The organism is Paenibacillus agri (genome assembly GCF_013359945.1).
GTDB classification, from domain to species: Bacteria; Bacillota; Bacilli; order Paenibacillales; family Paenibacillaceae; genus Paenibacillus_AQ; species Paenibacillus_AQ agri.
The window spans coordinates 1-115,343 of sequence record NZ_JABWCS010000219.1 but is presented as its reverse complement, the minus strand read 5'-3'; the positions used below and the strand labels follow the sequence as shown (position 1 = coordinate 115,343).

General features: G+C 50.4%; 90 protein-coding genes and 2 riboswitches (1 of these 92 running past the window's edge). Of the genes, 24 read left to right on the top strand and 66 right to left on the bottom strand.

All coding sequences use genetic code 11. The features are described from left to right. From HPT30_RS24325 to HPT30_RS24230, 20 genes are all read right to left on the bottom strand, one after another. Positions 1-1,059: the 5' portion of a glycosyl hydrolase gene (locus HPT30_RS24325; RefSeq protein ID WP_175373896.1), read on the bottom strand. 450 nt of this gene lie to the left of the window's left edge; the window shows 1,059 of its 1,509 coding nt (coding positions 1-1,059); the start codon lies at positions 1,057-1,059; its stop codon lies off the left edge, out of view. 177 nt (positions 1,060-1,236) lie between these two features. Continuing rightward, the gene (locus HPT30_RS24320; RefSeq protein WP_246317405.1) at positions 1,237-2,868 is read right to left on the bottom strand and encodes a glycosyl hydrolase; all 1,632 of its coding nucleotides are present in this window, start codon (positions 2,866-2,868) and stop codon (positions 1,237-1,239) included. 10 nt (positions 2,869-2,878) lie between these two features. Further along, positions 2,879-2,959, bottom strand: a riboswitch (cyclic di-GMP riboswitch). Positions 2,960-3,126: 167 nt separating this feature from the next. After that, a complete protein-coding gene (locus HPT30_RS24315) occupies positions 3,127-4,500 on the bottom strand; it encodes a sugar phosphate nucleotidyltransferase (protein WP_175373894.1) in 1,374 nt (457 codons plus the stop codon). A gap of 1,376 nt (positions 4,501-5,876) precedes the next feature. Beyond that, on the bottom strand, positions 5,877-7,217 hold the full coding sequence (locus HPT30_RS24310; RefSeq protein WP_175373893.1) for a UDP-glucose dehydrogenase family protein: 1,341 nt from the start codon (positions 7,215-7,217) through the stop codon (positions 5,877-5,879). Between the two features lie 4 nt (positions 7,218-7,221). Then, on the bottom strand, positions 7,222-8,322 hold the full coding sequence (locus HPT30_RS24305) for a glycosyltransferase (RefSeq protein WP_175373892.1): 1,101 nt from the start codon (positions 8,320-8,322) through the stop codon (positions 7,222-7,224). A 112-nt stretch (positions 8,323-8,434) separates the two neighbouring features. Beyond that, a complete protein-coding gene (locus tag HPT30_RS24300) occupies positions 8,435-9,580 on the bottom strand; it encodes a glycosyltransferase family 4 protein (protein WP_175373891.1) in 1,146 nt (381 codons plus the stop codon). Further along, on the bottom strand, positions 9,574-10,767 hold the full coding sequence (locus HPT30_RS24295; RefSeq protein ID WP_175373890.1) for a glycosyltransferase family 4 protein: 1,194 nt from the start codon (positions 10,765-10,767) through the stop codon (positions 9,574-9,576). The genes HPT30_RS24300 and HPT30_RS24295 overlap by 7 nt, the downstream gene beginning before the upstream one ends. Further along, positions 10,754-11,656: a glycosyltransferase family 2 protein gene (locus HPT30_RS24290; protein ID WP_175373889.1), complete on the bottom strand. Its 903-nt coding sequence runs from the start codon at positions 11,654-11,656 to the stop codon at positions 10,754-10,756. The genes HPT30_RS24295 and HPT30_RS24290 overlap by 14 nt, the downstream gene beginning before the upstream one ends. Before the next feature lie 38 nt (positions 11,657-11,694). After that, on the bottom strand, positions 11,695-13,080 hold the full coding sequence (locus HPT30_RS24285) for a lipopolysaccharide biosynthesis protein (protein ID WP_175373888.1): 1,386 nt from the start codon (positions 13,078-13,080) through the stop codon (positions 11,695-11,697). Continuing rightward, positions 13,046-14,539 carry an O-antigen ligase family protein gene (locus HPT30_RS24280; RefSeq protein WP_246317404.1) on the bottom strand — a complete coding sequence of 498 codons (1,494 nt, stop codon included), beginning with the start codon at positions 14,537-14,539 and terminating at the stop codon, positions 13,046-13,048. Before HPT30_RS24280 ends, HPT30_RS24285 begins: the two co-directional genes overlap by 35 nt. After that, complete coding sequence (locus HPT30_RS24275; RefSeq protein ID WP_175373887.1) at positions 14,536-15,315, bottom strand: WecB/TagA/CpsF family glycosyltransferase; 780 nt, start codon at positions 15,313-15,315, stop codon at positions 14,536-14,538. The genes HPT30_RS24280 and HPT30_RS24275 overlap by 4 nt, the downstream gene beginning before the upstream one ends. Positions 15,316-15,343: 28 nt before the next feature. Further along, on the bottom strand, positions 15,344-16,657 hold the full coding sequence (locus HPT30_RS24270) for an O-antigen ligase family protein (RefSeq protein ID WP_175373886.1): 1,314 nt from the start codon (positions 16,655-16,657) through the stop codon (positions 15,344-15,346). A gap of 10 nt (positions 16,658-16,667) precedes the next feature. Beyond that, complete coding sequence (locus HPT30_RS24265; protein ID WP_175373885.1) at positions 16,668-17,603, bottom strand: glycosyltransferase; 936 nt, start codon at positions 17,601-17,603, stop codon at positions 16,668-16,670. Positions 17,604-17,628: 25 nt separating this feature from the next. Then, entirely contained in the window at positions 17,629-18,321 is a 693-nt protein-coding gene (locus HPT30_RS24260; RefSeq protein WP_175373884.1) for a sugar transferase, read from the bottom strand. 57 nt (positions 18,322-18,378) lie between these two features. Beyond that, positions 18,379-19,269 (bottom strand): UTP--glucose-1-phosphate uridylyltransferase GalU, encoded by an 891-nt coding sequence (galU, locus tag HPT30_RS24255; RefSeq protein WP_066377222.1) that lies wholly within the window; start codon positions 19,267-19,269, stop codon positions 18,379-18,381. Between the two features lie 42 nt (positions 19,270-19,311). Further along, positions 19,312-19,953, bottom strand: coding sequence for a CpsD/CapB family tyrosine-protein kinase (locus tag HPT30_RS24250; protein ID WP_175373883.1), 642 nt, complete (start codon positions 19,951-19,953; stop codon positions 19,312-19,314). Next, positions 19,937-20,677, bottom strand: coding sequence for a YveK family protein (locus HPT30_RS24245; RefSeq protein WP_175373882.1), 741 nt, complete (start codon positions 20,675-20,677; stop codon positions 19,937-19,939). The genes HPT30_RS24250 and HPT30_RS24245 overlap by 17 nt, the downstream gene beginning before the upstream one ends. Positions 20,678-20,977: 300 nt before the next feature. Continuing rightward, complete coding sequence (locus HPT30_RS24240) at positions 20,978-21,613, bottom strand: response regulator (RefSeq protein WP_066377216.1); 636 nt, start codon at positions 21,611-21,613, stop codon at positions 20,978-20,980. A 23-nt stretch (positions 21,614-21,636) separates the two neighbouring features. After that, the gene (locus HPT30_RS24235) at positions 21,637-23,283 is read right to left on the bottom strand and encodes a sensor histidine kinase (RefSeq protein WP_175373881.1); all 1,647 of its coding nucleotides are present in this window, start codon (positions 23,281-23,283) and stop codon (positions 21,637-21,639) included. Between the two features lie 633 nt (positions 23,284-23,916). Further along, positions 23,917-24,771, bottom strand: a complete 855-nt coding sequence (locus HPT30_RS24230; RefSeq protein ID WP_175373880.1) for an AraC family transcriptional regulator — start codon at positions 24,769-24,771, stop codon at positions 23,917-23,919. Positions 24,772-24,855: 84 nt separating this feature from the next. Here HPT30_RS24230 and HPT30_RS24225 point away from each other — a divergent pair, with 84 nt between their 5' ends. Continuing rightward, complete coding sequence (locus HPT30_RS24225) at positions 24,856-26,784, top strand: beta-N-acetylhexosaminidase (protein ID WP_175373879.1); 1,929 nt, start codon at positions 24,856-24,858, stop codon at positions 26,782-26,784. A gap of 21 nt (positions 26,785-26,805) precedes the next feature. Further along, positions 26,806-27,270: a hypothetical protein gene (locus HPT30_RS24220; RefSeq protein WP_175373878.1), complete on the top strand. Its 465-nt coding sequence runs from the start codon at positions 26,806-26,808 to the stop codon at positions 27,268-27,270. A gap of 7 nt (positions 27,271-27,277) precedes the next feature. Here the strand turns inward: HPT30_RS24220 and HPT30_RS24215 are convergent, their stop codons facing one another. Together HPT30_RS24215 and HPT30_RS24210 are read right to left on the bottom strand one after the other, a co-directional pair. Continuing rightward, positions 27,278-28,354, bottom strand: coding sequence for a Gfo/Idh/MocA family protein (locus HPT30_RS24215; RefSeq protein ID WP_175373877.1), 1,077 nt, complete (start codon positions 28,352-28,354; stop codon positions 27,278-27,280). After that, a complete protein-coding gene (locus HPT30_RS24210) occupies positions 28,347-28,685 on the bottom strand; it encodes a hypothetical protein (RefSeq protein WP_175373876.1) in 339 nt (112 codons plus the stop codon). The genes HPT30_RS24215 and HPT30_RS24210 overlap by 8 nt, the downstream gene beginning before the upstream one ends. Before the next feature lie 112 nt (positions 28,686-28,797). On the opposite strand from HPT30_RS24210, the gene HPT30_RS24205 reads away from it, so the two are divergent. Both HPT30_RS24205 and HPT30_RS24200 read left to right on the top strand, forming a co-directional pair. Then, a complete protein-coding gene (locus HPT30_RS24205; RefSeq protein WP_175373875.1) occupies positions 28,798-29,742 on the top strand; it encodes a hypothetical protein in 945 nt (314 codons plus the stop codon). Between the two features lie 67 nt (positions 29,743-29,809). Further along, complete coding sequence (locus HPT30_RS24200) at positions 29,810-30,052, top strand: NHLP leader peptide family RiPP precursor (protein ID WP_175374044.1); 243 nt, start codon at positions 29,810-29,812, stop codon at positions 30,050-30,052. 16 nt (positions 30,053-30,068) lie between these two features. On the opposite strand, the gene HPT30_RS24195 is transcribed toward HPT30_RS24200, so the two are convergent. Together HPT30_RS24195 and HPT30_RS24190 are read right to left on the bottom strand one after the other, a co-directional pair. Further along, positions 30,069-31,997 (bottom strand): sensor histidine kinase, encoded by a 1,929-nt coding sequence (locus HPT30_RS24195; RefSeq protein ID WP_175373874.1) that lies wholly within the window; start codon positions 31,995-31,997, stop codon positions 30,069-30,071. 96 nt (positions 31,998-32,093) lie between these two features. After that, complete coding sequence (locus HPT30_RS24190; protein WP_175373873.1) at positions 32,094-33,989, bottom strand: sensor histidine kinase; 1,896 nt, start codon at positions 33,987-33,989, stop codon at positions 32,094-32,096. A gap of 260 nt (positions 33,990-34,249) precedes the next feature. Between HPT30_RS24190 and HPT30_RS24185 the strand changes: the two genes are divergently transcribed. Continuing rightward, positions 34,250-34,864 carry a hypothetical protein gene (locus HPT30_RS24185; RefSeq protein WP_175373872.1) on the top strand — a complete coding sequence of 205 codons (615 nt, stop codon included), beginning with the start codon at positions 34,250-34,252 and terminating at the stop codon, positions 34,862-34,864. Positions 34,865-34,957: 93 nt separating this feature from the next. Here the strand turns inward: HPT30_RS24185 and HPT30_RS24180 are convergent, their stop codons facing one another. After that, complete coding sequence (locus HPT30_RS24180) at positions 34,958-36,181, bottom strand: MFS transporter (protein ID WP_175373871.1); 1,224 nt, start codon at positions 36,179-36,181, stop codon at positions 34,958-34,960. Between the two features lie 209 nt (positions 36,182-36,390). Here HPT30_RS24180 and HPT30_RS24175 point away from each other — a divergent pair, with 209 nt between their 5' ends. Then, positions 36,391-37,098 (top strand): peptidylprolyl isomerase, encoded by a 708-nt coding sequence (locus HPT30_RS24175; RefSeq protein WP_246317426.1) that lies wholly within the window; start codon positions 36,391-36,393, stop codon positions 37,096-37,098. Positions 37,099-37,266: 168 nt separating this feature from the next. Further along, positions 37,267-38,874: an S-layer homology domain-containing protein gene (locus HPT30_RS24170; RefSeq protein WP_175373869.1), complete on the top strand. Its 1,608-nt coding sequence runs from the start codon at positions 37,267-37,269 to the stop codon at positions 38,872-38,874. Between the two features lie 731 nt (positions 38,875-39,605). Here HPT30_RS24170 and HPT30_RS24165 read toward each other — a convergent pair. The 6 genes from HPT30_RS24165 to HPT30_RS24140 form a co-directional block, all read right to left on the bottom strand. Further along, positions 39,606-40,715 (bottom strand): Glu/Leu/Phe/Val family dehydrogenase, encoded by a 1,110-nt coding sequence (locus tag HPT30_RS24165; RefSeq protein WP_175373868.1) that lies wholly within the window; start codon positions 40,713-40,715, stop codon positions 39,606-39,608. Between the two features lie 264 nt (positions 40,716-40,979). After that, on the bottom strand, positions 40,980-41,633 hold the full coding sequence (locus HPT30_RS24160; protein WP_175374043.1) for a nitroreductase family protein: 654 nt from the start codon (positions 41,631-41,633) through the stop codon (positions 40,980-40,982). A 158-nt stretch (positions 41,634-41,791) separates the two neighbouring features. After that, the gene (locus HPT30_RS24155) at positions 41,792-42,229 is read right to left on the bottom strand and encodes an RrF2 family transcriptional regulator (RefSeq protein ID WP_175373867.1); all 438 of its coding nucleotides are present in this window, start codon (positions 42,227-42,229) and stop codon (positions 41,792-41,794) included. A gap of 149 nt (positions 42,230-42,378) precedes the next feature. After that, positions 42,379-43,311 carry a manganese-dependent inorganic pyrophosphatase gene (locus HPT30_RS24150; RefSeq protein ID WP_175373866.1) on the bottom strand — a complete coding sequence of 311 codons (933 nt, stop codon included), beginning with the start codon at positions 43,309-43,311 and terminating at the stop codon, positions 42,379-42,381. Positions 43,312-43,421: 110 nt separating this feature from the next. After that, a complete protein-coding gene (locus HPT30_RS24145) occupies positions 43,422-44,237 on the bottom strand; it encodes an AAC(3) family N-acetyltransferase (protein WP_175373865.1) in 816 nt (271 codons plus the stop codon). A 52-nt stretch (positions 44,238-44,289) separates the two neighbouring features. Beyond that, positions 44,290-44,997 carry a YjjG family noncanonical pyrimidine nucleotidase gene (locus tag HPT30_RS24140; RefSeq protein WP_175373864.1) on the bottom strand — a complete coding sequence of 236 codons (708 nt, stop codon included), beginning with the start codon at positions 44,995-44,997 and terminating at the stop codon, positions 44,290-44,292. Positions 44,998-45,178: 181 nt separating this feature from the next. Here HPT30_RS24140 and HPT30_RS24135 point away from each other — a divergent pair, with 181 nt between their 5' ends. Further along, positions 45,179-46,147, top strand: coding sequence for an MraY family glycosyltransferase (locus tag HPT30_RS24135; RefSeq protein WP_376767059.1), 969 nt, complete (start codon positions 45,179-45,181; stop codon positions 46,145-46,147). A gap of 96 nt (positions 46,148-46,243) precedes the next feature. Here HPT30_RS24135 and HPT30_RS24130 read toward each other — a convergent pair whose 3' ends face one another. The 7 genes from HPT30_RS24130 to HPT30_RS24100 form a co-directional block, all read right to left on the bottom strand. Then, positions 46,244-46,765 carry a mismatch-specific DNA-glycosylase gene (locus HPT30_RS24130; RefSeq protein WP_175373863.1) on the bottom strand — a complete coding sequence of 174 codons (522 nt, stop codon included), beginning with the start codon at positions 46,763-46,765 and terminating at the stop codon, positions 46,244-46,246. Between the two features lie 33 nt (positions 46,766-46,798). Continuing rightward, entirely contained in the window at positions 46,799-48,829 is a 2,031-nt protein-coding gene (locus tag HPT30_RS24125) for a DUF6449 domain-containing protein (RefSeq protein ID WP_175373862.1), read from the bottom strand. Continuing rightward, positions 48,804-49,706 carry an ABC transporter ATP-binding protein gene (locus tag HPT30_RS24120; RefSeq protein WP_175374041.1) on the bottom strand — a complete coding sequence of 301 codons (903 nt, stop codon included), beginning with the start codon at positions 49,704-49,706 and terminating at the stop codon, positions 48,804-48,806. The genes HPT30_RS24125 and HPT30_RS24120 overlap by 26 nt, the downstream gene beginning before the upstream one ends. A 261-nt stretch (positions 49,707-49,967) precedes the next feature. Continuing rightward, entirely contained in the window at positions 49,968-50,708 is a 741-nt protein-coding gene (locus HPT30_RS24115; protein WP_281364532.1) for an amino acid ABC transporter ATP-binding protein, read from the bottom strand. 15 nt (positions 50,709-50,723) lie between these two features. Continuing rightward, positions 50,724-51,383, bottom strand: coding sequence for an amino acid ABC transporter permease (locus HPT30_RS24110; protein WP_175373861.1), 660 nt, complete (start codon positions 51,381-51,383; stop codon positions 50,724-50,726). A gap of 16 nt (positions 51,384-51,399) precedes the next feature. After that, positions 51,400-52,176: an amino acid ABC transporter substrate-binding protein gene (locus HPT30_RS24105; RefSeq protein ID WP_175373860.1), complete on the bottom strand. Its 777-nt coding sequence runs from the start codon at positions 52,174-52,176 to the stop codon at positions 51,400-51,402. A 255-nt stretch (positions 52,177-52,431) separates the two neighbouring features. Then, positions 52,432-54,126, bottom strand: coding sequence for an MFS transporter (locus tag HPT30_RS24100; RefSeq protein WP_246317400.1), 1,695 nt, complete (start codon positions 54,124-54,126; stop codon positions 52,432-52,434). Between the two features lie 154 nt (positions 54,127-54,280). Here HPT30_RS24100 and HPT30_RS24095 point away from each other — a divergent pair, with 154 nt between their 5' ends. Continuing rightward, positions 54,281-54,901: a TetR/AcrR family transcriptional regulator gene (locus tag HPT30_RS24095; RefSeq protein WP_175373859.1), complete on the top strand. Its 621-nt coding sequence runs from the start codon at positions 54,281-54,283 to the stop codon at positions 54,899-54,901. Between the two features lie 82 nt (positions 54,902-54,983). On the opposite strand, the gene HPT30_RS24090 is transcribed toward HPT30_RS24095, so the two are convergent. Then, positions 54,984-56,138 carry a polysaccharide deacetylase family protein gene (locus tag HPT30_RS24090; RefSeq protein WP_175373858.1) on the bottom strand — a complete coding sequence of 385 codons (1,155 nt, stop codon included), beginning with the start codon at positions 56,136-56,138 and terminating at the stop codon, positions 54,984-54,986. A gap of 489 nt (positions 56,139-56,627) precedes the next feature. Between HPT30_RS24090 and qoxA the strand changes: the two genes are divergently transcribed. Genes qoxA through qoxD form a run of 4 tightly spaced genes read left to right on the top strand, consistent with a single transcriptional unit; the run spans position 56,628 to position 60,502 of the window. Next, positions 56,628-57,629 (top strand): cytochrome aa3 quinol oxidase subunit II, encoded by a 1,002-nt coding sequence (gene qoxA / locus HPT30_RS24085; RefSeq protein WP_175373857.1) that lies wholly within the window; start codon positions 56,628-56,630, stop codon positions 57,627-57,629. A gap of 41 nt (positions 57,630-57,670) precedes the next feature. Further along, positions 57,671-59,614, top strand: a complete 1,944-nt coding sequence (gene qoxB / locus HPT30_RS24080) for a cytochrome aa3 quinol oxidase subunit I (protein ID WP_175373856.1) — start codon at positions 57,671-57,673, stop codon at positions 59,612-59,614. After that, on the top strand, positions 59,611-60,207 hold the full coding sequence (qoxC, locus tag HPT30_RS24075; RefSeq protein WP_175373855.1) for a cytochrome aa3 quinol oxidase subunit III: 597 nt from the start codon (positions 59,611-59,613) through the stop codon (positions 60,205-60,207). The genes qoxB and qoxC overlap by 4 nt, the downstream gene beginning before the upstream one ends. A 1-nt stretch (position 60,208) precedes the next feature. Further along, entirely contained in the window at positions 60,209-60,502 is a 294-nt protein-coding gene (gene qoxD / locus HPT30_RS24070) for a cytochrome aa3 quinol oxidase subunit IV (RefSeq protein ID WP_175373854.1), read from the top strand. 203 nt (positions 60,503-60,705) lie between these two features. Here the strand turns inward: qoxD and HPT30_RS24065 are convergent, their stop codons facing one another. The 13 genes from HPT30_RS24065 to HPT30_RS24005 form a co-directional block, all read right to left on the bottom strand. Next, positions 60,706-62,415 carry a methyl-accepting chemotaxis protein gene (locus tag HPT30_RS24065; RefSeq protein WP_175373853.1) on the bottom strand — a complete coding sequence of 570 codons (1,710 nt, stop codon included), beginning with the start codon at positions 62,413-62,415 and terminating at the stop codon, positions 60,706-60,708. Between the two features lie 394 nt (positions 62,416-62,809). Continuing rightward, positions 62,810-63,499 carry an ECF transporter S component gene (locus tag HPT30_RS24060; protein WP_175373852.1) on the bottom strand — a complete coding sequence of 230 codons (690 nt, stop codon included), beginning with the start codon at positions 63,497-63,499 and terminating at the stop codon, positions 62,810-62,812. Beyond that, a complete protein-coding gene (locus HPT30_RS24055; RefSeq protein ID WP_175373851.1) occupies positions 63,472-65,208 on the bottom strand; it encodes an ABC transporter ATP-binding protein in 1,737 nt (578 codons plus the stop codon). The genes HPT30_RS24060 and HPT30_RS24055 overlap by 28 nt, the downstream gene beginning before the upstream one ends. After that, on the bottom strand, positions 65,124-66,068 hold the full coding sequence (locus HPT30_RS24050; RefSeq protein WP_175373850.1) for an energy-coupling factor transporter transmembrane component T: 945 nt from the start codon (positions 66,066-66,068) through the stop codon (positions 65,124-65,126). The genes HPT30_RS24055 and HPT30_RS24050 overlap by 85 nt, the downstream gene beginning before the upstream one ends. After that, on the bottom strand, positions 66,065-67,117 hold the full coding sequence (locus tag HPT30_RS24045) for a DUF4430 domain-containing protein (RefSeq protein WP_175373849.1): 1,053 nt from the start codon (positions 67,115-67,117) through the stop codon (positions 66,065-66,067). Before HPT30_RS24045 ends, HPT30_RS24050 begins: the two co-directional genes overlap by 4 nt. Before the next feature lie 184 nt (positions 67,118-67,301). Continuing rightward, positions 67,302-71,924 carry a DUF4430 domain-containing protein gene (locus HPT30_RS24040; RefSeq protein WP_175373848.1) on the bottom strand — a complete coding sequence of 1,541 codons (4,623 nt, stop codon included), beginning with the start codon at positions 71,922-71,924 and terminating at the stop codon, positions 67,302-67,304. Positions 71,925-72,096: 172 nt separating this feature from the next. Beyond that, positions 72,097-72,296, bottom strand: a riboswitch (cobalamin riboswitch). A gap of 165 nt (positions 72,297-72,461) precedes the next feature. Then, positions 72,462-75,512, bottom strand: a complete 3,051-nt coding sequence (locus tag HPT30_RS24035) for a GAP1-N2 domain-containing protein (protein ID WP_175373847.1) — start codon at positions 75,510-75,512, stop codon at positions 72,462-72,464. After that, complete coding sequence (locus HPT30_RS24030) at positions 75,509-76,771, bottom strand: hypothetical protein (RefSeq protein ID WP_175373846.1); 1,263 nt, start codon at positions 76,769-76,771, stop codon at positions 75,509-75,511. The genes HPT30_RS24035 and HPT30_RS24030 overlap by 4 nt, the downstream gene beginning before the upstream one ends. A 107-nt stretch (positions 76,772-76,878) precedes the next feature. Further along, positions 76,879-77,514, bottom strand: coding sequence for a beta-mannanase (locus HPT30_RS24025; protein ID WP_175373845.1), 636 nt, complete (start codon positions 77,512-77,514; stop codon positions 76,879-76,881). 24 nt (positions 77,515-77,538) lie between these two features. Then, the gene (locus HPT30_RS24020; RefSeq protein WP_175373844.1) at positions 77,539-78,813 is read right to left on the bottom strand and encodes a vWA domain-containing protein; all 1,275 of its coding nucleotides are present in this window, start codon (positions 78,811-78,813) and stop codon (positions 77,539-77,541) included. An 82-nt stretch (positions 78,814-78,895) separates the two neighbouring features. Then, complete coding sequence (locus HPT30_RS24015; RefSeq protein WP_175373843.1) at positions 78,896-81,280, bottom strand: transcription initiation factor TFIID; 2,385 nt, start codon at positions 81,278-81,280, stop codon at positions 78,896-78,898. A gap of 4 nt (positions 81,281-81,284) precedes the next feature. Then, entirely contained in the window at positions 81,285-84,674 is a 3,390-nt protein-coding gene (locus HPT30_RS24010) for a tubulin-like doman-containing protein (RefSeq protein WP_175373842.1), read from the bottom strand. Positions 84,675-84,708: 34 nt separating this feature from the next. Next, a complete protein-coding gene (locus HPT30_RS24005) occupies positions 84,709-86,529 on the bottom strand; it encodes a vWA domain-containing protein (protein WP_175373841.1) in 1,821 nt (606 codons plus the stop codon). Positions 86,530-86,722: 193 nt separating this feature from the next. On the opposite strand from HPT30_RS24005, the gene HPT30_RS24000 reads away from it, so the two are divergent. The 6 genes from HPT30_RS24000 to nrdF all read left to right on the top strand — a co-directional run bounded on the left by HPT30_RS24000 (position 86,723) and on the right by nrdF (position 93,463). After that, positions 86,723-86,875: a hypothetical protein gene (locus tag HPT30_RS24000; protein WP_175373840.1), complete on the top strand. Its 153-nt coding sequence runs from the start codon at positions 86,723-86,725 to the stop codon at positions 86,873-86,875. Beyond that, complete coding sequence (locus tag HPT30_RS23995; protein ID WP_175373839.1) at positions 86,868-87,794, top strand: hypothetical protein; 927 nt, start codon at positions 86,868-86,870, stop codon at positions 87,792-87,794. The genes HPT30_RS24000 and HPT30_RS23995 overlap by 8 nt, the downstream gene beginning before the upstream one ends. Positions 87,795-87,826: 32 nt before the next feature. Beyond that, complete coding sequence (locus HPT30_RS23990) at positions 87,827-89,608, top strand: hypothetical protein (protein ID WP_175373838.1); 1,782 nt, start codon at positions 87,827-87,829, stop codon at positions 89,606-89,608. Between the two features lie 425 nt (positions 89,609-90,033). Further along, positions 90,034-90,393 carry a class Ib ribonucleoside-diphosphate reductase assembly flavoprotein NrdI gene (gene nrdI / locus HPT30_RS23985; RefSeq protein WP_175373837.1) on the top strand — a complete coding sequence of 120 codons (360 nt, stop codon included), beginning with the start codon at positions 90,034-90,036 and terminating at the stop codon, positions 90,391-90,393. Continuing rightward, positions 90,380-92,464, top strand: a complete 2,085-nt coding sequence (gene nrdE, locus HPT30_RS23980; RefSeq protein ID WP_175373836.1) for a class 1b ribonucleoside-diphosphate reductase subunit alpha — start codon at positions 90,380-90,382, stop codon at positions 92,462-92,464. Before nrdI ends, nrdE begins: the two co-directional genes overlap by 14 nt. A gap of 39 nt (positions 92,465-92,503) precedes the next feature. Further along, positions 92,504-93,463 (top strand): class 1b ribonucleoside-diphosphate reductase subunit beta, encoded by a 960-nt coding sequence (nrdF, locus tag HPT30_RS23975; RefSeq protein ID WP_175373835.1) that lies wholly within the window; start codon positions 92,504-92,506, stop codon positions 93,461-93,463. Between the two features lie 147 nt (positions 93,464-93,610). On the opposite strand, the gene HPT30_RS23970 is transcribed toward nrdF, so the two are convergent. The 4 genes from HPT30_RS23970 to HPT30_RS23955 all read right to left on the bottom strand — a co-directional run bounded on the left by HPT30_RS23970 (position 93,611) and on the right by HPT30_RS23955 (position 96,978). Continuing rightward, entirely contained in the window at positions 93,611-94,537 is a 927-nt protein-coding gene (locus HPT30_RS23970; protein ID WP_175373834.1) for an ADP-ribosylglycohydrolase family protein, read from the bottom strand. A 124-nt stretch (positions 94,538-94,661) separates the two neighbouring features. After that, positions 94,662-95,660, bottom strand: coding sequence for a Gfo/Idh/MocA family protein (locus tag HPT30_RS23965; protein ID WP_175373833.1), 999 nt, complete (start codon positions 95,658-95,660; stop codon positions 94,662-94,664). Positions 95,661-95,740: 80 nt separating this feature from the next. Beyond that, positions 95,741-96,127, bottom strand: a complete 387-nt coding sequence (gene mutT / locus HPT30_RS23960) for an 8-oxo-dGTP diphosphatase MutT (protein ID WP_175373832.1) — start codon at positions 96,125-96,127, stop codon at positions 95,741-95,743. 128 nt (positions 96,128-96,255) lie between these two features. Then, positions 96,256-96,978 carry a YceI family protein gene (locus tag HPT30_RS23955; RefSeq protein ID WP_175373831.1) on the bottom strand — a complete coding sequence of 241 codons (723 nt, stop codon included), beginning with the start codon at positions 96,976-96,978 and terminating at the stop codon, positions 96,256-96,258. Positions 96,979-97,118: 140 nt separating this feature from the next. Here HPT30_RS23955 and HPT30_RS23950 point away from each other — a divergent pair, with 140 nt between their 5' ends. The 4 genes from HPT30_RS23950 to HPT30_RS23935 all read left to right on the top strand — a co-directional run bounded on the left by HPT30_RS23950 (position 97,119) and on the right by HPT30_RS23935 (position 100,670). Continuing rightward, positions 97,119-97,799: a response regulator transcription factor gene (locus tag HPT30_RS23950; protein WP_175373830.1), complete on the top strand. Its 681-nt coding sequence runs from the start codon at positions 97,119-97,121 to the stop codon at positions 97,797-97,799. Continuing rightward, the gene (locus HPT30_RS23945) at positions 97,787-99,184 is read left to right on the top strand and encodes a sensor histidine kinase (RefSeq protein ID WP_175373829.1); all 1,398 of its coding nucleotides are present in this window, start codon (positions 97,787-97,789) and stop codon (positions 99,182-99,184) included. Before HPT30_RS23950 ends, HPT30_RS23945 begins: the two co-directional genes overlap by 13 nt. Before the next feature lie 63 nt (positions 99,185-99,247). Further along, entirely contained in the window at positions 99,248-99,742 is a 495-nt protein-coding gene (locus HPT30_RS23940) for a hypothetical protein (RefSeq protein WP_175373828.1), read from the top strand. Positions 99,743-99,929: 187 nt separating this feature from the next. Further along, positions 99,930-100,670: a hypothetical protein gene (locus HPT30_RS23935; protein ID WP_175373827.1), complete on the top strand. Its 741-nt coding sequence runs from the start codon at positions 99,930-99,932 to the stop codon at positions 100,668-100,670. Between the two features lie 86 nt (positions 100,671-100,756). Here the strand turns inward: HPT30_RS23935 and HPT30_RS23930 are convergent, their stop codons facing one another. From HPT30_RS23930 to HPT30_RS23895, 8 genes are all read right to left on the bottom strand, one after another. Then, complete coding sequence (locus HPT30_RS23930; protein WP_175373826.1) at positions 100,757-101,650, bottom strand: DUF6612 family protein; 894 nt, start codon at positions 101,648-101,650, stop codon at positions 100,757-100,759. A gap of 189 nt (positions 101,651-101,839) precedes the next feature. Continuing rightward, positions 101,840-102,397 carry an SLOG family protein gene (locus HPT30_RS23925; protein ID WP_175373825.1) on the bottom strand — a complete coding sequence of 186 codons (558 nt, stop codon included), beginning with the start codon at positions 102,395-102,397 and terminating at the stop codon, positions 101,840-101,842. Positions 102,398-102,519: 122 nt separating this feature from the next. After that, positions 102,520-103,179 carry a response regulator transcription factor gene (locus HPT30_RS23920; RefSeq protein ID WP_175373824.1) on the bottom strand — a complete coding sequence of 220 codons (660 nt, stop codon included), beginning with the start codon at positions 103,177-103,179 and terminating at the stop codon, positions 102,520-102,522. Beyond that, positions 103,157-105,538 (bottom strand): ATP-binding protein, encoded by a 2,382-nt coding sequence (locus tag HPT30_RS23915; RefSeq protein ID WP_175373823.1) that lies wholly within the window; start codon positions 105,536-105,538, stop codon positions 103,157-103,159. Before HPT30_RS23915 ends, HPT30_RS23920 begins: the two co-directional genes overlap by 23 nt. Before the next feature lie 34 nt (positions 105,539-105,572). Further along, complete coding sequence (gene comX / locus HPT30_RS23910) at positions 105,573-105,746, bottom strand: competence pheromone ComX (protein ID WP_175373822.1); 174 nt, start codon at positions 105,744-105,746, stop codon at positions 105,573-105,575. 126 nt (positions 105,747-105,872) lie between these two features. After that, positions 105,873-106,793, bottom strand: a complete 921-nt coding sequence (locus HPT30_RS23905) for a polyprenyl synthetase family protein (RefSeq protein ID WP_175373821.1) — start codon at positions 106,791-106,793, stop codon at positions 105,873-105,875. Between the two features lie 112 nt (positions 106,794-106,905). Next, positions 106,906-108,027: a hypothetical protein gene (locus tag HPT30_RS23900; RefSeq protein ID WP_175373820.1), complete on the bottom strand. Its 1,122-nt coding sequence runs from the start codon at positions 108,025-108,027 to the stop codon at positions 106,906-106,908. A 347-nt stretch (positions 108,028-108,374) separates the two neighbouring features. Beyond that, positions 108,375-110,405 (bottom strand): beta-galactosidase, encoded by a 2,031-nt coding sequence (locus HPT30_RS23895; RefSeq protein ID WP_175373819.1) that lies wholly within the window; start codon positions 110,403-110,405, stop codon positions 108,375-108,377. A gap of 109 nt (positions 110,406-110,514) precedes the next feature. Here HPT30_RS23895 and HPT30_RS23890 point away from each other — a divergent pair, with 109 nt between their 5' ends. Further along, complete coding sequence (locus tag HPT30_RS23890) at positions 110,515-111,357, top strand: AraC family transcriptional regulator (RefSeq protein WP_376767058.1); 843 nt, start codon at positions 110,515-110,517, stop codon at positions 111,355-111,357. Between the two features lie 132 nt (positions 111,358-111,489). Here the strand turns inward: HPT30_RS23890 and HPT30_RS23885 are convergent, their stop codons facing one another. Further along, positions 111,490-112,560 carry a DUF1835 domain-containing protein gene (locus tag HPT30_RS23885; protein ID WP_175373818.1) on the bottom strand — a complete coding sequence of 357 codons (1,071 nt, stop codon included), beginning with the start codon at positions 112,558-112,560 and terminating at the stop codon, positions 111,490-111,492. Positions 112,561-112,610: 50 nt separating this feature from the next. After that, on the bottom strand, positions 112,611-114,845 hold the full coding sequence (locus tag HPT30_RS23880) for a class I SAM-dependent methyltransferase (protein ID WP_175373817.1): 2,235 nt from the start codon (positions 114,843-114,845) through the stop codon (positions 112,611-112,613). Between the last annotated feature and the right edge of the window lie 498 nt (positions 114,846-115,343).

The window sequence follows — 115,343 nt, the reverse complement described above, 5'->3', positions numbered from 1 at the left end:
GGCTATGCCTACTGTACGTATATAATCATCTCTTGATATCGTATACGGACTACCCATAAAGCTTTGAATCTGCCCGGCACTGTTGTTCCCGGTCAGCATCTTACCCCAAGTCATCATATATACCCAGCGGCTTTGGGTCTTGGACAGAAGCTTCGGGTCCGGCAGCTCGCCGCTTTCGCCGATACCGATCGGCTTGCTTCCAGCCAGCTTCAGCAGGTCGTCATAGTAGGCTTGCTGATAATCATTATTATAGATATCGGCCGCCAGCACATCCACAGTCCCCGGGCCTGGATAATAATCACGGTAAGGGCCCGCGGTTGGTCCCGGCGCGTTCGGATTCCACACCCATAATAGATTATTAAGCTTGTGGATATGGGTAAAGCGGTCATAAACCAGATTCCAGAGAGCAGCAAAATTGTTTTTGTTCCCCCACCAGAACCAGTCTCCATTCATCTCGTGATAAGGCCGCCAAAGGACCGGTACCCCTGCGTCCCTCAATTCACCCAGATACCCGGCGATATCGTCTAGTTCTGCAATCAGACTAGTGTATTGTGGGGTACCAGGAGTAACGTAGGCATTGAATTGCTCCTGGCTCAGCTTCATGGAAACATTGGACCATACTGGGGAAGTGCCCGGCAAGTTCTGATGAAAGGTCATAGCGACAATTCCGCCCCCTTCATACCACTTGATGGCGCTGTTTACCACAGCCTGGCGCTGTATAGCAATTGTCTTTGCGGACTGATGGTTCAATGCCCCTAGTTCATAGCCATGCAGCAGAGCATATTTCCCGCTGGCTGACTTCAATTTATTGTTGAATTCATCAGGACTTTCCAGATAATCATGTTGCCCGGAGATAATTCCCTGACCGCTAAGATCCGTCAAATATTGTAGCAATCGGCGTGCCTCCGGCGAAGCCGAAGGATTGACCGGGACTATCGCCGCTTTGTCCTCGGGAGAGGCACCCGAATCGGGAACATCACCCCAGGAGGGCAGGAGAGACAGAAGCAGAAGAACTGGAAACAAGGTCGTAAGCAGCCGAAAATTACGGGATGGCTTCATGTGTCATCTTCCTTTCGGTAGCCGGGATATCCGTCCGGTCGTAACTAAGCTGACCTTCATCTAGGTCAACCGCTCTCTTCTCCCGGAGGCTTATAGTTCAGTAGCCCTGCCAAAGAGCAGGGCTACCGATCGGCTAAAAAGAATCCTCATTGCTGTTACCCTTTAGACGCGTACTGACTAGATAACGGAATTCTCAGTTCCTAACGCACTCTTAAACAATGCGCTTTCCGGAACCGTTTCTTTCACCTGACTAGGACTCCCCCACATCAGGCGCACCCGGGCATCACCCAGATTCTCGTAATACTCCACTTTAATATCGTACAGCTGCCCGGCGTTCAGAGCGATGTTCCCCTGGTGCTCTGCTCCGCTCTGATTATTCCAGCTGTCAATGACCGCCAGCCCGTTGATCCATACCCGAATGCCATCATCGGATTCGGTGTAGATCTGGTAATCTTCGCTATACAGCGGTTTGATCTTCCCTGTCCAACGGATAGAGAAATTATCAACGCCGAGCAGGGCTGTATCTGGTGAACCCTGCCGCCAATTATTATCAATTACTGCATCATCCCGGGTAAGAACTGGTGCACCAGAAAGCTGCATATTATTGAAGTATTCCCCCGTTAACCCGTTAGCCGTCTTATGCGTCCCCCCCGTTCCAGCATTCCCTGTAGGGTTAGCTGGAGCAGGAGGTTTCGGTGTGTTCGATGGCGTAACAGTTGGTGTTGGAGGTGCCGGTGGTGGCGTAGGCGTAGGTGCTGGCAACGCTCCAGCCGCAAACTTGTCTCTGGTTATCGTGTAGCTGTTGTTCATAAAACCTTTAATATTATCAGTGTGGTTATTATCGTACAGCATTTTTCCCCAGGTCATCATAAAGGTCCATTTGCTCTGGGTCTCTCTCAGCTTGGCTACGTCTGGCATTTCCCCGTTCTCTCCGATACCGATCGGCTTCCCGGCTGCCAGCGCCAGCAGACTGTCATAATGGCTTTGTTTATAATCGTTCTCATATATATCCGCGGCGAGAATGTCTACTTTATCCGCCCCCGGATAGGTCAGGGCATACGGATCAGCCCAAGCATTCGGGGCATTCGGACTCCATACCCACAGCAGATTATTTAATTTATGAACGTTAACAAAACGGTCATACATAATATTCCAAAGTGCGGCGAAATTATTTTTCTTTCCCCACCAGAACCAGTCTCCGTTCATTTCGTGATACGGCCGCCATAATACGGGCACCCCTGCATCACGCAGGCTTTTCAAAGGTACAGCCACCTTATCCAGTTCGGCAATCAGGTTGTTGTACTGTACTGTCCCTGGAGTAACGTACTTGTTAAACTCCTCTTGGCTGAGACTTCTGTGGACATTGGACCAATCATAGCTAGTCCCAGGCAGGTTGGCATGGAAGGTCATGGCGACTATTCCACCGCTCTTGCTCCAGTTGATGGCGCTGTTCACTACATTCTGGCGATACCAGGCAACCTGGCTCTCATTCTGGCCGCTGATGGCCCCCATTTCGTAACCGTGCAGTGCGGCATATTTGCCGCTGGTGTCTTGCAGCTTGAGATTGAACTCATCGGGACTCTCCAGGTAGTCATGCTGCCCTGCGATAATTCCTTTTCCGGATAAAGAGTACATGTAATTAAGCAACTTTACAGCTTCAGGCGAGGCAGCGGGATTAACCGGAGTACCGGAGCTTGCAGCTCCTGCCGCAGACGGGACGATTCCCATTCCAAGGGGAAGGGCTGTCAGAAACAGAACAAGGGACAGGAGGGCTCGCAACAAACGATACTTACGGTAAGCTTTCAACATACATCTCCCTTTCGGTGGCCAGGCTGCCATTCTTGCGAAAGGCCCTATGGCTTTGCGTCCCTACCTTTCGATAGGTTTGCCTTTTGTCGAATTAGAGGGTTTATTCCTCTTACCGTAAATATCGACGCTATTTAATTATTTTTTAGTGCATTTATGAAAAAAATATCATTTTTGAGTCTTTATACCTGTTTTATAAACTTCGCATTTGGTTAAATAGATAGTTTGTTCTATTAAAATCCCTAACACCGGAATCCGGTCCTAGGAGATAAACTGATGCAGCCCAATATCTTCCCAATTCAGGGTGATACGGATATTATCTTCCTCCACCAGCTCAGAGCCTGTCTGTACTTCAATAAACTCCACATCCGTCAGAGCCAGGATGGCATGCTTGGTGCCCTCCGGAATACGGACCACATCGCCCGCCTTCACGTTGTGCATTTTCTCATTCAAAACAATACTGGCTTCCCCACTGATAATGGTCCAGATCTCACTGCGTTTGCGATGCAACTGGTAGCTGATATTCTTACCTTGCGAGATGCAAATCCGTTTGGTCAGCACCTCATTGCCTTCCTCATATTTCACATAATCAATGACACGATAATGGCCCCAACGGCGTTCCTCGTACATCGGGCGCTGATCAAACGACTTCAGCACCTCTTTGATCCGTGGGCTTTCCGCCTTATGGGTTACGAGAATACCGTCAGGACTGGCAGCGATAATTAGATCTTTCGCCCCAATGACTGTTATAGGAATATCCAGTTCATTCACAAGGCAGGTGCCTTCGGAATCAGCTGTGACAACGCCTTTGCCGACATGATTACTGCTCATCTCTTCCGTCAATGTATTCCACGTGCCGAGGTCCTTCCAGAAGCCGTCATACGGCTGCACAACAATTCGCTCTTCCTTTTCCACCACTTCGTAGTCAAAGCTAATAGAAGACAGTAGCTTATACTGCTTCTGCAGTTCCTCATAGTTGAGAGGCAGCCCCTTGCGTTGCAGAATATCCAGCAGATACCCGAGACGGAAAGCAAACACACCACAGTTCCACAGCGCATTGCGACTGATCAGCTTCTCCGCCTGCACGCGATCCGGCTTCTCCTGAAAATGGCTTACCTGCATAAAGCCGCTCGCCGCAGGCTCATCGGAGGTCGGGATGATATATCCGTATTTCTCCGAAGCATGCTCAGGCACCACACCCATCAGCGCTAGATTGGCGCCGCTCTCCTCCATCGTATGTTCAAGCTGGGCTACCGTTTCAAAGAAAGCAGCCTCAACATAAGGGTCCACTGGCAAAATAGCCACCGTCTCGGCAGGCGACACGCCAGCCACGGTATATAAATAGGCTGCTGTCAGCGCAATAGCCGGGAAGGTATCGCGGCGCTCCGGCTCAACGATAATCGGCACATGACCTCCCAATTGGCTCTGAATCATTTCTACCTGTCCACGGCCTGTAGCCAGATAAGACGAATCTGCGAGTCCAGTCTCTTCGAGCTGCCTCCACACCCGCTGCACCATCGATTCCGGCTCACCTTGCGGGCTTTCCAGTACCTTCAGAAATTGCTTCGAACGTGAATCATTGGACAATGGCCAGAGCCTCTTACCTGAACCGCCTGATAAAAGTACCAGTTTCATAAGTGAACCCTCCTCATTCGTATGGTAAACCGAAACCAATCCCATGCTTGCTGTATATGCGATATAGAAGGGCCAATTGGACCTCTATAAAGTAATCCCGGTAAAACAGACTTCAGCACATCAATCGCTTATGGCGAGTCTGCATGATGAATCTCTTAACGCCAAGATCAGCCTAGTCCGTCCCTTCCTGTCATCTATATTTCATAAGCGAATAAATAGAGAAAGTTCACAAGAAGTGTTAGGTTAAACGTATTGGCGGGTAAAATAAATAGATAGTGATAACCCGGATGTACTTGCTGACGCTCATCGGATCAAGTGTCATTTGGCACCCTTTGCTGGCGCTAATCCGACAACTTGTCATTTGGAACCACTTGCTCTCGCTATTCGGAGCACTTGTCATTTGGAACCACTTGCTCTCGCTAATCGGACAACTTGTCATTTAGAATCACTTGCTCTCGCTATTGGGACACTTGTCATTTAGAACCACTTGCTCTCGCTATTCGGACAACTTGTCATTTGGAACCACTTGCTCTCGCTATTCGGACAACTTGTCATTTGGAACCACTTACTCTCGCTAATCGGAGCACTTGTCATTTGGAACCACTTGCTGGCGCTATTCGGACAACTTGTCATTTGGAACCACTTGCTCCCGCTAATCGGACAACTTGTCATTTGGACGTTCTGGCTAGCTCTATATAAACAAAGTATCAGGCTAACTCTCGTCGGATGAAATGTTTATATTAACAACAGTGAAGCATGCTGATCAGTTACTCTCACTATTAAAATTCAAACAAAAGAGCATGCGTAAATTTGGTGAAGTTAGGGCTTTAGAACACAACTCTACCTGCCCCCTCCCTTTCTCCATCTTCTTAACCGTGAAAAAAGGTTCCCCCAAATAAGTGCATTTTTGTACCTTATATTTCTCAAAAATAAGTAAATAAGAGAATTAAGAGCATTATTGTACCTTATTTTTTTAAAAAAACTCTAAAAGGGGCATTATGGAATAATTAAGATACAAAATTGCCCTTAATTACCTCTAACCCTAAGTTACAGAATAATTAGAGTACAAAAATGCCGTTAATTACACTTCGGGAATATCTAAGTATGAGCGCCCACTAGCGGTTCTCCTATAACAGCTAATACGAACAGCCACTAGCGGTTCTCCTATAACAGCTAATACGAACAGCCACTAGCGGTTCTCCTGTACATCGCTAATACGAGCCCTCACCAGTGTTTCCCCTACATTTGCATCCGCCAGTATGAGCTCCCGATAGAGTTCCCCCTATGCGTCAGCCTCATCGACTCTAGGACTGCACTAGCATAGCTAATGCAGTCCCCTGCTTTGCCAAACCGGCCAAACTGGCGCAGCCTCAGCTTTATACCGCACCAGCTACGCTTGGCGAGTAGCCGCTCAAGCCGCCCATCTGTGGACGGCCCACGGAGTGATACTCCAGGCCGGTGCCTTCGATCTGCTCCTTGGAGTAGACATTGCGGCCATCGATCAGAACCTGGCGGCGCATGCTTTCCGCCAGCCCATGCAGATCGATATCCTTGAACACGCTCCAGTCTGTCAGGAGGCAGATCGCATCGCTGCCTGCGGCAGCTTCCTCTGGCAGTCCGCACCAGCGGAGCTGCGGATGGTCGTATTGCTGCCGGAAGTTGTCGGCGGCAATCGGGTCATACAGCTTCACGGTAGCCCCCTCGGCTACCAGTGCCTCTACGATCTCCCTTGCCGGAGCCTCGCGGACATCATCAGTGTTGGGCTTAAAGGCAAGACCCCACACGCCGATGACGGCCCCGCGCAGGCTGCCAAGCGATTCATGCAGCTTGGAGATGATCATGAACCGCTGGCCTTTGTTGACTTCGACAACGGATTCCAGCAGCTTGAATTCATAATCGACGTTGCCGGCGATTTGAATCAGGGCATTGGTATCCTTAGGGAAGCAGGAGCCGCCATAGCCGATACCCGCTTGCAGGAAGGAGGAGCCGATACGGCGGTCCATGCCCATGCCTTGCGCCACTTCAGTGACGTCGGCGCCTACCTTTTCGCAAATATTGGCGATCTCATTAATAAAGGAGATTTTCGTCGCCAGAAAAGCATTGGATGCATATTTGATCATTTCCGCACTGCGGATATCCGTCACGAAAATGTTGTCTGTAAAGCCCTGGTGAAGCTCGCGCATGAGCGGCTCCAGCGCAGGATTATCCAGGCCGACAATGATCCGGTCCGGGTGCAGGGTATCCTGGATCGCTGAGCCTTCGCGCAGAAATTCAGGTGCAGATACTACATCGAATGGATGCCGTGTATGCGTAGAGATGATCTGGCGGATTTTCTCGTTCGTTCCTACCGGCACAGTCGATTTGGTCATGATGATTTTATAGCCTTCCATCGCCTGACCAATCTCTGCGGCAGCCCCTTCAATATAACGAAGGTCAGCTTCCCCGCCTGGCAACGAAGGTGTTCCTACAGCAAGGATGACAATATCGGAGCGGCGCACCGAATCCCGGAGATCTGCGGAGAAGGACAGTCTGCCCTCCTGAGTGTTCATCTCGATCAGCGCTTCGATACCCGGCTCGTAGATAGGAGATTCCATTTGGTTCAGCTTGCTTATTTTCTCCGCATCCTTATCCACGCAGATGACTTGATTTCCATTGAGCGCAAAACAAACGCCAGACACGAGGCCTACATAACCGGTGCCGATTACTGCCAGCTTCATACAATCATCCTCCTTTTAGAAAATTGACATATGCCTGTTCCACATACTGCTTGAACCGGGTCATAAACGCCTGCTCATCGAATTTCTGGGCATGACCGATAATCCCGTCGATGTTCCAGGCATGAGCCTCCACCTCATTGATGGCTTCCAGCAGATCCTCAACCTCTTGATGACGGAAGAACACGCCGTTGACATAAGGGACTATTGTATCTAGCGCGCCCCCTGCCTGATAGGCGATGACCGGTCGTCCCGCAGCATTCGCTTCCAGCGGCGTGATTCCGAAATCTTCTTCACCGGGAAAAACAAACGCGCGGCACTGTGACATCAGCCCGGTAACCTCATCATCGGCCAGCCGGCCCAGGAAGGACACATTGTCCTTCGCCATGCCTTCCAGACGCTTGCGGTCCGGCCCGTCGCCAACGATATACAGCTTCAGTCCGTTCCGGTTGAAAGCTTCCACCGCCAGATCAATCCGCTTGTAGGACACCAGCCGGGATACAATCAGGTAATAATCTCCGATAGAGTCCGAGCTTGAGAAGCGGGACGTATTAATCGGTGGAAAAATCACATCCGCATCGCGCTGGTAATAGTTCTGAATCCGCGTCTTCACGACAGAGGAATTGGCGACGAACTGGTTTACATTTTTCGAGGTCCGCTGATCCCAGCTCTTAAGCTGTTCCATGTATACCTTCAGCAGCTTTTTGAACAGATTGGAATTGGACTCCCGCTCCATGTAAGTATCGTAATCCCAGGCAAATCGCATAGGCGTGTGACAGTAGCACAGGTGGAACGTCGCCTTCGGCACCTCAATGCTCTTCATAAAAGCGCTGCTGGAGCTTACAACGATATCGAATCCACTGAAATCCAGATCGCGGACAGCCATCGGATACAGCGGCAGCACATTTTTGAAATTGCTTTTCACACCCGGGATTTTCTGCAGCCAGGAGGCCCGGATGTCCGCGTCTTTGAGGTTATCGGTCAGACGGCTTCCGTTAAAAACCGTGGTGTATATCGGAGCTTGCGGGTACATATGGTGAAATACCTCCACCACTCTTTCCGCTCCGCCCATCTGAATCAAGTAATCGTGCGCTATCGCAATTTTCATGTGAATCATCCTCAAAGTTTTATGGAGCATCATGATCAGAAAGTCATTTCATCGTCAAATTGTCAGCTTCATGGGCTCGCTCCGGTCAAAGCCGAAGATTGATCAGGGGGTGTCAGGTACCTGCCACCAGGCCTTTGTAGTAATCTACAATATCCTTAACCGTATTCTCGATCACAAAATGCTCCTTCACACGCTTCATGCCGTGTTCCGCCATCACGCGTCTTTCTTCCGGATGATTCAGCATCCAGCTGATGGCCCCCGCTAGCACGACCGGGTCGCCGGGTTGAATCAACAGCCCTGTCTCACCTGGAACTACAATTTCTACCGGACCGCCTTCATTCGAGGCAATAACCGGCAGACCTGCTGCCATGCCTTCGACAATCACCTGACCGAATGGCTCAGGGGTCACCGAGGTGTGAATCAGTAAATCCGCTTTAGCCATGAGGCCCTGAATATCCTCCACATGCCCTAACAGGCTCACATTGGACAGCTTCTCGCGCTCAATGGTGGTGATCAGCTCATTCTTGTATTCCGCTTCACCGAATAACGCATCGCCAGCCAGCCAGAACTTCACCCGCTCGTCGTGTTTGAACGTCTTCGCAGCTTCCAGCACAATATGCTGACCCTTCCAGTGTGCCAGCCGACCCACCAGCAGAACGTTAAAGTCCTTACGATCCTTGCGGCCGATTCCGATCCCGCCGCCGATGGCTTTAGCAAAGGCTGAGTAGACCACCAGCGTCTTTTTCGACTTCGGCAGCTCCAATGCGCTGAGCGTGGAGTGGGAATTCGCAATAACGCCGTTCGGGAGCAGGCGGGACAGCAAGCGGATGGCTTTAGCAACAATTGGCTTCAAATAAGGGGCGCCGATATGGTCACGGATATGCCAGATCAGCGGAACTTTCGCTTTCTTGGCGGCGATTGCTCCATACAGTGCCGACTTCAGCGAGTTGGTATGCACACAGTCTACCTTCTCCTGCTTCAGGATCGGTGCTAGCTTGCGGCCATAAGTCAGCAGGCCCAGCGCCGCGGCCGGGGCACCCAGATTTACTGCATTGCGGCCCCGGGTACGAATACTCTCATCGAGCGGAATAATCCGCACGTCTATACCCTTTTCCCGCAATCGGTCTGCCAAGGTTCCCTCTTCGGCTAAAATAACTAACGGCTCAATCTGTCCGCCAATATTCGTAAGGATGTTGAACAGCGCGACTTCCCCGCCGCTCCACTTGGCGGTATGGTCGATGTAAGCAACTTTTAGCATCCTGCTGCCACATCCTTTTCAAGCGCTTGATGGAAGACGGATTCAACCTCATCCGCCACATGCTCCCAAGTATATTTCTCCAGGGCATGTTCCCGGCATTCCTCCCGGCTCGGGAGCAGCTTGCGGTTCCCAAGCATGTGGATGATGCCGTCCGCTATATGCTCGCTGGACGGGCTCTTGAACAGCAGCTCTGGCCGGAAGCCCTGCAGAATCTCCCGGTTGCCACCGATCGGAGTCGCCATAACCGGAAGTCCAGTGGCTAGTGCCTCGACTGTAATCAGACCGAAGCCCTCCAATGCCTGTGAAGGCACTACGAACATATCAGCAGCCTGATAATAGCCAGCCAGATCCTGGTCAGGAATATAGCCAAGCAGACGAACCTTATTGTTCAGTCCATAGTCGGCTATTTTCTCCTCCAGCTCTCCGCGCAGCGGACCCTTGCCGCCGATTAGCAGAATCGCATTCGGGAAGCGCTCCGAGACCTGCTTCCAGGCATCCAGCAGCTGCAGCAGCCCCATCCGGTTCACCAGCCTGCGCACGGTAAGCACCGTCGTGGCACCCTCCGGCAGATTCAGCGCCCGGCGGATCGCCAGCTTGTTGGTCGCCGGATGGAATCGATCCACATTGGCGGCTCCGGGAATGACGATGATCTTATGAAGCGGAACCCCGTGCAGTTCATGCAGAATGTCACGGAATGTCTCGCTGAGTACGATGAATTTATCTGCGAGCTTATAAGCTTTGCGTTCAATGGATTTGGCGAGCGTCGTTTTGACCCGGTGCTTGATGCCCCGGCCTTCGATCTTCATCTCTTCATTCCACGGACCGTGGAAGGTCATGATGACCGGAATACCGCGTTTTTTGGCCTCAATCGCCGGACCAAGACCATAGGGTGCAAAATGAGAGTACAGCACATCCACTCTTCCGCTGCCACTTCCCATCAGCTCCGCCGCTTTACGTTGGAATGCATCTCTGCGTTTCCATATGGATTCCTTGGGATCACCGGCGTTGTGAATAATGAGCTGGCCCTGAACCTGCGGCGTTTCCTGACTGCATATCAGGGCATGCACCCGGTTGCGTGAGGAGAGCTGCTCACAGATGGATTTGAAATACGTATTAAGTCCACCCGGCTGTAATGACGGCCAGCTAAGGCCTGTTGTCATAATGTTCAATCCGTCATTGTACGGCATAACTTCTCTCCCCTTTCTTATCCTTCTCCGCCTGGGTCTGGGCCTGAATTTGCGCCTGGACCTCAGCCAGTGTTTGATTGTGTGCCAGCTCATTGTGCTTCGCCAGCTTTTTTGCACTTTTTAGCTCGTAATGCTTGAAGGCAACCATGAATTCATACATCACCCAAAATACGGATACGGCGAAACCCGCCATCCCCTTCCTGAACAATCCATGTATAAAATACTTCTGCAGAAAACGCGCCGGGGGTCTCAGCAGTAAATGGCTGATCCGAAACGGCTTGCCGCTGGCATGGGCGCTTTGCGCCTCAAGGTCGGTATACTTGTTGAACCGGGCCACATGGTCATTAATGCTGCGGAAGCCCTGATGCCACAAGGTTCCTTGCAAGCGGACGGTATCCTTCTCTGACACATCCGGCATTTCATGGACCAGGCTGTTGCGGATGCCATATTGGGTGCGATTGTACAGCCGCACCAGACGCTCTCCGCGATCCAGCCATCGGCCGAGGAAATCTCCGATCCGGTATAACGAATAGGCCACGCCGGGATCGGACAGCCCGGGCTTGCGTTCAAGAATATCGGCAGCCAGTTCGTCGCTGACCACTTCATCGGTATCAATAAGAAAGACCCAATCATGGACGGCGCGTTCCACTCCGAATTCCCTTTGCTTCGCGTATCCGGGCCATGGATTAACGAACACCCGGCAATTCAAGCTCTCGGCGAGCCCTACCGTTCCGTCTTTGCTGCCTCCGTCGATGACTACAACCTCGTCGGCAAAAAGTCTGCAGGACAGAATGGCCTTGGAAATGCGAGTTTCGTCGTCCTGAGCGATAATGACAGCCGAGATCGGGTAACTACCCGGACTGCCAAGCACGCTTGTCACTGAATCCATGAGGGGTTCCTCCTTCTATTACTTAAGTTCTCTTGCCCTTAACCTTGGGCATCCGCAGGTTTCTTGCGAATGTAGGAATTCATCGTCGTCTTCATCCAGCGGATATCCTGCGCGTTGATCAGCAGCCGCGGAATCTTGACCTTCAGGCTGTAGCGAATATTCAGAATGATAAAACCAAACCGTAGAACAGCCGACGAGAGCATCGCCGCACCGGCACCGAACAATCCAAACCGCGGTACCAGGATAAACAGCAGTGGAATCACCAGTGCCAAACCTACGCCTTGAAGAATGGATACGAATTTCGGTTTGCCAAGCGCCATAAACGCCTGCGCGAGGATCAATGTACCGCCGCTGATCGTAACTTCCAGCAGCAGCAAGCGGAACACGGTCAGTGCCGTATTGAAATCCTTACCGTACAACAAAGGAATCACGAACGGTGCTACAATCATCAGGAACAGCGAGCCCAGAAGGGTGAACGTTGTACTGATGCGAAAAGCCCTGAACGTCAGTGCGATCGCCTCATCCTTGGACAGCTCGGAAGCTTTGGGAAACAGCACAATCGTAATCGAGGTCGAGAAGAAATTAACCATTCTCGACAGGCTGACCGCTACCGCATACAAACCGAGATCCGCAGGCCGCAACAGACCGGCAATGATAATTTGGTCAATATAGTACGAGAACTGCCCCAATAGATCATTGCCGTAAGAGCCCATCCCATAGGTGAACAATCGCTTGAAGTTCAGATAGGCATCTCTCATCTTCACCTTGTAGGCACGAAGCAGTGAGATCGTAATATAGATGTAGATCGGTACAGCTGGCAGCAGATAAGCCATTGCTGTAGTAAAGGGACTGATGGTTTTCGTGAATATCAGAATCCCGATCATCACCAGGGTGAGCAGCGGAACCAAATACCGCATCCAGTTGAATCGCTTGTAATCGCCTCTGAATTGGAACGCGGCATTGTTGATCTGTGAGATCACAATCAATGGACACAGCAGCATCGACCACTGTGCGAAATGGACGACTTCCGGACTGAAGGATTTCAGCCAGTAGGGCAGCACCACAACACCAACCACCGTAGCGGCTGCGCCGAAGCAAAGCCCAATCAGCAGTGACATCCGGTATAGGATGCCGGCATCCTCCGGGTTCTTCTTGGCGTTATAGATCAGCGCCGACGGAATGCCGAAGCTCATGCTGAACGCCAGGAACTGCGACCAGTTCACCATCGCGGTCTGCTCCCCGCGGCCTGACGGGCCAAGATAACGGGCGGTCAGTACTCCCGTCAGCATGTTCAGTACCAGGATCAGTACGCTAACGAACATGGTTTTCACTGCAGCCGAGCTATTGTCATTGCTCTTGGTGAACTGCCGGAGGGAGGACCATATCGAGCTAGCCGGAAGTGATTTTGCGTTCAATTGCTGCATGTGGTGCTCCCTTCTTTCTGCTCTCTATAATCTCTTTGCCGCTGAGGCCAAGGCCAATCAGCATCCAGATCAGGTATCCCTTGAGTCCTGGGAACCCGTTATCGGACATCAGCGTGGCGACCGCTCCCATCCAGGCCGCCAGGGACAACCGGGCGTAAGGCTGCAGGCTATCCCTGCTGGTCACCCTGGTCACAATCTGCTTCAGCACCGCTCCCAGCGCCCAGAAGAAGAACAGTCCGCCCAGAGCACCGAAGGTCAGCAGCAAGGCGATAAAGCCGTTGTCCATGTTGCCATACTCACCAAGCTCGCCGCCATTACCAATCTTCGTTCCCTGCCCGACACTGCCAATCCCCCGGCCCACCGGATCGGAGATGACCATAGGCACCATCCGCTGCCACAGATCAAGGCGTTCGTTGTAAGAATGGTCTTCCTGAACGGAGCCCAGGGTCTCCATTCGCGCCACCAGCCCTTCGGCACCGGGCAGCTTGGGAACGATCCAGAAGAGTGCTGCTGCGACGAATATGAGCTGGAGCAATGTCTTCCATTTCCCCTTGGAAGGGGAAGACGCAATGTAGACAAGCAGCATAACCAGCAGAACCAGCCAGGCTGCGCGAACCAAAGTCGTCAGCAGACATACTACAACAAGCATAACGCCGACCCAGCGGAGTGTTCCCTGCCAGCGTTTCTCCAGGATCATCGGCACCAGGGCGAAGACGAGAAAGGCTGCGGCTGGACCAGGAGAATTCAGCGTTGAGAATACTCGAATTTCCAGCGGTACCGGAAACCCAATCGAGATCATCTCTGCGTGGTTCATCCAAAAGGCATCCCACGGCGGAACAACCAAATATTGCACGATCCCGTAAATCGAGACCAGGACAGCTATATTCGCGTAGTCGTAAAGCAGCCGATCGATGTCCTTAGCCGTGAAACGCATGACCGCAAAGTACGGAATTAGCATCAGCGGGACCAGATAGTTAGCCAGATCATAGACGGAGCTCATGCCGTTCTTCGCCAGCCCAATCAGGGCACCGTAGATAAGTGCAGTTCCGAACAGAAGAATGATGCGGGCAGAAGGCTTCTTAATCTTATGAATCTCCCGCAGCACTGGAATAGCCAAGGTCGCTCCGGTCAGCAGAGGTGCCAGACTGAGCATGGATACGGAATGGTACACGCCCTCCGACCAGTCGGAGATCCGCCGCAGCTCCGGGGCAATGGCCCAGATCAGCAGCGTGTAGGCTAACAGCAGACGCGGCTTCAACAATGCCAGGAGGAATGCCGGGAATAATACGCCCGCCAGAATCGCCCCCTGTAAACTGTTGGCGGGACTTAACTTAGCGCTGGCAAAGCCAATGGCTAGCGGAAGCACAAGGCAGATAGCAGCCAGTGCCCAAGTATTCCCGGCCGTCTTTAAAGTCGCCAGTGAAGGCAAGGTCAGGCTGTTCTCATTCCGGCTCATCATGATTGTCTCCCCCTGCCTCCTTTCGCTTTATCCCGCTTCCGCAACTCCTTAAGGAGCAGGACCAGAAACTGCGCGTCATCGACCAGATATCTTTTCCACAATCGCCTTGGCTCCTGACTCAGACGCCAGAACCATTCAAGACCCGTTCGCTGCATAAAGTCGGGTGCCCGCTTCACCGAACCGGAGAGGAAATCGAAGGTTGCACCTACACCGATAGAGATTGGTGCCTGATAAGAGGTGTAATGGCGATAGATCCATTTTTCCTGCTTGGGCGCGCCTACCCCGACGAACACAATATCCGGCCGGCTCTCAGTCAACATTCTCACAATTCGCTCGTTCTCTTCCTCGTTATGCTCAAAGCCGTAGGAAGGAGAGTAAGAACCGACGATATTCATTCCGGGATACGCTGCTTTCAGATTACGGATCGCCTTCTCCGGCACGCCTTCAGCTGAGCCGAGCAGGAATAACCGGTATTTCCGCTGCTCAAAGGCATTGCCCAGCCGATTGAACAGATCCGCGCCGGATACCTTCTGCTTGAGCGGCTTGCCGAGCATTTTCGAAGCCCAGATAAGCGGCATTCCATCTGCAACCACCGCACCCGCCTTTGAGTATACATTCTGAAATTCCTTGTCCTTGCGCAGCTTGATCACATGATCGACATTGCAGGTCAGGATGTAGGATTGGCTCCGTTCCCGGATTGTCTTGTCAATGTAATCGAGCAAATCCATGAAATCATAGTTATCAAATTTGACATCGAACATATTTACTTGATTCATCGTATCACTTCTTTTTGTGGGGATCGGCCTACCGTGAAGATCGATACAGGCAGTTCAGGTACCAACAGAACGGGATAATAAATTGGACCGTCGACAGCGTGTTGTCGGAGAACGAATAGATCAGAAACGCTGCAATAAAAAACACATAATACGGTTTGACCGGCGGTGCCAAAGCTCTGTAAACCAGAAGAAATACAGCCAATAAGGAGAGCATCAACAGGCTGGCGCCGATATACCCGCCATCAAAATAAAACCGGATGTACTCGTTGTGAGGAACGACAAAGCCTTTGTATAAAGAGCCGTCATTCGCCACTGTTACTGCTCCCAGGCCTCTTCCTGCCCAAGGTGAATCCTCCGCCTTGTTCAGAAAATACGTCCAGGCCTCCGTCCGCCCTGACAGATCCACTCCTGTTTCTGTCGTCCGTTCAAAAGAACGCTTCTTGAGGTTGTCGAGCTGCATATATACAGCGGCAAAGATCAAGAGAAACGAGCAGAGCAGCGGAATCAGGTAAAGGGTCTTCCCTTTCAGATATTGCTTCAGAATATCGTAGAAGTAGTAGAGGACCATAAGGCCCAGGGCCAGAATCGGCCCCCGTGTTCCTGTTCCGATCAGAATGAAGAAATTCAGACCGAGCAGGGTGTAAAAGAACTTGGCGCGCTGCGGGTAGCGCTTAATCTCAATAAACGGGATGGCGACTCCCAGAAAAGCCAGCATCGCCAGATGCGAAGGGATGTTGGCACCCTGCACCCGCACCGCTCCTGTGAATTCAACATCAAAGAAAGAATGAAGATGTACAGCTTGCAGCAGTGCTCCAGCCAGTAAGCTGACCAGCGGCAGCAGGCAAATGATACGGATCTGCTGCTCGGCGACTTCTTTTTTCCAGTTGATCAAGAGAAACACAAAGGGAAGCGACAGACCGATAAACGCCTTGACAGCGATGGATGAAGTCATCTGTGGCAGCCAGATCGAGAACCCGAAGGTGATGAACACCAGCACGAGTAAGGCCCATAAGGGCTGACTCAGCTTGAACCGCAGACCATTTACCAGGATACACGGCACCAGCAGGGCCAGAATAGCCAGCTTGTAGAGCGATAGAATCTCTATCCCGAAGAGGCTGCCCTCATACAGAAAGTTGATAGAGATTGCTGTCGTCAGCAGAACGAAATAGCTGATCCATTCCGGACGCGCGATCGAGATTCCCAGCAGAATAATCAGTAGTACGACAGCGGCTGCAAGCAACGGCTGGTAGATCACCGCTGTGCCCAGAAGCAGGGCGGAGATGAGATAGAGCACCCCATACGGAACAGCGCCTGCTTTGAAGCTCCATCCAAAATTAGTCATGTCCTTCCCCTCACCCCGCTGCGGATTCTCTCTTCCGGTTCCAGATCATGTGCAGGGTTCCCCGGATGCTTTCCAGTCTGCACTTGTTCAAAAGCCGTTTTCCCCGGCTCCGGGAAAGCACCGAATCCGCCATGATGTACAGCACTTTCGCAGCCGTTGTTCCCAGCAGGACCACCCGGTCCTTCAAGCTTTCGCTTTTCATGGCATTGGAAATGCCCTGGCTGTAATACCGTTTCAGAATCCAGTCCTCGGACAGACGGCTCTTCGGAACAAAATGATCCACTGCCATGTCCGGATGGTACAGGATCGCATGCCCTTGGCGCTTGATTTGCCCGAACAACCAGGTCTCTTCGCCAGACAAAAGGGATTCTCCCTTCCGGCCCAGATCCAATGGAAACAGGCTGATATCAAAGACTGGCTTGCGCATCGCCATATTGGCTCCGCAGGGATGCAGACGACCCGGATACTCCTTAACCCTGTTGCCAAGATCGACAATGGTGTAAGGCAGCTCGAATGGCTTGATCAGCCATTCCGGCCGGCCTGTCTCGAAGATCGGGGCAATTTTACCTCCCATAGCCATCACTTCCGGCCGTTCCTCAAAGGTGGATACAATGGTTGTAATCCAGGTCCGGCAAGGTATAGCATCATCGTCCAAAAAAGCAATTAGCGGGGATTTGGAGGCCAGTATCCCTGTATTTCGGGCAGCCGACAATCCTTGCATAGGTTCGAAAATGTAGCGAATATCCATCTCTGTCCTGTAATCTTCGATAAACGTCCTGACCAGGGACGCCGTATCATCCTTCGAGCGGTTATCCACCACGATGATCTCTGCTTGCTCCAAATTCTCCAGCGGTACCAGAGAATGGAGGGTCTTGATCAGTAGAGCTGCCCGGTTATATGTGCAAATGATGATGGAAATCTTGGGAGCGACTCCGTGTTCACGCATCGGCATTCACCTAATTTCCACAAGATTAATAAGCGTCTTTGGACCCCAGAAGCATGAGGCCGGTCTTCAAGATAATTTTCAAATCCAGCATCGTGCTGCGGATATGAATATAAGTCAAGTCGAGCTGCACCATCTCGTCGAATCCGACACTGTTACGGGCATTGACTTGCCAGTAACCGGTGCAGCCCGGTGTGACAGTAAGGCGCTGTTTGTCATATTCTGTGTACTGTGCTACTTCTTCCGGTAGCGGCGGACGCGGACCTACCAGGCTCATATGGCCCAGCAGCACGTTCCACAGCTGTGGCAGTTCATCGATGCTCGTCTTGCGCAGGAATCTTCCTGTCCGTGTGATCCGCGGATCGTTCTTGATTTTGAACATCGCTCCGCTTACCTCGTTATAGGCCAGCAGTTGCTCCTTCAGCTCCTCGGCGTTAGATACCATGGATCTGAATTTGTACATCGGAAACTGCTTTTCGTGCTTGCCTACACGGTTCTGCCGGAAGAATACTTTCCCCTTGGGATCTTCCAGCTTGATCATAGCAGCCACTACCAGGAACAGCGGCAGCAAGACGAGAAGGCCAAGGGCAGAACAGAAGACATCGATCATCCGTTTCATTACCAGATAGGACTCGGAATCTTTCGCCTCCTCCTTGGCATGCAGCATGTAAAGTTTCGGCAGGACGTACTCATAGTCTTCCGGCAGTTTTTGCATGCTCAACTCTCCTCATGTTCACAAATTTTGTTAGCTTGCCGGATCATTCCGGCAGGCTTAGGCTTATCCTGTCAGGGTGGTTTGTCCGGCTTTGCTTAGCCATTCCGCCATAGCATCCATCACGGGGTAACGTAAATCCTCGTTTTGCAGCGCGAATTCCAAGGTAGTCAAGATATACCCGAGCCGTTCGCCAACATCGTACCTTGTACCGTCGAAGTTATACGCGTACACTCGCTCACTCTGGTTCAGCTTCTGAATGGCATCCGTCAATTGAATCTCGCCACCGGCACCCGTTTCCTGCAGATCCAGGTATTTAAAAATCTTCGGCGTAAATACGTAACGGCCCATGATCGCCAGATTAGAAGGGGCTGTGCCCAGCGGCGGCTTCTCTACAAAGTTGTTCACCCGATACAGCTGTCCATCCTGGAAGTCAGGCTCGATAATTCCGTAGCGGCTCGTTAATTCTTCCGGAATTTCCTGCACGCCGATTACCGAATTCTGCGTCTCTTCATATTGATCAATCAGTTGCTTCAAGCATGGAGTTCTGCCAGTGACAATATCGTCGCCAAGCATAACGCCAAAGGGTTCATCGCCAATGAAACGTCTGGCACACCAAACGGCATGACCCAGACCCTTCGGTTCCTTCTGGCGAATGTAATGAATCTCCACCTTGGAAGAACGCTGAACCTCTTTTAGCAGCTCCAGCTTACCGTCTTCAAGCAGGCGGGACTCCAGTTCAAATGCATTGTCAAAATGATCTTCAATGGCTCTCTTCCCTTTACCGGTAACAATGATGATGTCCTCAATGCCGGAGGCAATAGCTTCCTCCACGATGTACTGAATCGTGGGCTTGTTGATAATGGGAAGCATCTCCTTAGGCATGGCCTTTGTGGCAGGAAGAAAGCGCGTACCCAGACCTGCTGCAGGGATAATTACTTTTTTCACCTTTTTCATCGCACTCTACCTCCTAAAAGTTTGGATAGCCTGAATGTATCGTTATTTACTCTGGTTCATAGTAATACCGAGAATGTTGGAGCCGGTCTGCTCCAGCAGCACCTTCACCTTGCGTAATGAGTCACGCTTGGTTCTTCCGTATTTAGCGACAAGGATCACTCCGTCCGCCTGAGGTGCCAGAATTCGGGCATCACTGTAAGCAACGGCTGGAGGCGAATCTACCAGGATGAGATCATGACTGTCTTTGAGTACCTTCAGCAAGGCGGCCATCTTATCACTGCCCAGTAGATCCGGCGGACTAACTGGGGCGTGCCCTGCCGGGATGACGGTAAGATTGTCGAGCTTCCCCGGAACAGGAATCTCATCCGCTTCTTTCAGTCCGTCGAGGTAAGCTGCCAGCCCTTCGCCACCGTCGACCCCGAATACAGTGTGCAGTCCCGGATTTCGCAGATTGCAGTCGACCACCGCCACTTTCTTGCCATCCTGCACAAAGGACACCGCCAGATTCGACAAAATCGTTGTCTTGCCTTCGCCCCTCTCTGCTGAAGTAAAGAGCAGCACTTGGCCACCATCTTTGTGTAGCAAACCCAGTTGCCGGATATAGGTACGTAGCGAACGGAACGATTCCGAAATATGTGAAGAAGGATTAAAATCTGTAATCAAACTGCTATTTAGCGGCAGCATAGGTGCCCTCCCCTACTCTCTCATTGAGACCCGCACCCTTGCTCAAATCGCGCTTGCGAATGGCCGGGATGCTGGCGATGACCGGAAGACCAATCTCGATCTCTGCTTCCTTCTCCGAGCGGAGCGTGCTGTTGAGCGTCTCCATCAGTAGAATGATGCCGAGCGCCGCCATGAGCGAAACGACAAAGCTGATGACAATATTCATCAGGATACCTGCATTTGCTGCAACTGGCTTGTTGGCCGGATCAGCCGGTGTCAGAAGCGTCACATTGTCCAGCTTCATCAGTGACGGCAGGCTGCGGATGAAGGTCTGCGACACGGCATTTACAATGCCGGCTGCTTTGATGTAGTTCTCATCCTCCACACTGAGATTAATCACCTGGCTTTTGTCCGACGACTTGATCTCCAGCTTCTTTCTCAGCTTCTCTTGCGTCAGGCCGAACTCAGGATGCTCAGCTACAACCTCCTTCAAGATCGTTGGAGATTTGATGATCTCCTTGTAGCTCTCGATGAGATTGAGGCTGAAGTTCAACTCGTTGAGGTTGCTACCTGCGGGCACATTTGCAATGTTGTTAACAAGCAACTGTCCGGAGGCGGAGTAGACGGGTACAACGAAGTTTTTGCTGACGTAGAGGGTTGTAGCACAGGAGATCAGTACAAATACCGTAATCAGCCATAACCTTTTCTTGATCAAGTGAATATAGTCCAGAATCGTCTTTTCCACAGTAACCCTCCTTCCGCATAAAATGCTTTGAAAGCATCCATGAAATTTTCAGTTATCTTACTTTTATTCTACCGATCACTTCATGTCCCCACATGGGCCATATCTTTACTTTCCTTTTCACTTTGGGATAAGGGGACATACGCCTTTAGAGGGGGGGACGGTATACTTTAGTGCCATATCGATAACATCAAGTAGTGTTCAGAAATTGTTCAGGTTAAGGTGCTAAGCTGTGTAGGCATAAAAAAAGAACACGGACTATAGTCCGTGTTCTTCTGGTGATTCCGCCTGAGGCGGGTCTCCTTAATCATATGACATTTCAAATTTCGTCAGTCCAACCGCATTGGCATACAGCGCCGCCTGTGTACGGTCGGCAACCTGCAGCTTCGCCAGGATTTGGCTGACGTGCTTCTTCACCGTAAATTCACTGATAAAGAGTCTTGAGGCAATCTCCCGGTTGCAGGCCCCCTGCCCAAGCTCGATCAGCACTTCCTTCTCCTTCGGCGTCAGCTCGTCGGTCGGGCTGCTGCCCGTCATCCGCATCTTGTCCTCCATTAGTCCGGGGTCATAATATTTCCTCCCCTTGTGTACCAACTGGATGGCGAACAGCAATTCCTCAGGTAGTGCCTCCTTAAGCACATACCCGTCGACGAGCACCTCCTCTGCCTTAAGGAAGTCTTCCCTGCTAGCAGACGAAGTTAATAAAATAAATTTGCTGGATATCCCGCGTGTACGTGCCGCCTTAATTACATCCAGTCCCGACTCATCGGCCAGCTTCAGATCAATCAGCACAAGATCCGGCTGCGTCTCCTCAATCACAAGCAACGCTTCCTGGCCATTTGTAGCCTCGCCTGCAAACTGCACATTAGGCTGCATCGAAATAACCGCTGCCAATCCTCTTCTCACCAACGGGTGATCATCTACAATGACGATTTTCACTCAAACGACCTCCTGCCTAAAATTTATGCATTTTTCAGTTCCGCCGCGCCAACAGGTATCAGGATCAATATTTTGGTACCTGCATTCCTACTGCTTGATAATTGAAAATCGCCGCCCAGCGACTGGGTGAGATACTGCATATTTTTCATGCCGAGTCCGCCAGTGCTTTCTTCAGATTCAGTGTGTAGCAGAGCCGCATCGAATCCGGTCCCATCATCAGAAATGGATAATCTGATCCACTTGGGCTTCAGAGACAGTTCAACTTCCACTCGGCTCGCCGCCCCATGACGGATGGCATTACCTGTAGCTTCCGAGATAATTCGGAACAACGCCTTATGGTAAGGGTAAGGAAGACTGAAGTCGTCCCCCGTTATTTTAAGTTCAATCTCCACATCATTCAACCTGGATAAGCTTTTTAGGTGCGAACGAACCATACCCAGCCAAGTAGGCCCACCGCTTTTCTTGGAACTGAGACTGTAGATGGTAATTCGCAGCTCCTTGGCAACCTTGGTGGCAGATTCATGAATCAGGTCTATCTGCTCCTCGAGCTGATAATCAGGTAGCTTCCTCCAGGTCTGCTTCAGAGAATGCGTTGCGTAGACGATGCCGAATAGGCTTTGCGACACACTGTCATGCATTTCGTCGGCAATCCGATTCTGCTCATTCGTGATGATCAGCCGGTTCTCGATTACACCCAGCTCATGGCGTTCCATAATGATCGCACTCAGCTCCGACAGGAACATCAACTGCTGAATGTACCATCTTCGCCCTTCCAGACCCTCCGCGTATTCCAGCTTCACCCCAATCATGCCTACAAACCGGGTACTCATACGGACAGGCATCAGCAGAAAGTCACCCAGTCCGGGCAGACTCTTGAATACGGGATCGCGCTGCAGTCGCCACTCATGTTCATGCTTCTCGAGTTCGGAGAAGAGAAACAACTCATCTTCCTGATGCCAGCCCGTCTGCCGGCTCTCCGGTGCAGGCTCCCCGCTTTTTTTGGCGAACCAGAACAACGCCTTATCCAGCTTCGTAAGCTTCACCACATAGTCCGTAATCACCTGACCGATATTCATGAAATCATGCTGGCTGGAGGTTTCAACGATATGGTATAGCGATTTGATCTGTTCGAGCGTTTCTTTGGTCCTAGCGTTGGCTTCCTCCCGCTGACGTTTGATTCTGGCCACCATCTGCATTACGATAAGAGTAAGTACTAGTGCTAGAAACAGGTTCCCATTCTCAAGAACAGCTGCGGCGAAAGACTTATTCGCAGAATTGAGAAAAAGGTAACAAAAAGCGATAACTATGCCGATATAACTAAGAAGCAGGCTCCAACCAAAGTATAATGACAATGATCCTGCAGCAATGAGGACGGGATTAAGTACATAAAGCCTAAATGGGCTGTCATAGCCCCCGGTAAGTAAAGTAAGCAGAATAATCAGTGTCATCTCTGTGCTCACAGCCAGCATTAGGATGCGCGGCCTGCTTCGAAGCCTTCGGTAACCCATAACGAAGCCTTGAGCCAAAATAAATAACAGAATGATGATAAGGGATTTGTATAATACGGAAGGTCCCGTCGGTTTAAACAGAAACATCAATGACGTAAGGGACAATGAGAAGCATCGGTAAAAGGCAATCATTTTGTCTTCCGCAGTTGATTTAATATTCATTCCCACCACCCTGTTCCCCAGTTTTGTGGAAAATGCCAGCTAAATTTGTGCTTTGATAAAAGCATCATACATGAGAAAAATCACAATAACAAGTTGACGGCATTGTTGTGAGCGTTTACATTACAAATAAATAACGCGAAAACGCTCTTTTTTTCTGGTGGATAAGCTATTTGTATCCAAATATCGAAAAGAAAGCGAATTCAATGTGAGATATATGTCAGATCTTCACCACAAACAGCCTATCCGATTTTCGGACAGGCTGTTTTAAGTTTATTTTCAATAATTCCCCAAAAAAACTCTCTTGGTATCCAACGGCTATTCCGATTGCTTGGCAACAGCATCATACAAATTCGAGGATTCACATATACAAATCTGATAACGTTGTCCCTCCACAATATGATACCCCGTGGACAGAATGCGCAGTGATGATGCTCTGGTGTCTACACTATGGAGATTGTGACAACGGATGCAGTAAAATTCCCTCATGACCTTCATCTCCGCTAATAGTACGTAAGCACTAAAGTGAACTCACTTATATAAACTAAACAGTAACATTGTTCTATAAAAAAAGTCAACAAGAAACTGCAAATTACGACAAAGTAAAGGGGAATAAACGGAATTAATGTCGTTTAATCATATGTTATTGCGACATAACAGTGGTGAAATGCCCATATACTTCTTAAACAACCGGGAAAAATAAAAAGGATCACTGTAATGCAGCAGTCCCGAAATTTCCTTCACCTGAAGTGAGGTATTGAGCAGCAAATGCTTCGCTTCAGCCATCTTCAACCGGTGAATATATTCCTGCAAGGGATACCCGCTACTGCGGCGAACCAGGCGGCGTAAGGTGGACATGGAGATGTGGTGCTTCGCGGCAATCTGGTGCAGGTCCATCGTGCCATAGACACAAAAATTTAGGTCCTCCCTGATCTGAGGCATGGGATCAACCTGAGATGGCCGATTTTTTTCTTCTATTATAAATGAACATTCCAAAAGCATTCGTTCGAGACCCAACGCTGCCCGGTCGGCATCTTCCGGAGCGCCCCCTTCCATCTGGCCAAGTACAGCTTCGAAAACCTCCTGCAGTCCCTTGACACCTTCCGCCTGAAATACGATGCCCCCGGCAATAAGACCTGATTCCAACCATTCAGCAATACGCGTTCCGCTAAAGTTGATATAGTATTCATCCCAGCTCCCGCCCGGAGCGGGGCCAAAGTTGTAGGTAAATCCCGGCCTAAAGAAAAACAGGCTGCCTTCGCGTACCTGCTGCATCTTGCCGCCGTTCTCCATATAAGTGCCACTGCCGGAGACGATATACACAATCGCCCACTGCTCGAACACAACCTCAGATCGAAATAGCGTTCTTCCCGGCAAATGTCCCACCTGCCCGACTCGAATAGTCTTCAGCTTCAACCGGGAGGCATCCACCTTGGGATCTATGATGACAATCGGATAAGGACTGATCGTATAGTCCATGTGCTTGGTCATCGTATGCATTCCTTCCTTGGTTTTCTAGTGTTATCGTTAAAGGGAAGATGATCATATTCTACATGAATAAGAGGTGGCTATGCTATGCATGAATTTGTCTCCTTACAGCTTCTCCCCCATCCCAAGTCCTTGGACGTGACCGAAGGGGCGTATGTCATCCCGGCCAACGGCCGAATCGTTATTGCCAATTCTACACCGACCGGGATTCTACCGGCTGCGCGCAGACTTCAGCTGTTGATTAAGCAGACTTTGAATTTCGAGTTGGCCCTGTCCATTGGTACCCGGTCGATGGTTCAACCGGCCTTCCTATTCAACCAAGATCCCGCTCTGCCCCCGCAGGCGTATGAGATTCATTCTGGAGTGACTGGTGTCCACGTGACTTACAGCTCTCCGCAGGGAGCTTTCTATGCCGTAGCAACACTGAAGCAGATTCTGAAGCAGACCGGAAGAAGCTTCCCATTCCTTACGATTCGGGATGAACCAGACTTCGGCGCACGGGGCCTGATGATTGATATTAGCCGGAACAAAGTTCCGAAGCTCGGCACCCTGTTCAAAATTGTGGATCTAATGGCGGATCTAAAGCTCAATGAATTGCAGCTATATATAGAAGGCGCACCTTTTGCCTACGAGTCTTTCCCTCAGGTGTGGGAACTGGAAACTCCAATCAGCGGTGAAGAAATCCTTCAGCTGGATGCCTACTGCAAGGAGCGCTACATCGAGCTAGTGCCTAATCAGAACAGCTTCGGACATATGGAGGGTTGGCTGACCCGGCCGGAATTCAATCACCTGGCTGAGATCCCGGAAGGCTTCTCACTACCGGAAAGCATGTACTACAGCGAATTTTATCCAGATGGACTGCCTATGCATCCTGGCACCTTTGATACAGAAGACCCTGAGGTACTTAAGCTGCTGGAGAAAATGTACGATGATCTATTGCCCTACTTCAGCTCTTCCAAATTCAATGTAGGCTGCGACGAAACCTACGAGCTTGGGCTTGGCAAAAGTAAGGCGCTGGCAGAGGAGCAAGGCAAGGGCTCACTGTACCTGTCCTTTCTGCAAAAGATTCAAGAACTGGTGGAAGCCCGCGGTAAAACCATGCAGTTCTGGGGCGATATTATTATCCAGCATCCCGAGTTAATCCCTCAGCTCCCCAAGAATATCATCGCGATGGAATGGGGCTATAGTGCCGAGCATCCATTTGAAGCGGACACACTGAAATTCCGCGAGGCTGGCATTCCATTCTATGTCTGTCCCGGAACCAGCTCCTGGAACTCCCTGACCGGACGTACTGACAACATGCTGGCCAACTTACGCAGTGCTGCTATTCACGGCAAAACCAATGGTGCCATCGGCTACCTCATTACAGATTGGGGCGACCATGGACATTGGCAGCAGCTTCCGGTCAGCTATGCCGGATTTGTCTACGGTGCTGCACTTGCCTGGAGTGTTAACAATAATTTGGAGGTCAACGTTCCGGAATATCTGAATCAATTCCTCTTTACGGACCAATCCGCAAGTATCGGACAGCTGCTGCTGGATCTCGGCAACTACTATACACTAGAAGCCACCTATCACGGCAACGACTCCGAATTGTCCATGCTGCTGCGCAGCGACCTGGATAATCTGCGGATTATCGGGCAGTTGACCGCAGAGCATTTCGACAAGCTGGAGAACTACGCTAGAAATATTGCTGAACGGATCGAAGGGCTCGCTCTACAGTGCGAGCATGCAGAACTCGTGCTGCGGGAACTGCGCAGTGGGGTGCACTTCATAAGCCATGCGGTGCAGCTTGGCAGACTGAAGCTGCAGCTCGCAGCGGGCCGGGATCAAGTGGACCGCGGCCTGCTCGCCGCGCAGATCCATGATCTGGATCTGCTGCTCCACGAGTACCGGTTGCTCTGGACGGAGCGCAACCGGCCGGGCGGCTTGGCGCTAAGCACCGCCAAGCTGGTCCGCCTGCGCGGCCAGTACGCAGCGCTGGCGTCAGACCTTGCGGAGCCGGCACGCGTGTAACCGTGCCGCACGCCACAAGCTGTGCCTGATGCATCGGCACAGCCATACAACACAGCAGGCCAGCCTCCCGCGTTCGGAGGCTGGCCTGCTTGTGCAGCTGCAAAGCTATCTTGCTGCGCAGATGCGCTTGTGACCGCTACATCTCGCTACGCAGATGCGCTTGTGACCGCTACATCTCGCTGGGCAGATGCGTTTGTGACCGCTACATCTTGCTGCGCAGATGCGCTTGTGACCGCTACATCTCGCTGCGCAGATGCGCTTGTGACCGCTATATCTCGCTGCGCAGATGCGCTTGTGACCACTACATCTCGCTGCGCAGATGCGCTTGTGACCGCTATATCTTGCTGCGCAGATGCGCTTGTGACCGCTACATCTCGCTGCGCAGATGCGCTTTCTTGCTGCTACCGCGCCATCTGCTTCAACTTTCAGCAGATCGCTTGCAGCAGGTCCGCCTCACTGCCACAGTCCGCAGCAGTGAGATCGTAACTCAGCCTTACAAGGCCCAAGGCTGAGTCTCTGAAGTCACAGCTGTGCCTGTGGCGACAGCCTGATCCAGCAGCAGGGACAAGTAATGATCCTGGCTGCCTTCGGCCAGGCTGTAGAAGGATGGGCCGCCCCGCACATAGTGTGCCATCCGGGACAGACTCTCCGCAATTGCGATTTCGTCGTCCGTCAGGCGGGCCGGGATAAAGGGATTGCGGTAGAGCCATTCTCCGTCCGCGATAATTCCTTTAAGGTAGAAGCCTTCCAGGTTTCCGCCATGTCCGGCATCCATGCGACGCAAGTTTGTGTACACCGGATTGTCAAAGCTCTCTAGCCAAGCGACGTCATGATTGACAATCTCCCCGCGGTCACCCCGAACAAGAATCCGGTTGCTGCGGATCCAGGAGAAATATTGCTCACCCGTGAAATCGAACAGTCCCAGCTTGTCCCCGAAATCGAAGAAAGCAATCTTCTGATCCGCTTCCACTGTCTCTTCCGCTGCCGGCGGGCCACTACGTTGCGGTCCGTTGATAATCGGGGAACGGAATTCCCGGCCGCTGATGGTCACATTTTGAAAATCGATACCGAGTAACTGCCGCATCAGGCTGATCCCGTGGTAGCCATGTGCCGCCGAGATCTGAGCTTGACTGATCTCTCCCAGCCGGCCGGATCGGGCCAGCGCAATTCTGGCGGCATGCATCGGTTGGAACAGATATTGCTCGGCAACCTGGATTTTGGCCGCAGCCCCGCCTACTGTCTCCCAAAGTGAGATCAGTCCCTCCAAATCTGAGGCGGGCGGTGTTTCCGTCAGCACAGGAATCTGTGCTGCAGCAAGTTTTGCTATAAATGACGGACTGACCTCCCGGCTCAGAGAAACTACCGCGAAGGAATAACCTCCTGCCGCGATGAACTGCTCCAAATCCGAATATACAGTCACGCCCCAAGCTCTGCTCAGGTCTTCAGCCTTGTCCGGATTCCGCACGTACATCGCACCAACCGAGAAATGTTCCGGTAGCGCTTTCGCAATCCGCAAGAAAAACTCGGCCCGCCAGCCGCCGCCAACCAATCCAAATACAACCTTATCCATGTTCTCCACCTCTTCCTGTATTGTCCGCTCCACCACGCCGCTCAATCAGATATTCCCAGCGCAGCTCTTCGTATTGATTCTCAAGCATCTCCCTTTCCTTACGCTCCACTGCTTCGCGCTTCCCGGCCTCTTCCCCACTCTCTTCATCTTCCTCAATTCTCCAGAGATCAGTGAAAAGATAGTCCCTAATCTCTACAATTTTACCGTCCTGGCGTCCACCCTTCCAGAACAATCCTCCGGAGGAACGCCGTAGAGTTCGTCCATCCGGCGTCACAGCTTTCTGGCCGATCCGGATGGCCATCAGCATTTGCCCCAAAGTATACCATTCCATGGTCCTATGTCTCCCTAAATTAAGATTGAAATCGTCACAGCAGAACGCTATAATCAGGACAAACGTCCCATTTTATTACATAATATTTAAATTTATGACAGGAGATATGCCTATGGACTGGCTTTATGCTTATGAGGAAGAGCTTCGCTTGGTGTTTGAAGATAGCAGGCGTACCATCTCTGCATTTCCAGAGCCACTGCAAGGTCAGGGCATGTCCTACCTTGACCATTTTAACGTATTTACGGCTGGGAGTCACAAGAACTATATCTGTTATCTGCTCCCATTCTGGCTGCGGGACGGCTACGGCCTGCCGGCTGAGGTCACCCGTCAGATGTCACGGGGCAATGTGCTCCTCATGCTCTACTTCTTTATTCAGGATGATCTAATGGACAGTCATGAATCCTTTGCCCATTCACATTTGCCACTGGCTAATTTATTCTATGTAGAATTCCTCAAGATTTACCGGCAGCTATTCCCTTCAGATTCCCCCTTCTGGTCGTTCTTCAGTCGCTATATTACCGAATGGGCCGACAGTGTCAGCAATGAACACACAGGCGATTACTTCAACAACAACCGGGTGAAAATCTCCCATAAAGCAAGCCCACTTAAGCTCAGTAGCACCGCCGTCTTGCTTCTGACCGGCCATGAAGAAGTCGTGCCTTCTGCCGAGGCGATGATGGATGATGTATTGCTCACCTTGCAGATGCTGGATGACTACGAAGATTGGGAAGAAGATTGGAAATCGGGCAGCTACAACACGTTGCTCTCCCTCGCGAATAGCCACCGGCAGGAAGCACAAAGCGAACTTACCCTCGGGGAGATTAGGGACTTCATTTTCACGACAGGGGGAATGGAACATTTCGCTGACATCGCAAGAGCCACCAACGACGGACTTTCAGCCTATGCTCTAAACGCTCCTCATTTGTATAGCTTTCATCAGTTGTTATCAGAAAATTTAGATCATATTTCTGTTGCAATCGAGGAGGAAAAACGTCTTTTACAAGGCGGAGGACTCTCTTACTGGCTCTCCAAAAATATGACAGATATGCATAAATAGTAATAGAAACAGAGTAGGCCTTATGCTATACTAATGAGGAAAATATAACCATTTTGGGAGGGTGATTATTTTGTCAGAAGCGATTCTTAGAAATCAAGTGATTCAAAAGGCATGGGAAGATCCGAGTTTCAAACAAAGACTGCTCAGCGATCCGAAGTCAGCCATCCAAGAAGCTCTGGGCATCATCATTCCCGACAGTGTTACATTAAAGGCAGTAGAGGAAGACTCCAATGAATTCTATCTTGTCATTCCTCCAAGTCCGGCTTCCGGCGCCTTGAAAACCGACGTTAAGCCACTGGGTTCCTGGTAATACATCGAGATCAACTTCATAAGGAGCGGGAAGCATCCGGACGTTCTGCCAACGGCAGTGTCGTAATGGATTCGGTTCCCGCTCCTTTTTTGCTGGAGAATACAATTTCCCCCTGCATGGCCTCAATAATACGGAAGGTCACCATCAGCCCAAGTCCGGTCCCCTTCGTCTTGTTAGAGAAATACGGCTCCCCCAACCGGTTCAGCACTTCAGGCTCCATCCCTTCTCCGTTGTCTCTTATATGAATGTGCACCTTGTTGCCTTCACCGTATGCCATGATCTCGATGTGACCGTCCTCACCCATGGCCTCGATGCTGTTCTTGATAATATTGATAAAGGCCTGCTTGAATTTAGAGGAATTCCCCTTCACCCACAGCTCACCTCTTACATTCAGATCCATCTTCCCGTTACTCAAATGGCATAGCGGCAGCATAATACTCTCGATATGATGAAATTCCTCGTTCATATTCAGTACACTGATCTGTTCGAATTCCGGCTTTGCAAAGGTCAGGAAGTCAGTAATGATATTAGATGCCCGGTCCAGCTCACTGATGGCCATATTCAAATATTTCTTCTCTGCCCCATGTGATTTCCCGCCAAGAAGCTGCAGAAATCCTCTTGTTACCTGAAGCGGGTTGCGCACCTCGTGTGCCACAGAAGCCGCCAGTTCACTGATGATCTCTAGTTTCTCCGAGCGCTGCAGTTCATTGTTGAACAATTCAAGCTCCCGTGAATACTTGATTACCATCTGGTGGTTCAGCATCAAGCGGCGACCTAAAATAACAATGAGAGACATGATGAATACGACTAACGCCCATTTCCAATAAACTAAGTCATAGTCTCCCTTGCGGACATAGTACCAGATCAGCTCCACTGCCCCGGTTAGCGCAGCTGTACCGAAGCCGATGGCAAAAATAATAGCTTCCTTATTGCCCTTGACCGAAAAAATGATGACACAGGCAATGAGCAGGATGAACTGAACGATGAGGATAAGTCCCACAATATTCGTGGAAATAAAATAATAGAACTCCACAAAGCGATTCCCGGATAACCCGTTAATCACTAGCCAAGCCAGACAAAATAGAGAGTAGGCGACCTGGAACTTGCGGAACCGCCGAATTACCGCACACTTGCCGCTTCCGAAGATTCTCTCGAACAGGAAGGTCAAGGAAGGGAGCAGTGATAGGAGCGCTATATCCAGCATGACGATACTTACATTGCCAAGATAGCTATAAAAGGTATAGATAAACGGAGAATAGGTAATGGATAGCACACCTGTGGAGAAGATAACGATGGCCAGGGCCACGATACTGGAGAAATATGCCTGGTTCAGATAAAACACACATACAAAAAGAACTAAAGCTACAAAAATAAAGGCGCTGCCCAAAATGACATCCATCAGTCCGCTCTTGACATAATTGTTGATCAATTCGCTATGCTCGCCAATGACCACTTTATCCTTGATGCCGATTCGGTCCTGCAGCGTTTCCGTCCATATATATAACATTTTCCCGCTGTCTCCGCTATCCAGCGGTAGAAGCAAAGAATAGTTATCCTTGATAAACGAGCGGTCCCCTTCAAAAATTAGTCGGTTATCCACGAACACTTTGACATGCAGCGCATACAGAGTCTTAATGTACAGCGAAGGAGAGGTGAAATGTAATTCTGGAATAATCATACGGCTCCATGCAGCAGAAATACCTGGGGGCAGGTCCATACGGCCCTGACTACCATCCACGGTTGTCCAGGCTTGCCCGTCCGCGATTTCCGAAGGCATTTCTGTCCCCGGGGCCGGAGCTTGCGGACGACTCGCCCATTCCATCTGCCACTTGGTCAGCTCATACGTTGTTCCGGAATTCGTCGCAGATGCCACCAGAGAACTGTTCAACATCAGAAGAAGGAAAAGTGCCGCTGTTATATGAAGACTTTTCACAAAGACTCGCATTCAAGCACCTCGCGGGGAATATTGAGAGACTCATTTATGTTCTTACCTTCTATTTCGCGCAAGCGGCCGCCCAATCCTTTAAATACGGAATAAAATCTATTCCGGGTCGACCGCTGGAAATTTGATAATGACCTCTGTGCCCTCGCCCTTCTTGCTCTGGAACTCCAAAGTGCCCTGCATCGCCTCAACGATACGGAACGTTACCATAAGCCCAAGTCCCGTCCCTTTGGTCTTGTTTGAATAGTACGGCTCGCCCAGGCGAGACAGCTCACTGACCTTCATTCCTTCCCCATTGTCCTTCACACTAATCAGAATCTGATCCCCTGATCTCCAGGAGGTGATGACAATCATCCCCTCTTCGCGCAAAGCTTCAATGCTGTTCTTGATGATGTTGATAAAGGCCTGTTTGAATTTGGAAGAACTGCCGAGCACATAGAGGCAAGGCTGTAACTTCAGCTCAATCTCCCCGCCCTGCATGTGGGCCAGCGGAAGCAGAATACCTGACACATGTCTGAGCTCTGCGGAAACATCAAGCTGGACTACCGTCTCCATACCTGGCTTTGCGAAGGTGAGGAAGTCCGTAATAATTAGCGAGGCACGGTCCAGCTCAGCCACCGCCATTTGCAGATATTCCTTCTCCTTCTTACCGGAGCGTTCCCCTAGGATCTGTAGAAAACCTCTAGTCACCTGTAGCGGGTTGCGCACTTCATGTGCCACCGATGCAGCTAATTCACTGATAATCTCCATTTTCTCAGAACGCTGGAGATCGTTATTGAACATCTCGAGCTCGCGTGAATATTCCACCACTTGCTCATGGTTTCTGGCGAATCCTCTGCCCAGGATCACGATCAGTGAGATAATGAATACCACCAGACCCCATTTCCACCAGTAGAAGTGATATCTCTGATTGGTGGCAAAGAATAGAGATAACTCTGTCAACGACAGTAGGGCAAAGACGGCAAAGCCTATAGTGAAAATAATGGCATCCGAATTGCCGCGATAGGCATAGATAGCCGCCAGGGTTAGTAAAAAGACAAACTGGATAATCATCAGAATCCCGACAACACTGACCGTCATGAACCGATAGATATCGTCCAAGCGATAAGATGTGGCCGCATTCAATATCCAGAGCGACAGACTGAATAAGGAATAGCCTATCTGGAATTTCCGGAAGGGAACAATAAACCTGTTCTTACTGCTGTCGAATATTCGCTCAAAGTAAAGAGTAAAAGTCGGAAGCAATGTAAACAATGCCAGATCAAACAGCAACTCTGTTAGCCGGCCCTGACTTCTTAATACAAGTGGCAGGAGCGGTGAATACACCACGACCAAAATTCCGCATGATAAAATAATCAGCATCAGCAATAAAGCGCTGGAGAACGGCTCCTTCTTGAGAAACAGGGAACACACGATCAAGATGGACGCCATAAAAATAAGCGCCGTACCAATGACAATATCCATAAAGTCCTGTTTGATATAGTAATCCAGCAGTTTCCCGTAGTTGCCCACCAGAATGCGGCCCTCAATGCCAGGTCCTTTGCTCCCGCCTCCGCTACTCCACAAATATAGCTGTCCTCCAGAGGTCTCTTCACTTAGAGGAATCAGAATTTTATTCCCGCTGAAACTGTTCTTTCCTTGCAGATCATAAACAAGCTTATTATTCAGGAAGGCCTTAATATCCTCTCCGAATACTTTATCAATTAGCAGTGCTGAATTCTCTGTCAGCCGCGGGACTGTCACCCGCAACCATGCTGCATGTGCTCCCTCCGGGGCCACTGGCATTGGTCTTTGTTCGATTACTTCTATCCATTCATCACCCTTGGATGCCGCCGCTTTCATGGCATCGGGTGCAGTTGTATTCTCCCATTTCAGTTCCCAGCTGGGCAATGCTCTGCCTGATGGCCCTCCCCATTCCAAGGCTACCCCAATAGGAACGATGGCCGTCAGTAGTAACAGCACAAGAACTACCGCCGCTGTTTTTTGTAGTGGCAACTTCATCTCGGCACCTCAGTAAGTCGATAGTTGTATGTATAGTATGTACGCTTCTTAATTTCGACAGCCTTCGAGCTATCCCTCCCTCTATCTGCAAATAACCTCGAAATTAGACGATTTCACCCCAAATCTGGTTAATGCCGGGCCGGAATGAATATATTATGGATAGGGCCTGTCCACCTGTCAAACGATTCGCGCCCGCATATAAGGGTAAAGAATATACACTGGTATTTCACACCATATTTAGGGAGCTGAGATGCATGGGCAATGAATTCAATAAGACAGAAGCCGATTTCGCTTACGAACGATATCGTTCAAGCCGCGATACCTCTCCTGAAGAGGAGATTCCTACAGACGTTATTCGTCCCGTTGGAACAATAACCACGCGGGGCAACAGCGGAGAGCCTACCCCAAAAGACCGGGTCCCGCTGGAATCAGCGCTTGCCATCCACAGGCGCGTCGGAGCCATCCCCGTAGATTTTGACGGGGTTATCGATGAAGGATCGGACCCGGTATTGGTCGGGGATGAATATTTGGCCGCAGATATTGGCCTGAACGTTCAGGAGCCGGAACTTCGCCAACGAGAAAGTCGCGAGCGTCCGATTCTAGCCTCTCCAGCACCAAAGCGGGATGATCTGCTTGAATCTGACGCTGTGTTGGCGGCCGACGCAGCGGGCCTGACCGGAACAACCATTGATTATGCAGATGAGAACGAGACTTCAGCAGAGATCGACTACGACGAAGAGGAACCGCTGGAGGACATCCCGGATGCAGATGATCTAGAAGCGGGAACTCCCGTCGACCCTGTCTCTCCCCCAATTGATGCCATGCCGGGAATCGATGTATTGAATGGTTCACAGGGAGAAGAAGACTAACCATCAGAATCTCCATGAAAGTTAAACGCCGCCAGACTAACCGTCTTGGCGGCGTTTATAGGGTAGGCAGCCTGGTCCAGGTGCTTCAGCCAATTATTGCGATGAAGCGGAAGTGCCTGGATGACCAACCTCCGATAGCCTAGCCTCCAGTCTGCGCGATTTCACCAGCAGCGCTGCACCCAGCAGCATCAGCCCGTTAATAACAAATACCCAGCGGATTGGAATAAGTCCTCCCAACAGGCCGCCAACAATCGGGCCTGCCATTGTCGCAAGCTGGGAAGCAGATTGGTTCAGTCCGAACGCCCGGCCACGGAAGGACGACTCGGTCACCTGTACAATCATGGCGTTAATGGAAGGCAGCACTCCGGCGTAGAACAAGCCATAGGCAAAGCGCAGCAGGGCAAATTCCACATAACCCGAGACGAAAAACTGCAGGATGTTGCCGATCCCTCCGCCGATCAAGCCGATGAACAAGATGGCTCCAAAGCCCTTGCGGCTACCAATGCGCCCCCACTGCGGCGCCATCAGCACGGTAGCAATGCCGACCGCGGAGAAGACAATTCCGGAGCTGAGAGAGGCATGACTCTTAGCTACACCCATACTGAGCAGATAGATCGGGATGAGCGGTTCCAGAATCATCACGGAGAACGTACTGATTCCTCCCAAGACAAGCAGGGTGATGAACACACGGTTGCTCGCCGCTTCCCTGATGTCGTCCCGGACATGGGATCTTGGGGCAGAGCGGTCAATGCTCTGCTCATGGGCAAAAAAGGTAGCGGTCAGTGCTGAGACCAAAACCATCACTGCAGAGAACAGGAACGCGCTCCGGTTCCCGGAATAATAGCTCACCACACCGCCGATCAGCGGCCCAATGATACTTCCGGTTGCCCCTGCCGTAGACATTATGCTGAGGGCATAACCGGTCCGCTCTTCGGGCGTATTGGTTGCTACCATGGCAATGGCCGCAGGAATGAATCCCGCCAGCAGACCTTGAAGAATACGCACAAGCAGAAAGACGTATGGATCATGCACAAAATAATTAATCAGATACAGCGCGGCCAGGCTGAATCCTGAGCGAATCAGCATCGGCTTGCGACCGTATTTGTCAGCCAAAGAACCCCAGTACGGTGCGATCAGAGCACTGGCCAGAAATGTAATGCCGAAACTGATACCGGACCAGATCTCCAAATGGTTCGTTACCCCAAGCTCATCGGAGAGAAAAATAGAGAGGAACGGAATCGAGATCGAATATGCCGTACTGCAAAAGAAAACCCCTACCCAAAGCACGATCAGGTTCCGCTTCCACGAAAAGTTCATCAAGTACACGTCCTTTCAGCGTTTCCTTGGAAGCATCCTACTATTGTAAACCTCTTTGCAACAGGTGCCAATCCCCAGTACGGGACCAGCATTTTTTTGCATGCAGCGGGACAAAGAGGTTATTATAGGCTAAGACAATGATTTTTCAAGCTAAAGGAGCGAATAAAAAGGTGAAGTTGACAAGAAAGAATCCTGCCATCCTTCTGGTAATGCTGTCCCTGCTGCTTATTGTAGTATCCGGTTGTGGTGCGAAGCCAGCAGCCAATAATAGCAGTAGCGCTGCAGGCAATCAGACGGGGAATCAGACCAGCAATACCGCACAGGAAACGGCAGCACCACAGGAGACCACCACATCACAAAACAACGCCGAGGGCAGCGGACTTCCCTCTGACACTGCAAGCCATCCTGTAGTAACCATCGAAATGGCTGATGGCGGAATCATCAAGGCCGAGCTGTACCCTGAGGTTGCTCCTAACACCGTCAACAATTTTATCTCCCTGATCCAAAAGGGCTTTTATGACGGAACCATCTTCCACCGGGTCATTCCAGGCTTTATGATTCAGGGTGGCGACCCTGACGGCACCGGCATGGGTGGACCGGGTTACAGCATCGCTGGCGAATTCTCCGGCAATGGGTTCAACAACAACCTGCTACATACGGAAGGTGTCCTGTCGATGGCCAGATCGCAAGATCCCAATTCCGCAGGCTCCCAGTTCTTCATCATGACAGCTGATGCTCCACATCTTGATGGAAGCTACGCTGCATTCGGCAAGGTCACAGAAGGTCTTGAAGTGGTAGATGCCATCGTGAATTTGCCCCGCGACAGCTCTGATCGGCCAGAACATCCACCGGTCATGAAAAAGGTAACTGTCGATACCCTTGGCGTCACGTATCCGGAACCACAAAAAGTACAGTAGTACCATTAAATCAACAAAAACCCGGCAGAACGTTAGCGGTAAGATTTACCGTGAGCGCTGCCGGGTTTCTTATTATTTATGAGACCTGTAATCTACCAATATCTCATCAATGAATAACGATTCAATCTTTGATACAATTTTATAATTGATATCAATAGGAGGAATCTCGTGAAGAGCATATTCAGTAGATTCATATTTGCCGCCATCGTTATCATTTACGCAACAAGCTCCTGGAGTCAGCCTATGTTGGCGGATAAACTGCCGCCTTTTGAAGATATAAGCACCAGCTATGCTAAAGACGAAATTATCGATTTATATAATAAAAAGATTATTACAGGAACCTCATTAACGAATTTTTCACCGGCAGAGTCTATTACTAGAGCCGAATTTATAACGATCCTGGAACGTTTGCTAAAGCTTGATCCTGTGGCCAGTCCAGTAACATCCTTTAGAGATGTAGCGAAAAACGCATGGTATTACGGCTCTATCCAAACTGCTGTGCAGTTGAACTTGGCAACTGGAACCTCACCGACTACTTTTGCTCCTAAACAAGCAGTGACAAGACAAGAGGCCGCTGTCTGGATGGCAAAAGCCTTGAAACAAACCAATGTGAATTCTAGTAATCTGACAACCTACAAGGATGGTAATCATATCGCTGCTTGGGCTAGCGGTTCTGTTGCTGCCGTTAGTAAGCTAGGATTAATGAAAGGCGATGAAACCGGATATTTCCGGCCTACGGAAGCCATAACCCGGCAGGAAGCCGCTGTACTGATGTATCGGGTGTTACAAAATAAAAACTGGGCTGCTGCACTTGAGCGTGCACCAAACGAAGGAATCGTCATCGGTTGGCAGTATGGATCCACTGCAGAATATGAGCGTGATATCCTAAAATCCGATGTGAACACCTTGTCTCCACGTTGGTATTTTGCAGGGAAGGACGGGGTCGTATCGGATTTAACGGAAACCTCACTGATTTCGTGGGCAAAGGGTAACCATAAAAAGATTTGGGCAATGGCCGGTAATCGATCCGATCAAGAAGCTACGCATCAACTGTTGTCCAGCACTACTGCCAGAAATACAGCCATTACGCAATTAGTAGCTATGGTGAGTAAATATGGCCTTGATGGGCTTAATATTGATTTTGAAAATGTAGATGGTGCTGATCGGCGGTATTTCACTGAATTCATTACATTATTGGCGGAGAAGCTGCATACCGTGGGGGCTACACTGTCTATAGATGTATCACCTGATCTTGGAACTGATTGGACTGAGGCATTCGATTATGCTGCTCTTGGCAAACAAGCCGATTATGTTGTCATCATGGGGTACGATGAGCATTACGAAAGCAGTCTCTATCCTGGCTCTAATGCTTCGCTTCCCTATATTACAAACGCAATAGATACTCTACTGAAGGTCGTCTCTAGTAAAAAGGTCATCTTAGCGATGCCATTCTATAATCGGGACTGGACGCTCCTGCCAAATGGAACAGTGTCCTCATCACAATATATAACGTTTCCTGAGCAGAACCAGCGGATCAGCATCTATTCCATGCGACCGGTGTGGAATGATGCCTTGGGCCAATATGTTGCTAGCTACACGAAAAATGCTATTAAACACACAATTTGGTTGGAAGACGGGCGCTCTTTAATTGCCAAATATAACGTTGTCGCTAATAAAAAATTAGCTGGTGTCGCCTATTGGTACATTGGCGGAGAAAGTCCAGATATTTGGACGAGCCTGAGGAATGCCGAGAAATATTATGGTTATGCTTTCTAAAGATGTGGAATTCAGAGGACAGTTAGGGATATGACTGGATTGTGCCGCCACGGATCGGGGGGGTCTTCCAACCACTGTTAAAGCCTGATTTCTGAATTGAAAGTCTCTACAAAACAACTTCATCAACACAACCGACCCAATCGGTTCAAGATATCGTATGGAGCTAACATTGAGTGCTCGCGGATGAGACCTAACATTGGAGTGCTCGCGGTTGTGACCTAACATTGGAGTGCTCGTGGTTGTGACCTAACATTGGAGTGCTCGCGGTTGTGACCTAACATTGGAGTGCTCGTGGTTGGGGAGCTCCCATATAGGAGCTAACGGACCGTATCGTCGTTATTTTCGCATAAAACTTCTTTTTAAGCAGCTAGCGGACTCAGGTGACGTTATTTCCTCCCAAGTAGCGGATCTTGGGCAGGATTTCTGCCCATAGGGTCTCTGGAGTCCGTTATCTTCATGAAAGATTGAATAGATAGACAATAAAGCCTCTGGGGTCCGTTACTTGGCGGCAACACGAAGCAAGCAGAGATTTTGAAGGTAGTTACAGAAAAAACAAACAAAATCCGCAATCATCAGCAATTGGAATAATGCCCCCTTCGCGCAGCATCCACTCTAAACTCTCACACCGATCCCCGTACTAGATATGAAGGGGCTCCCAATCAGCCATTTCATGGCGCTTGAGACCCCCTCTATTTTCAAAGCAGTAATTCGATTATTTACAAGGAAAATGATTACCTTGCCGACAGATTTCTTCTGCTGAGGGTGTGATGCCCGTTCTGCAGGAATGTGCTGCGGGTATTTTTGAGAGACGCTATCCGCTCCTCTGCAAGCCGGTCGGCTGCAGCGTAAGTTGGAATTCCATGGTGCCGCGAAATCTCCAGCACTTTGGTAATGTTGTCGTAGATTTTTGCAACCTGCTGATAGGCACGTTCCCGGTTATACCCGTTCAATTCATCAGCAATGTTAATAACACCGCCAGCATTGATCACATAATCCGGTGCATACACAATGCCCATCTCATGCAGCGCATCACCATGCCGCGCTTCCTTCAACTGATTATTCGCCGCACCAGCAATAACGCTGGCCTTGATCAGTGGCAGGGTCTCGTCATTCAGAGTCGCCCCCAATGCGCACGGCGCATAGATATCACACGCTACACCGATAATCTCATCAGGATCAACCGCCTTCGCACCGTAAGCTTCAACAGCACGGCTGACTGCCTCCTTGTTGATATCCGTCACGATCAACTGAACGCCTTCCTCATGCAGATGCTTGCACAGATTGAAAGCGACATTGCCAACACCTTGAACGGCAATCGTCTTGCCCTCCAGTGAATCCGTACCGAAAGCCGCCTTGGCTGCTGCCTTCATTCCCTGATAAACGCCAAATGCTGTGGCAGGCGAAGGGTTGCCCGAGGAACCGAAGGTTGGCGAGGTACCGGTGACATAATCCGTCTCCTGATAGATGATGTTCATGTCTTCTTCCGTTGTACCTACATCCTCAGCCGTGATGTAACGGCCGTTCAATCCTTGTATGTATCGCCCGAAAGCGCGGAACATGGCTTCACTTTTATCTTTTTTCGGATCGCCGATAATTACAGTCTTACCTCCGCCCAGATTCAATCCAGATACGGCATTCTTGTAGGTCATCCCTTTGGCAAGGCGAAGGGCGTCTATGACAGCTTCCTCTTCAGAAGCATACGTCCACATCCGTGTACCCCCTAGTGCTGGCCCGAGGGTAGTATCATGAATCGCAATTATCGCTTTCAGGCCTGATGCCTTATCTTGACAGAATAACAACTCCTCGTAGTCATCCCGTTCCATTGCTGCAAACCATTCCATGTCTTCAAGTCTCCTGTCTCTTGATCTAGTTGTTCCAAGCTACCCTAACAAAGCTAGTATAAGCGGAGAAAAATGTCAATGTGATACAACACGGCGATCATACCCAATAGTGGTGATGGGACCAAACCCTGTATTGTCAGGATCATAGAATTTTCCGAATGAAAAAACATGACTGCCTTTCACCGAGCCGTAGTCAAATTAAAAAACTCAAAAAAGCCGGCCGGATTTCACCGGTCGGCTGTTATTTATGTTTACAAGGTAGAATTATTTCTCCCCTTGGAATTCATTCCAATATGTCACTTGTTCGAGCGGCAATCTTGTGGTTGGCCGTCCTTCAGCAGCGGCTTTACCTAGCGCGATCAGCATTACGGGAACATAACGCTCCGGAATCTGGAACAGTTCACGGAAAGCAACAGGATCATATCCACCCATAGGAACAGTGTCATAGCCTTTAGCTTTTGCTGCCAGCATAAGCTGCATGGAGATCAGACCGCCGTCGATTAGGGCGATATTTCTGCGCCGTTCCGGACTGAAGCTGGAATAATTATTCCAGGTGTTGTTGACCATCGTTTCCTTGATTTCTGGCGTGATGAATCCCTCAGCCTGCGCCTTATCATAGATTGTATGCACATTGCGATAAGCCTCGGTATCACCCAGAACGGCGATTATAGCCGATGCATCCACAGCCTGCTGTTGATTATAAGCAATCGGCAGCAATTTTTCTTGCAACGACTGGTCGTTAATCACGATGAAGCGCCATGGCTGAAGATTGGAGGATGAAGGTGCCAAAATGGCCTCATTGAGAAGCTCCTCGATTTCCTTCTTGGAAATTTTCCAGGATGAGTCGTATTTACGCACGGAGCGCCGCTCGGAAATCACCTTCTTAAATTCCTGCCCTACCTTTAATTCTGTTGTCATCATAACGCCTCCTCTTCCTATCCTATTTCTGTGCCCTTAAATACACAGTTTATCACAAAAAAAATATCTCTGTGTCTTCCCCTGCTGCGCTTGAATCTATGTCATCAGATTTAACTGTAATTTTATATGCACAGTATAATTCAGGAAAAACGCCTTTGTCAACAATCGGTTTTGGCTGCCAAATCTGCAAGTGTATGTTGCTCCAACACCGCGACTACACTCTGGTCCATTTCATCCAGAATATCATCGCATGCCTCCTTCATTCGGTTGCCGAATTTAGAGTCGCATATGGTTTCACTCACAGCCTTATTGCGTGATTCGCCTACTTCTAGTGCCCTGTAAATCTCTGCCAGCGTAATATCTTCCGGAGCCTTGTTCAATATATATCCGCCGTCCCGGCCTTCTCTTGTCACAAGCAATTGATCGCGGACCAGACTGGCTAGAATGCGTCTTAATGCGGTAGCTTCCGAATCTAATAGCTCCGCCATTTCACAACTGGAGCAGGTCGTAGCTTTGCGGGCGAGAATAACCATGGCCTGAAGCGCCAATCCGAACGACTTGTACTGCAGAGATCCTGTATTTCTCGTCTTTGTCATGATGGCCCCTCTTTCTGATGTGATCTCTATTTATGCTCTAAGTATAGGCTTCAATCACTATTTTGGCAAAATAAAAGCTCTGCCGCTACCCAAAAGGGTACGGCAGAGCTCTATATCCATGCACATTGTTCTTGTATGGCTAAAGCTTCCTACAGCTTGGCAATCGCCTCTGTCAGCACAGGTACGATTTGCGATTTGCGGGAAACAACGCCCTTCAGAACAGCTTTATTGTCATCCAGCTTCACATTGTAAGCTTGTTCTACAGCACCAGCTACGCGGCCTAGAGCTAGCCCGATGGAATCGTTGTTCAGGATATCCGTAACCACGAACAGGAACAGATCGAGCCCCTTTTCGTCAATAATAGCGGTCAGTGCAGTTTCCAGCTCAGCTTGACGGGAAAGGACATCATTGGTGTCAACCGCATTCACTTGTGCGATTTCGACTTTATATTCACCCATCTTGAATTCCTTGGCATCCAGAGAGATCAGTTGGGCAATGCTCTTGTCGCTAAGGTCTGCGCCAGCCTTCAGCATGTCGAGGCCATAGCTTTCTGCATCCACACCGGCGATTTCAGCCAGCTCACGGGCTGCAGCTACATCTTCAGCCGTGCAAGTAGGAGATTTGAACAACAGGGAATCGGAAATAATGGCAGACAGCATCAGACCAGCAATTTCCTTTGGAATGGCAACACCGTTTTCTTTGTACAGCTTGTTGAGGATGGTCGCTGTACAACCCACTGGCTCTGCACGGTAGTAGAGCGGATGTGCAGTCTCAAAGTTGGCGATCCGGTGGTGGTCGATAACTTCGACAACGCGCACTTGATCGATATCGTTCGCGCTTTGCTGACGTTCGTTGTGGTCAACCAGAATAACCTGTTTAGCTTCGGTAGCAACATTCTCCACCAGACGAGGAGCCTGCACTCCGAAATGATCCAGCGCAAACTGGGTTTCGCCATTAACCTCTCCAAGACGAACCGGCTCAGCATCCCAGCCCAGTTCTTTCTTCAGTGCAGCATAGGCAATTGCCGAACAGATTGTATCCGTGTCCGGATTTTTGTGTCCAAAGACCAATGTTTTTTCCATTTCCAATCTCCTTACTTTGGTTTATGTGAGATTAATATACCATACAATGGTAGGGACTAGCCAGTTGGTTCCCCTGACCGAAACGGACGAGCAATATTTTTTCACGGGATCTAACGGTACACTGGTTGTGTACGTTTGGTCTTAGGCAGGGGCAAGGGCTTGTCCTCCCCGTTCAGCGGCTCGTTGTCCGAGAAGAGGTCCGGCTCCTCACGCAGCATTCGGCTCAGCAGTTCCGTAGTCTCCACGGTTCCACACACCATCACCGCGGCATCACCAAAACTGCCTCTACGCAGGGCCCCTCCGTCTTCGAGCACCCCCTCCACCTTCCAGAAATGCTCCGACCAGGATAGGCCACAGTGCCTGCGGGAAGGTACGGCGATTCTCTCACCGCCGGGCGTCACAGTGATTAGATCCTCATGATCATCAGTCATCCGGCCCGGAATATCCAGCCATTCCTCGATACCGTGAATGAATGTGTTGCGCCGCAGGTCTACGCCCAGCAGCATAATATCCGCCTCACGGTCCAGCAGCCTGCCCCAGGCAGAGCCGCGGGCGCAAGGCGTATCCCACCGCTCATCCCCGGCGGTGAACTCAGCCGATTCCGTACCCAGCGCCGCAACGGAGTGGGTGGGATGCCAGGAACGAATTACGCCGGGACGCTTGCGGAACAATTCCGGCAATACACCGACGCAGGACGGCGAATCTGCAACAGAGAAATGCGGATTCTCAGCGTTAATATATGCCCATGTATGGGTGGGCAATACTAGCAGCCCGTCCGTCATATATTCACTCAAGGCATCCAGGACGGTGTCGGCACCGCCCTCAACCTGCCCGATGCTTTTCAAGGATGAATGCACCAGAACGGTTCCCCGCGGGTCAATTCCGAGCACCTGCAGCTGCTTCATCAAACTTTCTTTCGTATGCAATTTGCTTCCCTCCTTGTCTTCCGGGCCTAAGCCTCAAGTCATGAACCGTCCGCTAGAGGATCGCAGGCGTCTCGCCATGCCCGACAATCGCCAGCAGCTCCGATAGATCGCTGATTTCGAATTTGGGCTTGATGCCTAGAGTATTAGGCTTATTCAGCGGGTTGAACCAACAGGTATCAATACCGTAATTAATGCCGCCCTGGATGTCGGAGGTCAGAGAATCCCCAACAATCAGTACCGATGCCTTATCTGTAATGCCAAGCTTGGTAAAAGCGTAATCGAAAATACCAGTCTCCGGCTTCTGACATCCGGCCTCTTCGGAGATAATGATCCCCTCAAAAACATTGTTGAGCGGCGAACCCTGAATTCTGGACGTCTGCACCTCTTTATAACCGTTCGTGATAATCGCCAGACGGCAGTCTCCAAGTGCCTCGCACAGTTCCACCGCTCCCTGGATCAGAAAAGTCCCTTCTCCCAGATAGCGCAGGTACGCTTCACTGAACGCCTCCGGGTCAAGGGCCAGGCTATGAGCAGTGAACAGCCGATTGAAACGCTCTACCCGCAGCGCCGCAGCGCTGATTTCTCCCCGCTCCAGATCCTTCCACAGCGCATGATTGATCTCCTGGTAGCTAGCCGCATAATCCTGTGCTCCGGTCGGCAGACCGAAATGAGCAAAGGTATGACTCAGCGCATGGCTTTCTGCCATCCCGTAGTCATATAACGTATCATCCGCATCGAATAAAATAACCTCGTAGTTCATAAAGTCCTCCCGAAAACGTCTTTTCCCAAAGGTACTATAGGGTTCCGGGCAAGTCAATGACGGGGGTCCTGGACAAGATTCTAACGTAACAAAAAATGTCAAATGAAGCATATAATCGACAACCTGTCCCTTTTTACGGTATACTTCGAAAAGATGGGTGTTTTCAAAATAATCAACGGTGGTGAGCGTTATTTTATACGTTTTTTCGTTTCTGGTGTCGTTTCTCATCGTCTATTTTTTGATTCCTCCGCTGGGCAGGCTGGCTTTCAGGCTTGATTTTGTGGACAAGCCAAGAAAAGATGTTGAACGCAAAATACATAGAGAGCCTATTCCACTTACTGCCAGCTACGCTATTTTCCTTGGATTCTTCATTACTTACTTAGCATTTGCCCGTGAATTCAACATGGAGACCGTCGCCTTGTTCGCAGGAGGCGTTCTGCTTCTGACCATAGGAACAATAGACGACTGGTACAAGACCAAAGGCAAGGATTTCCCTGCACTGCCTAAGCTGCTGGTTCAGGTCACCGCAGCCATTCTGGTCTACCTGTCCGGTAATGCCTTTACCGGCTTCTACAATCCATTCTCCGGCGATTATATCGTTCTGCCGGTGATCCTGCAGTTCCTGCTGACGATCCTTTGGATCTTCGGCGTGACGACCGTAATTAATTTCTCGGACGGTATGGATGGACTGGCCGGTGCGCTGACAACCATCTCGGCCATCACCCTATTCGTAGTGGCCCTGGCCAAAGGCCAATCGTCTTCAGCCATCATGGCCATTGCGCTGGTGGGCGTGACACTGGCTTATCTGCGCTATAACAAGCCGCCAGCCAAAATCTTTATGGGCGATGCAGGGGCCACCTTCCTCGGCTTCATACTGGCCGTGATTGCGCTGGACGGTGCCTTCAAGCAGGCGACTGTGCTCTCGATCTTTATCCCGATCCTGGCGCTGGGCGTACCCATCTTCGACAACATTTTTGTTGTCATTCGCCGTCTCATCCAGGGCAAGGCCATTTATGAAGCGGATGCCACCCAGGTTCACTACCGCCTGCTCCGGGCAGGGCTGAACCAGAAGCAGGTTGTTGCTGTTCTGTGCTTGATCAGCATCTGCCTGTCGCTGTCATCCATCATTCTGCTGCTGATCCAGACTTAAGGCCGCAGTTGCCTTCCCTGGTAGCCAGGGAGGAACATTAGATCCAAGACAAAGCAGCCCATCTCCAATTTCGGAGATGGGCTGCTTTTTTAACATTCAGGCTTCGTTCTCTTCCGTGAATTGGGACAACTCCCGGTAGATGCCAACGATCTCATGCATCGGCATCCGCACCAGACCACTGGAAGACGGGGCCACGAATTCCCGCACCCCATCGACAACCGGCTCCACAGTATCCTGGAAGCCCCAATCCGCTTTACTTCTACGGGTAAACTCCGTATACACACCTTTGCCCACAAAGCAGGCAACCTTCGGCCTGTACTTCTCCAGCTTGGCCCTCAGCAGCTTCCGGCCTGCAACGTATTCCTCGCGGGCAATGTCCTCGACTCCACGGGTAGGCCGGGCAACAATATTCGTAAAACCGTACCCAAGCTTCAATAGCTCCCCGTCCTCGGAGGCATCATATAATCTTGGTGTCAGTCCCGACTGATGCAAAATCCGCCAGAAATTGTTGCGGGGATTGGCATAGTGATGACCCACCTCTCCCGATCGCAGACTCGGGTTGAACCCGATAAACAGGATCTGCAGCCCATCATCCAGATGGTCGGCAATTTCATTCATCAAGCACTCCTCCTTGATCAGCGAGCTATGATTTTATCGAAGCAGCTTCCTTAATTCAGGCGACAAATCGTCCGTTTCCATCAGTACATATTCCGGCGAACCATCTTCATAATTCTTTTTAACCAGATAAGTGCCCTTGCGGATCACGTACTTCTTCTGGTATTTGAGAACGTCTGTAATTTGGTCCTTGTCCTGGGTTACCAAGGAGCGATTTTGCTTGCGGGCAATTGCCAGGTATTGCTCAGGGTCGTAATAGTAAGAATGGTCACCCTGAAGGATTTTTGGTTCAAAGGCAGCGATCTCTACAGAGGCAATATTTTTGGCCGTTATCATAATTTTGTCGGAATACCCTTTGTCCGCCAGCCAGTTCAGCAGCCTGTGATAGGAGGGTAGTATGCTATAGCTGTAAAAAGAGATCACGTTCCTGTCTTCCATCGTTATCGGAATATCGACATCCGCAAGCGGAACATCGTCCCCAATCTGATCGGCATACGACATATCCAAAATTTCTTGACGTAAAAGTGCCTTGAATTCGTTAATCTCCGCAGAATGGGTAAGGACGACTACACCCTCCCTTGTGCTAATATTCATAGTCTTCACGTCATGCTCAAGCTGTGACAAGACATACTCCGACTTCTTGTAGCCTGCTGTCTCCATGATTGCTCTCAGCTCCGGCTCGAAGCCGACAACAGGCACCTGATATTGCCTGGTCAAAGTGTGTCCGTTCGTCAATCGGTATACAATGCTCATGCTGCGCACTCTGGAATCCTTATAGAAAGACTTCCCGGTGGGCACTGCAGGACGGATTACGGAGAGCGTACTGTGTAGTTTTTGAACAGCCCTGATATAATCCTTGTCACCTGAGAACGGATCGACTTTACTGAACGGACTATACGCCTCGTAGGGATTCGTTGAGCTCTCCTTCTGAGTGTACAGATTATACAGACTTCCGGCATACACCTGAGTTATTTCCCCTTCATCCGGCACTCTGGCTTCATATCCCGTCCAACCGGAGACAGGGATATAGAGCAGCAGACTCAACAGAAACGTATAGATCGCAAAGTCGAGCGGAATTTTGCGGTTCATGATATGCCAGGTTTTACGAATAACCATCTCAGATAAGATATAGCCGACTACTGCTCCAATCGCATAGCCCCCGAAGGTCCAGACCAGTCTGCCGCTCATATTAATGGAAAAATAGTTTCCGGCAATCAGCATGCAGCACAGCATCACTCCCGCTTTGAAGAGCGGATTGAAGTAAGTAAAGGCGATCGCCTGTCCGGCCATCTCGACATGACGCTTCCGGTACAGCAAGTAACTCAAGGCCACGACAACAACAGTCAGTCCGACATATACACATAATTCACGGACCTCGAACGCCTGGTTGCTTACAGAGAAAAGATGCACAAGGGGCGACCAGAGATCACTACGGATGCTATTGGTATAAATTCCGTATGGATATCCGTACAGATACAATGAAAAATAATATGAGATCAGTTGCATCAGCATGTAGGGCAGTATAAGTAATACAAAGCTTGCAATTCCCTGGAGAACGGTTTGTCCTGTACAAATTCCTACAAAGACACTAAAACAAAACAGGAAAATGGATAGCACGCTGACTGCAATAGCCCATGTCCAGATATCCTTGCCTGTAAAATCATAGAGATCTCCGGTCCACGGCCGGGTGATCGCCGTTATGGCTGCACAGAGCCAAACCGGTACAAGCACCAGCACGATCCCACTTCCCAAATGAGAGGTCAGGAGATGCTCCCTGCGCAGTGGTAAGCTATGCATTAGATCAGCAGAAGCCTTAACCTGAAGATAACGGAATAACATAAGCCCCGCAGACAAGGGAATAAGGACAATCAGCATCCCTTGCATCCCGTCACCAAGCTGAAATAGACTAGTGACCTTTTGATTGAACAGACTGGGGTTACCGGTCATGAACATTTGCAGCGGTACCGCAAAAATCAAGCCAAGTGTATAAATGATGCCGATCCAACCGTATTGCCGGAAATTCTGGCGGATCAGCGCAAGATTAAAGAAGCAGCGGGCGCGTGTCATACCCGGCATCCCCCATTTCATAGATAAAGATTTCTTCCAGCGTCAGCGGCAGAAGATCAAACACATAAGGCTGATAAATCCCGAAGGCTGCCGTAATCCGCTCACGGTCGCCTCGGACAATAAGCAGGCTGACACTGCCTCTGACTTCACGGTGCAGTACCTGCAGCTTGGACGATATCGCTCGTTCATGCCGTTCGTCTCGGAACGCGACCTGAACCTTGTGCGTATCTGCCTTGAGATCATTGAGATCCATCTCGACCCGCATCTTACCGCCATGCATAATACCAACAGGGCCGCATATGTCTTCGATTTCATGGAGATTATGTGAGGAAATCAGGACCGTCAGTTGCCGCTCAGCCACCTCTTGAAAGAGCAGATTCTTGATTTGGCGCCGCATCACGGGGTCCAGTCCGTCATGCGGCTCATCCATCACCAGCACATCAGGCATGCAGGCGAGGCTCAGCCAGAATGCAGCCTGCCGCTGCATTCCCTTGGAGAAGCGGCTTAGTTTGCGGCTCGTGTCCAGCCGAAACACATCACCGAGCTGCTCAAACTGTGCCTGATTCCAGCGCGGATACACCGAGCGATAAAAATTGGCCATACTTTTGATCGTTGACTGCGGGAAGAAGGCTGGGCTATCCGGTATAAATATAATCCGCTGCTTAACCTCTGGCCGCTCAAAGATGGATTTCCCCTCCATCTTAACAGTTCCCGATTCCGGCTGAATGATACCGGCTAGTATCTTCAGCAACGTGGTTTTGCCTGCGCCATTGGAACCTAGTAAACCGTAGATCTTGCCTTTATGTACAGTCAGGGAAATGCCGTCAACGGCGACTTCACCGCGAAAGGACTTTCTGACTCCCCGTATCTCTAGCACTTCGCTGTCTCCCTTCGAGCTTCTGTTGTTCCCATTGTCCATCATTCATTATTCCCCTGTTGCCCCGGTCGTATAAAAATATATGCTGCACCAGCAGCCTATTAATCTGAATCCACATGTATGAACTGTACTATAATTATTGTTACGGCCCTAACAACTGTCAATGAAAAAAGCGCATAGAAGTCTATGCACTTTTTCCCATTGTTCACTATTCTTTTTAATTTTTGCCCTGAAGAAATGTATAACACCCGTTAATTCATGCTAGAGTTTGAGAAAAGAACGAGTCCGCGCAAGCCTCGGGCTGCCAAAAATCTGCTCCGGGGTCCCCGACTCGGCAATCTCTCCCTTGTCCATAAAGATAATCCGGTCGGCCACATCGCGAGCAAAGTTCATTTCATGGGTAACGATGATCATCGTCATCTTCTCCTCGGCCAGTTGGCGGATGACCCGCAGTACCTCTCCCGTCAGCTCCGGGTCCAGTGCCGAGGTCGGCTCATCAAAAAGCAGGATGTCCGGACTCAGCATCAGCGCCCTGGCAATCGCCACCCGCTGCTTCTGTCCGCCGGACAGCATCGAAGGATAGACGTCGGCCTTGTCGGCAAGGCCGACCTTGGACAATAGATCCTTGCTTCTCGCTGTGATCTCCGAACTGCTCTCCCGCTTCAGTGTCCGCGGAGCCAGCTCCAGATTCCCCCGCACTGTCAGATGCGGGAACAGGTTAAAGTGCTGGAACACCATGCCCATCTTGGACGTAATTCCCTTGATCTGGGCATGCCCGGCGTAGCTGCCGTTGTCAACCAGCGCCTGGCCCTGAATGATGATGCTCCCGCCGTTAACCTCCTCCAGATGCACTAAACTGCGCAGCATCGTGCTTTTCCCGGAGCCGGACGGGCCGATCACCGCCACCGTCTCTCCCGGATCTACGGTGAACGTCACCTTTTTCAGCACCTCAAGCTTGCCAAATGATTTTTGCAGTTCTTTTACTTCGATCATACTGCTCATAGATGGACATTCCCTTTACTCGAATTTGAAACGCTTCTCCAGCGTCTTGAAGAATAACGTTAATACCAATGTCATCAGCAGATAAATCACGCCGGCCACCACAAACGGGGTCACCGTAAAATCACGGTTCACCGCTGTCTTCGCATAATTCAGCAGCTCCGGGACCGCTACGGCATATAATAACGCCGTATCTTTGACCAGTGAGATGGACTCATTCGCCACCGCAGGCAGCGCGACCCGGAACATCTGCGCAAGAATGACCTTACGCAGGGTCTGCCATTTACTGAGCCCCAGCACTTTAGAGGCTTCAAACTGCCCCTTGTCGATAGACAATAGCCCTCCGCGGAATATCTCAGCAAAGTAAGCGCCATAATTAAGGATAAAACCGAGGCTCGCCGCCGTAAAACGGTCCATGACCAGATACTCGCCGATGACCGGAATCTGCGGCAAACCGAAGCAGAAGAAAAGCAACTGTAGCAGCAGCGGTGTTCCGCGCATGACATAGATATAGCTGTGAGCAATCCAGGCCAGCGGCTTCATCGTGCTTTTCGCCATCAGCGTCACTACAAATCCCAGTGGGATAGACAACACAATTACAATTAGAAAGAGCAAAATCGTTGTCCGTGCACCCTCCAGCATAGGTCCGGCGATTTTTATTATATAATCGAGACTCATTGTACCCGCTCCCTGCCTAGTTTAGCACCTTGTTCTCTCCAAACCACTTGGTGGAAATCTCCGCTGCTGTTCCATCACTGTTCATCGTATCAAGCGCCTTTTGTAACTCGTCCAGCAACGCTTCATTGCCTTTCTTGATGCCCACCCCATATTGCTCTGGTGCCAAAGATTCGTCCAGCAGCTTGAAGGTGCCGGGTTCTTTAGACATATAATATCTGGCTACAACCTCGTCAATGACTACGCCGGCCAGACGCGAAGTTTTGAGATCCGTGAGGGCCAGGACATTGTCCGGATATTCGGAAATGCCAGCAACCTTATCCTTAATTGGGTTGGCATCCAAGGCATCCGCTGCAGAGGACAGGCTTTGCAGACCGATTTCCTTGCCGGCCAGATCCTCTAGCTTAGACAGTGGTGAAGAGGTCAGCACTACAACAACCTGACTGTTCTCCAGATATGGCTTCGTGAATAATACCTTCTCTTTACGCTCATCCGTGATCGTATAACCGTTCCAGATCATATCAATGCGTCCGCTATTCAGCTCCGATTCTTTGGCCGACCAGTCGATTGGCTGGAAGGTGACTTCCTTGCCCATTTTTTCAGCAGCTGCTCTTGCATAATCAATGTCAAAACCAACAATTTCATTATTATCATCCCGGAAGCCCATCGGTGCGAATTTATCATCAATCCCGATCACCAGCTTGCTGCTACCCGCTTTACCATTCGACGAGGAGCAGCCCGCCAAGAGCAGAATCGCTGCCATCGCTGTTACCATCCATAATCCCATTTTCTTCATCTTTGTTCTCCCCCTAGTAAATGAAAGCATCTCTTCGCTTTAATTCGTTAATACGTTATTAGAGTATCATGATAACATAGCCTATGAATGTCGTCGATAGAGTTGGGCCCCCGATCTGTGTCAAAAAAGAAAAAGCAGTGCCGCGATCCGCTGAGGAAGGGTGCACTGCTTTTATATATAAGATGAACTTAAGATCTGGATGTAAGACTCGGTCCTCACTTCGGTGGAATGTTTGGGCTTCCGTGTGTATAACTCCTAAAGTTCGTTTCCAAGAGGCTCCTCATTCAGCACGCTGCGCTTCCTCCGTTGATCGCTGAACAAGGCAAAGACGATGCCTGGAAGCAGCAGAATACTCGCAAAAGCATAGGTACGACTGAAGGCCTCCACTGACGCATCGCGCAACCCTCCTTCAGCCTGCTTCATCAGGACTTGAATTTCACTTAACTGGCGCTGCTGGTCAGCCTTGAAGGCAGATCGTTCTTCCTCAGGCAATGCTAAGACGGCCTTCTCCAGATCATTGTTAAGCCTTTGTGATATTTCACCACCCGCTGCTCTATTGGGTGCGGCAACACTGCCTGCTTTAACCATAGCGCCGAGCTCTTCCCCAAGCCTTTGCTTCACGATCGGCTGTAATACAGCATTCTCACGAATAGATTGCGCAGCATGCTCAGCAGCCGCCCCGATCCTATCATTGAAATTTTGTTGCAGCACCGTAACGATGATGGCTATACCCAACACACTCCCAAGGGCTTTCGTCATATTCGTAATTCCCGATGAGATCCCCACCTTCTCTTCGGGGACATTGCGGATGGCGGAAGACATGACCGGAGCCATAACTAGCCCCATTCCCAGCCCGGCGATGCCAAGCGTAATTAGCACTTGCGACAGTGAAGCCTCCCCCTGAAGACCGCTCAAAGCATACGTAGCCCCGGCCATCACGGTTACGCCTGCAGCTGCGAACCAGCGGCTTCCATATTTACTCGAGAGTGGTCCGGAAACCCCTGAACTCAAGATCGACCCCAGCGCAATCACAGACAAGACCAGACCCGCCTTCAATTCTGTCATCCCCATAATACGAGTCAGGAAAAAGGAAGTACGCAGAGAGAGATTCATAAGTCCCGCCCCGACAATCAATAAAGTCAGCGCCGCTCCATTAAATGGACGTATTCTAAACAGCGACAACGGCATCATCGGTTCCTTTCCCTTCCATTGAGTTACAAAGAAGAAGAGCAGTACAAAAACACCTGAGGTTAAAAGGCCATAGAATGCACCCGACTGCCAGCCATAATCCTGGACTTTAATTAACGCATACGTAATTAAAAACATACCTACCGAAATCCCTGCCATTCCCGCAAAATCAAGTGTGCGTCCAGCCGAGCTGTCTCTGGATTCCTTGATAAAGCTAAGAACAAGAATGATACTGAGAATGCCTAACGGCACATTCACCCAGAATATCCATTCCCAGTTCAATTTCTCTGTAAGAATGCCGCCAAGGGCCGGGCCGCTCGCCGCCGCCAGACCGCCTACCGCACCCCAAATCCCGATGATCAATCCATGCATCTCCTTGGGGAAGGTTGTCGTCGTCAGCGGAATCGTAACCGGCACAATAATTGCTCCGGCCAACCCCTGAATGACTCTCAGCACAATCAGCATCTCTAACGAAGAAGAGAATCCAGCGAACAATGAAGCTGCAGTAAAGACGAATATTCCAATCAAAAACAACCTTCTGCGGCCAAATTGATCGGCCAAGCGCGATGCTGTGAGGATAAGCGCCGCAAAAGCCAGATTGTATCCATTCATTACCCATGAAATTTGCGAGACAGTCCCTCCGAAATGCTTCGTCATCTCTGGCAAAGCAACGTTAATAATCGTAGTATCCAGCAGTGCCATAAAAAATCCCAATACGATAGCTGTAAAAGAAAAAATCCTTTTTGTTCGTACACTCATCATCCTCATCCCTCCAAATAACTGAACTTTAGTTCACATTTCAGATTATATGAACTACAGTTCATATTTGTCAACAAAAATTGAACCATAGTTCAACTTTCGTTGACACGCTAATTTCCCTCTACTACAATCGTTATATCAGGAGGGAATATACGCTATGAAGGACACAGACGATAAAACAAGAACGCCCCAGCAGGACCGGAGCATCAAAACCAAACAAGCCATTGTTACAGCAGCTATGGAGCTGTTTTCAAATAAGGGGTACCATCAGACTAATACCAAGCAAATAGCCGCCGCTGCAGGCGTTTCCACAGGAAGTTTCTACTCTTATTTCACAGATAAGAAGGCTGTGTTTATAGAAGTGCTGAAGTATTATAACGAAGCACTTCTGAGTCGTGTCGATGCTTCCCTTGCGGAGATTAACTTCGACAACAATTCTGACAAAAAGGCAGTCATCAGCCACCTTGTCGATAGCCTTATTTTATCGCACCAGGTCTATACAGGATTCCATAAAGAATTGTCTATCATGCAGCTTAGTGATGATGAAATCAAGCGATTAATGGACGAGCAATATAATGTGGGACGTCAGATTACACTCGGTTACTTACAGTTAGACAAGGAAGAGGTCAACGTCGCGGATGTAGAAGCGGCTGCCATAGTGGTGTTCGAATCCGTAAGCACGATTGTGGATGCCATCGTCTTTTCCAGCCGAAGCATCGCCGCAGAACGCTTGAAGTCAGAACTGGTCAACATGATTGCCAAATATTTATACGATTAATTATGTCATTGAACAGAAAAAAAGGATGTTCCGCAGCCTGTGTACATGGCCGGGAACATCCTTATTTATTCTGAATTATTGTTTAACGATAGTCTTTCCAGAAGTTATGCGGCTGCATATCTTTGGTGATAATCTCGAAGTGATACCCTTCCTTCTTCAGCGTCTCCAGAATTTGCGGCAGCACCTTCAGTGTGGCCTTCTGGTCATGCATCAGAATGATCGGGTTACTCTGCGACTTCTTCAGATTATGAACCTGACTCATAACGGTGTTGTAGATTTTGGCACTGTTCTCCTTGTACTTCCAGTCGTCCGAGTCTACATTCCAGTCCCAGAGGTGATACCCTTGCGTCAGAACCTTGTCTCTAAATGCATTGGTGAAATAAGGCTTACTGCCGTATGGCGGACGAATCAGGGAAGTACCACTCCCAGTGATTTTCTTCAGGATGGCATTGTCGTTGTTCATTTCACCAAGAGCAGCGGCCGGGGAAGCGTAGAACTTCTCCTTACGGTGCGTCATTCCATGCAGGCCAAGACCATGGCCTTCCTTCGCAGTACGCTTAACCTGTTCAGGATAGGTGTTCATTTTCGGACCCAGCATGAAGAACGTCGCCTTCACCTTATACTTTGCCAGGATATCGAGCAGTTGCGTAGTGGTAGCCGACGGCCCATCATCAAAGGTCATGTATACCGTTGTTCCTGGCTTTCCTGAATTAACAGGCGTAGTGGTACCAGACGTTGTTGGGGTCTGAGAGCCAGTCCCTGTCATCGGCTGCAATTCCTTCTTATACTGGCTAACAAATGCCGCATCATTAAGTTTGGCTGCACTGTTCTGTACTCTCAGTAAATATTGCTCCGGAACATAGGAAATAGTATACCCCAGAAGTGCTGATACTCGTACCGGAACCATGAGCTTGCCACCACGTAGAAAGGTATCCATCGCGACCTTGCTTCCATTATTCAGCGTAGCTGTGGCATGGTCGTTCAACAGCTTGAGCGAAGAGCCTCCTGCATTCACACTGATTCCATCAGACAGCCCGTTCAACGTCCAGCCCAATTCCTGCGCCAAATCTCGCAGCGGAACATAGTAAGAATCTTTTACCGATACAGCCTCGATTCCGGTCAGTTTATCATTAACCCCTAGCTTCAGGGCTTGCAAGCCAGCAGCCTCACTTTCATGAACCCATCCCAAACTCACAAAAAATGCAATGAATAATAGAAACAACTTTTTAGTAGACACCGGCAGGATCTCCCTATCTATGTATATTTTCTATTACTCTACCATAGATACATAGAATGAAATTTGAGAGATTGTAACCAAGTGCATAAAAAGTTGTTACCAATTAGACACTATATTAAGTTCAGCGTATTTTTTGAAAAAATAGCGCAACTTTCGTCGAATCCTGTCACAGCAATAAAAAAGCGGTTAAAAACCGCATATTTGGAGCAAAATAATTGTGGCGAAATTAGTAACATTAGTGAATTATTGAACAAATTTCGAACAAATAAAAATGTCCACAAAACAGCGTCACTACAGTGATCTATATCACATCATTAGAGAGTTGTAACAATTCCAACACAAATATTTAACGATATCGCCATATTTAAGGACGTAAATAGGAAAAATGATAAAATATGTCTTTTGCAATCTACCCTCGGACTTCTTACTATATATAGAGGTTAATGATTTCGGCTTAAGATGAAGAATTATTGAAGGAAGGAGTTCAACATGAACAAAAAAGGGCCGTTATACGCTTTGTTCCTCAGCCTGATTCTCCTCCTGCCGGGTTGCAGTTCCATAACTGTATTGAACCCGAAAGGTCCGGCTGCAAGAACGATCTCAGACACGATCATCCTCTCCATACTGGTGATGCTCGGCGTTCTGGCTGTTGTCTACATTTTATACATCTTTGTTATTGTGAAGTACCGGGCGAAAAAGAGCAACGAGGGGTACGTTCCACCACATGAAGAGGGCAATAAATGGCTGGAGGCGATTTGGATTGCCATTCCAATCATCATCGTAAGTTTCCTTTCTGTGGTAACAGTAAAATCAACAAGCGCTGTAGAGAACGTTGCTGCAGATTATAAAAACCAGAAACCGCTTGTCATTTACGCCTCATCCTCGAACTGGAAATGGCATTTCAGCTATCCGGAGGAAGGCATTGAAACCGTGAACTACGTGAACATTCCTGTTCACCGCGCTGTAGAGTTCAGACTGTACTCTTTCAGCAGTATCACCAGCTTCTGGGTTCCTCAGCTCGCAGGGCAAAAATATGCGATGAATGACATGCTCACAACCCTTCATCTTTCAGCTGACACCGTGGGTTCCTACCTCGGCAGAAACTCGAACTTTAGCGGTAAGGGCTTCGCCCACATGGAATTTGAAACACTGGTTATGCCACAGAAAGATTATGATGGTTGGGTAAAGGATGTTAAGGAAACCGCACAACCGCTGACAGAGGATGAATTCAAGGCATTGCTAAAGACCGATTTTGTTGGACGCAAAACCTACTCCTCTAACCACTTAACCTTCAGTCCGCCTCCAGGCAACCATGGTGACCATATGAGCCATGACGGCATGGAAATGGATATGGATAACGGCAATATGGAGCATAAGGAGAACAAGAAAATCCACCCATCTCCGGCGCCTTCTAGTGAGACCATATTTGACGGCAAACCCGATACAGAGGTTCAGCCGGTAGACGATAGTACACACGAAGGACACCACTAGGCTCTATTGCCAGTGTGAATACCTGAAAGGAGTCATCCCTAATGGATTTGGAAAAGTTTAAGGTTCACGGAGGGGTCCTAATCTACGGAGCTATGGTCAGTATTGCGCTGGCCACGCTGGCGATTATCATTGGACTCACCGTTTTCAAGAAGTGGGGCTACCTTTGGCGCGAATGGTTGACTACAGTTGACCATAAACGCATCGGGGTCATGTATATCCTGGCTGCCCTGCTGATGCTATTCCGCGGCGGTATCGACGCGCTTATGATGCGTCTGCAGACTGCAGCACCAGAAATGAAATTTCTCGACGCACAACACTATAACGAGGTCTTCACCACGCACGGTCTGATCATGATTCTCTTCATGGCCATGCCGTTTATCATCGGTCTGATGAACGTTATCGTGCCGCTACAAATCGGCGCAAGAGACGTGGCATTCCCGCGTCTGAACGCTGTCAGCTTCTGGCTCTTCTTCTTCGGAGCGATGCTGCTGAACATCTCCTTTGTTATCGGGGGATCGCCGGATGCCGGCTGGTCCGCATACTTCCCGCTGGCAAGCATTGAATTCAGCCCAACAGTAGGTAACAACTACTACTCGCTGGCGCTGCAGATTTCTGGTATCGGTACAATGTTAACAGGGGTTAACTTCATCGTAACCATCCTGAAGATGCGTGCACCAGGCATGAAGCTGATGCGCATGCCAATGTTCACCTGGTCTGTTCTGATCACTAACGTTATCATCGTATTCGCCTTCCCGGTGCTTACGATAGCACTGGCGCTGATGATGTTCGACCGGTTGTTCGGCTCTCAATTCTTTACGATGGCCAACGGCGGTATGGATATGCTATGGGCCAACCTCTTCTGGGTATGGGGACACCCTGAGGTATATATCGTTATTTTGCCGGCCTTCGGTATTTATAGTGATATCATCTCTACCTTCTCCAAAAAGAACCTGTACGGATATACATCCATGGTTGCAAGTATGGTCATTATCTCGCTACTGTCCTTCCTGGTATGGGCTCACCACTTCTATACCATGGGTCAAGGCGTAATGGTCAACAGCTTCTTCTCCATCACTACGATGGCGATTGCTGTACCGACAGGGGTTAAAATATTCAACTGGCTATTCACGCTCCGAAAAGGGCGAATAACCTTTACCACACCGATGCTCTACACCTTAGCGTTTATTCCGATCTTTACAATCGGTGGGGTTACAGGCGTCATGCTGGCAATGGCCAGCGCCGACTATCAGTACCACAACACCATGTTCCTGGTAGCGCATTTCCACTACGTTCTGATTCCGGGTGCCGTGTTCGCCGTTATCGCAGGCTTCCATTACTGGTTCCCTAAAGTATTCGGCTTCCGCCTCAACGAACGTCTTGGCAAGCACGCCTTCTGGTGGATTATCATTTCCTTTAACGTCGCGTTCTTCCCACTGTTCATTCTTGGACTCATGGGTATGACCCGACGGATGTACACCTACTCGGCAGAGACGGGCTTCGGTCCGCTTAATATGGTCTCCTTTGCAGGAGCACTTGGTCTGGCCATCGGGTTTGTCATTCTGGTCTACAATATCTACTGGAGTACTCGCTACATGCCACGGGATACCACTGGGGACCCATGGGATGCACGTACCCTTGAGTGGGCGACTAACAGCCCGATCCCGGCCTACAACTTTGCGGTGGTTCCTACCGTAACTGACCGTGATGCATTCTGGGTATCCAAGCAGGAGAACATTCCTCTGTTCAAGGACCAAATCAAGAAGATTCATATGCCTAGCAATACTGGCAAACCATTCATCCTTGGTGTAATCTTCTTCTTCTTCGGATTCTTCATGGTATTCAGCATGTGGGTTCCTGCGATTGTTTCCGGAGTCGGCATTCTGATCACGCTTTGTGCGATGTCCTTCGACAGAGACCACGGCTTCTATATTCCGGAGAAGGAAATTATCGCTACTGAAAAGAAACTGCGGGGTGAGACTGTATGAAAATAGATGCGTCCAAGCCGCTTGAATATTCAACAGAAGAGAATAGTAATAAGATTTTTGGCTTCTGGGTCTTCCTGGGAGCGGAAATCGCCCTCTTCGCTACATTGTTCACGGTTTACTTTGTACTTGTGGACCGCTTTGCCAGCGGTCCAAATGGCAGCGAGCTTTTTGAGATTGGTCCCGTACTGCTCGAAACATTCTTGCTCCTGACAAGCTCATTTACGATCGGTCTTGCCATTCATGCCATGCGGCATGGATACAAGAAAGCTATGATGTTCTTTTTCGGGATTACCCTGCTTATGGGTCTAGGCTTCCTTGCTATTGAGATTACGGAATTCTTCACTTATGTTCATGAAGGGGCAACACTGCAAACCAGTGCCTTCCTGTCCAGTCTGTTCGTATTGCTCGGCACGCACGGTGCTCACGTAACCTTCGGGTTCCTGTGGGGAACAGCCATCCTGATTCAAATAAAGCGTCATGGCATCAACCCAGCTACAGCGAACAAGTCGTTTATCTTCTCTCTGTACTGGCACTTCCTGGACGTTGTCTGGATCTTTATCTTCAGCTACGTCTACCTGAAAGGACTGATGTGACATGATGAAGCAACTGTTTCCAATTCGCCATGTGCTGGGTTATATCGCCTCTCTCGTCCTTTCTGCCGCAGCGCTGGCTGTGATCTACCTGGATCTGTCCAGAGCTGCAAACTTGGTAATTCTGGCCGTTACGGCGATCATTCAAGCATCCCTGCAGCTCTTCCTGTTCATGCACATTGGAGAGTCGGCAGATACCAAGAAAGAACTGTATCTCAATATCGCCTATGCCTTGTTTGTCGGCCTGGTAACGATCTTCGGAACGTTATTCATCTTCGTATGGGGCTGGTACGCTTAATTCCTTCAGAAGGAATTGCAGTATAGTTTGATAGTTAACAAGGAGTGTCCCACAGGCCGTGAATGGCTTCTGGGACACTCCTTTTATTTGTATAGTAAAGATAAGCAGAAAGCCGCGATCCCCTTAGTGGAGAATCGCGGCTTTAGTATCTCTTGCCCCTATTTCTTATATGAGATTATACTCTACCGTGTATGGCTCGTGACTTATAACTTAAAGCCGGCCAGACTCTTCTGCAGATCCTCCGCCAATGTCGCCAGGTACTGGGCCGAGGCCGACATCTCCTCCATCGCTGACAGCTGTTCCTGGCTGGCTGCGCTTGTCTCCTGAATGCCCCCAGCCCCTTTTTGCGAGATGGCATTCACCTGCTCCATAGATTCCGTGACGCCTTGGGACTCCCTAGAGATATGCCCAATCGATTCCCGGATCTCCTGCGTCTGCGAAGCAGCATCCTTTATAGAGCTTTGAATCTCGTCAAAGGCCCCGGAAACCAGCTTGCTCTGGCTTACACCGTGCGATACAATCAAGGACCCTTGCGCCATAGACTGTATTGCAAGCCCGGTCTGCTGCTGAATGTGTGTAATGATATCCGTGATTCTTAGAGAACTGCTACCGGTTGCTTCCGACAGCTTCCGGATTTCTCCGGCGACTACTGCGAAGCCCCGGCCATGCTCGCCGGCTCTGGCTGCCTCGATGGAAGCATTGAGTGACAACAGGTTGGTCTGACTCGCAATAGCGTTGATTGTTGTAATAATGGTGCTGATTTCCTCGGACAGACGCCCAAGATTGGTAACGATCTCCTGGCTCTCCGCCACACTGGTATCAATCTGAACCATCTGATCGATGATTTCAGCTACCGCTTCCGCGCCGCGGTCTGTCGAGCCGGCAGCGACATCCATGAGCGATGCCATCTCATAGCTGCTGCGCTCTACCGCTGAAATATCCTCTGCCATAGACTGCACCGATTGCGCGGTACGGGTAATACTGCTAACCTGCTCATCAAATCCGATGGCAATCTCACTTGAGGTTTCGGCAATCATCTGTGAGGCATGAGCCGTCTGTGCGGCGCTGGCACTCATCTCCTCGGAAGAAGCAGATAGCATCTCGGCACTCTCCGAAACGGATTGCATCATCCTTCTCAGGCTGCCCACCATACTGTTGAAGGAGCGGCTGATCATACCGATCTCGTCTTTGGAATCATATACAGCCGTCGCTGTCAGGTCGCCTTCTTCCGCCCGCTTCATTAACCCTTGAAGCTGTTTGAGCGGCACAGTAATCAAGCGAGTAATAATTACACTAAGCGCAACGCTGATCAACATAATACTCGCAATTAGGATACCATTCAGCAGTTTAAAATTGCTTGCATTTACTGATGTAGAAGTTTTGTGAGCTTCGGCTTCTTTAAGCAGCAAATCTACCATATCATTCAGTATCGAAATCATTCGCTGCCGGGATTCACTAAACTCCTTCCCGTTGAACAAACGGTAGGCTTCGGCATTCAGGTTATTGTCGCCGAGATGAAGAATGTTCTCCCGCTGACTCCGGTAGTCTGGAAGCAGAGCAGAATACTCATTCATTTTAGCTGTGATTTCTTCATTGCTAAAAGTTACAGTCTTGAGCTCAGCAAAAAGCTCATTATTCGTTTTCATCGTAGCTTGGATACTGTCTGACAGTTCCTTACTCTTTCCGTTTACTTCTGTAAGCATATTCTCCAGAAGAAAGGAATCAATCGCCCGTGAATTCCCACGGAGTTGGGTGACGATTGAGATCGGTATCAAATTCTCATCATAGGTTTCTTCGGAGCGTTCTGCCATCCGATCCGTGGTAATGATCCCCAGAATACCTACAGCAATCTGCATGCCAATGACAAGGATCATTAGCAATGTCATTTTTTGTTTCACTTTCAAATTTCTCATTATCCTATCCCGCCTTCTTGGTGACTAACTATCCTAATTATCGGCGAAAACCGTCAAATTCTTGATGTTATATTTGAATAATTTGTCGAATTTAAATATTAGTTGTCGGTTGGTGTCTATATAAAATTGAACTTAGGAATTTTCATGGGGTTAGGTCTGCATTGCGGAAAACGTTTGGACTTTCGGCCGCTGTTGTCTCCAGATTCCTTTAGATTGTACCGCTATTCGCGGGTAAAATCCGGAGAGTTTATGCTTTCGAGGCGAGCTTTCCTACGGAAAACTATCAGGCGGTCGCTTTCGCTCCTTCAGTTCCAAACCTTCCCTCCATTCCGTCCCCCTTATGCTAAATTTTTAGTTCAATATATAAAGCAAAAAAGGAGGAACTAATAGTAGTTCACTCCTTTTGCAATAATCCATATTTTTTACGAAAACGCTCCAGCACTTTGATCCAGCCCCCGGCGAGCAGCGACAGAAAAACTACATTAGACACCGCATGGGCGAGGTCAAAGTAAAAGCTCGCGATATATGCCGACACGACCAGCTTCCAGCTAAACGCATCCGGCAGACTGATCAAATACCAAATGTTCATAATCCAGCCAAACAGGAAGCCCCAGACAAAGCCGAAGATAAGCATTCCTGTCCTTTTGCGCATCCACCAGGTTCCCCGCAGCCAGCCTGCCGTCAGGCCGATCATCCCCCAACAGAACATCTGCCAAGGTGTCCAAGGACCCTGGCCAAAGTAGATATTTGAGACCAGCGCTGCTACAGCACCGATGATAAACCCCGCTTCTGCACCGAAGACATAGGCAGAAAGTATTACGATGGCCGATACCGGCTTAACACTGGGCAACGCGGCAAAGGGAATGCGGCTGACCGCTGCTACCGCTGACAGTACAGCGAGCAGCACCAGCTCCCGTGATTCAATCGGCCGGCGCTCCAAGCCTGCAAACAGCGGGAACAGCGCGGCCCCCAGCAGCACCAGACTTAGCAGAATATAATGACTGTCCTTGAGTGCTGCTGTCAGGGCCAAGGCAACGATGAATACGGCCAGGGCGATCAGGACCGGGAAGCGAAAGCGGGCCATTGCCGGGTCACCTCCTCTACCGTTAAGGCTTGCGGCAGCCAGTCCCGCACCATGCGATTCACTGCCGTCGTATAGAAATAATTAGCGCTGAAAAAGGTCTCCGGCGGGCCTTCTGCCGTAATCCCACCATCGAACAACAATGCGCAGCGGGTCGCATAGCTAGCCGCAAACTCCACATCATGGGTAACGACGATGATGCTCTTACCCAGTTCCCGCAGGTGAAGCAGCAGACTCGCCAGCTTCTCTTTAGCCGCGGGATCCAGTCCCTTGGTCGGCTCATCCAGCAACAGGATATCCGGTCTCAAGAGCAGCACCATCCCCAGAGCCAGCTTCTGCTGCTGACCTCCGCTGAGATCATGGGGATGACGTTCCAGCAGCTCTCCAAGCTCAAAGATGTCCAGTAGCCCATCGATTTCCTCCTGGGCCTCCGTAGCGCTTAGGCCGCCGTACTCAGCCATCTGCCGCAGTTCCGCCCGCGCCGTATCCTGGCTAAAGTATAACAGCGGGTTCTGGGCGAGATATCCCGTAGAGCTGCCTTTGGCCAGATCTATACGTCCCCGTTGCGGTTTCGCCAGCCCATTCAGGAGATGAAGCAGTGTAGACTTCCCCGCACCGTTACCGCCCAATATAGCCAGAAGCTCACCCCGGAAAAGACTCAAAGACAGCTTCTTCAGCACCTCCGGTCCTTCCTTCTCATAGCGGAAGGTGATCTCCCTGGCCTTTAATATCTCTTCCGCTAAGACGGATTCCTCTGAAGGTCTATCTGATGGGATGGATGAACGCTGGCTACCACCAGCCTCTTTGGCCGCTGAATGATGTTCTGCAGACGGACGGGCACCTTCTCCTTCACGATCAGTACGCCATTCTCTTTGCAGCCATTGCTTGCCCTCACGAACGGTCAGAGGGATGGGACCAGCGCCTTCTAAGGCCGCTTCAGCAGTCAAACCGAGATATACCCTTGTCGCAGCAGGAAAATACGCCAGGTCCGACGGGGAAGCGGCTCCGCCGCCAAGCTTCACGGCGATTTCACGCGGAGTTCCTTCGGCTTTCAGCTTGCCATCCTCCAGCATCAGTACACGATCCGCCAATGGAAGAACCTCCTCCAGACGATGCTCGCTAATAATCACTGTCACAGACATCTCCTCGTTCAGGCGACGCAGCATTTGGATGAACTCACGGGCGGCAATCGGATCTAGCTGTGAGGTCGGCTCGTCCAGCAGCAGCACCTTCGGCTGGAGAACCAGAACGGAGGCCAGATTCAGCAGCTGCTTTTGCCCACCGGAAAGCTCATGCACCGGCTTGTACAGCAGCGGCTCCAATCCGAACAGCCCGGCGATTTCCGCTAGTCTACTTCGCATTACCGAAAGCGGATAACCCAGATTCTCCATAGAGAAGGCCAACTCGTGCCAGACCGTATCCATCACGATCTGAGCCTCCGGGTTCTGAAATACCATCCCGATCTCGGCAGCAGCTATCTCTGGTGACCATTCCCCCAGCGGTAGCCCCCGATAGCACACGGTACCGCTGCCGGTCCCCACCGGAGTCAATTCACGCTTCAGATGGCGCAGCAGCGTGGTCTTTCCACAACCTGAGGGACCGCATAGCACCACGAACTCGCCCTCCCTTACCGTGAACGAGAGCTCATGAAGCGAGTCCCGGGCTTCATCGGGATAGCGGAAGGATAGCCGGTCCGCTGTGATGATCTCCATATCCATTTCTCCTTTCCTTCCAGCCCTGACGGGATCAGTACAAACAGGCAAAAGCTTGCGTATACAACCGCTTCCTGCCAGGTGTATTCCAGCGGCTTCAGCCGCGGATAAATCTGCATCGTGCCATAACCTTGCAGCCAGCCTAGCAGTGGAATCAGGCCACTAACTACTAGCATTACCAGGACGAAAATATCCTGCCGGTCCATCTTATAATTAGCGTAACTGCTGCGTTTGCTTACCCCATAGCCGCGAGCTTTCATGGAATCAGCCGTTTGCAGAGCTTCCTCCAGCGACCAGGTTAGAAGGACCTTCAGCAGCGTCATCCCGTCCTTCATTCTTTTGCGCACACTGCCTTTGCTGGTATCAATCCCTCTTGTTCGCTGGATCTCAGTAATCTGGCGGAGCCGCCGTTGAAACAAAGGCACAAAACGGAGCGACATCAGGGTCAGCAGGGCGCTTTTTGGAGCCACGGAAGAGAATAGATACATGAATTTGTCCGTCGTTACTGTGTAGTTGTAAGACACAAACACAATAAGGATCGTCAGGAGCACCAGCATCATCATCAGTCCGTACAGAATCGCTTCCAGCGTAACTGGCTGGTCCATGAAATAGAATAGAATATTGGAACCCCGATGTGAGAAAAAAGGATTAAGTACGGCCACCGACCCGGCCATCAGCAGGTAAAAAGGCAATCCGCGCAGCAGGGTCTTCCCCTGTCCTTGCAGCAGCAATAAACCTAGCACACCAATCAGTTCTGTCATCAGATATACGGGATGAAACAACAGCGCTGCGAACAGCACTAACCCGGCATAATACACAATCGCTACAGTAGGGTGCATGGAGCGGAAGCCGCTACTCATGGAAATTGGGCTCCCAAGTCCTTGCCCAGATTAAGTGTGTACAACCACTCGATCACATCGCCAGGCTTCACATCGTAGATTCCCGCGCTTTTATCCGGGAACACCCCGTTCACCCGATACATCCAGCCACTTTCCGAGCCCCGATCAAATTCATACAGGTTGTCGATACCTTCCACATAGGCAAAAGCTTTCGTTCCGCGGTATTCCATCTGCACCTTGTTCTTCCGCGTAATCCGCTTCAACAGGTCCAGCACGGTATCGCCCTTCTCTACTTCCATAGCTACCGGGGATAAAATCGTCCCCAGCTCCTTATCGCCCACAATGGAAATCGTGGCCGTAGCTGCTGCATCCGGCTTCGCCACCGGCGCTACAGTAGCCGGTTTGGCCGTAGCCGACGGCTTGCTCGTCGGCTTGGCTGTTGCCGCCGGCGCTGTGGCTACGGCGGTCGCTGCAGGCTTCGGCGAAGCCGTGGACCCCGCTGCTGGCACGGAGCTTGCAGCGGGCTTGGTTGGAGCCGCCGTGGCCTTAGCCGGCGGCGAGGTTACGGGCGCTGCTGCTGCAAGCGCAGCGCCTTGCTCTGACGTCGCCGCCGGAGGGGCCGGCGACGCTTTGCCGCCAGCCGGCGCAGCATCGGCCGGCGGCGGGGTCTGCTGCGGGCCACCAGCCGCAGCAGCTTTGTCTTCGCCGGCGACTGCGGAGCCGGCGGCCTCACCTGCGGCAGCGCTGCCTGGAGCGCCGCTAGTATTCGCGGCGTTACTCACACCGGTGCCGTCAGCGCCGCCAGTATTCGCAGCGTTACCCGCACTGCTGCCGTCAGTATTTGCCGCGACGCCGCCAGCGTTACTGCTTTCAGCGCCACTATCATTAGCACTGTCAATGGTGTTGCCGCTCTTAGCAGCTTCACTATTCTTGCTATCTTTTTCATTTACATGTGAGGCTTGATTGGACCCTGAGACTTGCTGATCCCCGGATGAGCATCCAGCGACCAGCAGCACTGCGGTCAACAGCGCAGCTACAAAAGCAAGCCAGCGCTTGGAATGGTTGGACATGGACCTGAGCACCTCCATAGAATAACGCAGTTTCGCGGCTCTATCAGAGCGGCACCTGCTACTTGCAAGTGATGTACAAAATTGGATTAGAAAAGGGAAAAGAACGAGGGCACTAACTTCTCCCCCGTTCCATCCTTTTCACTATATGATTCAAAATACTTTTTCAGACACTACCCGAAAGCTCCTAAGGCAGTCTTACCGCAACCACCGCCGCCATTTCTCTGGTTACTGGTGCGGATGGGTCAAACGATCCGTTAAAGCCGGTCATGTATCCCAATTCAGACACAGACTGCACAGATCCTAGTGCATACATGCTGATGCTCACTTCGTCTTTGAAGCTTGGCTTATTCACCGGAGCTTCAAGCTTGAAGGCTCTGGCAATCATCACAGCCATGTCCTGACGGGTAATCGTGCCGTTCGGATTGAAGGCCGTCTTGCTGACACCGTCAATGATGCCAAGCTCCTTCGCCTTGATAACATCTCCGTAGTACCAAGCCCCTGGTTGCACATCGCTGAATACCGAAGCTGAGGAAGCATTTGCAGGCTGGTTGCCTGTCAATCGGAGCAACAATGCTGCAAATTGCGCCCGTGTAATGTTGGCTTTTGGCGCAAATACAAGACTGTCAGCACTTACTCCCTGCATAAGTTTGTTATCAAATGCGGTATGCACTGATTTCAGAGCCCAGGCGGAGATTTGTCCTTCATCGGCAAAAGTCACGCTTGGAACCGGAGTCGTAACCACCGGTGCAGCGGAGAAGCTATACAATTTGTCCTTATCATTCAAGAAACGGTCGTAAGCTGCAAGCGCTAGTAACGCCTGTTCCGTCGCAATGCTATTGCTGGTCTTGTCACTCAAAGCATGTGCATAACCGCCGTCACCTTGTTTGAACGTCGCCAAATTGCTCAGCAGACCACCTTTAGCTTTCACAAAGCGCGGATCGTTAAGGCCTGTGCCTACAGACGTCAGGGCAATCATCACCTGTGACACGCTTTCGCTGTTCTCAGCGCCGTACGACTTGTAACCGCCGTTCTCCAACTGTTGAGCGGAGAGCCAGCCGAGTGCTTTGTCGATGGCCGCTTTTACGAGCGCTTGATCCTTGTAATTAGACAGGGCCGTTACGGCCATAGCAGTAATATCAATGTCAGCAGCACCGCCAACCGACAACGGGAAGCCGCCTTCCTTCGTTTGTTGCTTCAGAAGCCAATCTACCAGGCGTTCACGTGTCCACTGCGCATTTGCAGGTACAGCGTAAGCGCCACTGTCCAGTGCAGTCAAGGCAAAGATCACACCGTTACTGCCTTGAGCAATCATATTAGCATTATTGTAGATTTTCTCGATAAGATTGTAGCCGCTGATGCTTTGCGGATCGCTGCCCACAGCCGCTGCAGCCAATGCAATCCGTTCATAATCGGTCACTTTGCGGAACTCGCCTTTAGCCTCAGCCAGTTGAGCTTTCAGGCCGCTCAGGTATGAAGCAGGTACTGTGTTGCCAGAACGTGCCAAACCGATAGCCTGCCAATCGCTGATTGTTTCTGCGGATGTAATGTATTTTACAGCCCCGGCGATATCTTTCTTAATCTGATCTTGCTGTGGCTCCCATAGACTGCGGTCAATGACTGCATAGTCGGTAAAGTGACTAACTTTTCCTGTAACAATGCCAGTCTTCGCATCTACCGTAGTCGGAACCGGAATCCATTCATTAGTAGTCTTGTTCAGCCAAGCCATAGTCAAATTATCCAGATGTTCCGTAGTGATAGGTACTTTAATTGCCAGATCCACCGGCTTCGCGAACTTCGTGCCATCCGGCGTAAATTCATACAGTCCGGATACCAGTTCGGAACGGCTGGAGGAGATTTCTTTTACATTAATCGTAACACCACTGGACACTGCGCCAGCCGGAATACTTAACTGCACTTCTCCGGCATTATCCTTCAATGTCGCTGCTGCTCCGACTGGAATCGCCTGCGACAAGGATACTGTATTAGCTGCCAAAGTCTGCTTCAGTTCCGCTGCCTGGGCAGATGTCATTTTTTCATTGGCATTGCTTACTGTTGTAGTCTGTCCCACCTTGTTGAGCGGCAGAGCATTATCCGGGCTGATGACAACCGCAGTGCCCGTTCCTGGAGTACCGGTGGTTGGTCCCTTCGGATCGGTTTCAAAGGATGGCTCACCCAGATCGACTCCAAGATTTGTTGTATAGCGCCAGGCAACCGTATCCCCATCTGCAAGCGTAGTATAGGCACCTGCACTGTAGTTCGGGAATACTCCATTGACCGAGTACATCCAACCGCTTTTCTCACCACGGTCGAACTCTGCCAAGCCATCAATTGATCTAACATATAAGCTCGTGCCGGAACCGGTAGCAACCACTTTACCTCCCAACTGGCGAACCAGCAAGGTATAAGGTGTATCACCTGGATTTAAATTGACTGTTGTGCTAGGAACGATCGTACCGCGAATGGAATCGCCTTCCACCGAGAAGGTGACCTGCGATTTTGCTGGTGCAGGCGTTGGTGTTGAAGTGCCGTTATCCTTAGCAACGGATATTGGGCTTACTGTTCTAACCACAGTTGGGACCGCATCTTTGCGGTAACCCGTAACTTCTATTGCATAATCACCAGCAGCCTTACCAGAAGCAAAAGTTGCTCTGCCGTCATCCTGCGTAGTAGCCGTTTCTCCATTTATTGTAACTTGAACACCCTTAATGGGCAGGTACTCCGCCTGACCCGTGTTCCCGTCATTAACGTTCTTTCTAACTAGAATTTTGAACGGCTGTCCAGCTACAGGCTGTGCTGGTTCTACCTGAATGGAATCTATCAGGGAAGTAATACCGTAATCCCCATAGTAGAATACGATCTCTTCTCCGCTCTGCAGCAAGTATGCTCCCGCACCGGTATTCGGGCTGGTCCAGTGTCCATCTTTTTTCACAGCATACATCCAGCCATCGTAGCCGTGATACTTCCCTGCTTCTATTTTGTTAATGGCAGAGACATATTCGCCCCAAGCGCTCCCCGTCACTTCTAGAGGAATATTGTTAGATTGAGACAGTTTTCTTAGGGCCTGAAGTGGACTTGTTGCATCTACAGTTCCAGATGCTACAGAACCTTCCGGACCTTCAATAGTTATAGCAGAATGAGATTCTGCCGTTACGCTGAACGTTGAAAGTGTACGTAACACAGTTGGTGCCGAATCTTGACTATAACCCGTAACCTCAATGTTGTAAGTGCCTGCGGGCAGACCAGCAAAAACGGCCTTACCGTCACTGTCCGTAGTTACTGAGTTCGCTCCAATGACTACCTTTACCCCTTGGGCAGGTACGTTACTAGTCTGAGGCTGATTGTCAACCCAATTCGTAACATCTTTGTAGACTTGAATCGTAAAAGCTTCTCCCGGAGCCGGTAAATCTGGCAAGACATTTACGTGATTAATAAGGCTAGTGTTAGAGAAGTCGCCATAATAAAATACAACTTGTTGTCCCGGGTCAAGGACATAATCCCCCGCACCTACATCTGGCATTTCCCAATAGCCATCTTTTTGGACAGCAAACATCCAGCCATCCGACTTGCCGTACAAGCCTTGTTCAATACCATTTATACCAGCAACATACTTACCGTAAGCAGTATCCTCTATATTTAGCGGGATATTATTTTTTTTAGAAATTTCCTCCAGAGCCTTTAGGGCCGTCGGCGCTTCTACATTCCCCTGCGCAATCGTTCCTTCAGGGCCTTCAATTCTAATTGAAGCCTGAACGGCCGGTTTTTGAGAAGCCGGTTGCTTTAAGCTATAGAACTTCTCCCCTTTTAGGAATAACTGATACGAGATAAGTGCTTGCAGTGCCTGTTCAGTAGCAAGGTTATCAGATTTTCCAGACATAGCATGACGGAAGCCGCCATCAGGCATTTGGTAAGCTAACAGGTTGGTGATAAGGTTATTTTGTCCCTTAGTGAACTCCGGCCCTGTCGGGTCAATACCAGCAGTAGTCAAGCCAAGAATAGCCTGTGAGTTAGCCTCACTGCTCACACCCCAACGGCTGTCATAGCCGCCGTCCTTGTTCTGATTCTTGGACAGCCAATCTACGGCACGCTGGCCTGCGGTCTCTACTTCAGGAAAGCCATTGTAAGTGTAGAGAGACTGTAACGCCATCCCCGTTATATCTGCATTGGAACCAAAAGCCGAGAATACACCCGACGGATCTTGTTTCGAGATGAGATTATTCGCAATCCGTTCCTTGCTCCAGACTGCATCGTCAGGCACATTATATTGTCCGGCTGTTATAGCTAGCAATGCATATATAGGGCCATTTATACCTTGAGCCGCTACGTCCTTGCTATTATAAATCGGCTCAATAAGATTATAGCCGCCGAAGTTGGTTGCATCACGACCGATTGCCGTAACAGCAAGAGCCAACCGGGCATACGTAGTTACATAAGGAGGAGAAGAAGCAGTCATAGCACTCTTCACGCTCTTCTCAAGACTCGCAATATAACTATCCGGTATCTTTAACCCGAGACGCCCATAGCTAATTGCGATCCAATCCGTTGTAACTCCTTTAGTCTGAACATACTTTATAGCGTCTGTAATCGCTTGTTGAACATCTACGGGTTCTTGTGCAGCAGCAGTAAACGCCGCTGCGCCGTAGGTGGCGTCTGTCACGCTAGTTTCTGTAACTCCTTGATCAATAAGGCTTTGCTGTGCTTCGGCGAAGGCTTGTCCTGCCGGTATCAGCGAAGAGCCCAGAATGGAGATGACCAGCAGTAGTGCCAGTCCAAGCGCAAGCGCCCGGGATGATAACATTCTTTTCATCATGAACCTCTTTTCTTTATAATTTGGTTTATGCTGGAAAACAAACAACATAAAAACCGCCCTAACATGAAGGGCGGTCAGAACAAACTTGGCTTGAGGGCAGACGTACGGAAATCTCTTTCCTTGAAAACACGTCCATCTGCAGCTGGTTCCCTTCCTCACCCCCCGAAGGCATGGGAACACCTTGAAGAAGGCAGGTTTCCTGGCTCATGCCTCATCGCTTCTTTCCGCCTTCCCGACTCCTTTATAGGAACAGTGGCCTTTGAAAAGTCGCTCCGCATCTACAGTGGCGGGACCGCGCCGGATTTTGAACCGGACTTCCCTTTTAAGCAAACCCAGACGCTCTGAGTCTGCACCTTCTCCATTAAGTATACTACTATTAAATTTTAATATTCCTAATGATAGCTATAATCCCCCGGTATGTCCATAGAAAAACTGCCGGAATCGGTATTGGCCCATTTTCACAGCGAAAAAGCTCCTGAATGCTGCAGAGCCATAACTTGTCCAAGTCATAACTCTGCAGCGGTTCAGGAGTAGCAACTATTTTTTCGTCTTTGGTTTTGTTGTAGCCGTTGGTTCAGGGCTGGCTTCGTTCTTTGCCGAAGACTCATCAGTGCTTGGTACGGGCTCCTTATCTGACAGCTTCAGCTTATAGTCTCCAGCTTCAATCGTGCTACCCGGTGCCAGCACAGCTCCAGGCTCCAGTTCAAGGGTAACCTGATATTGGCCCTCTTTCTGGTCTATCAGTCCATCCTCTCCCTCTGGCGCAGGCGAAGGTGAAGCAGCAGGATCAATCGTTGAAGATGACTGCTCTTTCTGATTCGCAGCATTATTAGCTTGATCAGTCACAGTATCTTTGGTATTGGCAGATGAATGCGGGGAAGCATCCGTTCCCGTGACTTCTTCGTTTCCGGCTACGTTACCTGCATCTGAATTCTCTTCTCCGGAGGAATCTCCTAAATCCGATGATGGTAATGCACACGTACTGGTCGTAGCTGTTACTTTATACGTAGTCTTGGTGTCATCGGTATTAAGCACACTAATCTCGGCCGGCTTGAAACTATCGCATTCAGACGCAGTAGGGAAAACAAACTGCAGCTTGCTGCCCTCTTGCTCACCGCCAGGTACCAACAGATAGGCCATGACCGGCAGCTGATCGGTACCAGCCGTTTGGGTCGGACTTGGCTGCGGACTGACCTCCGGCAGCGTGCTCTCTTTCCCGTCGGGTCGCAGCATACTAATGGCTATAATTGCAACTATCAGGACAATTCCGATCGCGAGCCCCGAGATCAGGATTTGAAATCGACTGCGGCTGACCCACCGCGCCAGCGGAGAAGCCAATTGGGAGCGGGCTTCATCATATACATTTTGCAGAGCAGGACGTGCGGCTGCAAGATAAGTTTTGCGGAATTCACGATTCTTGAAAGCTTCCCGATCATTGCTGAGGAAATATTTTAGAATGGCCTGGCGGTATCCCGGCTGCAGCTTCTTGTTCGAGATTACAAACAATGGATTGCCTTGTGACCAAGCCAGGAAGCGGTAGACGGTTTCTTTATCCGAACCTGCCTTCTGGTTAACCATTTCCAGCAGCGCTTCGTAATCCAGCGGCCCGCCCTCACGGTGACTGCTATAATAAAAGCCCAGCGGCAACCGGTCGAAAGGTTCAGCGGACCTGGCCTCCTTCAGCCAGCGCCGTCCAAGAAGCTGCACATCATCCAGCTCCTTCGGAGTCAGTCCGGCGAAGATTCCCTCATCTGGATTCTCTTCCCCGAACCAGCGGTAAGCAGCCCGCAGGGCGTTCTCCTTCTGCTTGCTGATTTGATCCAGCGGCGGATACCATTTGGCAGCCCCCTTGGGATAACGCAGGAAAGCAATATCCAGCAGCTGCTCCTTCGTTAGTTCTGCCAGAGACAGACGGTTCAGCACAAAACGGTCAGCGGCCGCAGCCAATCCGCGCAGAAGTTCAAGCGCTTCAGGCTGGATACCACCGCTGCGCCGCCGGTCCTTCTCAGCTTTCTCCACACGCTCATGAATCCCGGCTGCAGCGGCAACAGGATTGGCTTCACGCTGAAGCTTTTCCAATAAATAATCCTTTGTCTTGTCCTCAATAAAGGTCTGCTGAAGCACTTCAGGCAGCGTGCGTCCCCAATAGAGTACAAAGCCAGCAATATCCGCTGCTGATGCGGCGGCAGCCAGACGGTTCTCCAAATACGGCTCCAACAACTTCCGGCGGAAGATCGGCTGACCCAGCACTTTTTTGAAAAAGGCCGCACTCAGCTCTTCTTCACTCTCGATAATGGCATACGCTGCCTTCAGGTCGTCCTCGCGCCCTTGGTTGCTGATGTTCAGCATCCCGTTGATGAAATAATCGACGATACGGCCCCTGTAATTATGTCCCGGCAGCACATAGTAAGCCTTGAAGCTCTCCATCAACGCAGGGATCAGGAGACCTCCTTGTCTGATCTGATCAAATTCCCGGTCAAATCGTTCCAGAAAAATATCGTTCAGCCGGACCCGTGACTCCAGCGCGCCAGGCCCTTTGAGGTAATCCAGCAAGCCGCCAAGAACTGCGTATTTGTTCTGTTCATACAAACCTTCATTACCTTGTTCAATCTCGTAAAATACAGCCAGTTCATTATAGAGCCCGAGCGATAGCTTGCGTTCCAAGCTTTCCCCGTCCAGCATCCGGTCGGCAAAATGACCGAAATCATTCATGCTGCCTCCGCTGCTCGTAACCTTCCAGGCCAGATCGGCATACTGCTGCCGTGAATCCCCGAATTCAGCATTAGTACTGCGCCCAGAGACCAGATCGAAAGTAAAATCCTTCTCCACATTGCGATCGCCGGGACGAAGTGAACCATTCTCGACGAAGGTCAAATGAATATATTTGCGGCTCTTCGGCTCATTGGCATACGTAATAACACCCAGTCTGCGACGGAACTCATGGGGTAGTGCGCCGAAAATAACCTCGGTCAGCTCTGCTGCCCGTCCCGACAACTCTCCAATAGGCACATCCAGCGCTATATAGATCTTCTTCTTGCCGGCCACGGAAGTCATTACCGCCTGCAGCAGTGACTTGAACAAACTCTCCCCAATATTCAAAGAAGACAGCACTGTCCCCGGGTCAACCTGAGTTCTGCCCGCCACCGGGATAGAAGACAGCTCTGGCAACGTACCACCAAGCTCACCTGTGTAGCTCTCCGCAAAATCCGCATGCAGCCAATCCCCATAATGCTCCACAATCTCTTCTGCACGAGCAGCAGGAACAACAAAGTTATGGGCGAAAAAAGCGCTCCGCTGACCCGTGAAATCTGCCGACTGATAGCGGCTGTTCCCGATGACGGTCTCCCCGTTCTCCGTATGGAACAGGTGCAGCGCTGAAGGGTAGGACGCCTCATCCTTCTCCCCGCGCGCCGTCAGCTCCGCTGGAGCATCATAGAGGCAGAAGGGATGAAGGATTTTTTTGACAAACCCGCCGTCCAGCCCCTCCGACTTCGCTACCGTATCGAACCCTTCTGTGGAGCGAAAAATCCCGCGCCGCTCCCGGGTGTACATCTGCTGAGTGATCATCGCCCCTGAATGATTCTTCACGGGCCGTCGCTCCCCTCAATGTAATTCAGCTTGTGAAGCAGCCAGATGAACGGCTCGTCCACCCGAATCGGGCTGACCACCCCTTCAATCTTCTGATTCACGGGATTGCTGCCGAGTGCGGATACGGCAAAATAAGCAGTGTTGGAGAAATACACATCCATCGTATCCTTGAACGGACGGTCCACCTTGCCGATAAACCGGCGGATTTCCCCGTCGATGTTATGGAATTCGTCCAAATTCAGCGTTTTACGGTGCACATAGTTATTGAATACGTTACTGTTCGACTTGATGTAATCGCCATCTTCATCTTTTAACGAGTGGAGCATGTCGCTCTTCGCCAGAACGATTGCGGTAGGAATGTCCGTCTTGCTCTTCTCCTGATAAGCAATAAAATCGCCGAACATGGTCAGAACAACATCGCGTGGCTCGTCATATTGCGAGACCCATTCGCCCGGACGGTCGCCTATGTTGATGCGGATCTTCTCGCGTACGGAACGAATCTGCAGCGGATCAACCATAAACAGGATACCTGCAGAGTTCTTGATATGCTGGCCATGCAGCCCCAGATAATCCTGGTCGACCATCCCTTCACCCGCAACATCGAAGAAGACCAGCGTCAGCGGCGGTTTGCTCTCGTCCTTGAAGACAAACTGGAAGATAAACGGCTCTTGCATCTTTTCCTTCTGTGTCGAAGCCAGCAGATCCCCGCGTTCAAACAGCGGCTCTTCATAGAGCGTACGGAACTTGCGGCTGATCTCGGCATTCAGCGGCATACAGGCAGCATCAAAATGCCCGGCAGTGGTGTGCTGGAGCGTATGAATCAACGCCGTCATGTACACCGACTTCCCTACTTGAGAAGCACCGATAATAGAGATAATATTGCTTGGCACCTTGCCGGCTGTGACCGGAAGCTCGTTATGGCAGGACGGGCATAGCCGTCTGCGTGTAAGTACCCCATAACGGTCCGTCAGACCGGTGAGTACATTGTCTGTATAATGATGATATTCCTCTGGGATATCAGCCGGACGAATAATAGCCTCGATGTCGTCCACGGTGTCCAGTCCAAAGCGTTCACGGTATTTATTCAGCGCGTCATCCTCGCCAAGCGCGTAATTCTCATCGTCCTCCCGGCTATGCATAGCCCGAAAGACCACGTCCTCCGGCGCAAATTTAGTAAAGCAGAAGGGACATACGATATCGTAATAGAGCGGTCGCGGCTGCGACTGATTCTTTTTCATAAAGCGGCTAAAAAAAGACATCTTTCATCCTCCTTAAAGCTTTACGCAGTAAAGCCCGTTTCGTTCACACTGGCCAGCCTGGACTGCGTGAAGTATTGCAAATCACCTTGCTCCTGGTGCAAAGCGCCTTACTCCGGTACCAGTTCATAGACAAGCCCATACTTCCGTCCATCTGTGAAAAAGATGCGTACAAAATCATCCTTGCCGATCTCAATCGGCGGAAGCTGGTTATGTCCGGCGGCAAAGTCCTGTACGAACGGAAAGCGAATGCCATCGTCTTTGCCCGCAGGATGACCGCCACGTTTCTTAACATAACACAGCACATCTCTTGCTACCGGGACCTCTGCCGTAATGGACATATGTACGGTCTTTTGCTTGGCGAACAACCCTTTTTTCTGAACAATAGAGTAATAGATCCGTGCCTTGCCCGCACTGACAAGCACGCGGTTGGCGTCGTCCCTCTGTTGTACCAGCACGGTCTCACCGTTCTCCGTATGACGAGCATAGACGGTGTAAGCGACCAGCCCGATATCATCAAGCCGGTCACGATAACCGTTATTGGATTTGTATTCTTCACGTGTATAGAGCTTCATTCCGCCGGGCGGAATGTCTCCGGCCACAGGCTTATCCGCAGGGCCTTTATGAATGCATACGGCCTGCACACCATCCGGCCAGCGCCATCTCAGCGTGCAGAACCGATCCTCCACCTGTGTTGTGATCTCAGTGATCAGGGGTGTGGATGAATCTGCTTCAGCATACCTCATGACAATAGCTCCTTTCCACTTCTCCTAGAATCCCTTGCTTCCCCGATTTCTGCGTGGCCGCTCAAAGCTGTCCGATGTCGTAACCGCGGCAGGCGTTCTCGTGCCTCTCCGGGTCAATCGGCCTTCGCCAACCGGAATGACTCCGGTGAACACCCCGATGATTGCAGCCAGAACCAGAACAGCCAGCAGTCGGATGAGCGCGTCACTGAAGGTGTGGCCGCTAAGACCGTATTCCAGAATCAAACCTGCCAGCAGACCAGATGCGGCGCCGCCGATCCCGAAGCTCTTGGCCAGATGGCGGTTGTCGAAGACAATGCCCAGTCCCAAGCCCAGTGCAGTCCCGATAAGAAGCAACGACAAGATCCGGACCACCGCATAATAAGGACTGTTCTCTGTAGCGTCGCTGCGCTCCGTCAGAAGCGTCCGGTCACCGAGGCGATCATAGATTTGCTGAAACACATCGCCAAGACGTCCCGCATCGGTCACATCATAATACTGGCCCCCGGTCACGCGGGCAATCTCCTGTAGCAACGCGGGACCAGACGGGTCCTCTATGCCCAGCCCAATCGTATTGACCGCAATGCCACGGTCCACAAAGTCCTGTAACTCCCGAGCAGTATCCATCTGGCTAAATCCGTCTGACAGTAGAATGACCATGGAGCCACGATCACTTCTGCTGTCGCTGTTAATGACATTCAGCGCCTCGTGCAGCGCACCACTGATATTCGTTCCGCCATCCGTAGTCTTGAGATTCAGGATAGCCGCCGACACCTTCTCCCGGTTCTTCGAATTCGAAAGAGATGTCAGCGGTTGGGCAATGGACACCTCTCCATTGAAGGTCAACACCGCCACCTGATTATCCTTATCCATCCGCATGACAAGACTCTGAGCAGCCGAATAACGACGATTGTCGGGATCGCTTTGGTTCATACTGCCGGAATCGTCGATGACCATGACGACATCTTTAATCGGTCTGATGCCGCCAAAGTTCAGTTCATACACGAACTCTGTCACTGCACCGACGCCAAAGGCCAGCACCAGTGTCAGGGGCAGCAGCTTCCAGGATAATCCCAAGTACCGCTGCTTCCAAGAAGCGCCGTTCAGCCTTGGCGAGATGATCTCGGCGATCAGGCAGCCTACCCCGATTCCCAACGCTACGACCGCAAAGTAAATGCCGACAAGCACGATGGATGGCAGGTCTGTGAGCCAGCGGCCCAGCAGCCATTCCCCGATCAGAAAAGCTACGGCCCCCCCGATCAATGCGAAGAAGAGCAGGAGCATATTAATTTTACGCTGCATGTTCATTCATCCTTTCCGGTGGAACATAAGTGAAACCTGATTGAAGCTGTTCTTTGCTCTTCCTTGCCTAACGCATGCATCTTTAACGCAGCTCGGGAAGATGTTCCTCTTCGATGGCATGCAGCTTGTAGCCGTTCTGAACGTAAGTCTCGTAGTATACACGGCCATTCCGGTAATACAGCAGATCCTCCAGATGGAAGCCGCCCATAAGGTTGAGCTTCTCTACCCCGCTTCTGCGCTGCTCATGCACAAAGCCCAACCGGTAAATCCGGGTCGTCTCATCCACACCGTAGACATAGCGCAGGAATTCGGAGGTGCTGTCACCAAAGAAATATTTCTCCTCATGCCGATGCTCCTGCGTATACTCGAATAGCCGCACATTGACAATGGCCCCTTCTTCCAGGCTGCGGTAGAGCCGCTTGAACAGCTCTTCCTTAGACAACACCTGCTTGTTGTCATAAGCGACAGCCACATTGGCCCGCCGGAGCAGCTCCTCTTCGAAAGAAAGTGCGAAGGCTTCAGCCGCCAGCAGCTCCCGCCGGCAGATCTCGATCAGGCGTTCTACAACCGCCTCCTGACCCTGGTCCAGCAGCTGCGACAGACTGCCCAGATACCGTTCACTGAAGAAGACGCCGGGACCACGCCGGGTCTCGATCTCCTTCATCACCTCTTCGGTAACTACACCATAGTACTCCATGATGTTCTGACCGATGTCATCGCGTGTCCGCTGAATGCTGTCCTGGGCAATGCCACGCAGTTCTTCCTCAAGCGTCTCCATGATTTTTACGCGGGCGATGCTCTCCGCATGAATCCGTTCCAGTGCAGCTTCCAACCGCCGGCATAGACCCAGCTCAGTTTCAAGCTGTAGCAGTTCATATTTCTTGCCATAGACGACTGTAAAAAGATACTGGATAAAGTTGCGTACCGTACGCTTGTCGAACAGCGGCACACGCTGGAATGGCTGGCGCTCCACAGTGTCACTATAGAGCTGCTCAAGTTCAGCCTTGGCATTCGCCAGTACTGACCGGAGACCGGCCATATGCTGGCGCAGCCCGTACAGCAAGCTGCCAGCATCATCGCGGTCAGCCGTCCACTCTGCCAGCTGATAGAAGGTCACCGCCGGAACAGCCTCTTCCTGCGCAGCCAGAAGCGGCCGCCATTCCCGCAGCGGTTCTATCGACTCCAGCCGCCCTGCAGCAGCGGCAGTGAAATTGCTGCGGAAATAGTCGCTTCCGCCGCTGCCGAACAACAACTCCTCAGCCTCCCGCAACGACAAATATTTCAATTCGTTGTAAGATGGACGACCGTGACTCATCAGTCCCGTCATCTCCTGCAGTCCTGCTTCATCCGGCAGAAGCTGCAGGGAGCGCTCCCGCAGGGTATCGGCGCCAAGTCCGAACAGAGCCTGCCGCTCACGAACACCCGGCATACTGCCTTCACGCATATTCACCGCCAGCCGCCGAAAGCCATGATACAGGACCGCCAGGGCAATCTGCATATTGGGCCTTCTTACGCCGGAGAAGCCTGCGGTAGCATAGCCCTGCCGGCCGGAGCTGCCCCGGATGCCGCTTTTAAACGTCATATTGTTATAGCCGCCATGTCCGCTGGCTTCGTCGGATGTAGGACGAACCCGGTTCTTCAGCAGACTGATGTGGGAGATGATCTCGTAATTGTCCTGCATGCCGCCTGTAGGCATCATGCCTCGCTCATTCTTGTCGGACAGCAGATAGACCAGATCAAACAGCTGGGAAGGACCATGGCTCACCGGAATGGATAGCCCGTCTTCAGTCACAAGCAGCGGCGCACGGAACGTGTAGTCCGGCAACTGCATTCCTTCCAGCTCACGCATAAAGGCCAGCCCGACCGAGCTGGAATACCCGAAGTTATCACCCTGCTCACGTTCGTTGATCAGAGCGTACAGGTCTGTCTGCACCGATTTGAACGATTGGCCCAGCACAGCGCGGGCCAGCAGCGTAATTTCCGGCAAGAACACATTAAGCGGGTCATCGACCCGCGTAATGATAGAAAGATGGATGACGTCAAAGGAAGAATACAGCCGACCGTAATCCGCTATGCTGTTGCTGATCCGCCGCAAGGATCGGTTCATCTCCGCCAAATAGCGGCTATCCTCCTGAAAGGCGCGATAAATATCCGCTCGGACGGTGCGTGGATCATGTCCTGCCGCAGAGGGCAGGGTCAAGGGCATAACCCGTGCGCTCCCACTGGCTCCGTATCCCACCGGACTTCCCCCTTCCGGCAGGGCGTGCATAGCCATAACGCCTCCAGCGTTATCCCATTTGCGTTCACAGCTGTCCAGCACCGGAGCAATGACTGGGGCAATTTTGTCACCTACAAATAAAAACAGGGCGGGGTAATGGATACTGCTGCGCCCATCCCCCTTGCTGCGCAGCGCTTCCTCCTGCTGCGCATATTGTTCTCCATAAGATAATGCTAATGATTTAATCATAGGATTATTTCAGCTTTCTGCGGATACTGCCAAGCTTGCCGGTCATGCTCTTGTAGAATCCGTACATTTCGTCGCCATTGGCATGCTCTACCCGCTCATACTCTAGGCTGTCGCGAGCCTCCAAGAAGGAGACATACAGACCTTCCAGCTTATACAGCAGTGGAGATACATCTTCAGCAGCAGTCATCTCGCCTGCACGACGCGCTGCCTTGCGCAGCAGCACACTGCGGCTCTTCTCGTCCAGACTGCGGAAATGACGATACACCGCATACTCCACATAACTGCGTTCCTTCATCAGATTGGCGAATGGCTCCCAAGCATCTTCTTCTTCATCACGATCATAGACATACAGCGCACCTTTCTTGATGATGCTGTCTGTATATAGAGCTTCAAGGAACTGGTCCATCCACTTCTCTTCATCCAGATATTGATGCAGCAGTGCATCCAGCTCTGCGGCCTTAGCCTCCAGCTCAGCAACCTTCGCCAATTCTTCACGAACACGGGTAATCAGCTGTGGTGTGCGAATCAGATTCTCCTTCGCCAAATCCTGGTTGACACTGCCAAAGATATCCTTGACTAGCTCGCGTTCCAGCCCCTTCTCCCGCAGCAAGCGCAGCTCATCTGCAGCCTTCTTGACCTCGCCAAGATTCGGGCGCGGCGCTTGCAGCTGCAAATCAAAGCCTTTCAAGAAGGCTTCAATATCAAACGGCTTCGTGAATATAACCGAATAGCGGCTGCTTGTGTTCTCATCCGTTCCCTTCTCGACAATCACACCTGACGCCAGTGCCTTGTCGAAATCGGCACGAACGCGGGCATTGTAATCACGGACACGGGCGTTAACATAGGTGTCGCCCCATGATTTTTCCGGAATTGGTGACGGCAGATAAGTCCAGTTGTTCTTGTCTGTCATCACCAAATGGCGACCAATGCCTTCTTTGTCCAGAATGGTCCGCTCGTAGTTCTCCTCAAATACGCGCAGCGGTGTATACACGAAGAGCGGCACCCCGTTGCGTGTGTTCAGCCAGAAAATACGATTCTTAACTTCGCTTTCCTTGATCGTAAAGTGCGATTTGCCCAGCGCATTATTCTGATAATTGCGAATACCTTTCAGGATGCCCGGCGCTTTGACCGGAACCGAGACGAAGCCCCAGGATGGAAAATGAAGATTGCCCGAACTGTTACTAAGATGGAAGGTCGGCACGGCCTCCTCGTCCAGCTTACCGGCGATGATACGCTCCACGAATTTGTCGAGCGGCTCCTCATGGCCGTATTTCATCACGAGGAAATCCTCCATCGAACGGGTGATTAAATCGCCGAACTTATCGCTTAGGAAATCAGAGATGGAACGAACTACATCAATCTCCTGCTCTCTGACCCAGCGCCCCGAGTGCTTAAGCATTTCCCGGGTGAAGTCACGAATCAGATCGTCGCCATCCTTCTGGTCCATAATTTTGGAGATCGTCGCGGAAATATCCGGTACATTGACGATATTCCAATAATAAGTTTTGTTACCTTTATGATCAGCTTGCTCTTCACCGTTGATGAGGATGTCCCCATTCTTGGCAAAAATCGAGCTGAGTGCACTCAGAATCTCTGTAAACACGCCATAAATCCGGCTGTTCTCTTCGTTCAGCAGCTCGTACAGATCCTCATAAAATTCAATCATTCGCTCAGTACGCTCTACATCAGCATGTAGCCAGTACTCATTGATCTTCGCTTCAATATAAGCGTTCTTCTTCTTCTCCTTAGAGACAAAGGCGCTCCGGGCATCCCCCAGCTTCTCGTCCGCACTGTCCTGCGCCGTCTCAATATCACGCGGGAGGCGCAGCAGACTTTCGCGAAGTGTCTCAATATATGACTGAATTGACTTCAGGATACAAAAGCCTTTTTCGGTATAAAGCAGCCGCGAAACATAGAATGGTCCTTGCTCTGGATGGAGGAAAATCCGCTCCAGCTCCTCACCAAACCGGCCGACAATCTCACCCGGAAGCTGCTTTCTCGCCTTGATATACTCCTCGCGCGCACGTGACAGGAAGTTCTGCTCCAGCTCCGTATCCATGCTGACGACCTGGTTCTTGATGACATTGGCATGGCTTAACCGTTCGCTGTTCTCGAAGCCCGGCAGCGGCTCAGGCACGCGGGATTCAAAGGTCTTGACCATGCTATCGAGGTCGATACCCAGCTTGCGGGCGAATTTTTCTACCTCTTCTTGACCCGGTGCTTGCTTGAACATTTTCTCCATTTTATCGAACAGGCGGTAAGCCAGATAGGTTGTCATTTCCTCAATCGGCAGGACAGCAGATGAAGCCCCAATAATATTGTATTCATAGTTGGCCGGATAAGCCTTGTTCATCTGGGCAATATTGGTGCGGATGTTACTGATATAGTCATGAATGGCGAATTCTTCACCAGACTGCTTCTCTTCACTAGCCATAAAGTTGGTGATATTCTCTGCCGTTACATTCATGCAGTAATCATAGGCGTTCTCCAGCAGCTTGCCCTCGGTATTGGTCGCGGAGATGAGATGACACAGATTAAATGGAGGCAATGGCGAATTCACGGTCAAAATATTGCCGTACTGCTGACGGAATCTTTCGCCCCGGCTGTCCACATTCATCCAGTAATCCAGTTCCTTCAGCGCCGCATATCCGTTCTTACGGATATATTCACGGGTATGTTCGCTCAGGCTCTTGTTCGAGAGATTCACGTCTGGGGTAAACAGATAACCAAGCGTATTCACCCGGTCAATCCCCGCAGAGCCAAAGTCGCGTTCAATAATACCGCGCACAATATAAGCGATATCCAGAAAAGCACCGCTGCCCGTTCCGCCAGACAGTCCTGTCAGCAGGAACACCATCAGCTTCTTGTTGGTGCCTACAGACAGTGTCTTGATCTTCTTGTCAATGGCACCAACCACTTGGTTAATCTTGGTGAACAAGAGCAGTCGTCCCGCCTGACGCACGCCGGCAGCGCCGTTCATACCGTCCGTAATGCTCAGTTCAGGCGACAGCCAATCCGTGATATACGGGTCCAGAATACTGCGGTTCTGCAGCAGTCCCCCGATTTCGGCATTGGCTAAGAGCACGAATTCATTCTGCGAATCGAGCCCGATGCCTTTATATTTTTTATTACGATCTTGTTCGTTGGTTTCAAAAGCTAAAAACTCTACATTATCCGGCTTGTCCCGCTTCTTCTTGGACAACGGATCTTCTGGCAGCTTGAAACGGCGGTTGATCTGGTATTTCAGGCGGAGGAGGGCGTCAATGCCCGTGCCCCCCAGCCCGATAATGAGTATAGGATTGTCAATCGTATCGACTCTGATCTTATCGCTGACAATTCCCCCGCCAAGCGATACATCCAGTTGCTGAATATGCTCTCGTACTACCGGTTTCATAAGCGTTCCTCCTGAACTGTACTAAAGAATCTGGTTAAACCAGGTATTCCAGTAAAATTGTTTTGTCCACGCTATGCAGTGATACCGAAACGCGGTCACCACTTTTCAGTTCCAGACCACGCGACGCATCAGCGGCGCGTCCGGATCTCTCCACGGTGATGCCTTCGCCGCTGCGGAGAAGCAGTCTGTCGTTCTTGCCCGGAGTGAAGACGAGCTTCTCACTTTCCTTAAGCTCAGGTGCTAACTGCAGCAGCTGATGCAAGTTGAACTTGCCTCTGAACGCAGCCAGCTTCTTATACTGCGGATACGTCTTCTCTCCGGTATTCTCGTCCCGCACCTCGATGACGATTTGGCCGGTAAAGCCGCGTGTCGCCTGCTTCCGCAGCAGCCACAGGGCTACTCCAGCCGCCAGCAGGAGCACAATTCCGCCAATGATATAATACAGAGTCATAGATTTCGGCTTGTCGGCGAGCGGGTTACTGCTCTCCGGGGCCGCTGTAGCGCCGCCAGTTCCAGCAGTGCTTTTCTTGGCGCTGACTGTCACAGGATCACTCTCACGGTAAAAGCTTCTTTCCTCCGCACGCACCTTCAGCTCGTAATCATGGCTCTCCTTCACCTCAAACGTCCCTTTGAAGACATCCCCGGTGTTATCCAGCGGGATTTCTTCAGTAGTGCCCGTATCCAGGTCCTTGGCCAGCAGAACGGCCTTCATATTTTGATACAAATTGCTGAGCGTTACCTGAGTACCGTTGCTGAATAAGTGGGAAGCAATATCGATCTTGTCGCCTTTTTTATAGGATGCGGAAGGCAGCGCATCTATTTTAAGTTCCAGGTCATAGTTGAAAACGAGATTAATATCAATTTTATCCTTGGGCACCCCTTTGATCTGGAGCTTCCAATCGCCCTGCTGCGGAGACAACAGCTTAATCAGGCTGTAGGTCTTCGACTTCGAGAGCAGAACATCGCCTGAAGGTATAGCTACTTCTTTCCCGGTTGGGTCCTTCAGCTTCGCAGTTACAGGCTGTGAAGACATAATGGAAATATTGGCCTCCAGCACGCTGGCGTTCGGGACGTTCACCGTCACCTCCTGAAAGCTGCCGTTCCCCGTAATCGACTGCACCGGTACAATCTTGAGCTTGAGATGGCTGGCAAAAATTTCGCTGAGGATTTGCGGCAGATCATCTGCCGAATCTGTAGAGAATGCCTTGCCTCCTGTCTTCGTGGACAGGTCAGCCAGAGATTGCTTGTTCAGCTTGCCATCCGCATTCAGACCAATGGTATAAATGGGATAGCCGCTCTTCTTGGCCTCATCCAGTGCTGTATTCAGCTCCTGATCCGATTGGCTCTGAGTCCGTCCAGTGGCTTTGTTAAAATCGTTGTTACCGTCGGCGAGCATGACGATGAGCGGTTCATGGGAAGGATCGCTGCCATTCTGCAGCACCTTCACTGCCTCCTTCACGCCTACGGCAATATCCGTATAAGCGCCGCGGTCCAGCCCGTCAATGAAGTCCTTCAGATCCTGCTTGTCGGTCGCCGAATTGATCTGCAGCAGCGCCTTTTCCCGCTGTACCTTATCGGTGTAGGCGACAATACCGACCTTGTCTCCCTGCGCGGACAGCATATCAATGAACATCTTCATTGCTTCGTTGGCAATCTTGTTCTTGTCACTCTTGTTCATGGAGTTGCTGACATCAATCAGCAGCACGGCATCAATATGAGATGGCGCCGGGGTTGCGGCATGAGCCAGCCCTGCACCTAGCGGGGCAACCGCGATACACAGGGTCAGCAGCAGCGCCGGAATAAGACGCCAAAAGACAATCTTCGATGTTTTTCTACGGTGGTCATTATGAAGCATAAAGATGGCTCCTCTTGTGTTATAGTAGGCAAATATGGAAATCAGCCAAAAAGCTAAAATCTGTAAATAGTATGCCATTATGATATAATTAAACCTTGTAAACTTCAACTTTTAGGACTGATGAACTGTTAAGAAAGAACGCTATAATTCACTTTTTTCGCTGCACTATCTTCCAGAAGAAAGGAAAAGTCACATGATTTCATACGTTATTCTTGGAGTTGCGTTCCTATATGTCGTAATTCACATTGCTATCTATGCCTCCCGCCAGCGAAACCCGCTAACCCGGGATGATATGGACGAGATGCTGCTCGCCACCTTAAATGGGGGTGACAAGGGTCATGAGTAAGAAGAAGCCTGTCACATTCCGACCCTTCAAGGCGCCCCGCTATTCCTTCGACAAGCTTCGCATCTGCAGGCGCTGTGGCCGCTATACGGCGCTAAACGAAGAGCGCTGCACAAAATGTGGCAAAGCCTCCCTAGTTTCGGTGGAGCACTATGCCAGCGCCCGTGCGGGGCGCAAAATGCATACCCGGTTACTGCTGGTCTTACTGCTTACCCTGGTTTCTGTTTATTTTGGCGACAGCACGCTGCAAATGGCCCTGTGTGGTGCAGGCGGACTCCTGCTGACCGGGCTTTTCTACTATACGCAGCGAAAAGTCCGGCAGAACGAAAATTTGCGTGCTCTGGAGCATCTGCTGGCCTATAACATCGGAATCATCAAGGAGGGGCTGGAGCTTAACCGCCAGGAAGCGGTGTCTGTCCTTCGCGAAAATGATGTGCTGGCCTATGAGAAGCTGCGCGAGATTGCCATTCTCCTGCGTGGCGACCGGGTAGCCCGGCAACGGGTCGCCCTCCTGCACGGCTTTCAGCTCCGTAAGGACATGGATCTCGAAATGGAACAGCTGCTTCTGAGAGAGTTCGAGCCGCTGCTGGCCGAATACATAGGAGAGATTGCCAAGGTGCGCCGGGATCTGATCAAGGACCGCACACTGCGTTATGTTCAAGCCTATGAGACCCAGATCCGGCAAATGGATAAAGGGATCGCTATCCTGACTGGCGTGGCCGGGGCGGCCGTTCGCATGAAACGTTATGCGCTGCTGCACTCCCGTTTCATCGGCAGATACGTGCATGAGCTGCCCAAAGACCGCTTCTTACGATTAGCCCGGCTGATCGAGGCCAATCCTTATGAGCCATGGAACGGGCTTGACCAAACCGTAGCTGAAATTCGTGAATTCAAGTACCGTTGGGACCCTGAATTTCAATAAACCATCGTATGGCAAAAAAGAGGCTATAATATATGACGATCAAAGAAGTAATATCCCTGCGAAATTTTATGATCATTTTGTGTATTTCAATGGTTTTACTGCTGGGGCAGAAGGCCCAGCGCATGTCTGACAAGGTGAATGCTGTGCAGGAAGGCAGTCGTCTGCATGCGGCAGGCGACCTTATCGGCGCAGAAGAAAAGTACCGCGAGGCGAGGGAAAATCACTCCTTTTCATACAAAGAAGAAGAGATAGCAACACAATTGGAGAAGCTGGCCCCGATCACAGCCATCCGTACGGGTCTGGACAACGTTGCCCGGTACGCCAGCTCGCAGGCCCTATCAGGTGACTTCGAAGGATTCATGAAGAGCTATGATGATCTTCTCCAGCTGAAATCCCAGTATATGAAGCCCGGAGGCCCTTACGAAGCCTATTACCGCAAGTTGTCTGCCGCGTCGGGCCTTTCAGAGGAATGGACGACTTTCTTTCAGCATTTCAAAAAGCAGTTTTTGGACACCCTTGCCCAAAACGCTAACGGAAACGACGGCGGGGATGACGTGAAATGGAAACTGCTGCGGATACCAGATGCTTTCTTTGGCGGTTCATCTGCTAAGCAGGAGCAATTGAATGCTGCGTTCCGCAGCCACGATACAGGTCAGTTAAAGGCCTTGGCCGCTGCCGGAAGCTTCGGTCCCTTGCTGGAAAGCACCTTGTCCATGCATAAGGCGTACGAGAGCCATAAGTATGCGGCGCCCTGGCTCAAGGAACAAGTGGAAAACAGCGGACGTATCATCCTGAAGAAAGATCTGGAGGGCAAGAACATATCCGCCTTCGCAGAACATGCTGCCGCCTATCGCAAGTTCGCAAGCAGCGCAGGCTTCAAGGCAACCCAAGTGCTGAAGTACATAGATGCTCAAAATGCCAAACTGCTCAAAAGTGCCGCGAGCAAAGCCAAAAACGGAGCATACGAGGACGCAATCAAGCTCTACACCGAGCTATATCCATTAAAAGACCATTCCGAGGACATTGCAGCGGTCCGCCTCGCCTGGAATATAGCTGATCCTGTACGGTTGCTCCCCGGAGGCGGGGAGCAGGGGCGCTACAATAATGTGATTTCCGGTAAAGGAAAGTACGGCGCCAAGGTCTATGTTGCGGCAACTGACAGCAGCGGGTCCCTTCATTATGCCGTAATGAACAAGGATAACGCTGTATCATCTTTCTCCATGGGCGTTATTCCCGGGTTCCCCTCCTTGCACCTGGTCTTCTTTGACGAGGCTCTTGAGGCAGCCACCGGAGAACCTGTAGTTGTTGCTGAAGCCGACAGCACAGATGACAACGGCAGGACACTTTTTACAGGTTATGCGCTTCAGATGCAAGGAATATCACAACTGTTCTCCTTTAGCGGGGATAGCTACGAACTTCAGCCAGATGGTTCCATCCTTGTGCATAATGTTGGTGCTGGTGCCGGAGAGGGTAATGCGGGGCAGACAGCCATTTATCGCAAATCGGGGGAAACCTACCAATTCTCCGAAATCGTACAGGCTTACCCGCCAATTCAGGCATCGGAGCTGGAGCTTCATCCTTTTCAGAATGTATCGATAGGCTGTGAAATCTATCTCGACAATTCAGGCAGTGCTGTCGCTTATGCCGATGGCCGCTACATCCTGCTTCAGGGCTATCAAGGGTCCATAACAGGCCCCATGCTGCTAAGCGGTCAGTTCCAGAATGACTACGGTATACTGCAGACCGAAACTGGTGAGGAGAGCGTCCCCGTATTTGTGGTAACTTCTGCCGGGAGTTTGAGTATAGTGAACTAAGCGAATCAAGTCAGTACAGACACCCTCCTGAATGCCATTCAGGGGGGTGTTTACTGCCAGCACCTTTTCCACCCTTCACAAAAGAGACAAGGATCATTTTAAATTTTTTTTACCCTGAAGTGCTCTCGCAGTTGCGTATTCTGGATCTGTTCCAAATCCCTTATTCCACCTGCCCTCCCGCTAATATTCTTCTCAATTCAGCTCTTTTTCTAGTATGAAATCTCGTGATTTGCGCGTTCTCCCTACCCCTTGAGATCTATTGACTTCTCCATATCTAGTGTTAAAATGATTAAGCGTCTCTAAATATAGTGTTATTCCAAAGAAAACGGTTTATATACAGGGTAAACCCTATCAGGGCGCGGTTTATCCCAAAATCTAATTTTAATAAGCTGGAACAATCGCTTCCACTAAGGAGGAAAACAACCATGCTGATTGCTTATGATTCCAAAACAGGCAACGTCAAACGGTTCATTAACAAGCTGAAGCTTCCGGCCGTACAGATTGAAGAGCATATGACGATAGACGAGCCTTATGTACTTGTTACATACACCACCGGATTTGGACAAATTCCAGAGAAGGTGTCTTCTTTTTTGGAGAACAACCATACAAGTCTGAAAGGAATCGCCGCCAGCGGCAACAAAAACTGGGGTCAACTGTTTGCGAATAGCGCAGATTTGATTTCAGAGCGGTACAATGTGCCGGTCATTGGCAAGTTCGAGTTGTCGGGAACTTTTGGCGATGTAGAACGGATTAAACAGGAGGTGAACCGAGTTGCGGCATATTGAGCTGAACAACATGCTTTTGAAGAGAGACGAAGAAGGATTCTTCCAATTAGATAAGGACCGCGAGGCGGTTGTGGAATTTATGGGAGAAGTGGAGCGGCGCAGCCTTACTTTTGCAGACACTAAATCCAAAGTGGATTATATGATAGAGAATGACTACTATGAGAACCTGTACGAACGCTACGCTGCTTCAGAGATTGAGGATGTTTACCGGATCGCACATGAATATGGCTTCCAGTTCCCTTCCTACATGGCGGCTTCCAAGTTCTATACAGACTACGCGGTGAAGACCAATGACCGGAAGCAATACCTGGAGCACTACCCGGATCGTGTGGCTGTGGTGGCTCTGCATCTGGCCCGCGGTAATGCCGATACCGCTCGTGTACTGGTCCGCTCGATGATGGAGCAACGTCTTCAGCCAGCTACACCAACCTTCCTGAACGCAGGCAAGAGCCGTCGGGGCGAGATGGTCTCCTGCTTCCTGCTCGAAATGGATGACTCTCTGAATTCGATCAACTATGTACTGAATACATGCATGCAGCTCTCTAAAATCGGCGGCGGCGTGGCGGTTAACCTCTCGAAGCTGCGCTCGCGCGGCGAGACGATCAAAGGCGTGGAAGATGCGGCCAAAGGTATCGTGCCTGTGCTGAAGCTCATGGAAGATGGATTCTCCTATGCCGACCAGATGGGGCAGCGTAAAGGCTCCGGGGCGGCTTACTATAATATTTTTGGCTGGGATGTACTAGAGTTCCTGGATTCCAAAAAAATCAATGCCGACGAAAAACTGCGACTCAAAACACTGTCCATCGGACTGATCGTGCCAAACCGTTTCTATAAGCTGGCTCAGGATAATGAGCCGCTGCATGTGTTCGCACCATATAGTGTGTTCCAAGCCTACGGCACCCATCTGGACGATATGGATTTGGACGAAATGTACGACAAACTGCTTACTGACCCGCGCGTTAAAAAGAAAGTCGCGATGGGCGCACGTGAGATGCTGACCAAGATCGCCATGATTCAGTTGGAATCAGGCTACCCATATATTATGAACAAGAGCAATGCCAACAAGGCACATGCGCTGAAAAATATCGGCCAAGTGAAGATGTCGAACCTTTGCACGGAGATTTTCCAATTGCAGGAGACTTCCGAAATCACTGATTACGGTCAGGCAGACACCATCCGCCGGGACATCAGCTGTAATCTGGCTTCACTCAACATCGTCAACGTTATGGAGCATGGCAAAATCCGTGAATCCGTTCATGAGGGCATGCTGGCGCTGACAGCTGTCAGCGATATGACCACCGTCTCCAATGCCCCAGGCGTGGCGAAGGCGAACAAGGAGATGCACTCCGTCGGACTGGGCGTTATGAACCTGCATGGTTATTTTGCCAAGAACAAGATTGCCTATGAGAGTGAACAGGCCCGGGATTTCGCCCGCACCTTCTTCATGACCATGAACTTCCACTCGCTGGAGAAGAGCATGGAGATTGCCGCCCAGACCGGTGAGACCTTCCATGGCTTCGCAGAATCGGATTATGCCACAGGCGTTTACTTCGATCGTTATCTGACTATGGATTATCGTCCGGTGACACCTAAGGTGCAGGAGCTGTTTAAGGATATCTATATCCCTACCCAAGCAGATTGGGCGCAATTACGTGATTCTGTTGTCAAAAATGGACTGTACCATGCTTACCGTCTGGCGATCGCGCCAACGGCCAGTATTTCTTATATCCAGAACGCTACTTCCAGTGTGATGCCGATTGTGGAGCAGATCGAGACCCGGACCTATGCGAACTCCACTACGTACTATCCGATGCCTTATCTGCAGCCTGACAATGTGTTCTATTATAAATCTGCCTATCAGATGGACCAGTTCAAGGTCATTGACCTGATTGCCGAGATCCAGCCCCATATTGACCAAGGGATTTCCACTGTCCTGCACGTGAACAGCGATGTTACCACCCGCGAGCTGGCCCGCTGCTATCTCTATGCGGCGCACAAAGGGCTGAAGTCGCTATATTACACCCGGACCAAGAAGCTGTCTGTCGAGGAATGTATCACTTGCTCGGTATAACCGTAGGCTTTTTTTGAACAGAAAAGGAGATTACAAAATATGAGCGCTATCCAAGCCGTAAACTGGAACCGACCGGACGATGATTTCACCCTGATGTTCTGGAATCAGAATATTATGCAATTCTGGACCGATGACGAAATTCCGCTTTCCGATGATAAAATGTCCTGGCTGACTCTCAGCGAGCTGGAGAAGGATGCCTACATGAAGGTACTGGGCGGTCTGACTCTGCTCGATACCGTACAGGGCGGCGTGGGTATGCCGCAGATTATGGAGCATGTGGACGGCCTGCAACGCAAAGCGGTGCTGGGCTTCATGGGGATGATGGAACAGATTCACGCCAAGTCGTACAGCAGCATTTTCACAACCCTGGCGAGCACTGAAGAGATTGATTCCGTCTTCCGCTGGGTGGAAGAGAATCCCCGCCTCCAGACCAAGGCAGAGACCATCTCCCAATATTACAAGGCTATCGAATCGAAAAAAGACTTGTACCTCGCCATGGCGGCCTCCGTGCTGCTGGAGAGCTACCTGTTCTATAGCGGCTTCTTCTATCCGCTTTATCTGGCTGGTCAAGGCAAAATGACCTGCAGCGGCGAAATCATCGACCTGATCCTGCGCGACGAGAGCATTCACGGCGTATACGTTGGCGTGCTGGCCCAGGAGATTTACGAGGAGCTGGAGGAAGACGAGCAACGTGATCTGCACCAAACCCTTGTAGGTTTGGTAAGATTCCTGCACGCGAACGAGGAAAAATACACCGAAGAGATTTACGCCTCCATCGGGCTTGTAGATGAGGTAAAGACCTTCTTGCGCTACAATGCCAACAAGGCGATGATGAATCTCGGACATGATCCGCTCTTCGATGAAGAAGAGATCAACCCGATTGTCCAGAACGGGATTAGCACCCATACGAAGCAGCATGATTTCTTCTCCAAAAAAGGCAACGGCTACGTTCGTGCGATGAACGTTGAGCCTTTGAAAGACGAAGACTTCCTGTTTTAAGTTATAATCCTGATTAAACATAAACAGCCAGGCCCCGTAAGGGGTCTGGCTGTTTTGTTGTGCGTGGCAGATGAAGTATTACTTGAATGCGAGTGCTATGGTCGCCCGCAGCCGCTAGATCGCCGCCCATTCGCTCGGCCTCCACGCCTATCCCCAGGCACGCTCGCGGTACAGCCTTTCGGCATAGTCTGTGATGACCTCACGCATGGCGAGCTTGTCTCGCCACGCTGCAGGAATGCCCGAGAGCCCATAGTAGGCTCCGGCAATCTGTCCATAGACGGCGCCGGTAGTGTCGGCATCATCGCCCAAATTCACTGCGAGCAGTGCACCCTCGGCGAAGCTTGTGGAGCGATGGAAGGCCCACAAGGCTGCTTCTAATGATTTCACCACATAACCGGATCCTTCGATAGACGGCGGTTCCTTGGTTTGGTATGAGCCTTGCAGGATTTCCTCTATTGCGGGTGCCAATGAACCCTCCTCCAGCCAATCCCGGTATGCTTCAGGAGCTAGCATCTCCTGCTTGCTCCACCCACTGAGCGCCCCCGCAAGGATGGCAGCCATCAGGCGGCACGCATGCAGACAGGCTTGGGCCTGGTGTGTCGTTCTTGCGCTGATCGCTGCATACGATATCGCTTCCTCCGGCCGCTCTGCGTAGTACATCACAGCCGGGGCCAGCCGCATGATTGGTCCGTTTCCGGCTGATGAAGGATCCACCGAGCCACTAAAGGCTTCGCCTGTGGCCTCATAATGAAGCAATGCCGCACGCGTGGCATTGCCAATATCGAAGCATTCACCCGTGCTGCTGAGATGCCCTTCCCGGAACCATCTTACGTATCGATCCATCTGATCTCCAGGATCAAAGCCGCCCTTCTCTAGCAAGCTCTCTGCCAGACAGAGAGCCATCGAGGTGTCATCGGTCCACTGACCCGCCTTTAGTTTAAAAACCCCGCCGCCGACCATATCCTTCATCGGCTCGAAGCTTCCCGGCGGTTTGAACTCCACTGTTGTTCCCAGCGCATCTCCCACCGCCAAGCCAGTCAGGCAACCTAGATAACGGTCCATTTTATCTATCATGCTCCCCCTCCTTGTGCAATCTTATGATGATCTATTATTTTTTATGGGCTATATACAACAACACCCCTCGGAGGCGACACAAATCGCTGCCCCAAGGGATGTTTAAGATTACGCTCCCGCTTGATTATTCGCCCGGATATTTGAGGCCCCACTGGGCGCGGATATCATCCAGCAGTTTTATAATCGCCAGCGACTCTTCTAGCGGCAGGATCGGGCTTTCCGTCAGCCCCTCCGCCAGGCAGCGTCCGACTTCCTCGGCCTCAAAGGCATAACCGTGGGAGACACGCTCGTCCTTGAATGTCTCCACTTGTACATCATTGATATACAGCTCGACAGATCTCGGATTGACCAATGTGTCGGGAATGACAATATAGCCTTCTGTGCCGAAGATATAGGCCTGTTCCAGCATTTTCAATCGGACGCCCCCGTTTATGGACGCCGCTTTGCCGTCCCCATAGGAGAGCAGCAGCGAGAAATGTTCATCCACGCCTGTCTCACCGATATGGACGGTGCTTTGAATATGTTCCGGATGCGGCCCGAAGATCATCGAAGCCAGGGAAATCGGATAGATGCCGACATCGAGTAGCCCACCCCCGCCAAGCTTGGGATCCAGCAGGCGGCTGGATGGATTCCAGTCGGCACGGAAGCCCAGATCGCCTTTAACCAGACGTACTTCACCGATTCTCCCTTCTGCAATCCACTCCCGAATCTTGGCATGAACCGGAAGGAAACGGCTCCACATCGCCTCCATAAGAAACAGCTTCTGCTCCCGGGCATAGGAGATTAGCTCTTCCAGCTCTGCCCTATTCACAGTAAACGGCTTCTCGCAGAGTACCGCCTTACCTGCACGCAGTGCCAGCAGCGCATTGTCCTTATGGAACGGATGCGGAGTACCGATATACACAGCATCCACCGCTGGATCGTTAACCAATTCCTCATAGGTAGCGTAGGCATGCGGAATGCCGTGCTTTTGGGCAAACTCATCGGCGCTTTCCTGGCTACGCGATCCTACGGCATGAGCGACACCGTTACTAGCGTGTATGAGATCCGAGACAAATTGGCTGGCGATTGAGCCGGTGCTGATAATTCCCCATTTTATCGTGTAAGCGTTATCGTTAGACATTGGCGTCTCTCCTTTGATGTCTTTTTCCTAGATACCTATGATTCTATCAAACCGTTGTTCCTAAGTAAAAAAGATCTCCATCAGTCGTTGCGCATAAGCCGTTCCACAAATGGGATATCTGCCGCCGCAAAAGTATATACCCCCAGTTCTCCTGGCTGAACCCAGCGGTACTCATCATGATCCGTTAAGGTGATCGTACCATTCACATACTTCGCCTTCCAAGCAATTAATGTAAGATGTACGCTCCCATAGCTGTGCTCATTCACCCCAAAGGCAGCATAGGGACGGATTTCGATCCCCATTTCTTCCTGCAGCTCACGGATTAGACAATCCTGTACACTTTCGCCTGCCTCCAGCTTACCGCCGGGGAATTCCCACAGTCCCCCTTGTGACTTGCCCTCACGCCTTCTAGCTATCAGTATCTTTCCTGTCTCATCATAAATAATGGCCGCTGCAACTTCGATCACGGCTTAACCCTCCCTGAATTCCCAGATACGCATCAGCTCTCTAAAGAGAGTATACCATTGCGCGCAAATAAAGGACGCTTTCCAATGCCGCGCGGGCCGGAAAACGTCCTTTGTTTATACGTCTTATGTTATTTGTTCAGTACAAGCTCCAAACGCACGTCCAGATTATTTTCAGTACTCAGCACAATGGTATGCGGATTACTTAGGCCGAAATCGCCAAAAGTAACTGTAGTTGTTCCCGACAACAGAAGCTGTCCTTTGCTGTATACGGCCTGTGTCTGGAAGGTAACGTCTTTTTCAATTCCTTTTACCGTAAGGGTTCCCTTCATCTCAACCGGGACAGGCTTGCCCTCACTCCATTCAGCCGGAAGCTTCGAGAATGACTTCACTGTAAAAGTAGACTCCGGATGCTCTGCAACCGACAGGAAATCCCCGGATTTAACATGCTCGTCTCGCTGCGCGTTGCCGGAATCCAAGGCATTCATATCCACAGTGCCCTGTCCAGTCATAGCTGTGTTGTCATCCAGATTCACGTTCCAACTGCCCTGTACCTTCTTATCCACAAAATTAACGGTTTCCTGTGAAGTAGTCACCGACCAGTATACCTTTGATGTGTCGGCAATCTTCCATTCGCCGTTTAATTGCTCTGCTGTAACTGCCGCCCCTGGGGCTTGTCCCTGCGCTGCTTCCGCGGTTCCCGATCCGCTATTAGAGTTGTTTTGCCCTGTAGCCGGGATAACTGACTCGATTGCGATCTTATTGCCCAGGGACTTGTTCAGCAGGGTGTACCCTGTAATACTTCCGGCGACAATAACAACGCCCACAAGAATCAGTAACGATTTCTTCTTCATTATACTTCCCTCCATCCCAAATTCCTTGTATCTATAAGGCCAGTCCTCATTCTAACAAAGGAATATGTCGGGAAGAAGTCAAAGCAGCGCCAGCACGATTATGATAAGATTGGTGTACTTTTTAGAAGGAGGCTCTGATCATGCAGTCCATTCTGATTGTAGAGGACGAAGAGGCCATCTCTCGTGTTCTCAGCGCTTATTTGCGAAAAGCAGGCTTCAGCGTCACCCGGGCGTCCGATGGACGCACGGCGCTGGAGTCCTTTACCCTAAATCCCCCATCTCTGATTCTCTTGGATGTGATGATGCCAAACATGGATGGCTTCGAGCTGTTGACCCATATCCGCGCCAAAAGCAGCTGCCCTGTCATTATGCTAACGGCCAGGGGCGGCATTAAGGACCGGCTCGCCGGGTTGAACGGCGGAGCGGATGACTATATGTCCAAACCGTTTATTCCCGAGGAGGTCGTAGCCAGAGTCAAGGCTGTGCTGCGCCGTCCTTCCCAGTGGTCCGATGGCAGCCGCAAACGGCATTTTGGCAGTCTGTTCATTGACTATAGCGCCCGAAGCGTCTTCCTTAACGGAGCTGAGGTCAGTCTCAGTCCCCGCGACATGTCAGTACTGCTATTCCTCGCCGAACGGCCGAATCAAATCTGCACCAGGGACCAACTGCTAGAGCATGTGTGGGAAATGGATTATGACGGAAGCGACCGCGCCGTGGATCTGTCGATCAAGCGGGTCAGACAGGCCCTGTCGCACTGGCCTGCCAGCGAAGGGGAAATCCGCACCTTGCGTGGTACGGGGTATCAGCTATGGACAAACTGAATAAAGGTACCTCAATCCTGCACTATTGGACCATCCGTTATCTGCTGATTATCAGCATTGGCCTGCTGATCACCACAGCTGCCACGTTCTGGTGGATTCGGCAGGAGGCTATGGAGAATCGAATGCAGACCATTGCACTGCTCGCACAGGAATTTGCCGACCTTAGTGCCAAGGATGACTCCATCGACATTTCCCCTCGGCTCAGGGATTTGTTTAATAATCGAAAGCAGTTCTTCAAGCTGAATACGGATATGTGTATCATTATCCTAGATCAAGATGGTCAACTGCTATTCTCCAATCCGGCGATGAGCGAGGAACGCATGCGCCTGGAGCTTAATGAGAGTCTGAGCAATGCCCGGAGCCCGGAATACAAGGCGGCCTCAGCACCGATTATCGGTTCAGAGGGTGTGCTGGGCAAAGTATTTGTCCTGCAGTCGGTGCGGTCACTCAAGTATATTCCACGAAATGAGGTCCTCTTCTTCGGACTGCTTCAAGTGTTCCTGATCATCCTAAGCTGGCTGACCATCTACCTCCTGTCCCGTAAGCTGGCCAAGCCGGTCCAGACCGTTGCTGCCGCCGCAGTCCAGATCAGCGGTGGAGAATACAATATCAAGCTTCAGAAGAGTGCCAAGGAGCGGGAAATCAACGAGTTGATCGTGTCGTTCCAGAACATGGCTGGCAAGCTTCAACAGTTTGAGGAGTCCCGGGCTTTTATGCTGGCCGGGGTCTCCCATGAACTGAAGACCCCGGTCACTTCCTTCAAGGGGCTTATTCATGCGGTAAGAGAAGGTGTCGTTGAGAACGAGGAAGCCGAGGAATTTCTGGATATTGCCCTATTGGAGGCTGACAAGCTGCAACGTATGGTCGAAGATCTGCTAGATTATAATGCGATGACTGCCGGCATCATTCCGATTCGCCATAACCGGATTGCGGCCAGTCCCCTGCTCTCCGAGGTTGTGTATCAATGGAAGCTGACGCAAGCGGAAGAGGTCTGTGAGCCGATGTTGATATTACCGGCTCATCCCTTGTACTTGCTGGGAGACCCGCTACGCATCCAGCAGATTATTGTGAATCTGCTGAACAATAGCGTACAAGCCGGGGAGACCGGTCGGAAGCTTCAGCTGACCCTGGAGCTAAGGGAGCAGCCGGAGGGCACCGCCCGAATCATCGTGACGGACAATGGTACGGGTATCGCGCCTGACATGCAATCCCAGGTGTTCGAAGCCTTTGTCCGCAGCCGGGAGAAGAACAGCATCGTCCGCGGACTAGGTCTCGGCCTCACCTTCAGCCGCCTGTTGGCCGAGTCCATGGGCGGTAGTCTAGACCTGCTGGAGAGCTCGGAGCAAGGCAGTACCTTCCTGCTAGAACTGCCGCTCGGGCGTTAGAAGTAGTCTGCTACAGGCCAGTCATGGTATAATCACTTGCACAATGAAACCGGAGGCTTATAGATGCTGACATTTGAACAGAAATTGGATATTCTTGATTCCTACCCGCAGCTCCAGCGCAACAATGTATCGCTCGGGCGCGTGAATTATCATTACGAAGAAAGCCGGCATGAGAAGAAAACAGTGGCCTATCACTTGCATCCGAACGGTAATGGCTTTGTCTATGGAGGACTGCTGCGCGGATATGAGACGGACAACAAGGGCCTGGTTAACATCCGCGACTTCTCGGAGGACGAACTGCGCACCCTGCTAGATGCCTCGATCGCCTCTTTGTCCATCAGCAAGCCGGAAGCTCCAGTGGTCAACAAGCGCAAGAAGAAAGCTCCTTCGGGCGAAGAGACCCGTTGGGTGAACGATGAAGGTCATACCCTTACACTGAGACTGGAAGATGATTTGTGGTATCTCTATGCGGATCTCAACTTGGAAATGGCCTTTGAAACGGTGGATGAAGCGGAAGAGTACTTGGTAGAAGAAGGATTTGCTCCGTCGAACGGATAAACCTGTTCGACAGCGATCCCTTTAGGAAAAAGCCTGCAAGCCCACAGCTTTATGCTGTTAGAGCTCGCAGGCTTTTTTACTGAAGGATGGCTTGCGTATAACTGAATATTCAACATGAAATAATCAGGCAGATCATCATATACTTAACGAAATAGTCGAATTTCCAGTTCAAGAAGGAGGTACATCCATGAATAATCCGGAAGGTGGAGCACCGTTCAATAATCCCGAAAGCCAGAGACCAGATCAGGAACCATCCCAGAAGCAGAGCTCGGTTACCGAGCAATGGAACACACTGCTTCAGGATGAACGTGTTCAACAAGCCAGGCAAGCGAGCAAACAATACTACAGCTTTTTTGCCAGCACCCTGGCCCGTCCTTACCGTACCATGTTATCCGTAGGGTCAGCACAATTGCAGCATGCCCTCATTACGCTGTCGCTGGTTGCGGTTCTATCCTCACTTTATTTTCTGACTTGGTTCTTAAAATGGAGCATCACGCCAGCCATTGGCCCCGGCTTTTTGAAGCCGCTACTGCTGACTGTATTGGGGCTTGCTATTGCGTATGGAGCCGGCTACGTGATCCTGCGGCTAGAAAAAGTGAGCTTTGACCCAAAGCTGCTGTTAGCACGGTTCGGCACACTACTAATCCCAGCGGTAGCCGCTCTACTGCTTGCTATTATTTTTCTTGCACTGAGTCTGACTACATTCTCTATGTATTTGCTGTTCTTATCGTATCTCTTCATCTTTGTTGCATTGAACGCGGTCATCTTCCAATATCCTATCAGGACATCCGCCGGGCCGATCGACACCCTCTTCACGCTAGTGATTGCCAATAGTATTACGGCTTACATCTTCTATAAGCTGATCGCATCTGTCATTGCCGGAGCGATCGGAGGCTTCTTCGGGGGCTTGTCGCCATTTGGTTTCTAAGAAGACACGCAACAAGCTGCCACAATACAAAACAGCAAGCCTCCAATCCTCTGGAGACTTGCTGTTTTTTTCTAGCGTAACGATTACTAGGCTGCCGGTATTTGCACCTCTTGTGCGTTCTTCGCTTCGTCTGGAACCTTGATTTCTTTGATCTCATTATGCTTTGAAAGGTCCCCGGTCATTTTCATGTCGAGGCTTATATTCTGGCCGGATGCTTCCATATCCATTACCATATCTACATTTGTTTTAGTAGGCAGGTAACTTTTCTTGTCGACAGCATACGAAATCTTCATGCTCTTGATGTTCATTTGCTCCATCAGTGCTGTCATTTGCGGATCCCCGTTACTCGCCTGGTCCAGATAGCTTTTAGCCAGTTCCTTCACGTTATCGCCGGATACTTCAGCCGTTAGCAGATAGGTATCTCCTTCTTCAGATATCTTGGTATCCTTGGCAATAGACTTAAACTGCTCCAGCTGTTTCTCCGGGCTACCCGATTCCTTTACCATTTCGGTCATTTGGGCAGTCATCTCGGACGGCAGTTTCATCCATTCTTCCCCAGTATGGGTATAGATCCCGTCTGCCGTAATATATTGTTCGATCTTCTGCTCACCCTGGCCCGCCAGGTCCATCAGGATCTCCTGATGCATCTGCATAGGCTCTTTAATGATTTCAGATGTCATCGTCATCTTCACTTTTTGATCCTGCGAAGTTTCGCCCTGCTTCATTTTGATGTTTTGCTCAATTTTTGATTCCATCGCGAAGCTCTGGAGACTTTGGCTGGCTTCGGTAGTTTTTTGAATCAATTCTTCAACCGTCGGCGTTCCCGATTTGGCATCCCCGTTTGTTGCCACTTCATTCGATCCTGTGGTTGCGACAGGGTCAGATGCGCCCGCCGTATTCTTGGCTCCCTCATTGTTTCCACATGCGGTAAGACTGATAGTTAAAATCGCCCCTAGTAATACAGTAGTCCATTTCTTCAAGTTCATGATCCTCCTGAGTGTTTTTGTATATGACAAATGCTCATGGAAGCATATGCCAACTATTTATATGTTAGCTATTACCCAGATAAGAACATTTTCTAACAAATAAATATTTTTTTCGCGTTTCACTCCCAATTAAACATAATATATACTCGGCAGAAACATACACGTAACTGATCACATATTCTGTTATTCATATTCGCTTCGGGCCTCTTCATCCGCAATATTCTGGATTTCATCCGCATGAATCAACAACAACCCATAATCACTCTCCGCATGAAGCTTAAGCGCCTTCTCCTTCATGAATTTCGGGCTGCCTTCCGCTGCCTCCTCATCATAGAACAGAAGAATGCCATCGCTCTTGCGGAACAGCAGATCATCTCTAGCACGGAACTGCCAACTTCCGTCATAGGGAGCGTTACTAACCGCACCGTAATAATCCGCACCAGCCACGATGCGGCGGTATTCATTCTGCTTATCTTCCTTCCACTTCTCCTCCGGTGCCGCATGGGCGGTAATGATGCCGAGCTTCAGGTTCGGATACTGCCGTTTCAACTCCAGCACCACTTCACAGGCCCAGAGATCGACACCATATTGACCCGGCGTGATTACCCATTCCAGCCCTTCCTCCACAAGAGGGAGCAGCCTGGCGGCGAGGGCTTTTTTGATATAAGGAATCCCTGGATGCTTGTTGTCAAAAATCCCGAGTTCATGCGCACGATAGCCTGTCACTAACAATGTTTTCATACCTTGCCTCTTTCTCTCCGCTGCTTTTCTTAACATTATATAATACATTAACTAATCCAAACCAACAGTCATCCCATAAAAAGAAGCACCAGCATCCACCTCACGGAGGGTACGAGTGCTCTCTATAAGAAATCCCCTGTATGTATCAGCCCCAGCCGCTTGGCTTCCATAATAGCCTCCGATCGCGATCGGACTCCCAGCTTCTCAAAGATTCGCGTCAAATTATATTCCACCGTTCGCTGACTCATCAGCAGCCGTCCGGCAATCTCCTTGTTACTGCTGCCCCCGGCCACCTGCTGGAGAATTTCCTGCTCCCGTTCATTGATCGAGACCTCCTCCAGACGCCGGTCCTCCCGGGAGGCCGACAGTCGCACTTCATTGCGCCGAAGCTGCCGCAGAAGAGGGATAGGAATTACCGCCTCACCTCTGAGGGAACAGCGGATAGCACTTAGTAGTTGTTCACGCGTTGCAGTCTTGCTGACCATGCCCGAAACACCGGCTTCCACCAACAGGTTAAAATGCGGGCTAAGCTCGTAGCCGGTATAGATCAGAATACAATAGTCAGGATTGATCTGCAGCATCCGTTTGGCCAGTTCAAGACCGCTAATGACGGGAATGTTCAAGTCGAACAGCATAACATCAAACTGCTGTGTTTTTACCATTTCTAACGCCTCAACGGAGGTGTAACAAACCGTAACTTGCATGTCAGGGTCCTGCTCAATCATATTTTTGGTTCCTTCGCACACAGACGGATGATCGTCAACCAGCAAGATGGTGATCATCTGAATCTCCTCCCTCCCCATTTCTCGATGTCGGCACCAGCGGGAACATTAGGCGAACCTCAAACCCCTTGTTCAATTCGGAGAAAAAGCTAACCTCTCCGTCCAAGCTGCGAACCCGTTCCTTGATCCCCGATATTCCCATATGCCTGAAGGAATCCTGCAGTTTGGACAATTCCAATCCGCGTCCATTGTCCTTGTAATGAAAAAACACCTGCTCCCCCCTCTGCTCCAGCTCGATCTGGATATCGGTGGCTTGGGCATGCTTGCCTGCGTTGCGAAGAAGCTCCTGCACAATCCGGTAGACCGCGAGAATCTGTGAATCATTTAATTCGATCGACGTCATATTCGTCTGCAATGAGATCGAATAATTCGAACGAAGCCGTTCCTCTGCGAACAACTGCTCCAGAGCTTCAATCAATCCCATCTCGTTCAGCAGCGGTGGACGCAGCTCATTACAGGTCTGGCGAATCTGATGAATCACATCGAGTAGCCCTTCCTTGATCAACTCCAACTGCTTCCATAGTTCGTCCTTCATCGGATAATCAAGCATAAGTGCTTCCAGTTTACGGTACCAAATCAGCTGATCCTGAAGAGCAGCATCATGCAGATCAGCGGCCAGCCGTCTCCGCTCATTCTCCGAGAGGGTAAAGATCAGGCGCAGCACCCAGGACGGCACATCCTGCTGATCCTTCATTTGTGCCTCAAGATCCTCAATCAGACCTTCTATCAGATAAAGATTCTCGTAGACAATTCCACAGTAATGCGCAACCGTCTGCAGCCAGGTACGCTCATCCAAATTGAGGCTCGTATGATTGTCTTTGTCATCGATCCATAGCAGCTCATGAGTCATACGGTAATGGCCGATGACAAGACCTACGCCTTGCGGCAACGCAATCAGTTCGCCCACAGCTGGATGCAGAGCCCGTTCCTGAAGACTACGAACAATTTCGGGCTTAAGCCGCTCCGTCCCCGTAAGCGAATGATATCCTGTCTCCTGGTCATAAGTAAGCTTCAGAAAGACCAGTTCCCTCACCGGAAGAATCGCCCGAATCTCACGTACCAGCACCTGTTCTAAATCGGAAATCTTCATGACCCGAGAGACCTGCTTGGAGAACCGTTCAATGCTGCCCTGAAAATTATAAGACTCCTTCAGAAAGCTGCGCCGCAAACGGAAATCTATGAATTCCTTGGCAAAGAGGAACACCGTCAGAATAAAATAGACCACCAGAAAAATCTGTACCCATTTCAGCCAGGTATACTGTGATTGCTTCAAAATTCCAACCATTAGCCCGATAATGAGCACCGCTGGAATAAACGAAATTGCCGTATAGTACAAAAAACGGTTCAGTACAAAATCAATATCAAAAAGACGCCGCGTCATAAACAGATAGAAATACACTACCGGTATAGCGAATAAAAACACGGCCGAAATCTCGGCTGGCACCACTGGAACTCCCCATAGCTCGGGTACGCTGTAAAATAGCAAGAACGGTAAAAAAGCAAGCACATGTCCAGTCAATGTAAACTTGAACAGGACCTGCAGCTCACCTGTACGGTGTTTGTAATATTTGGCGATCAGCTTGCAGACAATCCATACATTCGTGGAGCTGAAGAAGACCAGCAGCACCTTCGATTCCATTAAAAGCATAGAATAATTGGTTAAAGCACTTAGAGTGACAATGCTTCCCGCCACACAAGCCATGAAATATAGCACTCTTAGGCAAATAAGAGAGATGAAATCCTCCTTATAACGTGCGAGATATTCCCTCATGAAATGAGCGAAGAAAACCGGCAGCAGGGAAAAGCTCCATCCCAAGGTAATTCTGCCTACCGGATCGACCAGACCGGAAGCTGTGGAGCTGAAATAACTCAGACCAGTGCTCAGGAAGAACAGTATTAGGATATTGGCTGCCCGATCATGCTTTTGTCTGTAATATACCTGGAAAGAAAAGACGAGAAACAACAGCAAAGAGACACTTGGAAACACAAGGTGAAGGATCAGACTCCAATTGGATATCCTGCCTTCTACGATAAAGTGAAGCCTTGCGGCTTCCCCCTCATTTCCCTTGCGGATCACATCAAGCGTCTCTGCCCGTTCAATCACTTTATACTTCTGGACAAGCTCGTAATCAGCCGCTGCCTGGCCATTGATAGCGGTGAGAATATCCCCCTGCTGTAACTGGCCGTTGGCCCAACTATCCCCGTCAATCTCGGCCACCACAACTTGTCCAAGATCGCTTATGCGCACACTGACTCCAATCTTCTGCTGGTTCAGCACAACATTGCTCAAATAGAGTACCAACAGCAGCAATGGAAGCAAGAAAGTTATTAATTTAAGTTTGGTGCGCAATCTGGGCAAGGGGACAAGCCTCCATCACAGCAGTTATTATTTCTTAGTACCAATAGCGGTTGGTGCGCATAACATTTCCTGGCTTTTCGTTCCGGATAATATCCATCAGTGCCTTGCGCTCCCATGACGTCATACCTGCCAGCTGAAGCTGTCCACTCTGGAACTGAACTTGCGCCTGTGGGTTCTTCACGATATTCTGAAACATCTCTTTCAACATATTAAATTCCTCCTAATAGGATAGTAGACTTCACTTTCTGAACCCAATATATCAGGTTTGACTCTATCCTCAAACGACAACCTGTCCCGTATTTCCCGCAAACCTCTTTGCGGTATATTGCCCGGGCTATTCCGCAGCAGCAATCAGCGCCTGTTTCCAGGGGGACTCCAGCCCCATGCTATCCAGAATCTCGCGAAAATGATAATAGGAGGACCGCTCCCGGAAGGAAGCGTACATGGATGTTCCGGTTCGTTCCACAATGACCGCAAACTCCTCACTTCGGTGCTGAATATCGCTGAGCTCCAGACGGCCCTCGAAGTAATCAGCCACCCAACGCTCGTCCTCTTGGTTGATCGAGGAGAGCAGGAACAGGAGCGGAAGTGTTCTTTTACGCTGAAGAAAGTCACTTTTATGATCCCAGTTCAAAAGGTCCCGGAAATCATTCTTGATCTGCGCCGAAACGCCTATTTCCATTGCGTATTCCTCTACATGAGGGGAAACATCGCCCGTTGCCAGGATCACGCCGATCATACAGGCACAAACCAAAAGTGCAGCCGATTTTTGCTTGACCATGGTGATGTACTCTTCCTCTGTGGCGATATTGTTCAGCAGATCCAGCGTCTGGCCGTTGGTTGCTGTTATCACCTGGCGGCTCAGGTACATTGCGGCTTTATGAATATGTTCGGAGGGAAAACGGCAGCGTAGAAGCGTCTCATGGGAGAGCGTCAAGAAAGCGATCGCAAGATTTAACGCAATATTCTTCGGCAAATCATTCCATGGCATAGCCTTGTGGTCATCGTCCTGAATATCGTCAATAATATCGAGTGCCAGGATCATAAATTCCACTGCAGCGGCCGCACGATATATATCATCCCCAACGCCGCCGAACATCCGATAATGCAGCAGCGTCATTCTCCCACACATTAACGATTCCGTCGCCTTTACCTTTACGGAGGCTAGTGCTGCCTCGTACAGGTAGTCTTCAGCAAAACTGCGGAGTACTTGGGCTTCCATCTCTTCTGCCAGCTTCATAGCGCCATCTTCCACGATATTCCTCCTATATCGAACTATATAGATAGTATATAATCTCTATTTTATCTGATATAGTATTTTTATTCCATAGTTTTACTTATAAAGTAAAGTTATCTTCCTTAGAACTCTAGTGAACCATTCGTTCATTGGTCTCTCCGTTCATAAGCATCGCGCTGAGCTCCAGATATGCTTCGCGCCAGTTCAAAGACAGACCTTGCTCCACGGTCTCCGCAACCAGTCCTGAAATCCGCTGCTTCCGGACAGGCGATACTTGAAGAAGCGACATTAGAGAATACAGGATGGAGTCGATCATCCGGTAGATGATAAAACCTCTGTCGTGGCAATGCTTCTGGAAATCCTCCAGTGAATGATAGATCAAGTGAAAGTCATTGAGTGCATCATACCTCTGGATGAAGTCACTGCCCTCCAGCAGTTTCTGAAATGTTATCTCCCCTTCCTCGAACGCCTGATTAAGAATCGTAAGCAGGCAATCTATAAAAATCTGTAAGCGACTAAAGATGAATTCCCGCTCATATTTGCCTTCGGCAAACCGCCGCAAACCCACTTGAATAAACTGCTGCTCTTCTTCAGTCCGGCTGAACAGGTTCTCCCAAATATTCCATCCCGCGCCGTTTTGCTTGCTAGACAGCTCCACCTGACCTTTAATATATTCCAGATTGGCGCGCAGCGACAAATATCCGTATCTCAATCCTCCCGCAGAGCGATTGACATTAATCAAAAAGATTTTGGCGCATTCAATATTTTGCCGTTCTGCGGACAGGGCTGTCCATGTATCGAACAGGTCCACCAGCAGCTGGCTTTTGAGCAGCTCGATCTCATAATTCATCTTGAAGCTGCCAATAGCATTTTTGTGCTGAAACTCCTTTTCCTCCACGACAGTCACTTCGCCATCTATGCGTAGCGGAAGGTATTGTCCGGTGTAACCCTCCAACTGGGCCAATTTGTGCAGGATGTTCTCGTAATCATCGTATTCGGTCTGCGGTCTCGGCCGGCTGTAGCGCTCCGCCAGGCGACGAATAACAGATTCAAGCCCGTTGTCCGCTTCAGCGGCGGGAAAGCTTATTTTCATATGGAATCCGTGTGTCCAGCTCCTCTGAAAAATCACATTCATCAGCCTTCTGGCCTGAACAAAGCGAATTACACCCTGCAGCAAAAATGTAATAGCCTCGTTATCGTATAAATAGCAGTTGATCGTACGCATCCCCGTACCGCTGCCCTCTCTACTCATCTAACATACAACCCCCGTCGATCTGTGATCTTTGTCCTAATAAACCGTACCCGCTTACCTTAACACAGCTGTAGCATGACTCTCACCGAATATGTGATGTAGGAAAACCACATACTTTTTGCGGGGCTGAGAAGAAGATGCAGGCATGTTATACATTTGGGACACCAGCAAACGACTTTCCGTGCAGTCAAATTGGCTGAAAAAATGGGCAGCATCCAATTGCTGGAGACTCCCCACTCTTCATTCCGATATCATCAGACCAAGCGTATCTACATTTTCCGCAAAAAAAGACGGCTGCCGGAATGCGATAATTCGCATCCGTGAAGCCGCCCTTGTATAAATCTGTCTTACTTCTTGTCAGACAGGATCAGCACACCATGTGCCGGAATTGCCGCCGTACCACTGACTTTGTTGCCTGTCAGCAAGTCGGTACGCTCTGTAGAACCAATGTCAGCACTCAATTCGCCATTCGTATGGTTCAGCAGGAACAGATAGGATACGCCATTTTTCACCCGTTGTACGGATTCGATTCCCTCTGGTGCCTTCACCAGTGGAAGAATGTTCTGTTCCGCGCACAGGTTGCCAAGGAATCCGCGCAGGAACGCCGCATCCGGGCTGGTAGCCACATAATAAGCTTTACCTTCACCAAAGCTGTTGGCAGTCAATACCGGCATGCCTTGGTAGAAATCGGAACCATAGCGGGCCAGTACTTCTGCACCCTCAGCGTGAATCAGATCGCAGAGGAGGTTACATTTGTACGAACCGTTCAGCTCGCCCCAGCTCTTCTCCATCACAATCTCATTACTCATTTCAGGCAGCAGAGAGTCGATCTCTTCAGCCCAAATACCAAGCAGATTGCGCAGTTCACCCGGATATCCGCCCAAGGTAACAATGTCGTTCTCGTTGACGATTCCGCTGAAGTAGGTAGTCACGAACGTACCACCTGCTTTCACGAAAGCTTCGATCTTCTCTTTTACACCCGGTTTGAGCATGTACAACACCGGAGCAATGATCACTTTGTATTTGGAGAAATCTTCCTTGAGACCGATCAAATCGGCTTCGATGTTCTCTTGATACAGGGCGTCATAATACTTGTGAATTTCATTGACATAATCCAAGCCGACGGAAGGCCCACTGGACAATTCAACCGCCCAGCGGTTTTCCCAGTCGTACAGAATACCGACCTTAGCTTCGCCGCGCGCATCCAAGAGTTCATCGCCCAGTAGCTGAAGCTCTCTGCCCAGCTCTGCAGTCTCGCGGAAGACACGGGTGTGCTCATGACCTACGTGCTCAATTACTGCACCATGGTACTTCTCACATGCACCGACAGAACGGCGAAGCTGGAAGAACAGCACAGTGTCCGCGCCGTGAGCTACTGCTTGATAGCTCCACAAGCGCATTACGCCCGGGCGCTTCAAGGAGTTGTACGGCTGCCAGTTCTGCTGGCTTGGCGTCTGCTCCATCAGCATGAACGGTTGTCCACTCTTTAGTCCACGCATCAGATCATGCGACATGGCAGTAAAGCTAACCGGAGTATCCAATGCAGGATAGTTATCCCAAGAGATCACATCCAGATGCTCAGCCCATTCGAAGTAGTTCAGCCCTGGATAGAAGCCCATCAGGTTCGTAGTGATCTGTACATTCGGACAATGCTTTTTAATCGCATTGTATTCAAGCAAATAGCATTCCAGATGTGCGTCATTCATGAATCTGCGGAAATCAAGGGAGAGGCCCTGGAAGTTCGTATTATTGCCATCCCATTCTTCACTCAGCTCACTAGGGAGAACAATCTCATCCCAGTCGTAGAATGTATGTCCCCAGAAACGAGTATTCCACACCTTGTTTACCACATCAAGGGAGCCATAACGCTTCTTCAGCCATACACGGAAAGCAGCCGCAGATTGTTCTGAATAATCGTAGTTGCTAATCTCATTATTGATATGCCAAGCGACTAGTGCTGGATGATCTTTGTAGCGCTCTGCCAGCTTGCTTGCTAGACGTTCAGCAAATTTACGATAGATAGGGCTATTCATATTAGAATTATGACGTCCGCCGAATTTACGCTTTCTACCCTTCACATCGACTTGAGTAACTTCAGGGTATTTGCGTGCCATCCAAGCCGGGTGCGCAGCCGTGGATGTTGCAAGACAGACATACGTACCACTCTTATATAGACGATCCATTTGGGCATCGAGGAAAGAGAAATCATACGTATCTTCATCGGGTTGAAGCATAGCCCAAGAGAATACATTTATCGTTGCAACATCAATGCCAGCCAGTTTGAACATACGCTCATCTTCGGCCCATGTCGGGGCGTCCCACTGCTCAGGGTTATAGTCTCCACCGTACCAAATCTTCGGCAATTTATCGTTGATCATGCTTGGCACATCCTTTATAGTATAATTATATATTTATTGTAAACGGTTAATCACTCCCTTTAAATATAAAATTTCTGACCATCAGTATAATAATATAGAACTAAAGGAGGTGGGTGCTTTGGCAGCAGCCACGCACCGTAGAATTGTATTCGCCCCTGAGGGGGGACAGCATTTGCCGGTCTCGCTGGACAGCATGGGCCACTACCCGGATCAGGAGAAAATCGTACGCCCTGATGGCTACCATACGTACCATTGGATTCAAACCTCACAGGGTGAAGGCGTGATTCATTTTGACAACAAGACGATCGCCCTGACAGAAGGCAGTGGCGTACTGCTGCTCCCGCATATTCCCCATAGCTACGAAGGGGTTACCGATAGCTGGCACACCTATTATTTGACGTTCAGCGGTAATTCTATCCGTCAAATCCTGGAGACACTCGGGATGGAGGATAACGCCTTTTACCGCTGGGAGAGTGAAGCTCCACTCTCGTACATGCTGGAAGAGATGCTGGACCGCCATGACGCGGGCGGTGACATGTTTGGCCTCGAGGCCTCCAGTGACGCGTACCGTTTTCTCTTAACTCTGAGCAAATACGGACAGCTTCATAACAACACCACCATTTCGCGAAATCTCGACAAGCTACAACCTTTGTTAAAATGGATGGACATCCACTATGGCAACCCGGATATCGGACTGCTGGAGCTGTCCACCCAACTTGGGGTGTCCGGTCGTTACCTGAACAGTCTGTTCCTCCAGACCTTCGGACTGTCACCCTATGCTTATTTTGTCCGGCTGCGCATGCGCAAGAGCAAGGAGATGCTCCTTAGTGAGCGCCAGTTGACCGTCAAAACCATCTCGCAACGGGTCGGCTTCCGCGATGTCAGCCATTTCGTAGCGACCTTCCGCAAGCAATCGGGCACGACACCGGATCAATTCCGCAAGCTGCACTGAGTCTCATTGTGTGTGATATCAAGCCCTGCCGATCAGGCCCACCGGGCCATCAAACTGGCGACCCGAGCATTTGCAAAATGGTGACCCTGGCATTTGCAAAAAATCCGGCCTCACTTTCCGAGGCCGGATTTTTTAATGCGGACTATCTTCTTCTGATACCCGGCGTCTTACACTGTAATATCGCATTGCTTTGGGTACGCCTTTAATTTCCAACTCGCCGCGGTAGATTAAATGCCGCAGCCGATATTCATAATATATATCACCAATGTATTGTTCAGAATGTCCGTAAGCTTCCCCGATAACTCTTGCGGCTTTGATAAAATCACAATTCCCTCTGGAACGATGCAACCCTTCTGTGGTCTTCAAAATAAAATCATCGAAATAGGCTGCATCGACAGGGCGTATCTGTCCGTCCATCCAGATCCGTAGAACCTCAGTTTGTTGTGCCAAGCTTAACCACTCCTGTTCCAGATCCTGCCTGAGTTCCGTGCTTAAAGCAGGACTGGTCACAGCTTCTTCATAAACAGCTTGCAGTTTTTCAGCTGTAATTTCGCCAGAATGCATGTAGTCGATCCTATAATTCTCAGTGTTGTATCTTCGGCTACAGAGCTCAGCCGGATTACAAACATAAACCTTGTTTGGTTTATCTCTAAGCAGATAAGCAGCAAAGCGCAGCCCTACCTGCTCGTGGGCATTGCTACTGCTCCAGATCATGACTTCAGCCTGATCCGGAATATCGGCAATCTCCTTCAGGCTTTCGCGGCAGTATTCACCAAATTCACTACCGTCCATATTGTCACCGAGATTGAGATGGTCGTTGAACCATTGATACCTTCGTTCTTGCCCTGTTTCTTCATGAAGATGCGTGATTGGCCCAATAGACAGGAGATCAGGGATCGCAGTCACTACGTCCGTATTTACCAAACCCATTCCCTTAAAGGCCTGCTTCAAGCTCCCAGCCATGGATTCGCCGAATACGATGTGTACTCTCTTTGCATCACTGTCCGGCTCCCGAACTTGGATTTCCGGCTTAGGTGTCATCAGTTCGTCATGCAGCTGCGTTAAATTATCGTACAACTGTGCCTTGATTCCTTCGTCACTCTTCGCCAAATTTGCTTGTAATAGAATATGCTTCAGTGCCAGCTTGGCTTCTTTTAAAGACAATCCATCTACGGCCTTCCAGATCTCCGATACTTTATCCAATGCCACAGCCTGCCCTTCACATGTACTTACTACCTGCATACTACCCCAAATCATTCAGTTTTGCGGATAACGATAAAGCAAGTACTATCCGGTAGCGCTACAACTGCTCCATTCTCATCCATGACGGTTACACGGTCCTGCAATGCCTCGGTATAGCCTTCCTGCAAATAATGACGGAGCACCTCAATCGTGGCCCCCTCACCTAAAGTCCGCCCAATAAATTCGGCATAAGCTGATGGTGTGAAATAACCGAATTGCTCCTGCACCTCATGTACGTAAGCTTCTGCTCCCCAAGTATAGGTATACAGAAATTCCATAGCATCATTCACAGGCATATGTACCTCATGTTCATCCAATTGTTCATATTGGATCATACGGCCCTGAAAATCTTTGGCGTACCGTTCCAGCCACTTCATTCCGTCTGCCTCCAGGAAACGCACCCTCCGTATGTCGGTCACAGGTTCAGTCATAATACCATCACGGATAATGATAGCCCCGCCAGGGGACAACACATCGAAGGCGCTGCGAAGCGCAGCCGCTACTGTATCATGATTAAACTTGACACCATTCAGCGGTACATATGAATACAACTCATGTAAAATAGACGAGAAGATAACCGTATCTACTGATCCGGCTTCGACAAAATGCTTCAGGTTCAGCGCATCGCCCTGCAGTACCTCCCAGCGGCGCCCTTCCCGCTGCTTGCGCTGCTGGAGCGCCTCAATCACATTGCTGGAGATATCAATCCCCACCGGGGTTACCCCGGGCATGCGCTCTTCCAGCAAGTCCAGCAGCACACCACCGCCTGGACCGATATCCAGCACCTTGCTGCCGGTGATGTGTTCCAGAATCACGGCCTTGTAATCGGCCGTCCCGTTCATTTGGCTGAGATAGACATCCTCATTATGGAAACGATCAAAGGCATCCCGGCGCAGTTCAAACAGATCGAACAGCATAAGTACAGCCCGCTCATAAAGTGCTGATTTTTCCGCCTCAATGCAGAATTCGATCAGCTTCTCTGCAGCAGGGGAGAAGTTGAATTCAAAGAAAACCGTATCCGGTAAATGAGCTTTGCGATACAGACAGTGGCTGAGATGGGGGTTTCCAAAAGCCGCAGTGCCACTCGCCAGTTCCTCCCACTTCAGACCGGTGAGGTATTTCTCAATAATCCGCTTCTTGTAGACATTAATCTTCTTGATGCCCTTATAGTCGTAATAGATGCTGTTCATCACGGGTTCAAAGCTAATATGATTCAATGTCTCTATTGCTCCACTGCCCGCTGCCAGCAACATGATCTTCGCGAACTGCTCGAAAGAGAACGTCTGCAGGGCCGACTCGACATACCAGAAGGTGATATCCTTCAACAGCTCCAGGCGACTGGTGCAAAACGCTTCCTTTTCCAAACGAAGCCATTCTCCTTCGAAATCCTCTCCCCGGGCAATCGGACCAGAACGCATTCTGCGCAGTCTTTCCTGCATCGACCAATCCTCATACAGCATTCCTGAACAAATCGTAGCAATTAGCTCCTGCACCTCTAAGCGCACATTCTCCCACAGATCCTTTGAAACAGCCCCGATAATACATTGGTTCAGTGTCAGCAGCAGACGCTCCAGCTCCTCCGGAGACAGCAGCCCTTCCTGCACAATGTCATAGAGCGGCAAGTTCGCGGATGACGGAACCTCACCACGAATCTGCTGGCCGATCAATCCGTGCGTTCCGATCAAGCGATGGACGAGGGTAAATCTGGCCGGGTAAATATCCATTGCACCGTTCAGTTCATCGGCCATCCTCCCCACTGAAGTAAAGGTACCCTCATTATACGATTCACCTTCCGGTTCCTGGTTATTAGCCGTTTTGTGCTCGGATATATCCCTGGTGTGATCCTGTGGCACAGAGTCCATTTCATCGCTCCATGTCGTACTGGCCAGATGACGCCGGTATAGCTGCGCCGAGCCGACATTATGCACAAAGCAATTAATCCCTTCCTCCTGCCAGCGGTGGCGCTGACGTAGCGTGCCTCCTTTGGCTGTTTCTGACCAGACAAGGGTCTCTTCTACCAGGTCCTTGATCCAGTAGGATACGGCCAATCCATCCAACACTTTCAGGCTCCGCTCAACATACTGCAGCACCGGATTATGATTCCGTAGCTCCTGCAGCGAATCCACCCGCTCCAGATTCACGATCTGTTCCTCTGCTTCGGCAATATACTTCAGCCAGACGATATCCTTCAAGCTGTCCAGCTTGCCTTGGCGATACAACTCAATAGCTTCCAGCGATTTCAGCATAAGTGCCTCCCTCATCCCTACATAATGGGGCTATTTTATCACACCTTCTTGGGGCACCCAAACCCTCCTCTATCCATCAACACCTTTCCTGTCTCTTTAAACATACTCATTTCATTTGCATCATTTTTTGTTTAACTTCACTTCATCTTCATCTTCATCATCATTTCTTCCTCTATATCATTACTTCCTTAACTGCATTTCTTATTAATTATCCAAATTGTTCTTCCATCCCTCCCAAACCCTCCCTTCCTAAGGGAGGGCCCCAAAGGGCTGCACCCTCTGGACACCCGCTAAGAGCAACTGGCGTAAGCGATAGGGTTGAAGTGTCTTGAACTCTAGAAGTATGAACGCTTTCGTCCCTAGCGGGACACGCTTATTGTCAGCGGGGCTTAGGTACTGATGACATGAGATAAATATGTTAAGTGTGAGTGGGTGGGTGGGTGGGTGGGTGGGTGGGTGGGTGGGTGGGTGGGTGGGTGGGTGGGTGGGTGGGTGGGT

Coding starts and splice junctions, on each gene's coding strand:
- HPT30_RS24320 (WP_246317405.1), bottom strand. CDS start 2,868: ATGTTGAAAGCTTACCGTAAGTATCGTTTGTTGCGAGCCCTCCTGTCC.
- HPT30_RS24315 (WP_175373894.1), bottom strand. CDS start 4,500: ATGAAACTGGTACTTTTATCAGGCGGTTCAGGTAAGAGGCTCTGGCCA.
- HPT30_RS24310 (WP_175373893.1), bottom strand. CDS start 7,217: ATGAAGCTGGCAGTAATCGGCACCGGTTATGTAGGCCTCGTGTCTGGC.
- HPT30_RS24305 (WP_175373892.1), bottom strand. CDS start 8,322: ATGAAAATTGCGATAGCGCACGATTACTTGATTCAGATGGGCGGAGCG.
- HPT30_RS24300 (WP_175373891.1), bottom strand. CDS start 9,580: ATGCTAAAAGTTGCTTACATCGACCATACCGCCAAGTGGAGCGGCGGG.
- HPT30_RS24295 (WP_175373890.1), bottom strand. CDS start 10,767: ATGCCGTACAATGACGGATTGAACATTATGACAACAGGCCTTAGCTGG.
- HPT30_RS24290 (WP_175373889.1), bottom strand. CDS start 11,656: ATGGATTCAGTGACAAGCGTGCTTGGCAGTCCGGGTAGTTACCCGATC.
- HPT30_RS24285 (WP_175373888.1), bottom strand. CDS start 13,080: ATGCAGCAATTGAACGCAAAATCACTTCCGGCTAGCTCGATATGGTCC.
- HPT30_RS24280 (WP_246317404.1), bottom strand. CDS start 14,539: ATGATGAGCCGGAATGAGAACAGCCTGACCTTGCCTTCACTGGCGACT.
- HPT30_RS24275 (WP_175373887.1), bottom strand. CDS start 15,315: ATGAATCAAGTAAATATGTTCGATGTCAAATTTGATAACTATGATTTC.
- HPT30_RS24270 (WP_175373886.1), bottom strand. CDS start 16,657: ATGACTAATTTTGGATGGAGCTTCAAAGCAGGCGCTGTTCCGTATGGG.
- HPT30_RS24265 (WP_175373885.1), bottom strand. CDS start 17,603: ATGCGTGAACACGGAGTCGCTCCCAAGATTTCCATCATCATTTGCACA.
- galU (WP_066377222.1), bottom strand. CDS start 19,269: ATGAAAAAGGTGAAAAAAGTAATTATCCCTGCAGCAGGTCTGGGTACG.
- HPT30_RS24250 (WP_175373883.1), bottom strand. CDS start 19,953: ATGCTGCCGCTAAATAGCAGTTTGATTACAGATTTTAATCCTTCTTCA.
- HPT30_RS24235 (WP_175373881.1), bottom strand. CDS start 23,283: ATGAATATTAAATCAACTGCGGAAGACAAAATGATTGCCTTTTACCGA.
- HPT30_RS24230 (WP_175373880.1), bottom strand. CDS start 24,771: ATGACCAAGCACATGGACTATACGATCAGTCCTTATCCGATTGTCATC.
- HPT30_RS24225 (WP_175373879.1), top strand. CDS start 24,856: ATGCATGAATTTGTCTCCTTACAGCTTCTCCCCCATCCCAAGTCCTTG.
- HPT30_RS24215 (WP_175373877.1), bottom strand. CDS start 28,354: ATGGATAAGGTTGTATTTGGATTGGTTGGCGGCGGCTGGCGGGCCGAG.
- HPT30_RS24210 (WP_175373876.1), bottom strand. CDS start 28,685: ATGGAATGGTATACTTTGGGGCAAATGCTGATGGCCATCCGGATCGGC.
- HPT30_RS24205 (WP_175373875.1), top strand. CDS start 28,798: ATGGACTGGCTTTATGCTTATGAGGAAGAGCTTCGCTTGGTGTTTGAA.
- HPT30_RS24195 (WP_175373874.1), bottom strand. CDS start 31,997: ATGCGAGTCTTTGTGAAAAGTCTTCATATAACAGCGGCACTTTTCCTT.
- HPT30_RS24185 (WP_175373872.1), top strand. CDS start 34,250: ATGGGCAATGAATTCAATAAGACAGAAGCCGATTTCGCTTACGAACGA.
- HPT30_RS24180 (WP_175373871.1), bottom strand. CDS start 36,181: ATGAACTTTTCGTGGAAGCGGAACCTGATCGTGCTTTGGGTAGGGGTT.
- HPT30_RS24175 (WP_246317426.1), top strand. CDS start 36,391: ATGCTGTCCCTGCTGCTTATTGTAGTATCCGGTTGTGGTGCGAAGCCA.
- HPT30_RS24165 (WP_175373868.1), bottom strand. CDS start 40,715: ATGGAATGGTTTGCAGCAATGGAACGGGATGACTACGAGGAGTTGTTA.
- HPT30_RS24160 (WP_175374043.1), bottom strand. CDS start 41,633: ATGACAACAGAATTAAAGGTAGGGCAGGAATTTAAGAAGGTGATTTCC.
- HPT30_RS24155 (WP_175373867.1), bottom strand. CDS start 42,229: ATGACAAAGACGAGAAATACAGGATCTCTGCAGTACAAGTCGTTCGGA.
- HPT30_RS24150 (WP_175373866.1), bottom strand. CDS start 43,311: ATGGAAAAAACATTGGTCTTTGGACACAAAAATCCGGACACGGATACA.
- HPT30_RS24140 (WP_175373864.1), bottom strand. CDS start 44,997: ATGAACTACGAGGTTATTTTATTCGATGCGGATGATACGTTATATGAC.
- HPT30_RS24130 (WP_175373863.1), bottom strand. CDS start 46,765: ATGAATGAAATTGCCGACCATCTGGATGATGGGCTGCAGATCCTGTTT.
- HPT30_RS24125 (WP_175373862.1), bottom strand. CDS start 48,829: ATGACACGCGCCCGCTGCTTCTTTAATCTTGCGCTGATCCGCCAGAAT.
- HPT30_RS24115 (WP_281364532.1), bottom strand. CDS start 50,708: ATGAGCAGTATGATCGAAGTAAAAGAACTGCAAAAATCATTTGGCAAG.
- HPT30_RS24110 (WP_175373861.1), bottom strand. CDS start 51,383: ATGAGTCTCGATTATATAATAAAAATCGCCGGACCTATGCTGGAGGGT.
- HPT30_RS24105 (WP_175373860.1), bottom strand. CDS start 52,176: ATGAAGAAAATGGGATTATGGATGGTAACAGCGATGGCAGCGATTCTG.
- HPT30_RS24100 (WP_246317400.1), bottom strand. CDS start 54,126: ATGATGAGTGTACGAACAAAAAGGATTTTTTCTTTTACAGCTATCGTA.
- HPT30_RS24095 (WP_175373859.1), top strand. CDS start 54,281: ATGAAGGACACAGACGATAAAACAAGAACGCCCCAGCAGGACCGGAGC.
- qoxA (WP_175373857.1), top strand. CDS start 56,628: ATGAACAAAAAAGGGCCGTTATACGCTTTGTTCCTCAGCCTGATTCTC.
- qoxB (WP_175373856.1), top strand. CDS start 57,671: ATGGATTTGGAAAAGTTTAAGGTTCACGGAGGGGTCCTAATCTACGGA.
- qoxC (WP_175373855.1), top strand. CDS start 59,611: ATGAAAATAGATGCGTCCAAGCCGCTTGAATATTCAACAGAAGAGAAT.
- qoxD (WP_175373854.1), top strand. CDS start 60,209: ATGATGAAGCAACTGTTTCCAATTCGCCATGTGCTGGGTTATATCGCC.
- HPT30_RS24065 (WP_175373853.1), bottom strand. CDS start 62,415: ATGAGAAATTTGAAAGTGAAACAAAAAATGACATTGCTAATGATCCTT.
- HPT30_RS24060 (WP_175373852.1), bottom strand. CDS start 63,499: ATGGCCCGCTTTCGCTTCCCGGTCCTGATCGCCCTGGCCGTATTCATC.
- HPT30_RS24055 (WP_175373851.1), bottom strand. CDS start 65,208: ATGGAGATCATCACAGCGGACCGGCTATCCTTCCGCTATCCCGATGAA.
- HPT30_RS24050 (WP_175373850.1), bottom strand. CDS start 66,068: ATGAGTAGCGGCTTCCGCTCCATGCACCCTACTGTAGCGATTGTGTAT.
- HPT30_RS24045 (WP_175373849.1), bottom strand. CDS start 67,117: ATGTCCAACCATTCCAAGCGCTGGCTTGCTTTTGTAGCTGCGCTGTTG.
- HPT30_RS24040 (WP_175373848.1), bottom strand. CDS start 71,924: ATGATGAAAAGAATGTTATCATCCCGGGCGCTTGCGCTTGGACTGGCA.
- HPT30_RS24030 (WP_175373846.1), bottom strand. CDS start 76,771: ATGTCTTTTTTTAGCCGCTTTATGAAAAAGAATCAGTCGCAGCCGCGA.
- HPT30_RS24025 (WP_175373845.1), bottom strand. CDS start 77,514: ATGAGGTATGCTGAAGCAGATTCATCCACACCCCTGATCACTGAGATC.
- HPT30_RS24020 (WP_175373844.1), bottom strand. CDS start 78,813: ATGCAGCGTAAAATTAATATGCTCCTGCTCTTCTTCGCATTGATCGGG.
- HPT30_RS24015 (WP_175373843.1), bottom strand. CDS start 81,280: ATGATTAAATCATTAGCATTATCTTATGGAGAACAATATGCGCAGCAG.
- HPT30_RS24010 (WP_175373842.1), bottom strand. CDS start 84,674: ATGAAACCGGTAGTACGAGAGCATATTCAGCAACTGGATGTATCGCTT.
- HPT30_RS24005 (WP_175373841.1), bottom strand. CDS start 86,529: ATGCTTCATAATGACCACCGTAGAAAAACATCGAAGATTGTCTTTTGG.
- HPT30_RS24000 (WP_175373840.1), top strand. CDS start 86,723: ATGATTTCATACGTTATTCTTGGAGTTGCGTTCCTATATGTCGTAATT.
- HPT30_RS23995 (WP_175373839.1), top strand. CDS start 86,868: ATGAGTAAGAAGAAGCCTGTCACATTCCGACCCTTCAAGGCGCCCCGC.
- HPT30_RS23990 (WP_175373838.1), top strand. CDS start 87,827: ATGACGATCAAAGAAGTAATATCCCTGCGAAATTTTATGATCATTTTG.
- nrdI (WP_175373837.1), top strand. CDS start 90,034: ATGCTGATTGCTTATGATTCCAAAACAGGCAACGTCAAACGGTTCATT.
- nrdF (WP_175373835.1), top strand. CDS start 92,504: ATGAGCGCTATCCAAGCCGTAAACTGGAACCGACCGGACGATGATTTC.
- HPT30_RS23970 (WP_175373834.1), bottom strand. CDS start 94,537: ATGATAGATAAAATGGACCGTTATCTAGGTTGCCTGACTGGCTTGGCG.
- HPT30_RS23965 (WP_175373833.1), bottom strand. CDS start 95,660: ATGTCTAACGATAACGCTTACACGATAAAATGGGGAATTATCAGCACC.
- HPT30_RS23955 (WP_175373831.1), bottom strand. CDS start 96,978: ATGAAGAAGAAATCGTTACTGATTCTTGTGGGCGTTGTTATTGTCGCC.
- HPT30_RS23950 (WP_175373830.1), top strand. CDS start 97,119: ATGCAGTCCATTCTGATTGTAGAGGACGAAGAGGCCATCTCTCGTGTT.
- HPT30_RS23945 (WP_175373829.1), top strand. CDS start 97,787: ATGGACAAACTGAATAAAGGTACCTCAATCCTGCACTATTGGACCATC.
- HPT30_RS23940 (WP_175373828.1), top strand. CDS start 99,248: ATGCTGACATTTGAACAGAAATTGGATATTCTTGATTCCTACCCGCAG.
- HPT30_RS23935 (WP_175373827.1), top strand. CDS start 99,930: ATGAATAATCCGGAAGGTGGAGCACCGTTCAATAATCCCGAAAGCCAG.
- HPT30_RS23925 (WP_175373825.1), bottom strand. CDS start 102,397: ATGAAAACATTGTTAGTGACAGGCTATCGTGCGCATGAACTCGGGATT.
- HPT30_RS23920 (WP_175373824.1), bottom strand. CDS start 103,179: ATGATCACCATCTTGCTGGTTGACGATCATCCGTCTGTGTGCGAAGGA.
- comX (WP_175373822.1), bottom strand. CDS start 105,746: ATGTTGAAAGAGATGTTTCAGAATATCGTGAAGAACCCACAGGCGCAA.
- HPT30_RS23900 (WP_175373820.1), bottom strand. CDS start 108,027: ATGAGTAGAGAGGGCAGCGGTACGGGGATGCGTACGATCAACTGCTAT.
- HPT30_RS23895 (WP_175373819.1), bottom strand. CDS start 110,405: ATGATCAACGATAAATTGCCGAAGATTTGGTACGGTGGAGACTATAAC.
- HPT30_RS23880 (WP_175373817.1), bottom strand. CDS start 114,845: ATGCTGAAATCGCTGGAAGCTATTGAGTTGTATCGCCAAGGCAAGCTG.